This is a genomic window from Corynebacterium sp. Marseille-P8863 (assembly GCF_946902955.1).
GTDB classification, from domain to species: domain Bacteria; phylum Actinomycetota; class Actinomycetes; order Mycobacteriales; family Mycobacteriaceae; genus Corynebacterium; species Corynebacterium gottingense.
Map to the genome: position 1 here is coordinate 168,722 of NZ_CAMPQC010000001.1, position 113,053 is coordinate 281,774.

The 113,053-nt window shown below is 65.3% G+C and carries 111 protein-coding genes and 1 pseudogene (2 of these 112 cut by a window edge); 87 read left to right on the top strand and 25 right to left on the bottom strand.

What is annotated here, in order from left to right:
• From OVO38_RS00840 to OVO38_RS00865, 6 genes are all read left to right on the top strand, one after another.
• On the top strand, positions 1-462 hold the end of the coding sequence (locus OVO38_RS00840; RefSeq protein ID WP_267207522.1) for a choice-of-anchor M domain-containing protein. The gene continues 2,037 nt to the left of window position 1, outside the view; the window shows 462 of its 2,499 coding nt (coding positions 2,038-2,499); its start codon lies beyond the left edge, outside the window; it ends in the stop codon at positions 460-462.
• Between the two features lie 285 nt (positions 463-747).
• Positions 748-1,269: a 50S ribosomal protein L10 gene (gene rplJ, locus OVO38_RS00845; protein ID WP_144716846.1), complete on the top strand. Its 522-nt coding sequence runs from the start codon at positions 748-750 to the stop codon at positions 1,267-1,269.
• A gap of 64 nt (positions 1,270-1,333) precedes the next feature.
• Positions 1,334-1,723, top strand: a complete 390-nt coding sequence (rplL, locus tag OVO38_RS00850) for a 50S ribosomal protein L7/L12 (RefSeq protein ID WP_095275082.1) — start codon at positions 1,334-1,336, stop codon at positions 1,721-1,723.
• Between the two features lie 227 nt (positions 1,724-1,950).
• Entirely contained in the window at positions 1,951-2,424 is a 474-nt protein-coding gene (locus OVO38_RS00855; RefSeq protein ID WP_095553359.1) for a hypothetical protein, read from the top strand.
• Positions 2,425-2,427: 3 nt separating this feature from the next.
• Positions 2,428-3,153: a hypothetical protein gene (locus OVO38_RS00860; RefSeq protein WP_095546820.1), complete on the top strand. Its 726-nt coding sequence runs from the start codon at positions 2,428-2,430 to the stop codon at positions 3,151-3,153.
• A gap of 55 nt (positions 3,154-3,208) precedes the next feature.
• Complete coding sequence (locus OVO38_RS00865; protein ID WP_267207523.1) at positions 3,209-4,252, top strand: DUF1877 family protein; 1,044 nt, start codon at positions 3,209-3,211, stop codon at positions 4,250-4,252.
• Positions 4,253-4,351: 99 nt separating this feature from the next.
• On the opposite strand, the gene OVO38_RS00870 is transcribed toward OVO38_RS00865, so the two are convergent.
• The gene (locus OVO38_RS00870) at positions 4,352-9,562 is read right to left on the bottom strand and encodes a Rib/alpha-like domain-containing protein (RefSeq protein ID WP_267207524.1); all 5,211 of its coding nucleotides are present in this window, start codon (positions 9,560-9,562) and stop codon (positions 4,352-4,354) included.
• A gap of 531 nt (positions 9,563-10,093) precedes the next feature.
• On the opposite strand from OVO38_RS00870, the gene OVO38_RS00875 reads away from it, so the two are divergent.
• From OVO38_RS00875 to OVO38_RS00900, 6 genes are all read left to right on the top strand, one after another.
• Positions 10,094-11,032 carry a DUF3068 domain-containing protein gene (locus OVO38_RS00875; RefSeq protein WP_267207525.1) on the top strand — a complete coding sequence of 313 codons (939 nt, stop codon included), beginning with the start codon at positions 10,094-10,096 and terminating at the stop codon, positions 11,030-11,032.
• Positions 11,033-11,439: 407 nt separating this feature from the next.
• Positions 11,440-14,937: a DNA-directed RNA polymerase subunit beta gene (locus OVO38_RS00880; RefSeq protein WP_095277996.1), complete on the top strand. Its 3,498-nt coding sequence runs from the start codon at positions 11,440-11,442 to the stop codon at positions 14,935-14,937.
• A gap of 110 nt (positions 14,938-15,047) precedes the next feature.
• Positions 15,048-19,046, top strand: coding sequence for a DNA-directed RNA polymerase subunit beta' (locus OVO38_RS00885; protein WP_095277994.1), 3,999 nt, complete (start codon positions 15,048-15,050; stop codon positions 19,044-19,046).
• A 134-nt stretch (positions 19,047-19,180) separates the two neighbouring features.
• A complete protein-coding gene (locus tag OVO38_RS00890) occupies positions 19,181-19,825 on the top strand; it encodes a hypothetical protein (protein ID WP_133064812.1) in 645 nt (214 codons plus the stop codon).
• Positions 19,822-20,328 carry a hypothetical protein gene (locus OVO38_RS00895; protein WP_095547650.1) on the top strand — a complete coding sequence of 169 codons (507 nt, stop codon included), beginning with the start codon at positions 19,822-19,824 and terminating at the stop codon, positions 20,326-20,328. The genes OVO38_RS00890 and OVO38_RS00895 overlap by 4 nt, the downstream gene beginning before the upstream one ends.
• Positions 20,325-21,017, top strand: a complete 693-nt coding sequence (locus OVO38_RS00900) for a hypothetical protein (RefSeq protein ID WP_267207526.1) — start codon at positions 20,325-20,327, stop codon at positions 21,015-21,017. The genes OVO38_RS00895 and OVO38_RS00900 overlap by 4 nt, the downstream gene beginning before the upstream one ends.
• On the opposite strand, the gene OVO38_RS00905 is transcribed toward OVO38_RS00900, so the two are convergent.
• The gene (locus OVO38_RS00905) at positions 20,957-22,282 is read right to left on the bottom strand and encodes a hypothetical protein (RefSeq protein WP_267207527.1); all 1,326 of its coding nucleotides are present in this window, start codon (positions 22,280-22,282) and stop codon (positions 20,957-20,959) included. The two genes, OVO38_RS00900 and OVO38_RS00905, sit on opposite strands and share 61 nt — an antisense overlap.
• A 244-nt stretch (positions 22,283-22,526) precedes the next feature.
• Here OVO38_RS00905 and rpsL point away from each other — a divergent pair, with 244 nt between their 5' ends.
• The 5 genes from rpsL (at position 22,527) to OVO38_RS00930 (ending at position 28,112) form a co-directional block, all read left to right on the top strand.
• On the top strand, positions 22,527-22,898 hold the full coding sequence (gene rpsL / locus OVO38_RS00910; protein WP_076598032.1) for a 30S ribosomal protein S12: 372 nt from the start codon (positions 22,527-22,529) through the stop codon (positions 22,896-22,898).
• A gap of 6 nt (positions 22,899-22,904) precedes the next feature.
• On the top strand, positions 22,905-23,372 hold the full coding sequence (rpsG, locus tag OVO38_RS00915; RefSeq protein ID WP_095277982.1) for a 30S ribosomal protein S7: 468 nt from the start codon (positions 22,905-22,907) through the stop codon (positions 23,370-23,372).
• A gap of 257 nt (positions 23,373-23,629) precedes the next feature.
• A complete protein-coding gene (gene fusA, locus OVO38_RS00920) occupies positions 23,630-25,753 on the top strand; it encodes an elongation factor G (protein ID WP_267207528.1) in 2,124 nt (707 codons plus the stop codon).
• A 363-nt stretch (positions 25,754-26,116) separates the two neighbouring features.
• Positions 26,117-27,307 (top strand): elongation factor Tu, encoded by a 1,191-nt coding sequence (tuf, locus tag OVO38_RS00925; protein ID WP_095277977.1) that lies wholly within the window; start codon positions 26,117-26,119, stop codon positions 27,305-27,307.
• 112 nt (positions 27,308-27,419) lie between these two features.
• Positions 27,420-28,112 carry a hypothetical protein gene (locus OVO38_RS00930; RefSeq protein ID WP_267207529.1) on the top strand — a complete coding sequence of 231 codons (693 nt, stop codon included), beginning with the start codon at positions 27,420-27,422 and terminating at the stop codon, positions 28,110-28,112.
• A 24-nt stretch (positions 28,113-28,136) separates the two neighbouring features.
• Here OVO38_RS00930 and OVO38_RS00935 read toward each other — a convergent pair whose 3' ends face one another.
• From OVO38_RS00935 to OVO38_RS00960, 6 genes are all read right to left on the bottom strand, one after another.
• Entirely contained in the window at positions 28,137-28,697 is a 561-nt protein-coding gene (locus tag OVO38_RS00935; RefSeq protein WP_267207530.1) for a hypothetical protein, read from the bottom strand.
• Complete coding sequence (locus OVO38_RS00940; RefSeq protein ID WP_267207531.1) at positions 28,694-29,440, bottom strand: hypothetical protein; 747 nt, start codon at positions 29,438-29,440, stop codon at positions 28,694-28,696. Before OVO38_RS00940 ends, OVO38_RS00935 begins: the two co-directional genes overlap by 4 nt.
• On the bottom strand, positions 29,424-30,407 hold the full coding sequence (locus OVO38_RS00945; RefSeq protein WP_267207532.1) for an Asp23/Gls24 family envelope stress response protein: 984 nt from the start codon (positions 30,405-30,407) through the stop codon (positions 29,424-29,426). The genes OVO38_RS00940 and OVO38_RS00945 overlap by 17 nt, the downstream gene beginning before the upstream one ends.
• Positions 30,407-30,607: a hypothetical protein gene (locus tag OVO38_RS00950; protein ID WP_095277968.1), complete on the bottom strand. Its 201-nt coding sequence runs from the start codon at positions 30,605-30,607 to the stop codon at positions 30,407-30,409. The genes OVO38_RS00945 and OVO38_RS00950 overlap by 1 nt, the downstream gene beginning before the upstream one ends.
• 87 nt (positions 30,608-30,694) lie before the next feature.
• Positions 30,695-30,997: a hypothetical protein gene (locus OVO38_RS00955; RefSeq protein WP_267207533.1), complete on the bottom strand. Its 303-nt coding sequence runs from the start codon at positions 30,995-30,997 to the stop codon at positions 30,695-30,697.
• A gap of 2 nt (positions 30,998-30,999) precedes the next feature.
• Positions 31,000-31,512, bottom strand: coding sequence for an Asp23/Gls24 family envelope stress response protein (locus tag OVO38_RS00960; protein WP_095535286.1), 513 nt, complete (start codon positions 31,510-31,512; stop codon positions 31,000-31,002).
• 656 nt (positions 31,513-32,168) lie between these two features.
• Between OVO38_RS00960 and rpsJ the strand changes: the two genes are divergently transcribed.
• From rpsJ to glmS, 15 genes are all read left to right on the top strand, one after another.
• Positions 32,169-32,474, top strand: a complete 306-nt coding sequence (gene rpsJ / locus OVO38_RS00965; protein WP_038588232.1) for a 30S ribosomal protein S10 — start codon at positions 32,169-32,171, stop codon at positions 32,472-32,474.
• Between the two features lie 41 nt (positions 32,475-32,515).
• Positions 32,516-33,172 carry a 50S ribosomal protein L3 gene (gene rplC, locus OVO38_RS00970; RefSeq protein ID WP_095277962.1) on the top strand — a complete coding sequence of 219 codons (657 nt, stop codon included), beginning with the start codon at positions 32,516-32,518 and terminating at the stop codon, positions 33,170-33,172.
• Positions 33,169-33,837, top strand: coding sequence for a 50S ribosomal protein L4 (gene rplD, locus OVO38_RS00975; protein WP_095277960.1), 669 nt, complete (start codon positions 33,169-33,171; stop codon positions 33,835-33,837). Before rplC ends, rplD begins: the two co-directional genes overlap by 4 nt.
• Positions 33,838-34,143, top strand: a complete 306-nt coding sequence (gene rplW, locus OVO38_RS00980) for a 50S ribosomal protein L23 (protein ID WP_095277958.1) — start codon at positions 33,838-33,840, stop codon at positions 34,141-34,143.
• Between the two features lie 41 nt (positions 34,144-34,184).
• Positions 34,185-35,024: a 50S ribosomal protein L2 gene (rplB, locus tag OVO38_RS00985; RefSeq protein ID WP_095277956.1), complete on the top strand. Its 840-nt coding sequence runs from the start codon at positions 34,185-34,187 to the stop codon at positions 35,022-35,024.
• A gap of 16 nt (positions 35,025-35,040) precedes the next feature.
• Complete coding sequence (gene rpsS, locus OVO38_RS00990; protein ID WP_095277954.1) at positions 35,041-35,316, top strand: 30S ribosomal protein S19; 276 nt, start codon at positions 35,041-35,043, stop codon at positions 35,314-35,316.
• Between the two features lie 3 nt (positions 35,317-35,319).
• The gene (rplV, locus tag OVO38_RS00995) at positions 35,320-35,679 is read left to right on the top strand and encodes a 50S ribosomal protein L22 (RefSeq protein ID WP_095277951.1); all 360 of its coding nucleotides are present in this window, start codon (positions 35,320-35,322) and stop codon (positions 35,677-35,679) included.
• Complete coding sequence (gene rpsC, locus OVO38_RS01000) at positions 35,679-36,422, top strand: 30S ribosomal protein S3 (protein ID WP_095277949.1); 744 nt, start codon at positions 35,679-35,681, stop codon at positions 36,420-36,422. Before rplV ends, rpsC begins: the two co-directional genes overlap by 1 nt.
• 4 nt (positions 36,423-36,426) lie before the next feature.
• Positions 36,427-36,843 carry a 50S ribosomal protein L16 gene (gene rplP / locus OVO38_RS01005; RefSeq protein WP_095277947.1) on the top strand — a complete coding sequence of 139 codons (417 nt, stop codon included), beginning with the start codon at positions 36,427-36,429 and terminating at the stop codon, positions 36,841-36,843.
• Complete coding sequence (gene rpmC / locus OVO38_RS01010) at positions 36,843-37,073, top strand: 50S ribosomal protein L29 (protein WP_038588270.1); 231 nt, start codon at positions 36,843-36,845, stop codon at positions 37,071-37,073. Before rplP ends, rpmC begins: the two co-directional genes overlap by 1 nt.
• A 2-nt stretch (positions 37,074-37,075) precedes the next feature.
• Complete coding sequence (rpsQ, locus tag OVO38_RS01015) at positions 37,076-37,360, top strand: 30S ribosomal protein S17 (protein WP_095277945.1); 285 nt, start codon at positions 37,076-37,078, stop codon at positions 37,358-37,360.
• Positions 37,361-37,519: 159 nt separating this feature from the next.
• Positions 37,520-39,022: a SulP family inorganic anion transporter gene (locus tag OVO38_RS01020; RefSeq protein WP_267207534.1), complete on the top strand. Its 1,503-nt coding sequence runs from the start codon at positions 37,520-37,522 to the stop codon at positions 39,020-39,022.
• Between the two features lie 121 nt (positions 39,023-39,143).
• Entirely contained in the window at positions 39,144-41,678 is a 2,535-nt protein-coding gene (nirB, locus tag OVO38_RS01025; protein ID WP_267207535.1) for a nitrite reductase large subunit NirB, read from the top strand.
• 34 nt (positions 41,679-41,712) lie between these two features.
• On the top strand, positions 41,713-42,057 hold the full coding sequence (gene nirD / locus OVO38_RS01030; protein ID WP_095537553.1) for a nitrite reductase small subunit NirD: 345 nt from the start codon (positions 41,713-41,715) through the stop codon (positions 42,055-42,057).
• A 48-nt stretch (positions 42,058-42,105) separates the two neighbouring features.
• Positions 42,106-43,974: a glutamine--fructose-6-phosphate transaminase (isomerizing) gene (glmS, locus tag OVO38_RS01035; RefSeq protein ID WP_267207536.1), complete on the top strand. Its 1,869-nt coding sequence runs from the start codon at positions 42,106-42,108 to the stop codon at positions 43,972-43,974.
• A gap of 9 nt (positions 43,975-43,983) precedes the next feature.
• Here glmS and OVO38_RS12415 read toward each other — a convergent pair whose 3' ends face one another.
• A complete protein-coding gene (locus OVO38_RS12415) occupies positions 43,984-44,253 on the bottom strand; it encodes a hypothetical protein (RefSeq protein WP_369825014.1) in 270 nt (89 codons plus the stop codon).
• 24 nt (positions 44,254-44,277) lie between these two features.
• Between OVO38_RS12415 and OVO38_RS01045 the strand changes: the two genes are divergently transcribed.
• The gene (locus tag OVO38_RS01045; RefSeq protein ID WP_267207537.1) at positions 44,278-45,579 is read left to right on the top strand and encodes a glycoside hydrolase family 32 protein; all 1,302 of its coding nucleotides are present in this window, start codon (positions 44,278-44,280) and stop codon (positions 45,577-45,579) included.
• 19 nt (positions 45,580-45,598) lie between these two features.
• Entirely contained in the window at positions 45,599-46,396 is a 798-nt protein-coding gene (locus tag OVO38_RS01050) for a sulfite exporter TauE/SafE family protein (protein WP_267207538.1), read from the top strand.
• A 42-nt stretch (positions 46,397-46,438) separates the two neighbouring features.
• Here the strand turns inward: OVO38_RS01050 and OVO38_RS01055 are convergent, their stop codons facing one another.
• Positions 46,439-47,254 (bottom strand): formate/nitrite transporter family protein, encoded by an 816-nt coding sequence (locus OVO38_RS01055; protein WP_158221603.1) that lies wholly within the window; start codon positions 47,252-47,254, stop codon positions 46,439-46,441.
• A 361-nt stretch (positions 47,255-47,615) separates the two neighbouring features.
• On the opposite strand from OVO38_RS01055, the gene rplN reads away from it, so the two are divergent.
• Genes rplN through rplE form a run of 3 tightly spaced genes read left to right on the top strand, consistent with a single transcriptional unit; the run spans position 47,616 to position 48,882 of the window.
• Complete coding sequence (rplN, locus tag OVO38_RS01060) at positions 47,616-47,984, top strand: 50S ribosomal protein L14 (RefSeq protein ID WP_095277925.1); 369 nt, start codon at positions 47,616-47,618, stop codon at positions 47,982-47,984.
• Positions 47,985-47,987: 3 nt separating this feature from the next.
• Positions 47,988-48,302, top strand: a complete 315-nt coding sequence (rplX, locus tag OVO38_RS01065; protein WP_095277923.1) for a 50S ribosomal protein L24 — start codon at positions 47,988-47,990, stop codon at positions 48,300-48,302.
• Between the two features lies 1 nt (position 48,303).
• Positions 48,304-48,882 carry a 50S ribosomal protein L5 gene (gene rplE, locus OVO38_RS01070; protein WP_095277921.1) on the top strand — a complete coding sequence of 193 codons (579 nt, stop codon included), beginning with the start codon at positions 48,304-48,306 and terminating at the stop codon, positions 48,880-48,882.
• A 255-nt stretch (positions 48,883-49,137) separates the two neighbouring features.
• Here the strand turns inward: rplE and OVO38_RS01075 are convergent, their stop codons facing one another.
• Genes OVO38_RS01075 through OVO38_RS01095 form a run of 5 tightly spaced genes read right to left on the bottom strand, consistent with a single transcriptional unit; the run spans position 49,138 to position 54,347 of the window.
• Positions 49,138-50,763, bottom strand: a complete 1,626-nt coding sequence (locus OVO38_RS01075; RefSeq protein ID WP_267207539.1) for a GTPase — start codon at positions 50,761-50,763, stop codon at positions 49,138-49,140.
• A complete protein-coding gene (locus OVO38_RS01080; protein WP_267207540.1) occupies positions 50,750-52,639 on the bottom strand; it encodes a GTPase domain-containing protein in 1,890 nt (629 codons plus the stop codon). The genes OVO38_RS01075 and OVO38_RS01080 overlap by 14 nt, the downstream gene beginning before the upstream one ends.
• Before the next feature lie 58 nt (positions 52,640-52,697).
• The gene (locus tag OVO38_RS01085; RefSeq protein ID WP_165765485.1) at positions 52,698-53,162 is read right to left on the bottom strand and encodes a carboxymuconolactone decarboxylase family protein; all 465 of its coding nucleotides are present in this window, start codon (positions 53,160-53,162) and stop codon (positions 52,698-52,700) included.
• Between the two features lie 8 nt (positions 53,163-53,170).
• Positions 53,171-54,013 carry a formate dehydrogenase accessory sulfurtransferase FdhD gene (fdhD, locus tag OVO38_RS01090; protein ID WP_267207541.1) on the bottom strand — a complete coding sequence of 281 codons (843 nt, stop codon included), beginning with the start codon at positions 54,011-54,013 and terminating at the stop codon, positions 53,171-53,173.
• Positions 54,000-54,347 carry a DUF6457 domain-containing protein gene (locus OVO38_RS01095; protein WP_267207542.1) on the bottom strand — a complete coding sequence of 116 codons (348 nt, stop codon included), beginning with the start codon at positions 54,345-54,347 and terminating at the stop codon, positions 54,000-54,002. Before OVO38_RS01095 ends, fdhD begins: the two co-directional genes overlap by 14 nt.
• Before the next feature lie 151 nt (positions 54,348-54,498).
• Between OVO38_RS01095 and OVO38_RS01100 the strand changes: the two genes are divergently transcribed.
• The 7 genes from OVO38_RS01100 (at position 54,499) to rplO (ending at position 58,201) form a co-directional block, all read left to right on the top strand.
• A complete protein-coding gene (locus OVO38_RS01100) occupies positions 54,499-55,215 on the top strand; it encodes a DUF2786 domain-containing protein (protein ID WP_267207543.1) in 717 nt (238 codons plus the stop codon).
• A gap of 301 nt (positions 55,216-55,516) precedes the next feature.
• Positions 55,517-55,915 (top strand): 30S ribosomal protein S8, encoded by a 399-nt coding sequence (rpsH, locus tag OVO38_RS01105; RefSeq protein WP_095277910.1) that lies wholly within the window; start codon positions 55,517-55,519, stop codon positions 55,913-55,915.
• 18 nt (positions 55,916-55,933) lie between these two features.
• Complete coding sequence (rplF, locus tag OVO38_RS01110) at positions 55,934-56,470, top strand: 50S ribosomal protein L6 (RefSeq protein ID WP_095535298.1); 537 nt, start codon at positions 55,934-55,936, stop codon at positions 56,468-56,470.
• A 2-nt stretch (positions 56,471-56,472) separates the two neighbouring features.
• Positions 56,473-56,877 (top strand): 50S ribosomal protein L18, encoded by a 405-nt coding sequence (rplR, locus tag OVO38_RS01115; protein ID WP_095277905.1) that lies wholly within the window; start codon positions 56,473-56,475, stop codon positions 56,875-56,877.
• A gap of 40 nt (positions 56,878-56,917) precedes the next feature.
• Entirely contained in the window at positions 56,918-57,553 is a 636-nt protein-coding gene (gene rpsE / locus OVO38_RS01120; RefSeq protein ID WP_095547634.1) for a 30S ribosomal protein S5, read from the top strand.
• 5 nt (positions 57,554-57,558) lie between these two features.
• Positions 57,559-57,744 carry a 50S ribosomal protein L30 gene (rpmD, locus tag OVO38_RS01125; RefSeq protein WP_095277900.1) on the top strand — a complete coding sequence of 62 codons (186 nt, stop codon included), beginning with the start codon at positions 57,559-57,561 and terminating at the stop codon, positions 57,742-57,744.
• Between the two features lie 7 nt (positions 57,745-57,751).
• Positions 57,752-58,201 carry a 50S ribosomal protein L15 gene (gene rplO, locus OVO38_RS01130; RefSeq protein WP_267207544.1) on the top strand — a complete coding sequence of 150 codons (450 nt, stop codon included), beginning with the start codon at positions 57,752-57,754 and terminating at the stop codon, positions 58,199-58,201.
• Between the two features lie 76 nt (positions 58,202-58,277).
• Here the strand turns inward: rplO and OVO38_RS01135 are convergent, their stop codons facing one another.
• The 4 genes from OVO38_RS01135 to OVO38_RS01150 form a co-directional block, all read right to left on the bottom strand.
• Entirely contained in the window at positions 58,278-58,853 is a 576-nt protein-coding gene (locus OVO38_RS01135) for a DUF6891 domain-containing protein (protein ID WP_133064715.1), read from the bottom strand.
• A 366-nt stretch (positions 58,854-59,219) separates the two neighbouring features.
• Positions 59,220-59,906, bottom strand: coding sequence for a methionine ABC transporter permease (locus OVO38_RS01140; RefSeq protein WP_267207545.1), 687 nt, complete (start codon positions 59,904-59,906; stop codon positions 59,220-59,222).
• A 2-nt stretch (positions 59,907-59,908) separates the two neighbouring features.
• Complete coding sequence (locus OVO38_RS01145; RefSeq protein ID WP_267207546.1) at positions 59,909-60,955, bottom strand: methionine ABC transporter ATP-binding protein; 1,047 nt, start codon at positions 60,953-60,955, stop codon at positions 59,909-59,911.
• Entirely contained in the window at positions 60,952-61,788 is an 837-nt protein-coding gene (locus tag OVO38_RS01150; protein WP_095547631.1) for a MetQ/NlpA family ABC transporter substrate-binding protein, read from the bottom strand. Before OVO38_RS01150 ends, OVO38_RS01145 begins: the two co-directional genes overlap by 4 nt.
• Before the next feature lie 371 nt (positions 61,789-62,159).
• On the opposite strand from OVO38_RS01150, the gene secY reads away from it, so the two are divergent.
• The 13 genes from secY (at position 62,160) to eccB (ending at position 74,204) form a co-directional block, all read left to right on the top strand.
• Entirely contained in the window at positions 62,160-63,488 is a 1,329-nt protein-coding gene (gene secY, locus OVO38_RS01155; RefSeq protein ID WP_267207547.1) for a preprotein translocase subunit SecY, read from the top strand.
• Positions 63,488-64,039 carry an adenylate kinase gene (locus OVO38_RS01160; protein ID WP_095277884.1) on the top strand — a complete coding sequence of 184 codons (552 nt, stop codon included), beginning with the start codon at positions 63,488-63,490 and terminating at the stop codon, positions 64,037-64,039. Before secY ends, OVO38_RS01160 begins: the two co-directional genes overlap by 1 nt.
• Positions 64,040-64,134: 95 nt before the next feature.
• Entirely contained in the window at positions 64,135-64,926 is a 792-nt protein-coding gene (map, locus tag OVO38_RS01165; protein ID WP_095553376.1) for a type I methionyl aminopeptidase, read from the top strand.
• Between the two features lie 59 nt (positions 64,927-64,985).
• Entirely contained in the window at positions 64,986-65,846 is an 861-nt protein-coding gene (locus OVO38_RS01170; RefSeq protein ID WP_205691141.1) for a L,D-transpeptidase, read from the top strand.
• Positions 65,847-66,029: 183 nt separating this feature from the next.
• Positions 66,030-66,248: a translation initiation factor IF-1 gene (infA, locus tag OVO38_RS01175; RefSeq protein WP_095277878.1), complete on the top strand. Its 219-nt coding sequence runs from the start codon at positions 66,030-66,032 to the stop codon at positions 66,246-66,248.
• A gap of 179 nt (positions 66,249-66,427) precedes the next feature.
• The gene (gene rpsM / locus OVO38_RS01180) at positions 66,428-66,796 is read left to right on the top strand and encodes a 30S ribosomal protein S13 (protein ID WP_038588440.1); all 369 of its coding nucleotides are present in this window, start codon (positions 66,428-66,430) and stop codon (positions 66,794-66,796) included.
• A gap of 3 nt (positions 66,797-66,799) precedes the next feature.
• A complete protein-coding gene (rpsK, locus tag OVO38_RS01185) occupies positions 66,800-67,201 on the top strand; it encodes a 30S ribosomal protein S11 (RefSeq protein WP_095277876.1) in 402 nt (133 codons plus the stop codon).
• Between the two features lie 27 nt (positions 67,202-67,228).
• A complete protein-coding gene (gene rpsD / locus OVO38_RS01190; protein ID WP_095277872.1) occupies positions 67,229-67,834 on the top strand; it encodes a 30S ribosomal protein S4 in 606 nt (201 codons plus the stop codon).
• A 114-nt stretch (positions 67,835-67,948) separates the two neighbouring features.
• A complete protein-coding gene (locus OVO38_RS01195) occupies positions 67,949-68,962 on the top strand; it encodes a DNA-directed RNA polymerase subunit alpha (RefSeq protein WP_095277869.1) in 1,014 nt (337 codons plus the stop codon).
• A 66-nt stretch (positions 68,963-69,028) separates the two neighbouring features.
• On the top strand, positions 69,029-69,505 hold the full coding sequence (gene rplQ, locus OVO38_RS01200) for a 50S ribosomal protein L17 (protein ID WP_095277866.1): 477 nt from the start codon (positions 69,029-69,031) through the stop codon (positions 69,503-69,505).
• A 281-nt stretch (positions 69,506-69,786) separates the two neighbouring features.
• Positions 69,787-70,638 (top strand): tRNA pseudouridine(38-40) synthase TruA, encoded by an 852-nt coding sequence (gene truA / locus OVO38_RS01205; RefSeq protein ID WP_267207548.1) that lies wholly within the window; start codon positions 69,787-69,789, stop codon positions 70,636-70,638.
• Positions 70,639-70,688: 50 nt separating this feature from the next.
• Complete coding sequence (locus OVO38_RS01210) at positions 70,689-72,860, top strand: DUF6541 family protein (RefSeq protein WP_267207549.1); 2,172 nt, start codon at positions 70,689-70,691, stop codon at positions 72,858-72,860.
• Between the two features lie 57 nt (positions 72,861-72,917).
• A complete protein-coding gene (gene eccB / locus OVO38_RS01215; protein WP_267207550.1) occupies positions 72,918-74,204 on the top strand; it encodes a type VII secretion protein EccB in 1,287 nt (428 codons plus the stop codon).
• A 77-nt stretch (positions 74,205-74,281) separates the two neighbouring features.
• Here eccB and OVO38_RS01220 read toward each other — a convergent pair whose 3' ends face one another.
• Entirely contained in the window at positions 74,282-75,475 is a 1,194-nt protein-coding gene (locus OVO38_RS01220; protein ID WP_267207551.1) for a S8 family serine peptidase, read from the bottom strand.
• A 3-nt stretch (positions 75,476-75,478) separates the two neighbouring features.
• On the bottom strand, positions 75,479-76,765 hold the full coding sequence (gene eccD, locus OVO38_RS01225; protein WP_267207552.1) for a type VII secretion integral membrane protein EccD: 1,287 nt from the start codon (positions 76,763-76,765) through the stop codon (positions 75,479-75,481).
• 750 nt (positions 76,766-77,515) lie between these two features.
• Here eccD and OVO38_RS01230 point away from each other — a divergent pair.
• The 3 genes and pseudogenes from OVO38_RS01230 (at position 77,516) to OVO38_RS12420 (ending at position 79,862) form a co-directional block, all read left to right on the top strand.
• Positions 77,516-77,668, top strand: coding sequence for a hypothetical protein (locus OVO38_RS01230; protein WP_158221606.1), 153 nt, complete (start codon positions 77,516-77,518; stop codon positions 77,666-77,668).
• A 116-nt stretch (positions 77,669-77,784) separates the two neighbouring features.
• Entirely contained in the window at positions 77,785-78,618 is an 834-nt protein-coding gene (locus OVO38_RS01235; RefSeq protein ID WP_143340129.1) for a hypothetical protein, read from the top strand.
• Between the two features lie 140 nt (positions 78,619-78,758).
• Positions 78,759-79,862, top strand: a pseudogene (locus tag OVO38_RS12420) (IS3 family transposase).
• 99 nt (positions 79,863-79,961) lie between these two features.
• Here OVO38_RS12420 and OVO38_RS01240 read toward each other — a convergent pair.
• Positions 79,962-80,807 (bottom strand): hypothetical protein, encoded by an 846-nt coding sequence (locus OVO38_RS01240; RefSeq protein ID WP_133064811.1) that lies wholly within the window; start codon positions 80,805-80,807, stop codon positions 79,962-79,964.
• 554 nt (positions 80,808-81,361) lie between these two features.
• On the opposite strand from OVO38_RS01240, the gene eccCa reads away from it, so the two are divergent.
• From eccCa to OVO38_RS01290, 10 genes are all read left to right on the top strand, one after another.
• Entirely contained in the window at positions 81,362-85,021 is a 3,660-nt protein-coding gene (gene eccCa, locus OVO38_RS01245) for a type VII secretion protein EccCa (RefSeq protein WP_267207553.1), read from the top strand.
• Positions 85,018-86,052: a type VII secretion-associated protein gene (locus OVO38_RS01250; protein WP_144716795.1), complete on the top strand. Its 1,035-nt coding sequence runs from the start codon at positions 85,018-85,020 to the stop codon at positions 86,050-86,052. The genes eccCa and OVO38_RS01250 overlap by 4 nt, the downstream gene beginning before the upstream one ends.
• A 113-nt stretch (positions 86,053-86,165) precedes the next feature.
• Positions 86,166-86,483, top strand: coding sequence for a WXG100 family type VII secretion target (locus OVO38_RS01255; protein ID WP_095277829.1), 318 nt, complete (start codon positions 86,166-86,168; stop codon positions 86,481-86,483).
• 36 nt (positions 86,484-86,519) lie between these two features.
• Complete coding sequence (locus OVO38_RS01260; RefSeq protein ID WP_095277827.1) at positions 86,520-86,804, top strand: WXG100 family type VII secretion target; 285 nt, start codon at positions 86,520-86,522, stop codon at positions 86,802-86,804.
• 254 nt (positions 86,805-87,058) lie between these two features.
• Positions 87,059-87,502 carry a 50S ribosomal protein L13 gene (rplM, locus tag OVO38_RS01265; protein WP_038588493.1) on the top strand — a complete coding sequence of 148 codons (444 nt, stop codon included), beginning with the start codon at positions 87,059-87,061 and terminating at the stop codon, positions 87,500-87,502.
• Positions 87,502-88,050 carry a 30S ribosomal protein S9 gene (rpsI, locus tag OVO38_RS01270; RefSeq protein ID WP_267207554.1) on the top strand — a complete coding sequence of 183 codons (549 nt, stop codon included), beginning with the start codon at positions 87,502-87,504 and terminating at the stop codon, positions 88,048-88,050. The genes rplM and rpsI overlap by 1 nt, the downstream gene beginning before the upstream one ends.
• A gap of 130 nt (positions 88,051-88,180) precedes the next feature.
• On the top strand, positions 88,181-89,524 hold the full coding sequence (gene glmM, locus OVO38_RS01275; RefSeq protein WP_095535312.1) for a phosphoglucosamine mutase: 1,344 nt from the start codon (positions 88,181-88,183) through the stop codon (positions 89,522-89,524).
• 166 nt (positions 89,525-89,690) lie between these two features.
• On the top strand, positions 89,691-90,023 hold the full coding sequence (locus OVO38_RS01280; protein WP_144716791.1) for a hypothetical protein: 333 nt from the start codon (positions 89,691-89,693) through the stop codon (positions 90,021-90,023).
• Positions 90,020-91,660, top strand: coding sequence for a hypothetical protein (locus tag OVO38_RS01285; RefSeq protein ID WP_267207555.1), 1,641 nt, complete (start codon positions 90,020-90,022; stop codon positions 91,658-91,660). The genes OVO38_RS01280 and OVO38_RS01285 overlap by 4 nt, the downstream gene beginning before the upstream one ends.
• Positions 91,660-91,941, top strand: coding sequence for a hypothetical protein (locus OVO38_RS01290; RefSeq protein WP_133064017.1), 282 nt, complete (start codon positions 91,660-91,662; stop codon positions 91,939-91,941). The genes OVO38_RS01285 and OVO38_RS01290 overlap by 1 nt, the downstream gene beginning before the upstream one ends.
• 31 nt (positions 91,942-91,972) lie before the next feature.
• On the opposite strand, the gene OVO38_RS01295 is transcribed toward OVO38_RS01290, so the two are convergent.
• Entirely contained in the window at positions 91,973-92,827 is an 855-nt protein-coding gene (locus tag OVO38_RS01295; RefSeq protein ID WP_095537263.1) for a dienelactone hydrolase family protein, read from the bottom strand.
• A 105-nt stretch (positions 92,828-92,932) separates the two neighbouring features.
• Between OVO38_RS01295 and OVO38_RS01300 the strand changes: the two genes are divergently transcribed.
• The 10 genes from OVO38_RS01300 to groL all read left to right on the top strand — a co-directional run bounded on the left by OVO38_RS01300 (position 92,933) and on the right by groL (position 100,856).
• Positions 92,933-93,592 carry a hypothetical protein gene (locus OVO38_RS01300; RefSeq protein WP_095277813.1) on the top strand — a complete coding sequence of 220 codons (660 nt, stop codon included), beginning with the start codon at positions 92,933-92,935 and terminating at the stop codon, positions 93,590-93,592.
• A 30-nt stretch (positions 93,593-93,622) separates the two neighbouring features.
• Positions 93,623-94,759, top strand: coding sequence for an alanine racemase (gene alr, locus OVO38_RS01305; protein ID WP_267207556.1), 1,137 nt, complete (start codon positions 93,623-93,625; stop codon positions 94,757-94,759).
• 20 nt (positions 94,760-94,779) lie between these two features.
• The gene (gene tsaE, locus OVO38_RS01310) at positions 94,780-95,289 is read left to right on the top strand and encodes a tRNA (adenosine(37)-N6)-threonylcarbamoyltransferase complex ATPase subunit type 1 TsaE (RefSeq protein WP_267207557.1); all 510 of its coding nucleotides are present in this window, start codon (positions 94,780-94,782) and stop codon (positions 95,287-95,289) included.
• 10 nt (positions 95,290-95,299) lie between these two features.
• The gene (locus tag OVO38_RS01315; protein WP_095546778.1) at positions 95,300-95,833 is read left to right on the top strand and encodes a hypothetical protein; all 534 of its coding nucleotides are present in this window, start codon (positions 95,300-95,302) and stop codon (positions 95,831-95,833) included.
• Positions 95,833-96,549, top strand: coding sequence for a tRNA (adenosine(37)-N6)-threonylcarbamoyltransferase complex dimerization subunit type 1 TsaB (gene tsaB / locus OVO38_RS01320; protein WP_267207558.1), 717 nt, complete (start codon positions 95,833-95,835; stop codon positions 96,547-96,549). The genes OVO38_RS01315 and tsaB overlap by 1 nt, the downstream gene beginning before the upstream one ends.
• Before the next feature lie 9 nt (positions 96,550-96,558).
• Positions 96,559-97,071, top strand: a complete 513-nt coding sequence (gene rimI, locus OVO38_RS01325; protein ID WP_267207559.1) for a ribosomal protein S18-alanine N-acetyltransferase — start codon at positions 96,559-96,561, stop codon at positions 97,069-97,071.
• Complete coding sequence (tsaD, locus tag OVO38_RS01330) at positions 97,068-98,120, top strand: tRNA (adenosine(37)-N6)-threonylcarbamoyltransferase complex transferase subunit TsaD (RefSeq protein ID WP_267207560.1); 1,053 nt, start codon at positions 97,068-97,070, stop codon at positions 98,118-98,120. Before rimI ends, tsaD begins: the two co-directional genes overlap by 4 nt.
• Before the next feature lie 126 nt (positions 98,121-98,246).
• Entirely contained in the window at positions 98,247-98,741 is a 495-nt protein-coding gene (locus OVO38_RS01335; protein ID WP_233125644.1) for a hypothetical protein, read from the top strand.
• Between the two features lie 168 nt (positions 98,742-98,909).
• Positions 98,910-99,209 carry a co-chaperone GroES gene (groES, locus tag OVO38_RS01340; RefSeq protein WP_038588532.1) on the top strand — a complete coding sequence of 100 codons (300 nt, stop codon included), beginning with the start codon at positions 98,910-98,912 and terminating at the stop codon, positions 99,207-99,209.
• A gap of 21 nt (positions 99,210-99,230) precedes the next feature.
• Positions 99,231-100,856, top strand: coding sequence for a chaperonin GroEL (gene groL / locus OVO38_RS01345; protein WP_267207561.1), 1,626 nt, complete (start codon positions 99,231-99,233; stop codon positions 100,854-100,856).
• Positions 100,857-100,932: 76 nt separating this feature from the next.
• Here groL and OVO38_RS01350 read toward each other — a convergent pair whose 3' ends face one another.
• Positions 100,933-101,250 carry a WhiB family transcriptional regulator gene (locus OVO38_RS01350; RefSeq protein WP_095546773.1) on the bottom strand — a complete coding sequence of 106 codons (318 nt, stop codon included), beginning with the start codon at positions 101,248-101,250 and terminating at the stop codon, positions 100,933-100,935.
• 386 nt (positions 101,251-101,636) lie between these two features.
• Here OVO38_RS01350 and OVO38_RS01355 point away from each other — a divergent pair, with 386 nt between their 5' ends.
• Together OVO38_RS01355 and OVO38_RS01360 are read left to right on the top strand one after the other, a co-directional pair.
• Positions 101,637-102,224 (top strand): sigma-70 family RNA polymerase sigma factor, encoded by a 588-nt coding sequence (locus tag OVO38_RS01355; RefSeq protein ID WP_239214937.1) that lies wholly within the window; start codon positions 101,637-101,639, stop codon positions 102,222-102,224.
• Positions 102,208-103,203: a hypothetical protein gene (locus tag OVO38_RS01360; protein WP_267207562.1), complete on the top strand. Its 996-nt coding sequence runs from the start codon at positions 102,208-102,210 to the stop codon at positions 103,201-103,203. Before OVO38_RS01355 ends, OVO38_RS01360 begins: the two co-directional genes overlap by 17 nt.
• 18 nt (positions 103,204-103,221) lie before the next feature.
• Here the strand turns inward: OVO38_RS01360 and OVO38_RS01365 are convergent, their stop codons facing one another.
• A complete protein-coding gene (locus OVO38_RS01365) occupies positions 103,222-103,593 on the bottom strand; it encodes a DUF5319 domain-containing protein (RefSeq protein ID WP_267207563.1) in 372 nt (123 codons plus the stop codon).
• A 124-nt stretch (positions 103,594-103,717) separates the two neighbouring features.
• Here OVO38_RS01365 and guaB point away from each other — a divergent pair, with 124 nt between their 5' ends.
• From guaB to guaA, 5 genes are all read left to right on the top strand, one after another.
• Positions 103,718-105,241 (top strand): IMP dehydrogenase, encoded by a 1,524-nt coding sequence (gene guaB, locus OVO38_RS01370; RefSeq protein ID WP_267207564.1) that lies wholly within the window; start codon positions 103,718-103,720, stop codon positions 105,239-105,241.
• 20 nt (positions 105,242-105,261) lie between these two features.
• Complete coding sequence (locus OVO38_RS01375; RefSeq protein ID WP_095277787.1) at positions 105,262-106,407, top strand: GuaB3 family IMP dehydrogenase-related protein; 1,146 nt, start codon at positions 105,262-105,264, stop codon at positions 106,405-106,407.
• 41 nt (positions 106,408-106,448) lie between these two features.
• A complete protein-coding gene (locus OVO38_RS01380; RefSeq protein ID WP_267207565.1) occupies positions 106,449-107,741 on the top strand; it encodes a PAS domain-containing protein in 1,293 nt (430 codons plus the stop codon).
• A 134-nt stretch (positions 107,742-107,875) separates the two neighbouring features.
• On the top strand, positions 107,876-111,553 hold the full coding sequence (locus tag OVO38_RS01385) for a Rib/alpha-like domain-containing protein (protein WP_267207566.1): 3,678 nt from the start codon (positions 107,876-107,878) through the stop codon (positions 111,551-111,553).
• Between the two features lie 68 nt (positions 111,554-111,621).
• Positions 111,622-113,053, top strand: partial view of a glutamine-hydrolyzing GMP synthase gene (gene guaA / locus OVO38_RS01390; protein WP_267207567.1) — the 5' portion only. It continues 134 nt past the right edge of the window; only the first 1,432 of its 1,566 coding nucleotides appear in the window; it begins with the start codon at positions 111,622-111,624; its stop codon lies off the right edge, out of view.

A 113,053-nucleotide genomic window follows, 5' to 3' on the forward strand; every position in this document is an offset into this window, starting at 1 on the left:
TCGGAGAGACCGGGCAGTGCCCCGGGTAGCCGGGGAGGTGCCCGGACGCACACACCGGCGAAGACGAGCAGTGCCCAGGGCAAGTCGGCGCCGAAGAAGCAGAAACCGACGAAGCAGACAACACCGAAGAAGCAAACAACGACGCCCGCGAAGCCTGACCACGGCTCCGGCGAAAAGACCACCGGCAGCGGTTCCGGTGGGATCGTGTCCTCCTTCGACGGCACGAAGCCGAAGCGCGGAAGCGACAGCGATGGTGATAGCGGCGAGGATGCAGCGCAGGCGCAGGTCGCGACCTCGCAGGGCACGACCGCCAGCGGCTTCTGGGGAGGACTCATTCTCGGCGTGGGCCTGATGGCTCTGCTCGGCGGCATCGTGCTCTTCACGGCGGCGGCGAAGATGCTGCGGCACGCCCCGAAACCGGGGAGCTCCAGCGCGGACGCGGCGGAATCGTCGGGAGTGTAGGCGCGATTTGGTGTTTTGGCAGGGGACCGACTAACGTACGACGCGAAGTTTGAACGGGTGAAAACCCGTGCTCAAGTTTCACCGAAGACCGTCGGTCACTCTGCCACCGCAGAGTCGAAGGAATCCCACTCCAGGGATCGGCCCACGCAGGAGAAACGTGGCTTGCCTTTCAGGGTGCCTCGTGCTTCTGCACGGGGCATTTTTCTTTGGGACGTGTGAGCGTCGAGAAGCGAAATGCTCCGGGCGGATTGAAGGACATGAAGAATTGGAAGGAGGCGTGTGTACATGGCTAACCCGAAGAACGAGCAGGAGCTCAAGGTTCTGAAGGAGAAGTTCGAGGCGGCTAGCTCGATCGTGCTGACTGAGTACCGTGGCCTGACCGTTGGTCAGCTGCAGGAACTGCGCGGTGAGCTCGGCTTCGACGTCGAATACCACGTCGCCAAGAACACCCTCATCAAGATCGCTGCTAACGAGCAGGGCATCGAGGGTCTCGACGATCTTCTTGTCGGCCCGACCGCTATCGCCTTTATCAAGGGCGAGGCTGTCGACGCTGCGAAGGTCATGAAGAAGTTCAACAAGGATCACGACGCATTCGTGATCAAGGGCGGCTACATGGATGGCAATGCCATCGATGCTGCTCAGGTTGATGCCATCGCCGAGATGGACAACCGCGAGACCACTCTTGCAAAGCTCGCTGGTGCCTTCGAGGGCTCCTTGGCAAAGGCCGCCGGCCTGTTCCAGGCTCCGGCGTCCAAGACGGCCCGCCTTGTCGCTGCACTGCAGGACAAGCAGGACGACGCTGCATAACGCGAACTAACTACACACACCAAACATTCGGGCCAAAGCGCCCACAAACAGAAAGGATGCCATTATGGCTAAGCTGTCCAAGGACGAGCTCATTGAGCAGTTCAAGGAAATGACCCTCATCGAGCTTTCCGAGTTCCTGAAGGAATTCGAGGAGGTCTTCGACGTCACCGCTGCTGCACCGGTTGCTGCTGTTGCTGCCGCTCCGGGCGCTGCTGGCGACGCTGCTGCTGAGGAAGAGAAGGACGAGTTCGACGTCGTGCTCGAGGACGCGGGCGCCAAGAAGATCGGTGTCATTAAGGCTGTCCGCGAGATCGTCTCCGGCCTGGGCCTGAAGGACGCTAAGGAAATGGTCGAGGGTGCTCCGAAGGCCATCCTCGAGGGCGCAAACAAGGACGACGCTGAGGCTGCAAAGGCCAAGCTCGAGGAGGCTGGCGCAAAGGTCACCCTCAAGTAAGAGCCTTTCGCTTCTCGACGTCACCCCCCGTCCACCGGTACGAAAACACCGGTGGGCGGGGGTTTCGCGTGTGTGTGGGGGGGCAGGAGTGCAGCTCCTTTACCACTGATGAACGGGGGCTCAGGCCAGGTTGCACCCAGTAGCCCCTTCGAATTCGAAGACTATTCGGTACCCTGGCAACCTGTGAGCGCTGTACCGCGATGCGGAAGTGGAGCTCAGGACAGGGTTTGAATACATTGACGGCGAGCCATTACGAGGGGCTGATTGAAATGCTTGATGCACCTGAAAAAGAACCTGGTCGTCTCATACCTTGGATCCGGGGCTTCGACCCGGATGTCATCGAATTCAGCTTGGCGTGCGTGCCAGATTGGGTGCCGTCTGAATACCGCGAATTTTTCAACTCGTACGTTGCGTTCGAGTTCGAATACGGCGAATGGTTCGCTCCGAACCAACCGCCGAGCGATCCGAGTAGTGTGCAGGCTGGCTATTCCAGCCTGCGCGAAGCGGCTGAAGCGTTCGGCGCGGATCCGGACGCCTGGTTCCCAGTCGGGATGTTTGACGGTGATGACTACGTGGCGTACCACCGAAAGGACGACGGCGCGATCGAGTTTGGGCGCTACCACTTCTTGGACCGGGAGTTTTTGGACGGGCCATATCCGAGCATGGCTGAGTGGATGCAAACCTACGGAGTGGAGCTATAAACAATGGAACTGCACGCTGTGCGTTACGACGACCGTGTCTTCGACGAGCCGAGTGTCGACGGTATAGATTTTTCGATGGTCCGGTTTGAATCATGCACGATCACGCGCCCGCACGGGAGGCCGGGCAGTGTCTCGCATATCGCGTTCATAGATACTGAATTGTCCAGCCCAGCGTTCGATTTCCGAGCTGACTGGTTGAGCACCGTCTCCGGCTCTACCCTGCGCGATGTGGTGATTGAGGGCGGCGGTGTGCAGTCTCCGATTTCTGCGCGTGTGGTGGATTCTACGATCACCGGCGAGCTGCGCAACCTCGGGTTGAGCGAGCACTTTCGCTATGACCAGCTCGAAGGGGTTGATCTGTCCGACTGCAAACTGGAGAACGTGAGTTTTCAGGGCATCCCGATGGAGCGTGTGAAACTCTCCCCGGCGGACGAGGCGCTGTTGGTCGAGGACTGGGCAGCGGTTGCGGATGAGGTGTACGCAGTTGTACGCAGGAAGATGTCTTGTGGCGACGCGAAAGCGGAATTCGCTGCTGGGGAGGTTTTCGTCGCGCTTGAGAGTGATGCGTCGCTTTTCCGCTCGCGCTTCGACATCACCAGGCCCGACAAATCGCTCGGCTATGACGAGCGCCGCGGCGCGCGGTATGTCCACGAGCTCGCATATACCGACAAGCCAGACTGGTTCATGGAAGTGATCCGCTCGCTGTACCGCGAGGTCGGCCTCGCGTGAGACAGTCACGTTTTCGTTCTGTAGTTGAGACTCTCACAGGTGAGGATTTACGGACATGTTCGTGAAGTTGGATCGGAAGAACCAGTCGGAGGCTGCTACCAGTGAGCTTCTGCGGGTGGTGGAGGAAGTCAATCCTGAATTGGCAAACATGCTTGATCCGGATGCGAGCATGAGTCTGTTCGACCAACTCAAAGCGCGTGCAAGTCGGACTGAGCTCAATGCGATTCGTGAGGGGGTCCGTCCACTGGCGGAGCGATCGTTTGATGATCCACTAGCTCGCTATCTCTTTGGATATTTTCCTGGACTCGGGGTGAAAAACCCCGACATTAGCTATGTGGTTGATGAGATGGAGCGGCTCAAAGACGAGGAAATGGGCCCTGAGCTGGATGCGGTACTGAATTTCGATCTGACCATTTTGTGTGAGGTGATGTCGGCATCCAATATTGACCAACTCGACAGGCTGCTCCGGATTGAGTCAGACACGATCGCAGGGCAACAATCCGTGGTGATCCAAACAGGGGTGCGGAAAAAGTTCTTTCGTGAAGCGCCGCAGCTGCAATGGCTGGCGGCATCGCGCTTCCGGGACAGAAATAAGTACCTCGATGGTGCCCTCGACCGAATGCTGTCTGCTTCTGATAACAACAGCGTTGCTGGGGTTTCGACCGAGTCGGAGCCGCTGGCTGATGACGTAGTGAGTGGTCCCCTTCCGATCTATGTTTCGGTGCCAGCAGGGGAGTATTCGTCGCTTCTTTCCGCTGATGCGGAGACTCGTGTGGACGCGATGTTCGACGTGATGGAGGAAGAGACTTACCCGGTTGCAGATATCGACAAGCTGCACGCGGCGACGCACCGGGTGCTGGTCGAACTTGTCGGTGAAGATGCTGCGACGTCGATTGTGTATGGGGGTGCGGATTTGGATCCGCAGCAGGAAACGGACGGTCTGCGGGGGAACGACCCCGGTGACGTCGATAAGCTTTCGTCCTTGCTTGCTGATGTCGACCTCGGGACGTTGGAAGATTCCTTGGCGGTGGGAGAGTTGGCAGGGATTTACGCCGCAGCGGCGAAGCGCGGAGACGCTATCGCAGTGCTGATGAACTAGCGGGCGTATTGCCTGCTGCACACAACACATCCCCCGCCCGATCGTCGCAACGACCGTGCAGGGGATTGCTGTGGGCTGCCTAAGCCCCACTACAAGGGACTAGTTTTCATCCTCCTCGTTCTTCTTTGCGTTCTTCTGCGCGGACGACTCTTGTGCGGACGAACCTTGTGCCTTGCCGCCTTCGCCGCCGCCAATCTTGGAGCTCAGGCCGTCGTACTCAGGCGCGCAGGCCTGGGCAATCTGGTCAGCGATGAGCAGACCGAGTGCGGTGAGCGCCAGAGCCGCGGCTGCGGTGCCGAGCTCGCGGGCCGGGAAGTTCGGTCCAAGCACGGACTGTGCCGCCTGGGCGAACTGCTCGTCGAAGATACCCAGCTGCTGCTGGATCTGCGTGTTCACCTGCTCGATAGCCTTGCCAGCCTCGGCGCGGAACTCCTCGAGACCCGGGATAGCCACCTGGGTAGCCACACCCAGCGGGATCAGGAGCAGGAGCGGGATGCCGACGCCCGCGAGACCGGCGATGCAGCGATCGCTCAGTTCCGAGGAACCAGTGGTCGTGCCCTGCGACTCCGAGGAAACCTTGATGACCACGACGCGGTCGCCATCCTTGGTCTCGACGACGTAGGTGCCTTCGGCCCAGTCCTTCGGGACAGTGATGGTGATGTTGCCATCAGCGTCCTTGCCCGGGTTGAGCTCGGAGATGTCCTTGATGGTGCCATCCGGGTAGCGGATCTGCAGATCCTTCGGGTCGATGTCGCCACCAACGGTGACGGTATCGCCCGGCTTGACCTCAACGGTCGCACCGTTGGACACCTGCGGCGGAACCTGCACAGGGACGGTGATCGTTTCGTTCGAACCATCCGGGTAGGTCACCACGACGGGGATGTCGTAGCTTCCGCCCTTGGCGTCCTTGTCCGGGTTTACCGTCACCTTGCCGGTGCCCGGGTGGACGGTCACCTTGCCCGGGAAGGTGTGCTTACCGGGTGCGAAGGTGGTGTCCTTCGGAAGATCGGAGCCGTCCTCGTTCTTCGGGCCCTCAATAACAGTGTCCTGTTCGCGAGGCGTCGTGGTGCGGTCGCCACCGTAAGTGGGATCGTGCGCGTCGCTATCCTGCGGGTCCTTGCCATCGGTGTCGTTGCCGCCGGTGTTTCCGCCGGGGGTCGTGCCGGTATTGCCGCCGTCGCCGGGCTTATCGGAACCGCCCGAGGTGGTACCGACGGTGAAGATCGGAGACAGCGTCTCACTGGAACCATCCGGGTAGGAAACGATGACCGGGATGGTCACCTCGGTGCCGTTCGGAGTGTTCGCAGGCGCCTTAATGGTGAAGTCACCGGTGTCAGCGTCACCATCCAGGGTCCAGCCGGACGGGAACTTCGGGAAGACGAACGTCGTGCCTTCCGGCAGCTCGCGGTCGCCGTTCTGCTCGAACTTGACCGGGGTTTCGGCCAGACCGCGCTGGTTCTCGTAGCCAGGGTTGTTGTTGTCAGCCTGGGAAGTCGAGTCCTCGCTGCCCTTACCGTTGTCGCCGCCCTTACCGTCGTCCTTGTCCTCGTCTCCGCTGTCAGCCGGGATGACCTCGACGGGGACTTCAACGGTGTCGGTGGTGCCGTCCGGGTAGGTCACCTCCACGACGACAGTGTGCTTGCCGGGCTTTGCGTCCTCGTCCGGAGTGACAGTGATCTCGCCGGTACCCGGATCGACCTCGACCTTGCCAGGGAAATCGTCGTCCTTGTGCTCGAACTTGGTGTCATCCGGAAGCGCAGAACCGTCCGGGTTACGCGGTGCGTCGACGGTCTCGGTGTCACCGGGCTCGACCTTGGTGTCGCCGTCGTACACCGGCTCGTTGTCCGTTGCGTCATCGGAAGTGCCAACAACCTCGAACGGTGCGTTGACGGTCTCGCGGGAGCCATCCGGGTAGACCACGCTGACCGGAATAGACACTGCCGTACCCGGCAGAGCGGACTCGGGCGGGGTGACCGTGAAGTCGCCGTTCTCGTTCGGCTCACCGAAGGTCCAGCCAGCCGGTGCCTTCGGCAGGACGAACTTGGTGCCCTCTGGGAGCTCACGGTCGCCATCCTGCTTCAGCTCGGTCGCGGTACCCGCCGGACCGGACCCGGGGGAGTACGCCGGATCGTTGTCTACAGCGTCGGTAGAGCCGTTGTCCTTACCGTCATCCGAACCGTCGCCGGAGCCATCATCGGAACCGTCATCCGAACCGTCGCCGGAGCCATCGTCCGAACCGTCGCCGGAGCCATCATCGGAACCGTCATCCGAACCGTCGCCGGAGCCATCGTCCGAACCGTCACCGGAACCGTTGTCGCTGCCGCCGTTGTCCGGCGGGGTGATGGTGGTGTCATCCGGGATGCGGACCGGAAGGTCGATGGTTTCCTCGGTGCCGTCCGGGTAGGTGATGTCAACCGGGATGGTGTAGTCGCCCGGGGTGGCGTCCTCGTCAGGCGTGAGCGTGACCTCACCGGTGCTCGGGTCGACGGTGACCTTGCCCGGGAAGTCCGAATCGTCAGAGTCGCCCTGCTCGAAGGTCGTGTCCTCCGGCAGCGAGGAGCCGTCCGGGTTCGTGGGGGCGTCGACAAGCGTCTCCTCGCCTCGCGGAGCCTCGGTGTCCTCGTAGGAGGGGTCGTTGCCGCTTGCGTCGTTGGTCACCACGAAGACAGCCTCGGTGTCGTCGATGGTGCCGTCCGGGTAGGTGAAGCGGACCGGGATGGTCACGCGGGTGCCATCGAGCGCGTCGGGGTCCGGGGCGACGGTGAAGTCGCCAGCCTCGTTGGGCTCTCCGAAGGTCCAGCCCTCAGGAGCATCCGCGACCGTGATCTTGGTGCCCTTAGGCAGCTCGCGGTCGCCGTTCTGGGAAACCTTGGTCTCCTTGCCAGCCGCGCCCTCGGTGGTGCCGTAGCTCGGGTCGTTGTCAGCAGCCTGGTCGGAGGAGCCGGTATCGCCGCCGTCGCCGTTGTCCTTGGGGTCTTCGGGGACGGTGACGGTGACGGTGGTGGTCTCCTCGGAGTCATCCGGGTAGGTGACCTCAACTGGGATCTCGTAGTCGCCCGGGGTTGCATCGTCGTCAGGAGTGACGGTGACCTTACCGGTGCCCGGGTCGACCTCGACCTTGCCCGGGAAGTCGTTCTCGCCCGGCTTGAACGTGGTGTCCTCCGGAAGCTCGGAGCCGTCCGGGTTCTTCGGCGAATCGATCTCGGTGGGCTCGCCCTTCGGGGTCTCCGTGTCTTCGTAACGCGGGTCGTTCGTGTCCTTATCCAGCGGCAGGACGGTGAACGGCGCGGTGACGGTGTCCTGTGAGCCGTCCGGGTAGGTCACCAGGACGGGGATGTCGACCTTGCCCGGGCGAGCGTTCTTCGCCGGGGTGACGGTGAAGTCGCCGTTTTCATCCGGCTCGGACGCGGTCCAGCCGTTCGGCAGGGTCGGGGTAAAGGTGCTGCCCTTCGGCAGGTCCTGGGTTTGGTCAACCTTCGTGCCCACGCCCGGCTTGCCCTGTGCGGGCTGGTAGTACGGGTCGAAGTTCTCCGCATCGGACTTGTCCGGATCCTCGGTCGCGTTGTCGCGGGCCGGGACGGTGACCTCAACGTCGACCGTATCGGTGGTGCCGTCCGGGTAGGTGACCTTGACCGGAATGTCGTAGTCGCCCTCGCGAGCGCCGTTGTCCGGGTTGACCGTGACCTTGCCGGTACCCGGGTCGACCGTTACCTTGCCCGGGAAGCCCGGGAGCTGCTCACCGTTCGGGCCGGTGACCGGCTTAGTCGGGTGCTGCTCGAAGGTGGTGTCGCCAGGAAGGTCGGAGCCGTCCGTGTTCTTCGGGCCGTCGATGACGGTGTCGGTCCCGCGCGGCGTTTCGACGCGGCCGCCATAGGTCGGATCGTTCGCGTCGTTATCAGCCTCGCGATCGGGCTGGCCCGGGGTGACCGTGTGGCTGGAGCCGTCAGCGTTTGTAGCCAACGCGAAGTTCACGTTGGTCCAGTTGCCGCCACCGTCGCGGTGCGGGGCGGTGGCAACGTTCGCATTGTTGCCCAGGTGCTTCTGGCCAGGCACGTGGCCGTTATGCGCCCAGTCGGTGTCGGCAAGGGAGCGCTGTGCGTGGCCCGACTCGGTGTAGACGTCATTGCCCACCGGTGCGCGGAACTCAGAGGTGTTCCAGGACGACAGGTTGGTCTTGATGTTGTGGTCTGCGTCCTCGACCCACATGTAGACGTAGTCCGCGTGACGGGCCTGGTCGAAGGAAGAGCGCAGCGTGTAGGTGCCGTCCGCCTTCACCGGTGCGGAGTAGACGGTGAAGTTCTCGGGATGCGCACGGACGTAGTCTGCCGTTCGCTTGATACGGCCCTGGATGTCGGCTCTCGTGCGGTTACCGGTGGTGTTTGTGTCGCGACGGATCGCATCCAGCGCCTGGTACGCCTCGTCGTTCGGCACGGCCTGGTAGACGGTGTGTCCCTCGGCCGGGGTGTCCGTGCCGTCGAAAAGCACACCATTGTCCACGTTGATGTTGTACTGGTTCTTGGCCCACACGTTCTCCGTGTCGGTGCCCTTCATAGAGTCGTTCCATACCCGGCCGGAGTACGTACGCTTGACGGCCTTATCCGGGGTTTCGGAGAGCTGGCTCTTCAGGGTGTTCGACGCGGGGGAGACCTGGTAGACCTTGACCACCGTCTCACCCCACGTGGGGCCGCGACGGTCGTTGACTGCCACTGGGTGGATGGACCAGTTGAGGTTGCGGGAATCTTCGACGCTGCCGCTGTACCATGCGCCACCCGGGGTCGCGCGTACGACAGAGAACGGCTCGTTGATGTGCGGGTTGATCGCCGAGTTGTTCTCGCCGATCAGCAGCTGGACGTCAGCGGAGCCATCCTTCCAGGTGCCTGCAGCCAGCTTCGGGGAGCCGTCCTTGAACTCGAAGGCGTAGACCGTGTTGCCAAAGTCATCCGTGTGTGTCGTCGCCTTGTGGATGCGAGACATCTTCCCGCCACCGGTGTCGTAGCGCATGTACATGTCCGCGCCCTCCGGAACCGGGGTGTCGCTCCATGGGTTGCGCATATCGTCGACCTCCATGGTGCCACGGTCAGCGTAGGAGAGGTAGCCCCACACCACGTTGCGTTTTCCGTCGAGGACGCCCTTGTTCACGCTGTCAGTCGGCGTGATGGCATCCGCTTCGACGATGCTGGCGGGGTCCCAGTCGCTCGCGCTCGGTGCCTCGGCGGCGTGAGCCACGTTGGCAATTGCTGCGTGAGGGCCAACTACTGGAAGCGCTTGCGATCCGACGGCGATGGCCATCGAGGCTGCAAGCATTGTCATGCCGCGGCGACGGCCTCTCTTATGGGGTTGGGCAGGTGGGTAAGCCATCATATTCTCCTTAGCGTTTTCTGACGGTTTGGCACGATATTCTAAGTGAGTCTCAGGAAGCTGGAAATGGCTTTGGGGTGCCTGGGGGCGATTCGGCGACGCCAGTACGCGAAAAGGCGGTATAAATGTGTCCCTACTCACTATGTATGCGTCCAAGCTTATATCCGATCCGCGGGTAGTGCGGGGGTGATTGGGGCAGTTTTAATAGTTTTCGAACACTAACTGGTAGGTTGAAAAGGGCGGTTTACTGGCCACAAAAGGTATAGAGGTACGTGTTTGTATCCGTGCAGAAGGGGGGTGGGCGTGAAGTGTTGCAAAGCGGGTGCGAAACGCGCGAATGTCCTTACACATGCTGAGCCGAAGCTGTGTGCAAAAATCTTGCATTCTGAGATACCGGGGGCGCAACGCCTCGTTTGCTGAGAATGTTACGTGGTCATGCCCGCCCGCAGGGGAGCCCGAGCTGTGTCCACTACACTTTGGCCCATGCTGCCTAAATCCAGGATTCTCTCCGCGCTCCTCGTGGGTCTCGGCATCGCGCTCGTGGTTGCTGGCCTGCTCGCGCCGCGCTTCCTGCTTGGCGACGCCCGCCTGCCCCTCGACCTCGCGCACACCACCTGGACGCTTCGCGACGACGACGGCACACGCGAAGGCGAGCCTGCCCCCGTGACCCGCCAGCTCCACATGGAGGTGCAGGACCCCTCGAATGACGACGTGGCGAGCGTGCGCATCGGCGATACCTTGCGTGCCGGCACGGCCGGTTCGGACTTTGACAACCTCGTTACCGCGTCCACCTGGTCGATGGTGCTGGACCGTGCCACCGGCCAGGTGGCCTTGCCTGCGCAGGTGTCCAGTCAGATGGCGATGCCTGCGACGGAGGTGCCCGTGGACGGGCCCTGGCTGAAGCTGCCGTCCGACGTGCAGCAGCAGGACTACAACGTGTTCGACCCGCAGCTGCGGGGGAGTGCGCCCGCGCAGTTTGCCGGCGAGGAAGAGATCGCCGGCCGCACTGTGTATACCTTTACCCAGCACATCGAGCCGACGAACTTAGCGCTGCGCTACGCCGACGCCTTGAATGCCAGCACCGCCGAGGTCGGCGAAGGCGAGGATGCTGACAGCGTGCGCACCTTCCGCAACTACGCTGCGGACCGCGAAATTCAGGTCGACCAGGTCACCGGTCTTGTGGTTGGCATGAAAGAAAAGGTCGACATCTTCTACGCCGACGACAACGGCGAGCACCCCACCAACGTCATTACCTACGACGCCGCGATGTCGCCGGAGGATACCGAGGCGATGGTGGCCCAGCTCTCCCGCGTGGTGCCGCAATCCGTATCGCAAAAGGTGACGTGGGGTACCATCGCGCTCGGCGCGCTTGTCGCCCTGTTTGGCCTGGTCGGCGCGTTCCGTCCCGGCCGCGCCCGCTAGCCGGGTGTCGCGGGGTTGCCGAGTTAGCAACCTCTGGTGGTAGGCTTCCCCGCAGCGACGTCACCGGTGAGGTTTCCGGTGCAGGAGCAAGCTTATCGACGGCACCGCTTTCGCTCCGACGACGCGCAGGCGACACGGGGGTGTGTCTGCTCTTTACAAAGCGTGCACTGTGCTATAGGCTAAGTCGTTGCGCTGGAAGCCGTCTCCAGTGAAGTGCGCGAGCCTTGCATGAGGCGCCCGTCGGAAAGCCTGTGTGAGCAGGGGGTATGTCGAAGGGTGCTGATTTGACAAGGTGATTTTGTCATCTCTGGGGGCGGGTCTTCCGAAGCAGACCGAAATGCTAACTTACCCAGCGGAAATGCCGGTTGTTTACAGAGCCAGAGTAAATAGCGTGGCGTCCGCCCTAGGTGCTGGAAGGACCCAACTTGGCAGTCTCAAACCAGACCATGTCAATGGCTGATATTCCCGGGGCCCCCGAACGTTACTCGTTCGCCAAGATCGCTGAGCCGATCACCGTCCCGGGTCTTCTTGATGTACAGCTTGAATCTTTTGCGTGGCTCGTCGGTACGCCTGAGTGGCGCACCCGCGAGCAGGAGCTGCGCGGCGAGGACGCCCGCGTGGCCAGCGGCCTGGAGGACATCCTGGAGGAGATCTCTCCGATCCAGGACTACTCCGGCAACATGAGCCTGACGCTGTCCGAGCCGCGCTTCGAAGATGCGAAGTACACCATCGAGGAAGCAAAAGAGAAGGACATTAACTACTCCGCGCCGCTCTACGTGACGGCGGAGTTTATTAATAACGATACGCAGGAGATTAAGTCCCAGACCGTCTTTATTGGCGACTTCCCGCTGATGACGGACAAGGGCACCTTTATTGTCAACGGCACCGAGCGTGTCGTTGTCTCCCAGCTCGTGCGCTCCCCGGGCGTCTACTTTGACGAGACGATTGATAAGTCCACCGAGCGTCCGCTGCACGCCGTGAAGGTGATCCCTTCCCGTGGTGCGTGGCTGGAGTTCGACGTGGACAAGCGCGACACCGTAGGTGTGCGCATTGACCGTAAGCGTCGTCAGCCGGTGACCGTCCTGCTGAAGGCGCTCGGCTGGACCGAGGAGCAGATCAAGGAGCGCTTCGGCTTCTCCGAGCTCATGATGTCCACGCTGGAGAACGACGGCGTGGCCAACATGGACGAGGCCTTGCTGGAGATCTACCGCAAGCAGCGCCCGGGCGAGCAGCCGACCCGCGACCTCGCGCAGTCCCTGCTGGAGAACTCCTTCTTCCGCCCCAAGCGCTACGACCTGGCCCGCGTTGGCCGCTACAAGGTCAACCGCAAGCTGGGTCTCGGCGGCGATCACGACGGCCTGATGACGCTGACCGAGGAAGACATCGCCACCACGCTCGAGTACCTCGTGCGCCTGCACGCTGGCGAGACCGAGATGACCTCCCCGTCCGGCGAGCTCATCCCGATCAACACCGACGACATCGACCACTTTGGTAACCGTCGCCTGCGCACCGTTGGCGAGCTGATCCAGAACCAGGTCCGCGTCGGCCTCTCCCGCATGGAGCGCGTCGTGCGCGAGCGCATGACCACCCAGGATGCGGAGTCCATCACGCCGACCTCTCTGATTAACGTGCGTCCGGTCTCCGCTGCGATCCGCGAGTTCTTCGGTACCTCGCAGCTCTCGCAGTTCATGGACCAGAACAACTCCCTGTCCGGCCTGACGCACAAGCGTCGTCTGTCCGCGCTGGGTCCGGGCGGCCTGTCGCGTGAGCGCGCCGGCATCGAGGTCCGAGACGTACACCCGTCCCACTACGGCCGCATGTGCCCGATTGAGACCCCTGAGGGTCCGAACATTGGCCTGATCGGCGCGCTCGCGTCCTACGCTCGCGTCAACCCGTTCGGCTTCATCGAGACCCCGTACCGCAAGGTCAACGACGGCAAGCTCGCGGACCAGATCGACTACCTCACGGCCGACGAGGAGGACCGCTACGCGATTGCGCAGGCGGCCACCCCGATGACCAAGGACGGCGAGCTGACCGGCGAGCGCATCGAGGTCCGCCTCAAGGACGGCGACATCGGCGTCGTCGGCCCGCAAGGCGTTGACTACCTCGACATCTCGCCGCGCCAGATGGTCTCCGTGGCAACGGCGATGATTCCGTTCCTCGAGCACGACGACGCGAACCGCGCCCTCATGGGTGCGAACATGCAGAAGCAGGCTGTGCCGCTGCTGCGCTCCGAGGCTGCGTACGTGGCCACCGGCATGGAGCAGCGCGCTGCTTACGACGCTGGCGATACCGTCATCTCCCCGCTCTCCGGTGTGATCGAGACCGTGACCGGCGACTACATCACTGTGCTGGGCGACGATGGCACTCGCGACACCCAGCAGCTGCGTACCTTCCACCGCACCAACCAGGGCACCTGCTACAACCAGACTCCGATCGTGTCTGCTGGTCAGCGCGTCGAGGCTGGCCAGGTGATCGCGGACGGCCCGGGCACGAAGAACGGCGAGATGGCGCTCGGCCGCAACCTGCTCGTCGCCTTCATGCCGTGGGAAGGCCACAACTACGAGGACGCAATCATCCTCAACCAGCGCGTGGTGGAGGAGGACATCCTCACCTCCGTGCACATCGAGGAGCACGAGATTGACGCCCGCGACACCAAGCTCGGTGCCGAGGAAATCACCCGCGAGATCCCGAACGTGTCCGAGGACGTGCTCAAGGACCTCGACGAGCGCGGCGTGATCCGCATCGGTGCTGACGTGCGCGACGGCGACATCCTCGTGGGTAAGGTCACCCCGAAGGGCGAGACCGAGCTGACCCCGGAGGAGCGCCTGCTGCGCGCCATCTTCGGTGAGAAGGCCCGCGAGGTCCGCGACACCTCCCTGAAGGTGCCGCACGGTGAGACCGGCAAGGTCATCGCGGTCCGCCGCTTCTCGCGCGAGGACGACGACGATCTGTCCGCAGGCGTGAACGAGATGATCCGCGTCTACGTCGCGCAGAAGCGCAAGATCCAGGACGGCGACAAGATGGCAGGCCGCCACGGCAACAAGGGTGTTGTGGGCAAGATCCTGCCGACGGAGGACATGCCGTTCATGGAGGACGGCACCCCGGTGGACATCATTCTGAACACGCACGGCGTGCCGCGTCGTATGAACATCGGTCAGGTCCTCGAGGTGCACCTGGGCTGGCTGGCCAAGGCCGGCTGGACCGTGAACCCGGATGACCCGAAGAACGCCGCGCTGCTGGAGACCCTGCCGGAGCACCTTTACGACGTCCCGCCGGAGTCGCTGACCGCAACGCCGGTATTCGACGGCGCCTCCAACGAGGAGATCGCAGGACTGCTGGCAAACACCAAGCCGAACCGCGACGGTGACGTGATGGTCGACGGCCAGGGCAAGACCCGTCTCTACGACGGCCGCTCCGGCGAGCCGTACAAGTACCCGATCTCCGTCGGCTACATGTACATGCTCAAGCTGCACCACCTTGTGGACGAGAAGATCCACGCCCGTTCCACCGGCCCGTACTCCATGATTACGCAGCAGCCGCTGGGCGGTAAGGCCCAGTTCGGCGGCCAGCGCTTCGGCGAGATGGAGGTGTGGGCAATGCAGGCGTACGGCGCTGCTTACACCCTGCAGGAGCTGTTGACCATCAAGTCGGACGACGTGGTCGGCCGCGTGAAGGTCTACGAGGCGATTGTGAAGGGCGACAACATCCCGGATCCGGGTATCCCGGAGTCCTTCAAGGTGTTGCTCAAGGAGCTGCAGTCCCTGTGCCTCAACGTTGAGGTGCTCTCCACGGACGGCAGCGCCATGGAGCTCGACGGCGACGACGATGAGTTTGACCAGGCCGGTTCCTCGCTGGGCATCAACCTCTCGCGCGACGAGGGGTCAGCGGCGGATACCGTCTAGGCGCCAGGTGGGCGTCGATAAGCACTTGTGCTTGCGGCGCCCTGAATGAAACGAGAAGAAACTATCCACACGCAATCCTCCCCAGCTGGGGGAGGTGAAAGGGAATTTACGTGTTTGACGTAAACCTCTTCAACGAGCTTCGCATCGGCCTGGCCACTGCAGAAGACATTCGTAAGTGGTCCCACGGCGAAGTGAAGAAGCCGGAGACCATCAACTACCGCACCCTCAAGCCCGAGAAGGACGGCCTGTTCTGCGAGCGCATCTTCGGCCCCACCCGCGACTGGGAGTGCGCCTGCGGTAAGTACAAGCGCGTCCGTTACAAGGGCATCATCTGCGAGCGCTGCGGCGTCGAGGTGACCAAGTCCAAGGTGCGCCGCGAGCGCATGGGCCACATCGAGCTCGCCGCTCCCGTGACCCACATTTGGTACTTCAAGGGCGTCCCGTCTCGCCTGGGTTACCTGCTTGACCTCGCTCCGAAGGACCTGGAGCGCATCATCTACTTCGCCGCCAACATCATCACCAGCGTCGACGAGGAAGCACGTCACAACGACATGTCCACCCTTGAGGCGGAGATGCTGCTGGAGAAGAAGGAAGTCGAGGAGGACGCCAACTCCGAGATCGCTGAGCGCGCACACAAGCTGGAGGAAGACCTCGCCGAGCTCGAGGCTTCCGGCGCGACCGCCGCTGCCCGCAAGAAGGTGCAGCAGGCAGCCGACAAGGAAATGACGCACATCCGCGAGGCCGGCGAGCGCGAGGTCGAGCGCCTCGACGACATCTGGCAGACCTTCCAGAAGCTCGCCCCGAAGCAGATGATTATCGACGAGGTGCTCTACGAGGAGCTCGTCGACCGCTACGAGGACTACTTCACCGGCGGCATGGGCGCTGAGGCAATCCAGACGCTGATCCGCAACTTCGACCTCGAGTCCGAGGCCGAGGAGCTGCGCACCATCATCGCTGAGGGCAAGGGCCAGAAGAAGGTCCGCGCGCTCAAGCGCCTCAAGGTCGTCGCTGCGTTCCAGCGCTCCGGCAACGACCCAGCCGGCATGATCCTGGACGCGATCCCGGTGATCCCGCCGGAGCTGCGCCCGATGGTGCAGCTGGACGGCGGACGCTTCGCCACCTCCGACCTGAACGACCTGTACCGTCGCGTGATCAACCGCAACAACCGCCTCAAGCGCATGATTGACCTCGGCGCGCCCGAGATCATCGTGAACAACGAGAAGCGCATGCTGCAGGAGTCCGTGGACGCGCTGTTTGACAACGGCCGCCGCGGCCGTCCGGTCACCGGACCGGGCTCCCGCCCGCTGAAGTCCCTGTCCGACCTGCTCAAGGGCAAGCAGGGCCGCTTCCGCCAGAACCTGCTGGGTAAGCGCGTCGACTACTCCGGTCGTTCCGTGATTATCGTCGGCCCGCAGCTCAAGCTGCACGAGTGCGGTCTGCCAAAGCTGATGGCGCTCGAGCTGTTCAAGCCGTTCGTGATGAAGCGCCTGGTGGACAACCAGTACGCGCAGAACATCAAGAGCGCGAAGCGCATGGTGGAGCGCCAGCGCCCCGAGGTGTGGGACGTGCTCGAAGAGGCCATTTCCGAGCACCCGGTGCTGCTCAACCGCGCACCGACCCTGCACCGCCTGGGCATCCAGGCCTTCGAGCCGAAGCTGGTCGAGGGCAAGGCCATCCAGCTGCACCCGCTGGCGTGCGAGGCGTTCAACGCTGACTTCGACGGCGACCAGATGGCAGTCCACCTGCCGCTGTCCGCAGAGGCACAGGCGGAGGCCCGCGTACTGATGCTGTCCTCCAACAACATCCTGTCCCCGGCGTCCGGCAAGCCGCTGGCAATGCCGCGCCTGGACATGGTGACCGGCCTGTACTTCCTCACCATGCTGAAGTCCACCGATGAGATCGGCGGCGAGGGCGCCTACGCGCCTGCCGACGAGAACGGCCCGGCACAAGGCGTCTACTCCTCCTACCGCGAGGCGATCATGGCGTACGACCGCGGCGTGCTCGGCCTGCAGGCCCCGATCAAGGTCCGCATCGACCACCTGCGCCCGACCGTTGAGGTCGAGGAGGAGCAGTTCCCGGACGGCTGGACCAAGGGCCAGGCATGGATGACCGAGACGACGCTCGGCCGCATCATGTTCAACGAGCTTCTGCCGTTCAACTTCCCCTTCCAGGAAGGCGCCATGGTGCGCAAGGGCGGCGGCGCCGGCAAGGTGCTGCTGGGTGACATCATCCAGGACATGGTGGAGAAGTACCCCATGATCACCGTCGCGCAGACGCTGGACAAGATGAAGGACGCCGGCTTCTACTGGGCAACCCGTTCCGGCGTGACCATCACCATGTCTGACGTGCTGGTGCTCCCGAACAAGACGCAGTTCCTCGAGCGTTACGAGAAGGAAGCCGAGGAGATCGAGCGCAAGTTCTGGGAGAAGGGTGCGCTTACCGAGGAGAACCGCTACGACCGACTGGTTGAGCTGTGGCAGGACGCCACCAACAAGGTCGGCCAGGCCGTGGAGGACCTCTACCCGGACGACAACCCGATTCCGATGATCGTGAAGTCCGGTGCTGCCGGTAACATGCGCCAGATCTGGACCCTGGCCGGCATGAAGGGCATGGTCGTGAACTCGCGCGGTGAGTACATCACCCGCCCGATCAAGACCTCCTTCCGCGAGGGCCTGTCCGTGATGGAGTACTTCAACAACTCCCACGGTTCCCGTAAGGGCCTGGCCGATACCGCTCTGCGTACCGCGGACTCCGGCTACCTCACCCGTCGTCTGGTGGACGTGGCGCAGGACGTCATTGTCCGCGAGCTGGACTGTGGCACCCACCAGGGCGTCAAGGTCCCGGTGGCAGAGGCCGCTGGTGACGCCTTCGTCCGCCATGACCTGGTGGAGACCTCCGTGTCCGGCCGAGTCCTGGCCTCCGACGCGAAGGACTCCGAGGGCAACGTCGTCTTCGAGGCCGGCACCGAGCTGTCCGAGGAGCGTATCGACGTGCTCGTGCAGAAGGGCGTCGCCGAGGTCAAGGTCCGCTCCGTGCTGACCTGCCAGACCCCGACTGGCGTCTGCGCCAAGTGCTACGGCAAGTCCATGGCGTCCGGCCAGCTGGTGGACATCGGCGAGGCCGTCGGCATCGTCGCTGCACAGTCCATTGGTGAGCCGGGTACCCAGCTGACCATGCGTACCTTCCACCAGGGTGGTGTCGGCGGCGACATTACCGGTGGTCTGCCGCGTGTCCAGGAGCTGTTCGAGGCCCGCGTGCCCAAGAACTGCGCGCCGATCGCGTCGGTCGCCGGTACGGTCTCCCTGGAGGACGAGGGCAACTTCTGGACCCTCACCATCCACCCGGACGATGACTCCGACGACGTGGTGTACGAGAAGCTGTCCAAGCGCCAGGGCCTGGCCCAGGTGCGCCGCCCGATGGAGTCCAACCCGGACGCCATGATCGAGCGCTCCCTGCGCGAGGGCGACCACGTCGAGGTGGGCGAGCGCCTGCTCCGCGGTGCCGCAGACCCGCACGACGTGCTCGAGGTCCTCGGCCGTCGCGGCGTGGAGAAGCACCTCATCGACGAGGTGCAGGCCGTGTACCGCACCCAGGGTGTGTCCATCCACGACAAGCACATCGAGATCATCATCCGCCAGATGCTGCGCCGCGGCACGGTCATCGACTCCGGCTCGACCGAGTTCCTGCCGGGCACGCTGATCGACCTCTCCGAGGCACGCCAGGTCAACGCCGCCACCGTGGCGGACGAGGGCCAGCCGGCGGAGATGCGCTCCGAGATCATGGGTATCACCAAGGCCTCACTAGCTACCGAGTCCTGGCTGTCGGCCGCCTCCTTCCAGGAGACGACCCGCGTGCTCACGGACGCCGCGATCAACAAGCGCTCCGACCAGCTCATCGGTCTGAAAGAGAACGTGATCATCGGTAAGCTGATCCCGGCCGGTACGGGCATTTCCCGCTACCGCAACATCCAGGTCAAGCCGACCGAGGCCGCGCGCTCCGCGGCGTACTCCATCCCGAGCTTCGGCGAGGGCATCTACGGCGACGAGGGCTACGGCGAGTACACCGGCGCCTCCGTCCCGCTCGACGAGTACGGCATCGACCAGATCTAGCCTTCTGGCTGTTAGCTAGGTCTGCTCACCAACCGGCCCGGCTCCTCCGCAACTGTGCGGTAGGGGCCGGGCCGTTGGCGTCGATAAGCACGCGTGCCGAGCGCGCCTGCGGAAACTCTGCTTAGATTCCAGGTGTGAGCGAAGTATCGTCGACACCAGCGGCGAAAGGCCCCCGGCCATTTGCTGGATTGGCCAAATCGGTCGCGGCCGACCTTGGCACCCGGACCAACGCGACCCTCGCGGCGTTGCTCGCGGTTGTGGGCATCACCGGTGTCAGCGGCGGACTGGAAGCGGCCCCGCCCGAGGGCCTCACCGTGGCCGCGGCGCCGAGGGGCACCGGTGCGCTCGCGCAGCCTGTCGAGTTCACGGCCGCACCGTTCGAGATCTCGGTGCGGCGCACCTATACGCTTGGCGACGCACGCGTGGTGGAAATGCGACTCACCAACACCGCCTCGCGGCCTGTCCCTGCGCCGCAGTTCCTCATGGCGTTCGCCCTAGAGGACTCGCATCTTGGCCCAGAGGAGCAACCGGACATGAGAGCCGCGGTCGTACGCAAGCACAGCGCGGAGGCGCTCACCGAGGTTGCGCCATCCGAGGCGATCTCGCCCAACCCTGGCGTGCCGCTGGATGTCGCGCTCATCTTCCAAGGCCCGAGCGGCGCGAATGCCGCGGAGGCGGACACGCTGGTGATCACGTCGCTGGAGTACCGTACCTCCTTCCTGGACGGGGCGAAGGCCTGGCTGACCAAGGACCGTGCTGCGGAGGTGAGCCTGCGGTGACGACGGTACCGCGCCGAATAGTGGCGACCGCGGCGGCGCTGGCCCTGCTCAGCCTGGGCGGCCTCATCCGCGAGCAGCTTCCCGACGCGCAGGACCGGGCCTTCGCGCCGTTTGACTACGGCGCCGAGGCACCGAAGATCGGGCGGGTTGATGGAGTCCACACCATTACCGCCGATGCGATCAACGGCGTGCCAACGCACGCCCGCTGGCTGGTCGTGGATTTTACCCATACACCCGATACTGGCCAGGTACTCGAAGGGCAGATCAAGGCTACCGACGGCACGCTCTACGGACCCGCGAACCACCTCGCGTCGTCGTGTGGCACCCTGTACCCGCAACTTCCTACGCAGTGCACCCTCGTCTTCGAAATGCCGGCAGAGCAGATTGCGGAGGCGAGGCTGTTCTTGCACCCGTCCGCCACGCAGATGGCGCCGCGGGTAGTGCTGGAGCTCGGCGAACCAGTCGAAGCCGGAAACATCAGCAGGGAGGGGCTCACGCTATGAAACTTACCTGGTGGGCTGCCGCCCCGGTGGCGATCGGGTGCATGCTGGCGGCATCGTCGCAGCCGTACTTCGGGATCTATCGGCCGTGGTCCTGGACCCAGGAGCAACGCATCGCGGCCGGCACCCCGGGCTCGTTTGACCTGCCCATCGATGGCCTCGTGGAGGGGGAGGGGAGCGGGCCGCCGCGCCGCACCGCTGAGGTGGAGGTGATCGGGTTCCAACGGGTCGAACACGAGGAAGAGATCGGGCTCGATGCGCCCGACGGGTTTGCCATCTGGGCGTTACTCACCCAGTGGCGCGCACCGGAAGACTCTGTGTTGTCCCACTGCCGCATGTGGGCGACAGGTTCGGACGGGCGTGACTACCAGCGCACGGATCAAATCTTCGGCGAAGTGGTGAGTGACATGAGCGCCCTGCACAGCTGCACCCCGCCGGGCGAGGGCGGGCCGGCGACGGAGTCGGTGGACCTCCGCACCGCTACGGTCCGCGTTGTTCAGGGTGACCCGCGCCCGGAGGAGTGGCGCAAACTCATCCCCATCGCGATGCCGGAGGGCGTGCAGCCGGAGCAGCTCCACCTCGGGTGGAACGAGCCCGACTACGTCACCCTCGACCTGCCGGAGCCGAAAAACTACGTGGACGACCCGGAGTCCAAGGCGAGAGACGCATCGGGATCTGCGGCGGGCGAGTAGGAGCGGCGCAGGAAGAAGTCGAGCCCCGAGGCGATCAGGCACACCACGAGCAGCAGGTACGCGGCGCGCGCGAAGATGAGGATGTACGCAGCGATGACTTCGCTGACAAGCGCGTCCTGTGGTCCCACGATGGCGCGACCCACCTCGACCACGCCCAACTCGACTCCGGCGGCGAGCATGAACACGATGCAAAACATCACCATTGGCACGATGCCTGCCTTGGCCAGCGTGCGAAGGCCGCTCCACGTGGTCTTCAGCGGCCCGGCGATAGGCTGCATCGCCTGGTTGGCAACGTACTTGGCCTCCTTTTCAACCACGTGGCGCGCCCGCCTCTTGAAGCACTGCGAGCTGTCCGCAGCTTCGGCGTCCGGCGCCGCTTCCTTCTCCCGGCTGGCAACCAGCGACGTGCCGAAGACCACTGCGCCGAGGGCGAGCCACGCGACCGGAATGGTCACCAGCTGGTTGATCACCGGTAGCGCCTCCGTCAGCCAATCCCAGGCGCTGGCGAGGATGCCTGTGTGCTCGGCAATGCCGTCCCTCAGGTCCACGTAGCGGTCGTACGCGGGCGCAATTCCCCGCCTGCTCAGCGCCCAATCCTGTACGTCTGCGAGCTTGTTGGTCACAAATATCGATACGGTGGACATCCACAGCACGTCGAGGTAGGCGGCAAGATAGGTGAGGCCGAGACCACGTTCTGCCAGCGCGAAGTAACCAATAATCTTGCGCAGCACGATCGTCACCGCAATGAGGGCGAGCAGGGATGCGGTGCCGTCGACGAACACCCGGCTAAAGTCCGCGGCAAAGCCCTGGTTCATGAATTCGTCGTTCGTGGCGGCGCGGCGGAACGCGGCGAGGTCCTCCTTAAGCATGCCGTGCGTGGCGTACACAGTGAGAAACGAAATCAGCATCCCGCCCGCCGAAAACAGGCGCGTGCGTGACGACGTCTCCTCCCGCCCCGGAATCGCCCGGGAGAGGAAGGGGAGCGACGGGCGGAGGTACCAAAGGGCGTAGATCAGTGCGACCATGACGGAGAGCGGAGCAAGCGGCATCACCAGGCTGGCCCCGACCTTGCTGAAGTTGGAAATCCACACCGCGAGCCAGATCACGGCTTGGCGTCCCGTCAGGCCCAGGCAGACACACGTGATGAGCTGCGGGAGGTGCCGGAGGAGGAGACCGGCGGCGCGTACGGGAATGATGACGGACTCGGCTGCGATCTCGCGCGCAGACTGGGAGAACTCACCCGGCGGTGAGGTCGTGGTCGACATGCTTGCAGTGTAAATGAGGAGGCGTCGGGTGGCTCGTCGATAAGCGATTTGCTCTTGTGACGCGGGGTGATGTAGCTTGAATGAGGTTTCGCTCGCGATAATTCGCGTGGCGGAAAGATACGAACTCCGTGCGGCTGCGCACTCGCGGTCAGGTAGTTCATGCACACGGCAGGGCCCCGAAAAGAGCCCCCATTTTTGCATGTACGGCCACCTTAGCGCGCACCGCTTAACAGAAAGAGCGTGAATGCCTACTATTCAGCAGCTGGTCCGCAAGGGCCGCCACGATAAGAGCAAGAAGGTGGCTACCGCTGCGCTGAAGGGCTCGCCCCAGCGTCGCGGCGTGTGCACCCGCGTGTACACCACCACTCCGAAGAAGCCGAACTCGGCACTGCGTAAGGTCGCCCGTGTGCGCCTGACCTCCGGCATCGAGGTTTCCGCATACATCCCGGGTGAGGGCCACAACCTGCAGGAGCACTCCATGGTGCTCGTGCGTGGTGGTCGTGTGAAGGACCTCCCGGGTGTCCGCTACAAGATCATCCGCGGCGCACTGGATACCCAGGGCGTCAAGGACCGTAAGCAGGCTCGTTCCCGTTACGGCGCAAAGAAGGGACAGTAATCAGAAATGCGTAAACAGCAAGCTCCGAAGCGTCCCGTAGTCAAGGACCCGGTTTACCAGTCCGAACTTGTTACCCAGCTGGTGAACAAGGTGCTGCAGGACGGCAAGAAGTCCACCGCCGAGCGCATCGTCTACGGCGCACTCGAGGCGTGCCGCGAGAAGACCGGCACCGACCCGGTTGGCACCCTGGAGAAGGCCCTGGGCAACATCCGCCCGGACCTCGAGGTTCGTTCCCGCCGTGTTGGTGGCGCGACCTACCAGGTCCCGGTTGAGGTCAAGCCCGGCCGTTCCAACACCCTCGCACTTCGCTGGATGGTGACCTTCACCCGCCAGCGTCGTGAGAACACGATGGTCGAGCGCCTTGCTAACGAGATCCTGGATGCATCCAACGGTCTCGGTGCTTCCGTGAAGCGTCGCGAGGACATGCACAAGATGGCCGAGGCCAACCGCGCCTTCGCCCACTATCGCTGGTAATCACCGGCGCGCACGGTTTTCTATGACACCCGGATGTCAGCTGCCGCAACTGCGTAGAAGCAAATTGAATATCTGCTTCGTGCATCGTTGTTGTGCAGTTGCGTCCGGGTGTTTTTTGGAATGACCGACGCGACTCACCCTGCCATTTGATGAAAAAGGTGGCAGAATTGACAAAGGAAATTATTCGCCATAGGCGCCCGCTGGAGATTCCCCCGAGTCTGCAGAGCGTCGACGACTTTTAAGTTGGGGTATTAACTGTGGCACAAGAAGTGCTTAAGGATCTGCACAAGGTCCGCAACATCGGCATCATGGCTCACATCGATGCTGGTAAGACCACCACGACCGAGCGTATTCTCTTCTACACCGGTATCAACCGTAAGGTCGGCGAGACCCACGATGGTGCCTCCACCACTGACTGGATGGAGCAGGAGAAGGAGCGCGGCATCACCATTACGTCCGCTGCCGTGACCTGTTTCTGGGACAACAACCAGATCAACATCATCGACACCCCGGGCCACGTCGACTTCACCATCGAGGTTGAGCGCTCCCTGCGTGTTCTCGATGGCGCCGTCGCCGTCTTCGACGGCAAGGAGGGCGTGGAGCCGCAGTCCGAGCAGGTGTGGCGCCAGGCCGCTAAGTACGACGTTCCGCGTATCTGCTTCGTCAACAAGATGGACAAGATGGGTGCGGACTTCTACTTCACCGTGGACACCATCATCGAGCGCCTCGGCGCTAAGCCGTTGGTTCTGCAGCTGCCGATCGGCGCTGAGGACGACTTCGACGGTGTTGTCGACCTGATCGACATGAAGGCCATCACCTGGCGCGGCAAGGTCGAGACCGGCGCTGAGCCGACCATTGAGGAGATCCCGGAGGACCTCAAGGAGAAGGCAGAGGAGTACCGCGAGAAGCTGCTCGAGGACGTCGCTGAGTCCGACGAAGAGCTCATGGAGAAGTACTTCGGTGGCGAGGAGCTCACCAAGGAAGAGATCCAGGCTGCCATCCGCAAGATGACCATCAGCACCGAGGTCTTCCCGGTTCTGTGTGGTACCGCATACCGCAACAAGGGTGTTCAGCCGTTGCTCGACGCTGTCGTGGCTTACCTGCCGAACCCGCTCGACATCGGCGAGATCCAGGGCCACGCTGTCGGTAACGAGGACGAGGTCCTCACCCGTAAGCCGTCCGTGGAGTCCCCGTTCTCCGCTCTGGCTTTCAAGATTGCTGCCCACCCGTTCTTCGGTCAGCTCACCTTCACCCGCGTGTACTCCGGACAGGTTGTTCCGGGTACCGAGGTTATGAACTCCACCAAGGGCAAGAAGGAGCGCATCGGTAAGCTCTTCCAGATGCACGCCAACAAGGAGAACCCGGTTGAGCAGGCAGATGCCGGTAACATCTACGCCGTCATTGGTCTGAAGGAAACCACCACCGGTGACACCCTCTGTGACAAGGATGACCAGATCATCCTCGAGTCCATGGACTTCCCGGACCCGGTTATCAAGGTCTCCATCGAGCCGAAGACCAAGGCTGACCAGGAGAAGCTGGGTACCGCTATTCAGAAGCTGGCTGCCGAGGACCCGACGTTCACCGTCGAGCTCGACGAGGAGACCGGCCAGACCGTTATCGGCGGTATGGGCGAGCTGCACCTCGACGTCATGGTGGACCGCATGAAGCGCGAGTTCAAGGTCGAGGCAAACATCGGTAACCCGCAGGTTGCTTACCGCGAGACCATCCGCAAGAAGGTTGAGTCCCTGGACTACACCCACAAGAAGCAGACCGGTGGTTCCGGTCAGTTCGCGAAGGTTATCTGCACCATCGAGCCGTACAACCCGGACCCGGAGACCCTGGAGGAGGGCGAGTCCGCAACCTACAAGTTCGAGAACGCCGTTACCGGTGGTCGCGTGCCGAAGGAGTACATCCCGTCCGTCGACGCTGGTATCCAGGACGCTATGCAGTACGGCTTCCTCGCTGGCTTCCCGCTGGTGAACATCAAGGCCACCCTGGAAGACGGCGCTTACCACGACGTCGACTCCTCTGAGATGGCCTTCAAGCTCGCCGGCTCCCAGGTCCTCAAGGAGGCCGTGGCCAAGGCGAAGCCGGTTCTGCTCGAGCCGGTTATGGCCGTCGAGGTCGTGACCCCGGAGGAGTACATGGGTACCGTGAACGGTGACATCTCCTCCCGTCGTGGCCAGGTCTTCTCCATGGAGGACCGCTCCGGCGCGAAGGTCGTCAAGGCTAAGGTGCCGCTGTCCGAGATGTTCGGCTACATCGGTGACCTGCGTTCTTCCACCGCCGGCCGCGCGAACTTCACCATGGTGTTCGACTCCTACGCTGAGGTTCCGCAATCCGTCGCACAGGAGATCATCGACGAGCGCAACGGCAACTAGTCGATCGCCCCGGCACCTTCCTCGGACGGTAGCTCCGCGTGCCAGCGGAGGTACCGGCTGATGGGGGAGGCGCTCCCGCCAAAGGGGTAACGGCTGGGCTGAGTCACCGCACACCTCGGAAGGATCCGTCGAGGGTCGTCCGCAGACTGTGGGTGTCTGAGCCGGCCGTTACTCACTTGGTAGATCCGGGTTTTTCGGGTCGACCGGTTTGAAAAACGGTCACCAAATATCTAGGATCATGTAACTGGCACATTGTGAAATGGTCATTGCCCTCGGCATCGTGTGAACGGGGCCGGGGCAGGGCAAATGTAAACTACGTGGCTGCGAAGGTCGTAGCCACCATGAAGTCCAGGAGGACATACAGTGGCAAAGGAAAAGTTCGAGCGCAGCAAGCCGCACGTGAACATCGGCACCATCGGTCACGTCGACCACGGCAAGACCACCACCACCGCCGCAATCACCAAGGTGCTCGCTGACGCTTACCCGGAGGAGAACAAGGCCTTCGCGTTCGACGCGATTGACAAGGCTCCGGAGGAGCGCGAGCGCGGCATCACCATCAACATCTCCCACGTGGAGTACAACACCCCGAAGCGTCACTACGCACACGTTGACGCCCCGGGCCACGCCGACTACATCAAGAACATGATTACCGGCGCTGCTCAGATGGATGGCGCTATCCTCGTCGTCGCTGCTACCGACGGCCCGATGCCGCAGACCCGTGAGCACGTGCTGCTCGCTCGCCAGGTTGGCGTCCCGTACATCCTCGTTGCACTGAACAAGTGCGACATGGTTGACGACGAAGAGATCATCGAGCTCGTCGAGATGGAGGTCCGCGAGCTGCTGGCCGAGCAGGAGTTCGACGAGGAAGCTCCGATCGTCCAGATCTCCGCTCTGAAGGCTCTCGAGGGCGACGAGAAGTGGGTCCAGTCCGTCATCGACCTGATGGAAGCCTGCGACAACTCCATCCCGGATCCGGAGCGCGAGACCGACAAGCCGTTCCTGATGCCGGTTGAGGACATCTTCACCATCTCCGGCCGCGGTACCGTTGTGACCGGCCGTGTTGAGCGTGGCGTCCTGAACATCAACGACGAGGTCGAGATCATCGGCATCCGTGACAAGGCCACCAAGACCACCGTCACCTCCATCGAGATGTTCAACAAGCTCCTCGACACCGCTGAGGCTGGCGACAACGCAGCACTGCTGCTCCGTGGTCTGAAGCGCGAGGACGTTGAGCGTGGCCAGGTTGTCATCGCACCGGGCGCTTACACCCCGCACTCCAAGTTCGAGGGTTCCGTCTACGTCCTGTCCAAGGACGAGGGCGGCCGCCACACCCCGTTCTTCGACAACTACCGTCCGCAGTTCTACTTCCGCACCACCGACGTCACCGGTGTTGTGAAGCTGCCGGAGGGCACCGAGATGGTCATGCCGGGCGACAACGTCGACATGTCCGTCGAGCTCATCCAGCCGGTCGCTATGGACGAGGGCCTGCGCTTCGCTATCCGCGAGGGCTCCCGCACCGTCGGCGCTGGCCGCGTTACCAAGATCCTCGACTAATTCAGTCGCTGATCTGGTAAACACCAGAGCATAAGCAAAGGGCCACCACCCCGCGAGGGGAGGTGGCCCTTTTCGCGCGCCCGAATTCAGCGCCTGATTAGACTCTGCAACTGTGCACAACGACCCAACCCGCATCCCCACCCTCCTCGACGCGCTCCGAGACACGTGGGAGGGCCAACCCGACTTGTCGCTCTCCGCGCTGATCGGCGTGCTGCAAAACCGGGGAGCCTCCTACGGCACCACGGACGAGGAACTCCTGGGGCTGCTCCGCGAACTCGAAGCCGAACACCCCGCGCTGCTGCGCGAGCTCCCGGAACAACCCGTGCTGATCACCACCGAGGAACCCGCACATGAAGTGAGCATGGACGGCAGCACCGTGGTGGTGCGCTCAAGCGCGAACCCGGATCAGATGCCCAGCGTGTGGAAGTACGCGGCGTTTCGGCCCGTGGGGCCGGGCAGGCCGCTCGTCGTCGAGGACACGGAAGGGTTCCAGCACCGTCTTGGGGTGGTGAGGCTCGTGACGGTGCTGGACGCGCAGGACGCGCCGGAACTTGCGGGGCTGGAGCGCGGGGACATTGGGGGTGCCCGGTGGTTCGTTGCGCTCGAGGACGGCGCACGTGCCGTGCTGGGTCAGCGTCTGCGTGTGTGGCGGCCCAAGGGGCGCCGCGCGACGGCTCGCGAGGAATTGCGGTGGTCGCGGATCCTGCGGTGTGCAGTGGGGGAGGACATGCAAATCGCCCCAGGAGGCGGCGCGGGGCCGGCCTCGCTGGGGCGAGTGACGCAGATCGTGCTGCTGGAGGTGTAGGAGCCGGTCCAGCGGCACGGGGCGCTACGCGACGATCCTATCCAGGTGCAGCTGCCACACCGTGTCAATCTCCATGGTGTGGTTGGCCAGACGGAAGTCCTCGTCGGCGGCTTCGAGGAACCGCGTGACGTCGTCAAGCGAATAGCTCGGGGACGCAGTGACGGTGAAGCGCGCCGTGGGGCGGTTGCCCACAACGGAGACCTTGCTGCGGGCCTCGGTAACCATCTCGGATTTTTCCAGGAACGCGCAGGCGGCGTCGGCGACACGGGCAACGTTGATTTTGCTGTCGCCGTGCTGCGAGTCCGCGGACATGATCTCGCGGGTGCTGAACGCGCGGCTGCGGATGTTGGCCAGGACGAACCATGCGCCAAGAATCAGCAGAGCGACGAACGCGATGATCAGCGCCGTGCGGTACCAGGACTCGTCGGGCGTTGTGCCCAGCGATTCGCGGTCGAAGCGGTTGAGGTACTCGCTCACGTAGGGGATTTCCCAGTAGTAGGCCACGGGGATGAGCCCCGCGACCAGCAGGAGCAGGCCGACGAGGAACACAACGAGTCGGTCGAAGAAGGACAGTGTCTTGCTCATCGCTGAACCCCCTGGGTCTGCTGGGAAATCTCTGCGGCTGATTCCGGCGTGGCGTACGCGTCGGCAGCGCTGCCGGTCTGGTTGCCCGCACTCGCCGTGCTGGTCGAGGCGCTCTGCTGCTTCGGCGTGACCTTGACGCTGATGGCGGGCGGGGTGGTGAGCCGCTGGAATTCGCCGGACAGCACCGAGGTCAGGCGCTCCTGGAGCGCGGCACCGGAGCCGTCGTCCTCGACCTGCACGCGCAGCTTCTTGCGGTCCGCGCGGGACTGGATGCGCGCGTTGCCGACCTCGGCGCGCGTGGTGTGGGTCGCCTTGCGCGCGATGTCCACCGGGCGGGTCCAGATGGACGCCGGCGAATCAACACGCACGTGCGTGCGTCCCCTGGGCACGAAGGCGTAGACGATGAGCACGAGACCGATGATGGCGATGATGATGCCCACCGTCACGGCGGTGACGTCCATGGTGGCGCGGCCGACAAACTCGAAGACCGGGCGCAGCCACGAATCGTCGGAATTGCTGTTTTGGAAGAAGTACCACAGGTCGCGGCCGACCACCGCGGCGAGCGCAAGCAGGATCAAACCGATCAGCAGGGTGAGCCAGCGGACAGCGGGGTTTGCCCGCGGCTCGTCGCCCGGGTGCGGGCCCGCCGGGTGTGCGGTGGGCTGCACGGTCTGGGTGTGCGGCTGGTCGTCCGGTGCTGTGGCGTCGTAAGCCGGCGCGGAGGTGCTATCGGGTGCGGTCATACTTATTCACCACCGGTGTAATAGAGATCTGTTTCAGCGGTTGCGGGCGCGGCGCTCGCGGGCGGACGACGCGCTGCGGCGTCGGGACCTGAGGCTCGCGCAGCGGCGTGGCGTTGACCGTGACCTTGCGCAGCGGGCGCGCCGGCCGCGTCTCCACCTTCCGCAGGCGCAGCGGGGCGGCGGTGACTTCGGTGAGCCTGCGGCGAGGCGGCACCTCGGTGCGGCGCACCGGCGCGGGCTCCGGCACCCGCACGCGCTTGAGCTGCGTGGAGTTCACGGTGAACGGCGCTGGCACGCGTGGCTCCGGGGTGCGCGGGGACCACGGCTGCGCAGGAGCAGGCTTATCGACGCCCCTGAGCCCCGGCCCTGCGGTCACAAAGCCCTTCGTTTGCACGCTCATCGGTTTCGGCGCGCGGATGGACCTCGCGGTGGGTGCGGCTGGCGCGTGCACCGACGCGACCTTCGTCGGGCGCGGCGCGTTGAACTCCCACATGTCGTCCACGAGGGAACGCGCGTGGATGGCCTTCAGCGGTTGGCGCTCCCGCGTCACTGGAGAGGTCACCTTGAGCTGGTTGACCTTGATCGGCGTCGGGATGGCAAACGCGGAGTGGCTTGCCACGTCGTCCCAGGTCACGCGCGAGTTCAGGTCCTGCGCCTCCACGCTGGAAACGGACACGTTGACGCGCGAGACGTCCAGACCGGTGAGGGTGCGCACGTGGGAGATCACGGTGGCGCGCACGGCGTCCGTGATGGCGGCGATCGGCGCGGGGTAGGCGGTAGCGATCTCGGCTTCGATTGCCGCGACACCCGATTGTCGGTCGAGGTGGACATCTATTCTGGGGAAGCTGCGGCCGGCCAGTCCGGCGAGCTTCGCATCCACCGCGAGGGTGCCGGGCACCGACGAAGCCGCCACCTCGGCGACGCGCTCAACTGAGCGCTCGCTGATGTGGTAGAACGTCGTACCCATTAGCTGCGGCCTTTACCGGAGCTCGTGCTCAGGATCTCGGCGATGTCGAGGCGGCCGTCGAGCTGCGCGCCGATGACGCCACCGACGATGGTGAATAGCAACAGCCAAAGCAGGCCCAGCCATCCGCCGAACATGACGAAGAATGCGATGACCACGCCGATGATCACGCCGGCCAGCGTTTTATTGGAAGAAAGATTCATATCAATACCACTTTTCGGGGATTGGTGGCCGTGCGCCCCCGCGGGTGGCGGGGCGGCGCTCAGCCGCATGAGACGAGATCCGGGTGCCTACCGTGCGTCAGCCACGACGACGTCAACGAACGGGAAGTTCGTCGCGCCGAGCACGGCGGAGCGGACATCCTCGGCTACTGACTGAATGTCGCGCCCCGACGCCGTGTCGAAGACGATGTGCACTTCGATGCCGCGGTCGTCGTTGCGGGCGACCTGGCGCAAGCCGTCGATGCGGGCCTTTGGCAGCAGGAGCGCTACCTCGCCGACGCGGCCATTGTCCAGGGCAGCGACACCGGGAACACCGAGCGCACTGTCGCGGACGGCTTCCCCGACCTCAAGGGTGATGGGGGTCCGCGCCATAACTACTGACCCAGCGCCTGGTTATTGGACTGGAATGCAGCGTCCTCGTTGTCGGACTCGTCCTCCTGCTCCGGCAGGTGCACGTCGTGCACGGTGACGTCGACGCGGTCAACGATCAGGCCGGTCATGCGGGTCAGCGCGACGGTAACGTTCTCGCGGATCGCGTTCGCCAGCTCGTGGATAGCCACGCCGTACTCAGCGATGATCGCCACGGCGACGGAGGTGTGGCCGTCCTCGACAGCGACGTTGACGCCCTGCTGGACGTTGGTGGAGGAGGTCAGAGATTCGCGGACCGCGCCCCACATACGGGCAGCGCCGCCGCCCAGGTTGTACACGCCGGAGACCTCGCGTGCAGCGATGCCGGCGATCTTGCCCACGACGTTGTCATCGATGACGGTGGAGCCGGAGTCGGACTCCAGGTTCTCGTTGCGCGGACGGGTCTGCTCGGCGTCCACGGCGGTCGAGGTGGAGTCGGTGGGGGCAGGGGTGTTCTCGTTCAGAGTGTGATCGGCCATGACTGGTCCTTCCTTCACTGCGTTTTGTAGCTGTAGCAAAATCGGCCCGTTCCACCTGCGTACAAGCGATGAACTGATGGATGAGCGGGCTCAGCAAACAAGGGTACACATTTTCCGCGCCGAGGCTCCGGGCGTTGAGGAGACCCGGCACGAATTGGTATCAAGTTGCAATCTTTGGGGTGGCGGGATGAGGGGAAGGTGGTGGCGTCGAGAAGCGAAAAAGCTCGGGCTTGCGTAAATGGGGAGGACGTGTTTTAATACTCGGGTTGCCGAAACATGGCGCGCAAGCGCGATGGTCCGGTGAACATGACACCTTCGGTTGAAGGACCTGCCTCGAAATGCGGGCAGGACCGGAGAAGGCGCCATGGCAAATAAACAGCGGCAGTACGCAAGGGTCACGCACCCTTCCGAGTCTTGCACCCCGGCACGCGCCGAGGCGGAAGCACTGACTTGCAGCGCGCAGTTATTTGCTAGCGCCTTGTCACCTTCCGGAAGTGTCAAGAAGTCAATGAAACGACACTGGCGTTGAGCCATGGGCCCAGCCCGGACAACGTTATAGAGAAACTAGAAGCTACAAACCCCACCGCTTCGTCTTTGCCTCGTTCAACTACGAGCGAGGCGGGAATTGAAAGTGGGGATGCGAGGAAGAGGTAAGCGTGGCGGGACAGAAGATCCGCATCAGGCTCAAGGCCTACGACCACGAGGCGATCGACGCATCTGCGAAGAAGATCGTTGCTACGGTCACCCGCACGGGTGCCCGCGTCGTTGGACCGGTGCCGTTGCCCACCGAAAAGAACGTGTACGCCGTTATTCGTTCTCCCCACAAGTACAAGGACTCTCGCGAGCACTTCGAGATGCGCACTCACAAGCGCCTCATCGACATTCTCGATCCGACGCCGAAGACCGTTGACGCGCTCATGCGCATCGACCTTCCGGCAAGCGTCGACGTGAACATCCAGTAAGCAAGAGATCCCCAAAACGTTCAGTAGTGGAGAACTAATACATGTCTGAGAACCAGATCAAGGGCATTCTGGGTAAGAAGCTCGGCATGACCCAGGTCTTCGACGATGAGAACCGCGTAATCCCGGTGACCGTCGTCGAGGCTGGGCCGTGTGTGGTCACCCAGATCCGTACCAAAGAGACCGATGGCTACGACGCCATCCAGATTGCTTACGGCGACATTGACCCCCGTAAGTCCAAGAAGCCGCAGGCTGGCCACTTCAAGAAGGCTGGCGTGACGCCGCGTCGCGTTGTTGCGGAGATCCGCATGGACGATACCTCCGAGTACGAGGTCGGCCAGGAATACAACGCCACCATCTTCGACGGCGACGTGTTCGTCGACGTCGTCGGCACCACCAAGGGCAAGGGCTTTGCCGGCGCGATGAAGCGCCACGGCTTTGCCGGCCAGGGTGCCGCACACGGTAACCAGGCCTCCCACCGCCGCGTCGGCGGCATCGGTGGCTGTGCTACCCCGGGCCGTGTCTTCAAGGGCAAGCGCATGGCTGGCCGCATGGGCGGTAACCGCGTTACCACCCAGAACCTGAAGATCCAACGCATCGACGGCGACAACAATCTGATCCTGGTCAAGGGTGCAATCCCGGGCGCCAAGGGCAGCGTTGTTACCGTCAAGACCGCAGTGAAGGGCGGTGCTCACGCATGACGAACCTGACGCTTGACGTCCACACCGCTGACGGAAAGACCAACGGTTCCGTAGAGCTTCCGGCAGAACTTTTTGACCGCGAAGCTTCCATCCCGCTGCTGCACCAGGTTGTCACCGCACAGCTCGCAGCAGCTCGTCAGGGAACCCACGCCACCAAGACCCGCGCCGACGTGCGCGGCGGTGGTAAGAAGCCGTTCCGCCAGAAGGGCACCGGCCGTGCCCGCCAGGGTTCCATCCGCGCTCCGCAGTTCACCGGTGGCGGCACCGTTCACGGTCCGCAGCCGCGTTCCTACGCGCAGCGCACCCCCAAGAAAATGATTAAGGCAGCTCTCGTAGGTGCCCTCACCGACCGCGCGCGTAACGCACGCATCCACGTCGTTGAGGACCTGGTCCCGGGCCAGAAGCCCTCGACCAAGTCTGCACGCACCTTCCTGGAGCGCCTGACCGACCGTAAGTCCGTTCTGCTGGTGATCGGCCGCGATGACAACAACTCCCGTCTTTCCGCAAGGAACCTGCCGGGCGTCCACATCATCGAGCCGGGTCAGCTGAACACCTACGACGTGCTCAACGCAGACGACGTGGTCTTCTCGGTCGAGGCACTGCACACCTTCATCAACCGCGACGCGGCACAGGCTACCGCCACCGCTGCGGAGGAGGAGAAGTAAATGGCTAAGACTGTTAACCCGCGCGACATCATCATCGCCCCGGTCCTCTCCGAGAAGACCTACGCGCTGATGGAGCAGAACACCTACACGTTCTATGTCAGCCCGTCTGCTAACAAGACCCAGATCAAGATCGCCGTGGAAGAGATCTTCGGCGTCGACGTCGCTTCGGTGAACACCGCCAACCGTGAGGGCAAGCGCAAGCGCACCCGCACCGGCTACGGCAAGCGCAAGGACACCAAGCGCGCCTACGTCACTCTCCGCGAGGGCAGCGACTCCATCGACATCTTCGGCGGTGCAACCGCCTAACAGCGGCTGCTGCAGAAGACACCGATAGAAAAGGACACACTATGGCTATTCGTAAATACAAGCCGACAACTCCGGGTCGCCGTGCCAGCTCCGTTTCCGAGTTCGACGAGATCACTCGCTCGACCCCGGAAAAGTCGCTGCTGCGCCCGCTCCCGAAGAAGGGTGGCCGTAACACCCACGGCCACATCACCACTCGTCACCGCGGCGGCGGCCACAAGCGTCGCTACCGCGTCATCGACTTCCGCCGTTCCGATAAGGACGGCGTGCTGGCAAAGGTCGCTCACATCGAGTACGACCCGAACCGCACCGCAAACATTGCACTGCTCCACTACTACGACGGTGAGAAGCGCTACATCATTGCGCCGAAGGGCCTGAAGCAGGGCACCGTGATCGAGTCGGGCGCTAACGCGGACATCAAGGTTGGCAACAACCTTCCGCTGCGCAACATCCCGACCGGTACCACCATCCACGCTGTGGAGCTCAAGCCCGGTGCTGGCGCCAAGCTTGCCCGTTCCGCTGGTTCTTCGATCCAGTTGCTGGGTAAGGAAGGCTCCTACGCCGTGCTGCGCATGCCGTCCTCCGAGATCCGTCGCGTGGACATCCGCTGCCGCGCAACGGTGGGCGAGGTTGGCAACGCTGACCAGATCAACATCCGTTGGGGCAAGGCCGGCCGTATGCGCTGGAAGGGCTGGAGGCCCACTGTCCGCGGTGTTGTCATGAACCCGGTCGACCACCCGCACGGTGGTGGTGAGGGTAAGACTTCCGGTGGCCGTCACCCGGTTTCCCCGTGGGGCCAGAAGGAAGGCCGTACCCGCAACCCGAACCGTTACTCCAACAACATGATCGTGCGCCGTCGTCGCTCGAAGAACAAGAAGCGCTAAGAGGAGGTAAACAGACATGCCACGCAGCCTGAAGAAGGGCCCGTTCGTCGATGAGCACCTCCTCAACAAGGTGGATGCTCAGAACGAGGCCGGCACCAAGCAGGTCATCAAGACCTGGTCCCGCCGCTCGACCATTCTCCCCGATTTCATCGGACACACTTTCGCCGTCCACGACGGCCGTAAGCACGTCCCGGTGTTCGTCGACGAGTCCATGGTCGGTCACAAGCTCGGCGAGTTTGCACCAACCAAGACCTTCAAGGGTCACGTCAAGGTAGAGAAGGGACGTCGATAAGCAATGGCTGACACAATCACCACTGCATCCGCGACGGCCAAGTTCGTCCGCACTTCCCCGATGAAGGCCCGCCGCGTGCTGGCCCTCGTCCGCGGTAAGTCCGTATCTGAGGCACTCGCCATCCTGAAGTACGCGCCGCAGGCAGCGTCCAAGGATGTTGCGAAGGTTGTTGCTTCCGCAGCTGCCAACGCCGAGAACAACTTCGGTCTGGACCCGCGCACGCTCGTCGTGTCCGAGTGCTGGGCCAACGAAGGCCCCACTATGCGTCGCTACCAGCCGCGCGCCCAGGGCCGCGCCTTCCAGATCCGGAAGCGCACGTCCCACATCACCGTCGTTGTCGAGTCCAAGGAAGGGGCTAAGTAATGGGCCAGAAAATTCACCCACACGGCCTGCGCCTGGGTATCACCGCTGACTACAAGTCCCACTGGTACGCCGACAAGAACTACGCAGATTACGTCCACGAGGACATCAAGATCCGCGAATTCCTGTCCAAGGGCCTCGAGCGCGCCGGCATCGCCGACGTCAACATCGAGCGCACTCGCGACCGCGTCCGCGTCGACATTCACACCGCCCGCCCGGGCATCGTGATTGGCCGCCGCGGTGCTGAGGCTGACCGCATCCGCCGCGAGCTGGAGAAGCTCACCGGCAAGATGGTCGCCCTCAACATCCTCGAGGTCAAGAACGTTGACGCCAACGCGACCCTCGTTGCACAGTCCATCGCTGAGCAGCTGGTCAACCGCGTTGCGTTCCGTCGCGCAATGCGCAAGGCTATCCAGTCCGCAATGCGCAACCCGCAGGTCAAGGGCATCAAGGTGATGACCTCTGGCCGTCTGGGTGGCGCTGAAATGTCCCGCGTCGAGCGCTACCACGAAGGCCGTGTGCCGCTGCACACCCTGCGTGCGGAGATCGACTACGGCACCGCAGAAGCCCACACCACCTTCGGCGTCATCGGCGTCAAGGTCTGGATCTACAAGGGCGACGTTGTTGGCGGTGTCCGCGAGTCCGAGCTCAACGCTCCGTCCAACGAGCGCCGTGGCCGCGGCGACCGTCGCCCGCGTCGCGGCGGCCAGCGCCGCCAGCGCGCCGAGAAGAAGCAGGAGGGCTAAACACATGCTTATCCCTAAGCGCGTGAAGTACCGCCGCCAGCACCGCCCGAACCGTCGTGGCGTGTCCAAGGGCGGGAACACCATCAACTTCGGTGACTGGGGCCTGCAGGCACTCGAGCCGGCCTACATCACCAACCGTCAGATTGAGGCATCCCGTATTGCCATCAACCGCCACGTCAAGCGTGGCGGCAAGGTCTGGATCAACATCTTCCCGGACCGCCCGCTGACCCAGAAGCCGCTCGGCGTGCGTATGGGTTCCGGTAAGGGCCCGGTGGAGAAGTGGGTTGCCAACGTGAAGCCGGGTCGCATCCTTTTCGAGATGTCCTACCCGAATGACGAGGTTGCCATCGAGGCTCTGCGTCGTGCAGCTGCGAAGCTTCCGTGCAAGACTCGCATCATCAAGAAGGAGGACCAGTACTAATGGCGAACGGTACCCCCGCATCTGAGTTCCGCGAACTCACCGATGAAGAGCTGAAGAGCCGCCTGTCCGACGCGAAGGAAGAGCTGTTCAACTTGCGCTTCCAGCTCGCGACCGGCCAGCTGACCAACAACCGCCGCATCTCCACCGTGAAGCGCGACATCGCACGCATCTACACCGTGCTGCGCGAGCGAGAGCTCGGCCTGTCCGTCGTCCCGGGAGCTGAGGCTTAATCATGAGTGAGGCAAACGTGACTGAACAGAACACCCAGAAGGCAGTGCAGAAGCGCCGCCGCGGCTACGTCGTGTCCGACAAGATGGACAAGACCATCGTTGTAGAGGTCGAGGACCGCAAGTCCCACGGCCTGTACAGCAAGATTGTCCGCACGACCAACCGCGTCAAGGCTCACGACGAGGACAACACCGCCGGCGTCGGCGACCTGGTCCTCATCGAGGAGACCCGCCCGCTGTCCAAGGACAAGCACTTCCGTCTCGTCGAGATCGTCGAGAAGGCTCGCTAGTCCCTAGCGGACCCCGCACCAACCGCACCCTCTCCAAGGGGGTGCGGTTTTTGCATGCTTATCGACGCCACCGTGGCGGGCAAGTAGGCGTCGATAGGCATCTGCCCGGGCGCGGTACTACAGTGTGAACGTCGCTGACCTCGAGACCAGGAGGACCTGATGCCTGTGGAAACGCTGACCGCCCAGACCGGCGAGCGCTACGCGCCCCGGCCAACAGTGTGGGAGGCGCTGCGAACGCCGCGGATCCTGAGCAAGGAGGTGCTGGCCGGGCTCGTCGTGGGCCTGGCGCTGATTCCGGAGGCGATCAGCTTCTCCGTGATCGCGGGCGTGGACCCCAAGGTGGGGCTGTACTCGTCGTTCATCATGGCGACGGTCACGGCGATAGTTGGCGGGAGGCCGGCCATGATCTCGGCGTCGACCGGCGCGGTCGCACTCGTGGTCGCGCCACTCGTGCGCGCGCACGGCTACGACTACCTGCTGGCCACGATCATGCTCGCCGGCGTGTTCCAGATTGTGCTGGCGCTGCTCGGGGTGGCCAAACTGATGCGGTTCATCCCGCGCAGCGTCATGGTGGGCTTTGTGAACTCGCTGGCCATCATGGTCTTTTCGGCGCAGCTGCCCGAGCTGTTCGGCGTCCCCGCCGCCGTCTACCCGCTCGTCGCACTCGGCCTGGTCATCGTGATTGCCATGCCGCGCATCACGGAAGCGGTGCCGCCGCCGCTCGTGGCCATCGTGGTGGTCAGCGCGGTAGTGATCGGGTTTGGCATCGACGTGCCAACCGTGGGGGACCGCGGCGAGCTACCGCGCTCCCTGCCGCACATGGTGGTGCCGCAGATCCCGTGGGAACTGGACACGCTCAAGGTGGTGGCCCCGTACGCGCTGGCGGTGGCGCTGGTGGGGCTCATGGAGTCGCTACTGACGGCGAAACTCATCGATGAGATCACGGATACCCACTCCAGCAAGACCCGCGAGGGGATCGGGCAGGGGGCCGCGAACATGGTCTCCAGCCTCTTCGGCGGTATGGGCGGCTGCGCTGTGATTGGGCAGTCCATGATCAACGTCAAGGCGTCGGGCGCGCGCACCCGCGTGTCCACCTTCCTCGCCGGCACGTTCCTGCTTGGGCTGATGCTGCTGCTCAATGAGCTGGTCGGCCAGATCCCCATGGCGGCGCTCGTGGCCGTGATGATCATGGTGGCCATCGGCAGTTTTGACTGGCACTCGGTGCGCCCGTCCACGCTGCGCAAGCTCCCGCTGTCTGAGACGGTCATCATGGCGCTTACCGTGGTCGTGGTGATCCTGACGGGCAACCTGGCCATCGGCGTGGTGGTCGGCGTGCTCGCGGCGTCCGTGGTGTTCGTGCGTAACGTGGCGCACCTGGTGGAGGTCACCCGCGAGGAGGTCGACGGTGAGGCGCGCTACGCGGTGCGCGGCCAGCTCCTGTTCGCGTCTTCGAACGACTTGACCACGCTGTTTCGGTACTCCGCCGACCCGGAACGGGTGGTGGTGGACCTCAGCGAGGCCACCCTATGGGATGCGTCCACGATCGCTGCGCTGGATTCCATCGAGCAGCGCTACGCCCAGTACGGGAAGACGGTGACCTTCGTGGGGATGGGCGAGCGTTCGAGCGCGTTCCACGGGAAATTGACTGGCGTGATGGGGTAGGGGACGCGGAGGTACCGGCGAACTGGCTGTTGGGGGTGAAGCCACCGCGCACCGCTTTTCTACCGGTACGATCGGGGGTAATTGGCGCAGCCGCGCCGCCCCTACTGCAAAGGACGGTTTTATGAGTACGCAGACCACCCATGCCGAGATTCTGGTCGCGGGCTTCGGCATGGTTGGGCACCGTTTTGCCCAAGAGCTTTCGGCGCGGCGCCCGGACGCGCAAATTACCATCATCAACCGCGAAACTGAGGACTACGCGTACGACCGTGTGCAGCTCTCTAGCTACGTGGGCAACTGGGACCGCGAGGCGCTCTACCTCGACCGTCTCCCGGAAAATGTCACCGTGGTGCCGGGACGCGCGGTGTCGATCAAGCCTGAGGCGAAGGAGCTTGTGCTTGACGACGGCCGCGTGTTCGCATACCAAGAGCTCGTCCTTGCCACCGGCTCGCGCGCGTTCGTGCCGCGCCTCCCGGGCAATGAGCTGCCACAGGTGCACGTGTACCGCACGCTCGACGACATGGACGGCATCCGCGCCGCGATCGAGGGCGTGGTGGGCACGCACGGCGAAGCGACCGCCGTGGTGATTGGCGGTGGCCTCCTTGGGCTTGAGGCGGCAGGCGCTGCTCAGCACATGGGCGCGAAAACACACGTTGTAGAAATGGCCCCGCGGCTCATGCCGTTGCAGGTGGATGACGCAGGCGGCGAGATGCTCTCGCAGGCGATCCGCCAGATGGGCGTGGACGTCCACGTCGGGGTGACCAGTCGCGCCATCGAGCCGTCGACGCAGCGCGAGGGGGCCGTCGTGTTGGACCTGGGTGACGACGGGCAGATCGAGACCGACCTGGTGATCTTCTCCGCCGGCATCCGCCCGCGCGACACGATGGGCCCGGACGCTGGCCTGGAACTGGGGCCGCGCGGCGGCTTCCTCACCGACCGCCAGTGCCGAACCTCCATCGAGCACATCTCCGCCATCGGCGAGTGCGCAGCGGTGGATGGCAAGACGTACGGACTGGTCGCGCCCGGCAACACCATGGCGGAGATTGTGGCCGCACGCCTGGCGGGGGAAGAAGGTCCTGATTTCGAGGACCCGGATATGTCCACCAAGCTCAAGCTCATGGGCGTGGACGTCGCCTCCTTCGGCGACGCGTTCAATGCCGACGAGGGCCACAAGGAGCTGCATATCCAGGACCCGGTCTCGGGCGTGTACAAGAAGCTCATCCTGGATGCGGAAGGCAAGCGCCTCATCGGCGGAATTTTGGTCGGCGAGGCCTCGAACTACTCGATGCTGCGCCCGATGGTTGGCTCCGAGCTGCCGGGCGACCCGGTGAGCCTCATCGCGCCGGAATCCGGGGCGGGCACCACCGCGATTGGCGCGGGTGATCTGCCGGATGACACTCAGATCTGTTCCTGCAACAACGTGTCCAAGGGTGAAATCCGTGCGGCCATCGGCCAGGGGTGCCACTCGGTGGAAACGCTCATGGGCGCGACCCGCGCCGGCACCTCGTGTGGTTCGTGTATCCCACTGCTCAAGGGCATTTTGGAAGCCGAAGGCATTGAGCAATCGAAGGCTGTGTGCCCCCACTTCCAGCAATCGCGTGCCGAGCTCTTCGAAATCGCCCGCTCCACCGGTATTACGGACTTCCCGACCTTCATTGAGCGCTTCGGCACCGGCGGTGGCTGCGAGGTGTGCAAGCCAACGTTCGCGAACATTGTGGCGTCCATGCACACCGAAAATCACGTGCTCGACGGGGCGACCGCCGGTCTGCAGGACACGAACGACCGCATGCTGGGCAACATGCAGAAGAACGGGACCTATTCCGTGATCCCGCGCCAGCCGGCAGGCAACGTGACCCCGGCACAGCTGCAGGAGATGGGGCGCATCGCCGAGGACTTCGGCCTCTACCTCAAAATCACCGGTGCCCAGCGTATCGCCATGTTCGGCGCGCGCACCGAAGATCTGCCTGAGATCTGGCGCCGCCTGATCGACGTGGGGATGGAGTCCGGTCAGGCGTACGGCAAGTCCCTGCGCGCGGTGAAATCGTGCGTGGGTACGGACTGGTGCCGCTACGGCCAGCAGGATTCGGTGGCCATGGCGATTAACCTGGAGCTGCGCTACCGCGGTCTGCGTTCGCCACACAAGCTGAAGATGGGCGTTTCGGGCTGCGCCCGCGAGTGCGCGGAGGCACGTGGCAAGGATATTGGCGTGATTGCTACCGAGCAGGGTTGGAACCTGTACGTGGGTGGTAATGGTGGCGCGACGCCGCGCCAGGCCGAGCTGCTGGCCAAGGACCTCACCGAAGAAACCCTGATCCGCTACATCGACCGCTACCTGGCCTTCTACATCCGCAACGCCGATCGTCTGCAGCGCACCGCCGCCTGGCAGGCCGAGGTTGAGGGCGGATTGGACCACATCCGCGATGTGGTGGTGGATGACTCGTTGGGTATCGCCGATGACCTGGAGGCGTTCATGGACCACCACGTGGCCAACTACTCCGACGAGTGGCAGGACGTGCTCAACGACCCGGAGAAACTCAAGCGCTTCGTGTCCTTTATCAACGCGCCGGATATGCCGGACCCGACGGTGCAGTTCGAGGAGCACCCGCAAGGTGGCCGCAAGGTCCCGCTGATGACCCCGACCATCGGCGCGGCGAACTAGCCCGCGCGTATCACCTGAGAGAGGGAGAAAACCAATGGCAGACACAGTGATTTGTGCACTGAAGGACCTTTCGGTGGGCGTGGGCGCTGCGGCGCTGCTGCCCGGTGAGGTGCAGGTGGCGGTCTTCCGCCTCCACGCCGCCGATGGCGAGCAGCTGTACGCGGTGGACAATATCGATCCGTACACCGGCGCCGGCGTGCTCTCGCGCGGTATCGTGGGGGAGGTCGATGGGCGCCCCACGATTGCTTCGCCGTTGCTCAAGCAGAGGTTCTATCTTGACGACGGTGCATCGTTGCAGGGAGACAACCACACCATCACCACGTACGCGGTCCGGGTGGACGGCGAGGGCGACAACGCAAAGGTTGTCGTATCCAATTAAGCGCGCGCGAACTCGGAGCAATGGTGTACCCCGTGTATTCTGGTCGCTATGTGTGGAATCGTTGGATATATTGGTGACCCCGCGTCGGGCGAGCACGACGCCCTGGGCGTGATTATTGAAGGTTTGCGCAGGCTGGAGTACCGAGGGTACGACTCTGCTGGCGTCGCCGTGATGAGCGGCAACGCGATCGAGCACCGCAAGAAGGCGGGCAAGGTCGCAGACCTGGAGGCGGAGATTGAAAAGGCCCCGCTCCCGGGCTCCAACTTGGGCATTGGCCACACCCGCTGGGCCACGCACGGCGGCCCGACCGACGCGAACGCGCACCCGCACGTAGTGGGCAACGGCCGCCTCGCGGTGGTGCACAACGGCATCATTGAGAACTTCGCCTCCCTGCGCCACGAGCTGGAGGAGAAGGGCCACACCTTTATTTCCGAGACCGATACTGAGGTCGCCGCGACCGTCCTGCTCGATGTCTACGACAACGAGGCTGACGGCGACCTGACCAAGGCGATGCAGATCACCGCGAACCGCCTCGAGGGTGCCTTCACCCTGCTGGCCATCCACGCGGATCACCCGGACCGCATCGTCGCTGCGCGCCTGAACTCCCCGCTGGTCATCGGCCTGGGCGAGGACCGCAACTTCCTCGGTTCCGATGTTTCCGGCTTCATCGAGTTCACCCGCGACGCGGTGGAGATGGACAACGGCCAGATTGTCACCCTGACGGCGCACGATTACGAGATCACCTCCTTCGACGGCGAGCAGGCCGAGGGCAAGCCGTTCCGCGTTGAGTGGGACGTCACCGCAGCGGAAAAGGGCGGCTACAACTCCTTCATGGAGAAGGAGATCCACGACCAGCCGTCGGCAGTCCGCGACACGCTCTACGGTCGCTTCAACGAGGAGGGTGCCCTGACGCTGGACGAGCTGCGTATCGACGAATCGCTGCTCCGCTCCATCAACAAGATCATCATCGTCGCCTGCGGCACCGCCTCCTACGCGGGCCAGGTCGCGCGCTACGCTATCGAGCACTGGTGCCGCATCCCCACGGAGGTGGAGCTCGCGCACGAGTTCCGCTACCGCGACCCGATCGTCAACGAGCAGACCCTTGTGGTCGCCGTGTCCCAGTCCGGCGAGACCATGGACACCCTGATGGCCGTGCGCCACGCCCGTGAGCAGGGCGCGAAGGTCATCGCGATCTGCAACACCGTCGGTTCCTCCATTCCGCGCGAGTCCGACGCGGTCCTGTACACCTACGCCGGCCCGGAGATCGCCGTGGCGTCCACCAAGGCGTTTATCTCCCAGATTGTGGCGTCCTACCTGCTCGCCCTGTACCTGTCCCAGGTGCGCGGCGACAAGTACGCGGACGAGATCCGCGGCGTGGTGGATGAGCTGCAGGCCATGCCGGACAAGCTGCAGAAGGTCCTGGACAACGAGGACCAGGTCAAGCAGCTGGGCAAGGACCTGGCAAACGCCAAGTCGGTGCTGTTCCTGGGTCGCCACGTGGGCTTCCCGGTCGCGCTCGAGGGCGCGCTGAAGCTCAAGGAGGTCGCGTACCTGCACTCGGAGGGCTTCGCCGCCGGCGAGCTCAAGCACGGCCCGATCGCGCTCGTGGAGGAGGGGCAGCCGGTGTTCATCATCGTGCCCTCCAAGCACTCGCGCAATAACCTCCACGCCAAGGTCGTCTCCAACATCCAGGAGGTCCGCGCCCGCGGCGCCGTGACCATCGTGATCGCGGAGGAGGGCGACGAGGACGTCAACCAGTACGCCAACGAGGTCATCCGCATTCCGGCGTCCGCCGGCCTCATGCAGCCGATCCTGTCCACGGTGCCGCTGCAGATCTTCGCCTGCGCCGTTGCGGAGGCCCGCGGCCTGAACGTGGATCAGCCGCGCAACCTGGCCAAGTCTGTGACTGTGGAGTAGCAGCCGAAGCTAGCGCAGCGCACGCCCGCCCTGGAAGGCAAGAACGTCTTCCAGGGCGGGCGTTTCTGCTCCCGTGCGCGAGACGGTGAGCGCACCCGCGTGGGCGGCGAAGGACAAGATGTCCGCCCACTCGTCCTCCCGAAGCGCGAGGAGGCCCTCGCGGCCGAGCGCGCGGGCGACGTTGAACGGGCCGCCACCAAGCGCAGGCTGGAGCGGCCCGAGCGCGTCGGTGGTGGTGGGCACGAGGTCAACGCGGGCTTCGCCACACACGGTAATCATGCCCCTCACCCTAAACTATGCACCATGACGTACCGCCCCAAGTTTCACCTCAGCCCGCCCCAGGGCCGCCTCAACGACCCGAACGGGCTCACGCTGATCGGCGACGAGCTCCACGTGTTTTACCAGCACGACCCGGCCTTCCCGCACGGTCGGCGCCGCACTGGTTGGGGCCACGCGGTGACCAGGCTTGGCAGCGGCGAGTACTACCACCTGCCCGACGCGCTCTACCCGGATTTTCCGTACGACGCGGACGGCTGCTTTTCGGGGTCTTCGGTGGTGCACGACGGGCGCATGCGCCTGTTCTATACCGGAAACCTGGACGCCGACGCCGAGCACGAGCACCGCACGAGCCAGAACGTCGTGGAGGTGGAGGACATCCAGGGGCCGCTCGGCGGGACCTACCTGCGGCGCGCCGACAACCCGATCATCAACGGCTTCCCGGAGGGCTTCACCTCGGACTTCCGCGACCCCTACGTGACCCAGGCCCCGGACGGCTCGTGGCGGATGCTTATCGGCGCGCGCAGCGAGTCCAACAGGGGCGCGGTCGTGGTGTACACCTCCGACGATTTGGAGTCGTGGGAGTACGCCGGCCCGATCGAGTTCGTCGGCCTGGACTATAACACCGCGTCCGCCCACATGTGGGAGTGTCCGAACCTGGTGCGCATGACGGATCAGTCCACCGGCGAGGAGCTCGATGTGCTCGTCTTCTGCCCGCAGTTCGCGGACTCTGACGAGTGCGGCTACGTCGTGGGCCGTCTCGAAGGTCTGCGCTTCGAGGTCATCACGGGCTTTACCCCGCTGGACTACGGCCACCAGTTTTACGCCCCGCAGCTCATCAACTTCGGCCCCGGCGCACTCATGCTCGGCTGGATGGGCCTGCCCGCCCGCGACGACACGCCCACGCTCGCCGCGGAGGGGTGGGTGCACCAGCTCACGCTTCCCCGGGAGCTTTCGCTTATCGACGCCACCGTCCACACCACCCTCCGCCTCCCCAACAACGAAGACGAGATGGTCGTGTGGCGCAGCGAGCTCGGTGCCGAGCCGTGCTCGGCGCAGCTCGTCGACGTGGACGACAACGTCGGCGCGACCATCGCCTGGGCGCCGCACCCGGCCGCGACCACTGGTGCGGTCCGCGGCACGCTGTCCGTCACCGTCGACGGTTTCATGCGCTGGGCGGACTGCGCCCCAGGTGAGCTGGTGTGCACCGCGGACGGGGCGGCGCTTGAGGTCACCGGCGGTGGCGGGGAGGTAGCGTTCTCCTCGGCTGTGTTCGCACCTGACGCGAATGAGTGGGCCGGCTTCCGGGCCGGAGAATCAGCGATGTAGATCAACAGAGGAGGACGAAATGGAGCCGCTGAGCGCGCTGCTGTTGTTTGTGATGGCGATGATGGCGGGGGCGATCAATTCCGCGGTGGGCTCCGGCTCGCTGCTCACGCTTCCGGTGCTCATGGCGCTGGGGTTGCCGCCCGGGGTGGCGGTGCGCACGAATACGACGGGCATGGTGTTCGCGTCGTTCGGCTCGGTGATGGGGTACCGGAAGGAGATCAAACGGGAACTCCCGTACCTGGGGCCGATGATCGTAGTGACCATTTTGGCGTCCGGTACGGGCTCGTTGCTGTTGTTGTCGTCGCCGTCGAGCACGCTGGACTTTGTCGTGCCGGTGCTCATCGTGGTGGCGCTGCTCATGGTGATTTTCCAGCCGAAGCTCACCGCGTGGCTCGGGCAGCGAGCTGCGGCGGGGGCGCCGGGAGAGCCGGGCGGTGCTGTTGGCCAGGCGTGGAAGCGCCCCCAGCTGATCGCGCCGATGGGGGCCGCCGCCGTCTACGGGGGCTACTTCACCGCCGCGCAGGGGATCTTGTACATGGCCATTATGTCCGTGGCGACGGGGCGTTCGCTCAAGGACGTCAACCCGGTGAAGAACTTCTTGTCCCTGTTTGTCAACATCACCGCGGCGCTGGTCTACCTCGTTGCGTGGGCGTTCTTCGGGGCGGAGATTGTGTGGCTCGGGGTGCTCATCGTTGCCGCGGGCGGCCTGATCGGCGGCGTGGGCGGATCGCAAATAGCAAAGCGCCTTCCAAACTCCGTACTGCGCGGCATCATCGTCGTGGTGGCGTTGGTGGCGCTTGTGCGGCAGTTTGTGTAGGCGCTTGGGAAAAGGGCGCATCCGCGCCCCGGGGGAGAGTAATTAGACCGTCTTGTGGCCGATTGGGAAGCTGCGCAGCGGGGAGACGCCGCGGTTCAGCCAGGCGTAGACGCCGCCCATGATGAGGCCGCCGCCGACGTAGTTGCCCAGCCAGACGAACAGCCAGTTGGACAGGCCGTTGGCCAGGGTGAAGCCCTCGAAGTGCTCCGGGCCGATGCCGTAGCCGGAGAGGGAGAAGATGACGAAGGACGCGATGGAGTGCTCGTAGCCCATCGCTGCGAAGGACGGGATGACCAGCACGATGGCGATGAGCTTCGCGCTAAAGTCCTTTCCGGCCTGGACTGCCATGAGGATGCCGATGTTCACCACGGCGTTCGCGAAGATGCCCTCCAGGAAGAGGTGCGCCGGGTCCTTGGCCAGCTTGCCCGCGGTGGCGCCGTAGAGGAAGTTCTCTGCGGTGACGGTGTCGAACGCGGTCGTCTTGGTGATGAAGTACGCGGTGATCAGAACGCCGAGCAGGTTGAACAGCGTGCACACGACGACGGCGAAGAACGCTTTGAACCCGGGGACGCGACCGGTGATGGTGCCGTAGGTGGCGTACATCATGTTGCCGGTGGCCAGCTCGGCACCGAGGACGATGATGATGTAGAGGGCGGTTGCGAAGATTGGGGCGAAGACATACTTACCGAAGCCGGGGAGCTGGGCCTCGACCGAGGTCGCTGCGACAGCGGCGAACGCGGTGATGATAGTGAGGAACATGCCGGCGAGCATGGAACGTACGGCGAACTTGGGGAGTTCGTGGGTGAAAAGGTACGCCTTAAAGCCGATTGATTCGGCCAATGTGCTGTCGAAGTTCATAGGTAACACCATACGTGGTTTAAGCTGCGCAATGCTAATTCTGCGCAGGTGATCCTCGCCACCGTGCCCCCGCTATTGCCCCCGTTGCGGGCATGGCCGAGAACCGGGAGGATCGGCACCGCGACAATGGTACCGGATTTGGATTTCGGGCGCATATCGTGCTTTAATACTGCAGTTGTCTCTCGCTGGTCGGGTTATAAGCGCGTTTCCGAGCTGAAAATCCGAGACCCTTCGACACCAGCTTGCGGCTTAAGGGCCGGGGCGGTGTTCGTCGATAAGCGAAGGCATGCAAGTAAGCACATGACCACGTGCGTACAGGACGGAAATCTGACGCACATCGATCCAGGTCAGGAGACCAACTGTGATTCAGCAAGAATCGCGTCTGAAGGTCGCCGACAACACTGGTGCACGCGAGCTGCTGTGCATCCGCGTTCTTGGCGGTTCTGTTCGACGCTTCGCCGGTATCGGCGACACGATCGTCGCCTCTGTGAAGGAAGCTACCCCGGGTGGCAACGTCAAGGAGGGTGAGGTTGTCAAGGCCGTCATCGTCCGCGCCACCAAGGAGACCCGTCGTCCGGACGGCTCCTACATCTCCTTCGACGAGAACGCTGCCGTTCTGATCAAGAACGACACCGAGCCGCGCGGTACCCGTATCTTCGGCCCCGTTGCTCGCGAGCTGCGCGACAAGAAGTTCATGAAGATTGTTTCTCTCGCACCGGAGGTGATCTAACTTATGAAGATCAAGAAGGGCGATATGGTCCAGGTCATCTCTGGCAAGGACAAGGGCGCGCAGGGCAAGGTCATCGAGGCCTACCCGAAGCGTGACAAGGTCCTCGTCGAGGGCGTGAACCGTGTGAAGAAGCACGTTGCAAACTCGTACAACGAGCGCGGCGCCGAGTCCGGCGGCATCGTCACCCAGGAAGCACCGATCCACGTGTCCAACGTGATGGTTCTGGATTCCGACGGCAACCCGACTCGCGTCGGCTACCGTTTTGACGAGGACGGCAACAAGGTCCGCGTAGCCAAGTCGAACGGGAAGGACATCTAGCATGAGCGAGAACTACACCCCGCGTCTGAAGACCCGCTACCAGGACGAGATCCGCACCCAGCTGAACGAGAAGTTCAGCTACGACAATGTCATGCAGATCCCGGGCCTGACCAAGATTGTTGTCAACATGGGTGTTGGCGACGCCGCGCGTGACTCCAAGGTCATCAACGGCGCACTCGAGGACCTCACCGCGATCACCGGCCAGAAGCCGCAGATTCGTCGCGCGAAGAAGTCCATCGCTAACTTCAAGCTCCGTGAAGGCATGCCGATCGGCGCGAAGGTCACCCTCCGCGGCGACCGTATGTGGGAGTTCCTGGACCGTCTCCTGACGGTCGCGCTTCCGCGTATCCGCGACTTCCGTGGCCTGAACGACAAGCAGTTCGACGGTGCAGGTAACTACACCTTCGGCCTGACCGAGCAGACCATGTTCTACGAGATCGACATTGACAAGATCGATCGCGTCCGCGGCATGGACATCACCGTCGTCACCACCGCGACGAACGACGACGAGGGTCGCGCGCTGCTGACGCACCTCGGCTTCCCGTTCGCCGACAAGGACGGCAAGATGAAGCGCGCATAAGCGCTTGCTTGATCGCTTGACGACGATGCCCCCGGCTTGGAGCCGGGGGCATTTTCGCGTTGGTGGGGTGGCAGCGCATTGGGAGGGCGCCTACTGGGTGTGAGAGATTTCTGACGTTTCCCGGAGGGGCGCCGCGTTTCACCAGGTGGCGCGGTCTAGGCCGTTGGCTGCGCGGGAAATTTTACGCATTCTCGTCATTCGGGGGCGCCCCAAGAGACGCGACAAAGCGCCCGCCGTAGGGAGAGAGCGCGCCGCCTACCCGCGGGCGAGCGCCACCCGGTCGGCGAAGCGGGCGTAGTCCTCGCGGATCTGGCCGAGCGGTGCCACCACGGTGTCCTCGCTGGCCACGGCGATCTCTCGCCGCAGCGCCGCCTTCGTGCGCCTGCGCACCCCGGAACCGAGCACCCCGCCGAACACGGCACTGACCAGGCCGATCACCAGCCCGGTGAGCAGCCCCGCCATGATGAGGAGGGTGGGGATGGGCCAGCCCTCGACGTCCGGGACCAGGTCGCCGCCGAGCAGCGGCGTAAGGACGCCGGGGACGAGGGCGACAAGCAAGTACCAGAGGACGCCGACGAGCGCGGCGACGAGCGCGAGCCACTGGATCAAGGTGAGGAGCGACCACGCCTTCGACGGTTGCGCCGGGACGCGCGTGCGGGCGACGGCGCGGTCGAGCTCCGCGGGGAGTTGCTCGGCGACCCCACCGGCCCGATCCGACACGGCGACGGCCCACTGGGGCGGCAACCCCTGCGACACCGCCTCCGCGTACTCGCGCACGCCCCGGTTGGACACCGCCTTCGAGGCGGCGTCCAGTTCCGGGAGGGAGGAGCGGTGAACGCCGAGCTCGTCGGCGTCGTCACGCACGCCCATCCGTCTGAGCGGGTCCGGCCGGAAGCGGGTGATCCAGGAGGTTAGCAGCCAGCCGGTGCGCTCGTGCAGGCGCTTGCGGTACGCCGCGGCGGCCTTGTCGGCGATGCGGTCGGCGCTCGTCGCCTCGGCGAGCGTGGCGTCCATGTCGCGCTTCGCGTGCTTGTCCGGCCGCGATTGCTTCTCCTGCTTGGCCAGCTGTTTGCCGGAGGCGGCCGGGATGAGGTCCGCGGTGGCGGAGTGGATGTCGGCCTCGATGCGGGCGGACTGTGCCGTGTGGGCGCGGGCGACGCGGGTGATGGCGTCGCGTAAATCGTCGAGGCCAGCGCCGGTCCGGGTGGAGGTGGGGATGACGTGGGCGTTGGAGAGGCCGTCGTCAAGCAAGAGGCCCTTGAAGGAGGCGCTGACGGTGGGGATGTCGCCCTCGGCCAGCAGGTCCGACTTGTTCAGCACCGCGAGGGTCACCGCGGCGTGGTCCGCGTGGGGGCGGATGAACTGCTCGTGGATGACGCTGTCGGCGTACTTTTCGGGGTCAGACACCCACACAAGCACGTCCACCTGTCCGGCGAGACGCTCCGCAATCGCGCGGTTGGAAGCCTCCACTGAGTCGAAATCTGGCAGATCGAGCAGGATAAGCGGGCCCGCGCCAGGGGCGAACTCGCCGCCGCGGGCGCGGCGGTCTTCCACGCCGAGCCAGTCGAGCAGCTCCTCGGAGCCCACGGGCTCCCACACCGCGGCGAGCGGCGAGGAGGTGGTGGGGCGGCGCGCGGCGGCCTTGCCCAGGTCCTCGCCGACGATGGCGTTGAACAGCGAGGTCTTGCCCGAGCCGGTCGCGCCGAAGAAGCCGACGACGGTGTGTTCGGCAGACAGGGCGCGTCGTTCGGCGCCGGCGCGGGCGACCTTCTCGAGGCGCTCGCGCTGCGCGGGGGAGAGGTAGGGGCGGCCGATCTCCGCGGCCTGCCCGAGCGCGTCGAGCCGCTCGCCGAGCGGTGCCTTCGAGCTAAACAGCGCCATCGGTGCCCCCGTCCTGCCCGTCCGGGCGCGTGAACGTGCCGCGCAGCTGGTCCAGGAGGCCGCGCAGCTTTGAGTCGGCCTCGCCGGAGCTTTGTTGCTTGTCGACGCCACCCTCACCGCCCGCAACCGCCGGGAGGTTCGCCGGGGCGGGCAGGGCCTCCGGGAAGCGGGCGCTGGCCTGCGCGCGGGCCTGGCCTGCCGCCTCGCGCAGCTGGTCCGCGGTGGCGCCACGGTGCAGCGGGGCGGTGACGTCGCGGTAGCGGTTGCGCTCGGCCTCCATGAGCGCCTCGAGACGCTCGTTGAGGTCGGCCTTCGCCTCGGCTGCCATGCGGCGCACCGTGTCCTCGCCGAAGATGGCTTCCAGCATCTTCTGTCCCACCACTGCGGAACCGCCGGCGATAGCGACCTCGCCGCCGGTCAGCCCCGCGGTAGAGGCGAACACGACGAGCATCAGCGCGACGGTGAGCACGTTGAGGCCCAGCGACATCGCGCGTGCCCGCTGGCGCTTCTGGCCGGCGGTGTCCTGGATGCGTTCCAGCATGGCCTGCTGCCAGTCGCGGACGAGGCGGGCCGCGTCATCGGAGACGGTGGCGCTGGCGCGGGCCAGCGACGAGTCCGCCTGGGCGCGCAGCTCCGGGGCGACCGTGCCGACGTGGGACCAGGAGCGTGCGGCGGCGGTCTCGGCGGCGTCGATAAGCACTGCGTGCAGCCCGGTTTCAATCTCCGTTTCCACCTCGCGCAGCGGGGCGGGCTGGCCCGTGAAGAAGCTGCCCACCTTGTCTACTGCCTGGGAGAACCAGCGCTCGACGCCGCGGAAGACGTCCGAGGTGCCCACGACGTCCTGCCAGCGGTCCATGACCTCGGTGCGCAGGAGCTTGCCGTCGCTGGTCGCCTCGATGACGTGCTGGCTGGCGGCGCGGTACTGCTCTGAAATCGCCTGGTCCAGCTGGTTCGCAAACGCCTCCTGCTGCTCGCGGGCAGCAGTGAGCTTGTCGACGCGCCCGAGCGCCCCCGCCAGCGCACCCGCGACCGTCTTCCCGGCCACGTCGCGGCGCGCGGCGGTGTCGTTGGCCAGGGTGGACAGGTAGTCGCGCAGCGGGGCGACCACCTCGTTGGGCAGGAACTCGTCCGTGCCGGTGACGAAAGGGACGGTGAACACCGTCGCGCCCGTCAGCCCGGCCTGGTCCATCATGCGGCGCAGGTCCGCGGGGACGGTCTCGGCGGAGGACTCGTCGAGGCGGTTGAGCACCACGACCACCTCGATGCCGCGGCCGGCGGCGTCGTTGAGGAAGTTCCACACCAGCTGGTCCGCGTAGCGCGCGGGCGTGGTGACGAAGATCCACAGGTCCGCGGCCGCCAAGAGCTGGGAGGCCAGGGCCCTGTTGTGGTCGTCGATGGAGTCGAAATCGGGGGCGTCGACAAGCGCGAGGCCCTCGGGGATCTGTTCGGTGCGCACGATGCGCAGCGTGGTGGACTGCTCGTCGCCGGCGCCGTGGGAGCGGGCGAGGCCGGGCAGGACCTCCGGGGAGTTGAACCAGTCCGCGTTGGCGGGGTTGGCTACCAGGATCGGCTGGCGGGTGGTCGGGCGGATCACGCCCGGGTTGGATACGTGCTCCTGCAGGACCCCGTTGACCAGCGTGGACTTGCCGGATCCGGTGGAGCCGCCGATGACGGCCAGCAGTGGCGCGTCGAGGTTGCTCAGGCGGGGCAGGATGTAATCGTCGAACTGGTTGACCACGGCGCGGGCGTCGGCGGCTGCGGCGCTGTCGGTGGGGACGTCGGTGTCGGCGACCGCATCGCGGAGGTCACGGACGGCGCCGAGCAGGGCGGCGGCATCCGTCCCGTCGGCGGGAGCGGGGGAGGTGGGCGTATTCACGCCCACCATCTTGGCACAACCTTGGCATAGCGCCGGGTGCGCTGCCGGTGCGGTTGGGCTACTGAAGGTCGAAGTCGGTGACGCGCGCGACGTCGCGGGGGTCCTGCTTGAAGGCGATGCCGAGGCGGTTGTAGCTGTTCACGCCCACAATTCCCACGATGAGCGCGCGGGTGACTTCCTCTCCGAGGGTGTCCAGCGCGCGGTTCCACAGGTCGTCCGGGAGGGAATCAGGGGCGTCATCGAGCTCGGTGATCGTATCGGCGAGCTCGAGGATGAGCGCCTCGGTCTCGCTGAACTCGCTGGCGTGGCGGGTCCACTGCTCGACCTTGAGGATGTAGTCCTCGCTCCAACCGTGCTCGCGGGCATTGCGACGGTGGATGGCCGTGCAGACCGTGCAGCCGTTGATGGCGGTGGCGCGGACGGCGGCGAGGTGCCCGAAATCGGGGTCGAGTTTCTCCCGCATGTACTGCATGGGCGGGTAGAACATGTCGATGATCTCTTGGGGGACTTCGCGCGCGGTCATGCTGGGGATCATACCGAAGCGAGGGTGCCGGCGTACAGGTTAAAGTGACGGTCCCTGACAAAGCCTGCGAGCGCCATGTTGGTCTCGCGCGCCAGCTCCACTGCCAGCGACGACGCGGCGGAAACCGCCACCAGCGCGGGGAATCCCGCCATGGCCGCCTTTTGGACGAGCTCGAACGAGGCGCGCGAGCTCATCACCAGCACCATGTCGTCCGCGGGGAGGCGGCCCTCCAGCAGCAGGTGGCCGATGACCTTGTCCGCGGCGTTGTGGCGGCCGATGTCCTCGCGCACGACGATCGGGTTGCCCGCAAGGTCGAACGCGCCCGCGGCGTGGATCCCGCCTGTCTTTCTGAACTGCTTCTGCTCCGCGCGCAGCGCGTCGGGCAGCGTCACCACGAGCTCTGGGTCTAGCTCGATCGGGGTGATGGGCATGTGGACTTTGTGCAGCAGCTCGCTAATAGACTGCGTGCCGCAGACACCGCACGCGCTGGTAGTTGGGGTGAGACGGATGAACTCCGGCGTGACCGGCTTTGCCGTCTCGGCGAGCTCCAAGTCAAGCAGGTTATAGGTGTTCTCGCCGCCAGATCCGACGGCGCCTGCACAGTAGCGGGCCGTGCGCACATCCTGCGGCGCGGTAATCAGGCCTTCCGCGTAGCACCAGCCGTGCGCGAGCTCCACGTCGTGGCCCGGGGTGCGCATCGTGGTGGTGAGCGTCTCCCCGCCGGCGCGGATTTCCAACGGCTCCTCGGTGGTGACGGTATCCGTGCGGGTGTCCGTGAACACCCGCCCCGCCTGCTCGCCGTCGCCGAGGGTGACCTTGGTGACGGCGAAGCGCTGGTTAATCCTGCTCATCGCCCGCGTCGCTCCCGTCGTTTTCGTTCTTGTCGCTGTTGTCGCTGTTGTCGTAACGCTCGAGCAGCTGCGTGGTCGCCTCAATGAGTTGGCGGGTCGCCGACTCTGTCGCGTCCGGCGTGGCGTCTGGGCCCAGCTGTTGCCCCGCCGCGAGCCCGACAAGAAATGCCGTGGTGGGCGCCGCCGGGCGCGACGGCCCGTTGTGGGCCACAGCGGCGGTGAGGTCCAGTACGTCGCCCACTAGCGAGCGCACCGCCTCGGGCGCGACGCCGAGTTCTTTCGCCACGGCGGCGAGCCATTCGTGGGTGGTGTGCAGTGCATCGTCCTTCGCCATGAGTTCTCCTTTCGGTGTTGGGCCAGGATAGCGCGTTGCGTCAAATGCGGAGCGCGGTCTGGCCATTCGCGGATTCCCATCGGGGTAGCGGGATCAAACGAAGTGTAGTAAAAATAACCGTACCGGACAAAATAACCGAAAGGCAATGGCAATGCAAGACAACACCAAGGTGAAAGAGCGTGTGCAAAAGCTGCTCAACCAGGCTAAAGATCGCGAGGGGACACCCGAAGGGGACTCGTTTTACGCGAAGGCCTTTGACCTGATGGCCGCGTACGGATTTTCCGAGCGCGACTTGTCGCAGCCGGAAGCGGAGAAGGCAGCGACTTACCGAATCTTTAAGATCGCCGGAACATACACCGATATGCAGGCAAAACTCCTGCTCTGTATCGCGCAGGCGCTGCACTGCGTCGGCTTCTATCAGCGCGTCTACAACTCCACGCGCGTCAACCAGGTCACGGTGTTCGGGCTGGAGAGCCACCTCGAGCGCGTGAGTCTGCTGTACTCCATGCTCCGCGTGGTCATGCTGGACGGCGCCGGCCAGCTCAGGGCCACGAGTCTTGCGGAATCCATCGTGGTCACCCGCCGCTCGTACATGACGGGCTACGCCATCCGTATCAGCCAACGCCTCGCCGAGGCAGAGCATCGCGTCACCGAGTCATCGAGCGAGTATGCGCTGGCGCTTATCGACGATGCCGAGCAGGCCCGCAACGCCCAGGCGGAATTCGCCGCCGCGCACGGCCTGTACATCCACGCCGACTCATCGAACCGTTCCTTTGACCCCGCTGCGTACATTCAGGGGCAGCAAGCGGGCGATGCCTCCGACATCGGGCAGACGCGCGTCGCTGCGCGGCCCGCGTTGCCGTTCTAAGGTGAAGGCTGGGTGGGGGCGAGTGGGCGTCGAAAAGCGATTTGCCCTGGAAGTGGCGCAAGGTATAGGCTTATCGGTCGGACTTGTGTGAGGAGCACAAGCCGAAAGACCAACTGTACATCCAACTTTGTTGCAGGCCCCCCGCCAGAATGCGGACCGCGTGCAAGGGAGGCGGCGAGCGCCCCACGTTACTGAGCGTGGGGAGCGTGAAGTAGCCCCCGACAGACCACACGGCAAACGCGACCTTTCAGGGTCAGGTGGGCTTAGGGAACCGCAACGAGAAAGGAACCGGTCACTCACTATGACCATGACTGATCCGATTGCGGACATGCTGTCCCGCGTGCGCAACGCAAACAATGCGCAGCACGACAGCGTGTCCATGCCGTCCTCGAAGCTCAAGGCGAACATCGCCGAGATTCTGAAGCAGGAAGGCTACATCGCTGACTACAAGGTTGAGGACACCAAGGTGGGCAAGGAACTCACCCTGGACCTCAAGTACGGCCCGACCCGCGAGGCTTCCATCGCTGGTCTGCGCCGCGTTTCCAAGCCGGGTCTGCGCGTGTACGCAAAGTCCACCGACCTGCCGCAGGTCCTCGGAGGCCTGGGCGTGGCCATCATCTCCACGTCCCACGGTCTCCTGACCGACCGTCAGGCCCAAGAGAAGGGTGTAGGCGGGGAAGTCCTCGCTTACGTCTGGTAAAGGGAGGTTGAAAAGACTATGTCGCGTGTAGGTAACGCACCCATCGCAATCCCGAACAACGTTGAAACCAAGATCGACGGCCAGACCGTCGAGGTCAAGGGCCCGAAGGGCACCATGACCGTCGAGGTTCCGGCCCCGATCACCGTTGCGGTTGAGGAGAACCAGATTGTGGTGTCCCGCCCGGACGACCACCGCAAGAACCGCTCGCTGCACGGCCTGTCGCGTTCGCTGATCAACAACCTTGTGATCGGCGTGACCGAGGGCTACAAGATCAACATGGAGATCTTCGGCGTCGGCTACCGCGTGCAGCAGAAGGGTAAGGACCTCGAGTTCTCCCTCGGCTACTCGCACCCGATCCTGATTGAGGCGCCCGAAGGCATCACCTTTGCTGTCGACGGCAACACCAAGCTCTCGATCGAAGGTACCGACAAGCAGCAGGTTGGCCAGATTGCGGCGAACATCCGCCGTCTGCGTAAGGATGACCCGTACAAGGGTAAGGGCATCCGCTACGCGGGCGAGCAGGTACGTCGCAAGGTCGGAAAGACGGGTAAGTAATCATGAGCAATACTGCAGAGAACACCAAGCGCACCCCGATTGGCAAGGACATCTCGTCCCGCCGTCGCGAGGCTCGCGCACGTCGCCACAACCGCATCCGCAAGACCCTGCGTGGCACCCCGGAGACCCCGCGTCTCGTCGTGCACCGCTCGTCCCGCCACATCCACGTGCAGGTCATCGACGATCTGGCTGGCCACACTCTCGTGGCCGCTTCCTCCATGGAGCCGGACGTCCGCAACCTGGACGGGGACAAGAAGGACAAGGCAGCCAAGGTCGGCGCACTCGTCGCGGAGCGCGCCAAGGCAGCTGGCATCGAAGAGATCGTCTTCGACCGCGGCGGCTACAAGTACCACGGCCGCGTTGCGGCTCTTGCTGAAGCAGCTCGTGAAGGTGGTCTGAAGTTCTAATGATCACCGCAACCATCACCATCAACGGAAGGATCGCGTAATGGCCGAACGTGAACGGCGTGACGGCGGACGCTCCGCCGACAACCAGAACAACAAAGGCAACAAGAACGAGCGCGGTGGCCGCGGCCGCCGCGACGACCGCCGCAACCAGAACGACGAGCGCGACAAGTACATCGAGCGCGTCATCACCATTAACCGCGTCGCAAAGACCGTTAAGGGTGGCCGCAACATGTCCTTCACCGCACTCGTTGTGGTCGGCGACGGCCAGGGCATGGTCGGCGTCGGCTACGGCAAGGCGAAGGAAGTTCCCGCCGCAATCCAGAAGGGTGCCGAGGAAGCTCGCAAGAACTTCTTCCGCGTCCCGATGATCGGCGGCACCATCCCGCACCCGGTCCAGGGTGAGGAAGCTGCGGGCGTCGTTATGCTTCGCCCGGCTGCTCCCGGTACCGGTGTCATCGCCGGCGGCGCTGTCCGCCCGGTGCTCGAGTGCGCAGGCGTCCAGGACATCCTGGCCAAGTCCCTCGGTTCCGACAACGCCCTGAACGTCGTTCAGGCAACCGTTGCCGGCCTGAAGGAACTGGTGCGCCCCGAAGAGGTCGCCGCGAAGCGTGGCAAGGACGTCGAGGACGTTGCCCCGGCCCGTATGCTGCGCGCACGCGCAGGACAGGAGGCGTAAGCACAATGGCACTGAAGATCACACTGCACCACGGTAAGGTCGGCGAGAAGCCGCAGACCATCCAGAACCTCGAGGCTCTGGGCCTGCGCAAGATCGGCCAGTCCGTGATCAAGAAGGACAACGCCGCGACCCGCGGCCAGGTGCTCAAGGTTCGTCACCTTGTCACCGTTGAAGAAGTTGCAGGGGAGTAGATAGCACATGGCTGACATCATCAAGCTTCATGATCTGCGCCCGGCAAAGGGTGCAAACAAGCCGAAGCACCGCGTAGGCCGCGGTGAAGCCGGCAAGGGCGGCAAGACCGCCGGCCGCGGTACCAAGGGTACGAAGGCTCGCTACCAGGTTTCCGCAGCGTTTGAGGGTGGCCAGATGCCGCTTCACATGCGCCTGCCGAAGCTGAAGGGCTTCAAGAACCCGAACCGCGTCGAATTCCAGGTTGTCAACGTCAACGACCTGGCCAAGGCCTTCCCGAACGGCGGCACCGTGTCCATCGAGGACATCGTTGCAGCTGGCCTGGTTCGCAAGAACCAGCCCGTCAAGGTCCTGGGCAACGGCGAGATCGACGTCAAGCTCGACGTCACCGCGAACAAGTTCTCCAAGTCCGCAGCCGAGAAGATCCAGGCTGCCGGCGGCTCCGTCACTGAGGCGTAAGCGCCTTTTCCGAGCCGAGAACGCTCGAGCCCGCCACCCCTTGTTTTAAGGGGTGGCGGGCTTTTTGCGTTGAGGGTTAGAGGTTTAGCGGCAGCTCAAACACAAGGTCCTCGCACATGATGCGTGCGTTTGCGTTGCCGTCCCACACTGGGCTGAGGCCAACCTCTTTGAGCGCTTCGACTACTAGGGCGGCAACTTCGGCATCCGTTTCCAGGCTTGGGTTTTCATAATCCCCGAAGCCGAAGTAGAGGAGCCCGATGTGGATGACGCTGTCCACATCCTGCTGGGTGCAGTAGGCATAGCCCCGGTGGCCGGCCTTTTCGGCGTGCGTGCCGCCGTCCTCGACCGCTTCGTCCTTGGTGTAGCCTTCGTCGAAGGAGAACGAGATGTTGCGCTTTGCTAGCGCCTCGTGCAGAGCTTGGATGCGCTTGGCGTCCTCGGAGGCCTCCGGCACGAGGCGGGCGTATTCTGCGCTGACTTCCTCTACCAGGGGTGTTGGGTCGGAGTCCATGTTGTCCTCCAACCACGCGGTGATTTCATCGCGGTGCCATCCGTGGCAGAGCAGGAGAGAAATCTGGCTGGTGGTTTCGTCTGCCTCGTAGACGCCGTCGGCGGGTGGGAATTTGCTCTTGGTCATGGCGTGGGGGCTCATGCCCCTGCAGTGTAGCGAAAAGAGGGTACGGTGGCCACGGGTTGGGCGCGTTCAAGTCAGAGCAGGTCGCTGGGCACGGCTAAACAGCGCAAGCAGGAGCTCGATTATCGGTCCCCGATCGGGGTTTCACGAAGTGCTGGTTGCGCTGTTTAGGCCCCGGGTGGGTGAGAACGAGCTCCAGGTTGCGCTGTTTAGGCTCCGGGACAGGCAGGGACGAGTTCCTGTTGGCGCTGTCTGCGCTCGAGGCGGCGTTGCCAGCTAGTCGACGAGAACACGATGACAAACACGCAGACATTCCCAGTCTTCTCGTCATGCGGTTCTCGTCATGTAGCGCGGAAGGCACAGGCCGCATCACCGGAGAGCCAGCTACGCCCTCGCGCGGTGCGCGAGACGGTTACCAATGGACTGGATCGCCTGGACCACGACGATCAGGATGATCACGGTGGTGAGCATGGCGACGGAGTCGAACTGCTGGTAGCCGTACGAGATGGCGAGGTCGCCAACGCCACCGCCGCCGATGGTGCCGGCCATGGCGGTCGCGGAGATGAGACCGACGGTCGCCGTCGTTACCGCGAGGATGATCGAGGACTTTGCCTCCGGCAGCAGGAAGTGCCGGATGGTTTGGCCCATCGTGGCGCCCATGGAGTCGGCCGCCTCGGTGATGCCGGGGTTGACCTCCAGGAGCGACTGCTCGATGAGTCGCGCGATGAATGGCGCGATGTACAGGGTCAACGGCACGAGCGCCGCCGTGGTGCCGATTGCGGTGCCGGCAATCACGCGGGTGAAGGGCGAGATCGCCACCAGCAGGATGATGAACGGCAGCGAGCGAACCACGTTGACCAGGACGTTGAGGACGCCGTAGGCAATCGGGTTCGGTTTCAGCCCGCCCGGGCGCGTGATCACCAGGGCGAGCGCCAGTGGGATGCCGATGAGGGCGCCGACGAAGAGCGCGATGCCGACCATGTAGACGGTCTCGCCAAACGAGTCGATGTACATGGATGGGGTCACGCGCGACCCTGTCGTGCCGCGCCACCAGGAGTTCAGCTGATCCATGGTTATGCGTCCTTTCCGCTACGAATGCGATTGACGGAAACTCCCTCGAGCCCTTCCAGCCACGCCACGGCGTCGGCTACGTCCTGCGTGGCGCCGCCGCGAAGGCCGAGCACGGTCGCGCCGACGGTCGTGCCGGCGAGGTCGGCGTCCGAGGAGGACAGCAGCTGCGCGTCCAGGCCGAAGCGGTTGATCAGCTCGGTGAACACGCCGGAGGCGGCGCGCCCGGAGTGAATGAGCTGGACCACTTGGTCGAAGGCGCTGGCGTCGATAGTGGCCCGAACGCTCTCGGGGATCTCCCGGGGGATCACGGTCTCGACGAAGCGCTGCGTCAATGCCGCCTGCGGGGCGGCGAAGACCTCCGCGACGGGGCCGGACTCGACCAGCTTGCCGGAATCCAAGACCGCAACGGAGTCCGCGAGCCGGGCGACAGCATCCATTTGGTGCGTGATGAGCAGGATGGTCACGCCGAGTTCGGCGTTGATGGCGCGCAGGAGGTCGAGGATCTGGGTGGTGGTCAGCGGGTCGAGGGCGGACGTGGGTTCGTCGCAAAGCAAAATGCTCGGATTGGTCACCAGCGCACGGGCGATGCCGACGCGCTGGCGCTGCCCGCCCGAAAGCTGGCGCGGCTTGTGGTCGGCGCGGTCGGTCAGGCTGACGAGCTCGAGGACCTCGTTAACGCGGCGAGTGATCTCCGCCTTCGGCGTCTTGGACAGCAGCAGGGGAGTGGCGACGTTTTGCGCGACGGTCTTGGTTTCCAGCAGGTTGTAGTTCTGGAAGACCATCGAGACCTCGCGGCGCAGCTCGCGCAGCTCCTTCGGGCTCAGCTCGGACGGCTGGCGGCCGAGCACCGTGACGGTGCCGGAGGTGGGCGACTCAAGGCCGTTGACCGTGCGGATCAGCGTGGACTTGCCCGCACCAGACGTGCCGACGACACCGAAGATCCCGCCCGTGGGGACGGCGAACGTGATGTCGTCGAGCGCGGTGAACGTGCCTCCGGAGGTATCAAAGACCTTGGAGACGTGGTCGAAGGCGACGGCGGGGCCGGTCACTGCAGCGACTCCGGGAGGAACCAGTAATTGTTCTCGTTGTGCTCGTTCAAGTAGTCCTTGAACTCGTCGGAACGGTAGGCGTCAGCCACGGCCTTCGCCCACGGCTTGTCGGCCTTGTCCTCGGTGGTCACGGCCACGAGGATCAGCTCCGGACGCAGGTTCTCCTGGAAGAGCTGCAGGTTCGGGTCCAGGCCCGCGGAGTAGGACATGGAGCCCGGGATCACGGCCCAGTCCAGGTCGGGCAGGGAGCGCGACAGGTTTGCCGAGTCCATCGGCTGGATGTCCAGGTTGTGCGGGTTCTCAGCGATGTCGGCCTCGGAGACGAGCGTCTCGTCGGCGTCGTCGCGGAGGGTGATCCAGCCGGCGTCGACAAGCACGTGCAGGGCGCGCGACTTGTTCGAGCCGTCCATCGGGACGCCCACGGACTGGCCATCGGCGACCTCGTCGATGCTCTGGTGCTGCTCCGAGTACACGCCAGCGGGCACGGTCGGGACCTCGGTGATGGAGGTGAGATCCGCGCCCTTCTCGTTGTTAAACACGTTCATCCAGCCGGTGTGCTGGTCCACGTTGAGATCCGCGGAGCCCTCGGCCAGCGCCGTGTCGGCCTGGGTGAGGTCGGTGAACGACTGGTAGTCGACGTTGTAGCCCTCCTTCTCCAGGATCGGGCCAACGGCGTCCTCGAACAGCTCCGAGTACGGGCCGGGCGAGGTGGCCACGCGGATGGTCTCCAGGTCACCCTCGGCGGTGGTGTTGTCGCTCGACTCGCCCGAGCAAGCGGTCAGCCCCAGCGTGAGTGCGGCGGCTGTGGTCAGTGCTGCAAACTTCTTCAGCATGACAGTCCTTTCGATCAGGATTAATCTCGACAAATCAGTACCTTAAACCTATCGGTCCAGAAATTCAAGACAGAGTTGTCTATCGGCGGGGCTCGATGCCTATCGACGCCACGCCTCGGCCCCGCAGCCGAATGGGGCGAGCTGTGCCTGGGCTGGAAAGGTGCCAGAAAGGTGCGAATCTCCTTGTGGTGACATTGGAGCAACCCGCTAAGCCTCATGCGAGTCGAGTGTTCGCAAGATGGGCTGCTAGGGTAGTGGGGTCAAATATGTACGGGTGAGCTTTAGCATGCCTTTTGGCAGGTAGGGCGGCTCGTAGTTCATACTGTTCGCAATCTCCTGCTTATTTTTTGCAGTGGGAGCCAGGAGGCTTTGTGTCCGCTATTCTTCAGGCGTTTAAAGATCAGGATCTACGCCGCAAGATCCTGATCACGCTCGCCCTTATGATCCTGTACCGCGTCGGTGCCCAGATCCCCACGCCAGGCGTGGATTACGGCCTGATCCACTCTCGCCTGGAGGAGATCTCCCAGGGCGATCAGGCGACGATGTTCTCCATCATCGGGCTCTTCTCCGGCGGCGCGCTCCTGCAGCTGTCCATCTTTGCCATCGGCATCATGCCGTACATTACGGCGTCTATCATCGTGCAGCTGCTCACCGTGGTGATCCCCAAGTTTGAGGAGCTGAAGAAGGAGGGGCAGTCCGGTCAGGCAAAGATGACGCAGTACACGCGTTACCTCACCGTGGCGCTGGCGCTCCTCCAGTCCGCCGGCATCGTCGCGCTGGCTGACCGCGAGCAGCTGCTCGGCCAGGGTATGCCCGTGCTGGTTGAGGACCGCAATGTGTGGACCCTCATCGTGATGATCATTGTGATGACGTCGGGCGCCATCATCATCATGTGGCTCGGCGAGATCATCACGGAAAAGGGTGTGGGCAACGGTATGTCCCTGCTCATCTTCGCCGGCATTGCCACCAAGCTCCCGTCCGAGGGTGCGATCATCTTCCAGAACTCCGGCGGAGTCGCGCTCGCGGTGGTTATCGCGGCCATCATCGTGCTCGTCGTGGGCATCATCTTCATCGAGCAGGGCCAGCGCCGCATCCCGGTGCAGTACGCCAAGCGCGTCGTTGGCCGCCGTCAGTACGGCCGCACCGCGACCTACCTGCCACTGAAGGTGAACCAGGCCGGCGTGATCCCGGTCATCTTCGCATCCTCGCTGATGTACGTGCCGGTGCTGATCACCCAGATCGTGAACATGAACAAGCCGACCCCGCCGGACAACTGGTGGATGAACCACGTCATGGCGTGGCTGCAGAACCCGGGCTCCTGGCAGTACATCGTGGCTTACTTCATCATGATCATCTTCTTCGCGTACTTCTACGTCTCCGTGCAGTACGACCCGGTTGACCAGGCTGAGAACATGAAGAAGTACGGTGGATTCATTCCGGATATTCGTCCGGGCCGCCCGACCGCGGAGTACCTCGGTTATGTGATGAACCGTCTGCTGGTGGTCGGCTCGCTGTACCTCGCTGTGATTGCGATCCTGCCGAACCTGGCGCTCGACGCCGGTCTGGCTGGCTCCGGCCGCATGGGTATGAGCGCGTTCGGCGGCACGGCTATCCTGATTATGGTGTCCGTGGCCCTGACCACGGTCAAGCAAATTGAATCCCAACTCCTGCAATCCAACTACGAAGGACTTCTGCGATAATGCGTCTCGTACTTCTTGGCCCTCCCGGTGCCGGCAAGGGCACCCAGGCGGCGATCCTCTCCGAAAAGCTGGGGATCCCGCACATTTCCACCGGTGACCTGTTCCGCGCCAACATCGGCGAGGGCACCCCGCTCGGCGTTGAGGCGAAGAGCTACATCGACGCCGGCAAGCTCGTGCCTACCGACGTCACCGCGCGCATGGTCGAGTCCCGCCTCCAGGAGGACGACGCCAAGAATGGCTTCCTCTTGGACGGCTTCCCGCGCACCGTCGAGCAGGCGGAGATCCTCACCGAGCTGCTGGAGAAGGCCGACACGAAGTTGGACGGCGTGCTCAACTTCGTCGTCGACGAGGATGTTGTCGTCGAGCGCATGCTCGCCCGCGGCCGCGCCGACGATAACGAGGAGACGATCCGCACCCGTCTCTCCGTCTACCGTGACGAGACTGCGCCGCTGATCGACCACTACGGCGACCAGATCATTTCTATCGACGCCGTCGGCGACGTTGATGAGATCAATGCCCGCGCGATGGAGCAGCTGCAAAACCTGAAGTAGGGGGGACAACGAAGAGGGCCGGTGTGCGTGGCGCACCGGCCCTCTTTCTGTGCACAGCACCTACTGCCCCAAGAACTCGAAGAAAGGCCCGACCGATGGGTTTCAGAAGACGCAAGATTCCCGCCAAGACACCAGCGGAACTCGACGCCATGGAGGCCGCCGGCCGGATCGTCGGCGAAGCGCTGACGGAGGTCCGCGCCGCCGCCCGGCCAGGAATGAGCACCCTCGACCTGGACCGGATCGCGGAGTCCGTGATCCGCGACCACGGCGCGACACCCACGTTCCTGGGCTACCAGGGTTTCCCGGGCTCCATCTGCGCCTCGGTGAACGCCGTGGTGGTGCACGGCATCCCGAGCGAGAACGTCGTGCTTGCAGAGGGCGACCTCGTCTCCATCGACTGCGGTGCCACGCTCAACGGATGGGTCGGCGACTCTGCGCTGAGCTTTGGCATTGGTGAGTTGGCACCGGAGGTAGACGCGCTGAACAAGGCCACCGAGTGGGTCCTGGAGCAGGGCATGAAGGCGATGCGTCCGGGCAATCGCCTCACCGACGTATCGTCCGCGCTCGAGCAGGCGACCTGCACCGCCGAGGACCGCTTCGGAGTAGTGGTGGGCATCCTTGACGGCTACGGAGGCCACGGCATCGGCCGCACCATGCACGAGGAACCCTTCCTGGCCAATGAGGGGCGCCCCCACCACGGGCCGGTCATCCAGGAGGGATCCGTCCTGGCGATCGAACCGATGCTCATTCTCGGCGGAGAGTATGACTCCTATGTGCTTGGCGACGGCTGGACGGTCGTCAGCGCCGACGGGTCACCTGCGGCGCACTGGGAGCACACCGTCGCCGCGACCTCCGACGGGCCGCGGGTGCTTACCCCGCGCAAATAACACACCGTTTATGCGTGCCTGACTATCAAAACTTGGCGGAAGTAGTTAAACTGCTGTCTATGTCTTACCAACCCCGCCACGCAAAGCCGTCGGCAACCAAGCGCCGTGCGGCTGCCGTTGCCGCCGCTGCAGGCGTCATTGCTTCCCTGGCCGCCAACCCGATCGCAGCCAACGCGGCCCCGGCCGCACCGGCTCCGCAGCCCGCGCCGAATGCGGGTTCTTCCTTCGCCTCGCTGTCTTCCGAAGCCGGCCTGGACGGCTTCCTGAAGAGCGCGAACATCCAGCTGCAGAACCTGGGCACAAGTGCCGATCAGGCAGTGCGGGACGCAGCATGGAACCTGCGCACCACCCTGCGCACCCAGGCAGACAGCCTGGCCGCACTGAACCCGGACCTGCCCGCGCAGGCAAAGGAGTCCATCGACCAGATGGTTGAGGCGCTGTTCCCGGGCCTGATCGAGGAGCGGACCCCGAAGCCGAAGCCGGCTCCGGCACCTGCCCCCGCTCCGGCCCCGGCTCCGGCACCCGCCCCGGCTGAGCAGCCCGCACCGGCACCGGCCCCGGCCTTTGACTACGGCTCCTGCCCGAAGGACGCGAAGGCGTGCGTGGACGTTGATGGCCGCCGCTCCTGGCTGCAGAACAACGGGGAGATGTACTACACGGCCGACCTGGTCGGACCCGGCCGCCCGGGTCAGGAGACCCCGCGCGGTACGTTCTACGTCAACCGTAAGGTGAAGGACGAGATCTCGTACGAGTTCAACAACGCGCCGATGCCGTACGCCACCTACTTCACCAACAACGGCATCGCCTTCCATCAGGGCGATCCGTCGATCCTGTCCGCTGGCTGCGTCCGCATGTACCGCGCTGACGCGCAGCGTTACTTCAACGATCTGCAGATCGGCGACAAGGTTTACGTCTACTAGAACAACGTAGCGTCGATAAGCGTCAAGCCCCGCTCTCCACTTGATGGAGGCGGGGTTTGTGTTTGTGCAGGTAGTTGGCTAACATAGTCGTTTGGTGTGCAGGCATTCCGTCTGCGCGCTCTGTAGCACACGTGAAATACGACTAGTACCTGCGGAAACGCGGGGCTGTAGGAAGTGGATTGAATGGCAAAAGAAGGCGCAATTGAGGTTGAGGGCCGCGTAATCGAGCCCTTGAAGAACGCAACGTTCCGTGTCGAGCTCGACAACGGGCACCAAGTCCTTGCCCACATCAGTGGCAAGATGCGCCAGCACTACATCCGCATCCTTCCTGAGGACCGCGTCGTCGTGGAGCTTTCCCCGTACGACCTGGACAAGGGTCGTATCACCTACCGCTACAAGTAACTACGTAAGCCTCCTTGCCCAGACGCGCGGGTTTGCCCGCGGCGTCGACTACCTCCGGCCACGGTGGCTGGAGCCGCGCGAGTCTCAACCCATCCTCCGGCTCGGTCCGGACAAAGCGTTGTTTGGCGTGGGCGGGTAGGGAGAAAACCACCGTAACAACCCGAAAGGAACGTAGCCACATGGCACGTCTCGCTGGTGTTGATCTCCCGCGCAACAAGCGCATGGAGATCGCGCTCACCTACATTTACGGCATCGGGGCTACCCGTGCCAAGGAACTGCTCGAGAAGACCGGCATTTCTCCTGACCTGCGCACGGACAACCTGAGCGACGATCAGCTCGCAGCCCTGCGCGACGCAATCGAGTCCTCCTACACCGTCGAGGGCGACCTGCGTCGTGAGGTGCAGGCTGACATCCGCCGCAAGATTGAAATCGGCTCCTACCAGGGTCTGCGCCACCGTCGTGGCCTGCCCGTCCGCGGCCAGCGCACCAAGACCAACGCGCGTACCCGCAAGGGCCCGAAGAAGACTATCGCAGGAAAGAAGAAGTAACATATGCCTCCGAAGACTCGTTCCGGCGCGCGCCGCGGTCGTCGCGTCGTAAAGAAGAATGTGGCCGCTGGCCACGCGTACATCAAGTCCACCTTCAACAACACCATCGTGTCCATCACGGACCCGAACGGTGCTGTCATCTCCTGGGCCTCCTCCGGCCACGTCGGGTTCAAGGGCTCCCGTAAGTCCACCCCGTTCGCCGCGCAGATGGCTGCTGAGAACGCCGCCCGCAAGGCGATGGATCACGGCATGAAGAAGGTTGACGTCTTTGTCAAGGGTCCCGGCTCCGGCCGCGAGACCGCTATCCGTTCGCTCCAGGCCGCCGGCCTGGAGGTGTCCTCGATCTCGGACGTGACGCCGCAGCCGTTCAACGGCTGCCGTCCGCCGAAGCGTCGTCGCGTTTAAGGCAGAAAGGAAAAGAGGTAAAACACCATGGCTCGTTATACCGGCCCTGCTACCCGTAAGTCCCGTCGCCTCCGCGTCGACCTCGTCGGCGGTGACATGTCCTTCGAGCGTCGCCCGTACCCCCCGGGGCAGGCTGGCCGCGCTCGCATCAAGGAATCTGAGTACCTGCTCCAGCTGCAGGAGAAGCAGAAGGCTCGCTTCACCTACGGCGTGATGGAGAAGCAGTTCCGTCGCTACTACGAGGAGGCCAACCGCCTCCCGGGTAAGACCGGCGATAACCTGCTGATCCTCCTGGAGTCCCGTCTGGACAACGTCGTCTACCGCGCAGGTCTGGCTCGCACCCGCCGCCAGGCCCGTCAGCTGGTTTCCCACGGTCACTTCACCGTGAACGGCAAGCGCGTCGACGTCCCGTCCTACAAGGTCACCCAGTACGACATCATCGATGTCCGCGACAAGTCCCGCAACATGCTCTGGTTCGAGGACGCGCAGGATAACCTGCTCGACTCCGTCGTTCCGGCTTGGCTGCAGGTCGTTCCGGACACCCTGCGCATCCTCGTGCACCAGCTGCCCGAGCGCGCTCAGATTGAGGTGCCCCTGCAGGAGCAGCTCATCGTCGAGCTTTACTCGAAGTAACCCAGGTTGCTTCGCCCCGCGCTCATTGCTTATCGACGCTTCCGTGCGCGGAATCTTCCAAACACATCCGTTCCTACCGGCTTCAAATAGCGGGAGCCGATAAAGGAGAAGTTCATGCTCATCTCTCACCGTCCGCAGTTGACCGAGGAGTACATCGACACCAACCGCTCGAAGTTCGTCATCGAGCCGCTCGAGCCTGGTTTCGGCTACACCCTCGGTAACTCCCTGCGCCGCACGCTGCTGTCGTCCATTCCGGGCGCGGCCGTGACCTCCATCAAGATCGATGGTGTGCTCCACGAGTTCACCACCATCGCTGGTGTGAAGGAGAACGTTTCCGAGATCATCCTCAACATCAAGGACCTGGTGCTGTCCTCCGACTCCGACGAGCCGGTTGTTATGTACCTGTCCGTCGAGGGCCCGGGCAACGTCACCGCGGGCGACATCGAGCCGCCGGCTGGCGTGGAGATCCACAACCCGGATCTGCACATCGCATCGCTGAGCGAGCAGGCTCGTCTGGAGATGGAGCTTGTTGTCGAGCGCGGCCGCGGCTACGTCCCGGCCATGCCCAACGCGGGCGGGGAGCCCGGCCGTATCCCGGTCGACCAGATCTACTCCCCGGTCACCCGCGTCGCCTACAAGGTTGAGGCGACCCGTGTTGAGCAGCGCACCGACTTTGACAAGCTGATCATCGACGTGGAGACCAAGAACTCCATGGCAGCGCGCGACGCCCTGGCTTCCGCAGGCTCCACCCTGGTGGAACTGTTCGGCCTGGCCCGCGAGCTGAACACGGCGTCCGAGGGCATTGAGATCGGCCCCTCCCCGCAGGAGACCGAGTTCATTGCCGCGTACAACACGCCGATCGAGGACCTGAACTTCACCGTGCGTTCCTACAACTGCCTGAAGCGCCAGGAGATCCACACCGTCGGTCAGCTCGCAGAGTGCACCGAGTCCGAGCTGCTGGACATCCGGAACTTCGGCCAGAAGTCCATCAACGAGGTCAAGATCAAGCTCGCTTCGCAGGGCCTGACCTTGAAGGATGCTCCGGAAGATTTCGACCCGACGCAGATCGAGGGCTACGATGCCGAGACCGGCGACTTCGTCGATCCCAGCGGGGATGAGACCGAGTAACACTCGCGTAAAGCCGAGTAACACGTAAGAGCACGCGCTCAACTAACGCACACGAGGAGTACGAAAATGCCTACCCCTAAGAAGGGTGCCCGTCTCGGAGGGTCCGCCAGCCACCAGAAGCACATTCTGTCCAACCTGGCTATCTCCCTCTTCCAGCACGGCGCAATCAAGACCACCGACGCGAAGGCACGCATGCTGCGTCCCTACGCCGAGAAGCTGATCACCAAGGCAAAGAAGGGCACCGTGGCAGACCGCCGCGCAGTCGCCGCTGAACTGCCGAACAAGGAGATCGTTGCTTACCTGTTCAACCAGCTCGCGCCCCTGTTTGAGGGCCGCGAGGGCGGCTACACCCGCTCCATCAAGCTGGAGAACCGCGCGGGCGACAACGCCCCGATGACACAGATCTCGCTCGTCCTCGAGCAGACCGCGTCCACGGAGGCTGAGCGCACCGCACGCGCTGCCGCTTCCAAGCAGGCAGACGCCGAGGCAGCCGAGTCCGCTGAGGCTCCGGCAGCCGAAGAGGCTGAGTCCGAGGAGAAGTAGGACTAGCCACGGCTAGCTCCCGCGCCTCCGGGCCCGCGGCGGCCCCTCCCGATTCGTTCGGGAGGGGCCGTTTTGCGCGTTCCGGGCCCGTTTCGCGCGGTGTGTTCGCGGTGTGTTTCGGTAGATACCGATAGTAAGAACCCGATAAGGCCGTTTTGGGGCGTCTCTTCGGGGTCTTAGTATCGGTATCTGCGGTGGCGGGGCTGGTGATGGGCCGGCGGCGGGGCCGGCGGCGGGCACGCCGCGCGGCCACGCCAGCGCCGTTTGCTAGCCTTATGCGAATGAAAGACGCAGCGCAGCACGACCCGGACCTGATGCGGGTGCGGCTGGACATCGCGTACGACGGCACAGAGTTTCACGGTTGGGCTCGGCAAACGTCGGGCGTGCGCACCGTGCAGGCCACCATTGAGGACGCGTTGTCGCTGGTCCTGCGCACGCCGATCACGCTCACCGTCGCTGGCCGCACCGACGCCGGCGTCCACGCCACCGGCCAGGTCGCGCACGCCGACATCCCGCGTGCCTCGCTCGAGCAGCGCTCGCTCGGCGGCGACCCGACGCGCCTGGTGCGCCGCCTGGCCAAGCTCTTTCCGGAGGACGTGCGCGTCTTCGGGGTCCGCGAGGTCAACTCGCTTTTCGACGCCCGCTTCGCCGCCCTTTCTCGCTCCTACACCTACAAGGTGACCACCAACCCGGCGGGTGCGGTGCCGACCCGGCGCACCGACATCGCCGTGTGGCCGAAGCCAGTGGACCTCGCGCGCGTGCAGGAGGCGGCGTCGCAGCTGGTGGGGCTGCACGACTACGCGGCATTTTGCAAGCCGAAGGAGCACGCGACGACGATTCGGCAGGTGCAGGAGTTTGGGTGGGCGGAGACGTCGGCAAGCGTGCTCGAGGCGCGCATCACCGCGGACGCCTTTTGCTGGAACATGGTGCGCGCGCTGGTGGCAGCGTGCCTGACGGTGGGGGAGGGGCGTCGTGAAGCGGAGTGGGTCACGGGGCTGCTCGGGGAGCGCGCGCGGAACCCGGAGGTTCCGCTGGCGCCGGCGCGCGGGCTGACGCTGACGCGGGTGGACTATCCGCACGAGAGCGCGTTTGCGGAAAGAATCGCGACGACGCGCGACCGGCGCACACTGTAGCGAACCCAAAGGCCTAGAATGCTAGCGAAGTATCAGAGCAAGGAGGAACGATGACACCAGTTGCGGCCGCGTGGTTTGCCGTCCCGTTCTTCCTGCTGCCCGGGTTCCTGTTCAACCTCATCGCGGGCGCGAAGGGGCCGCGCGCGCTGGCTGCGGCGCTGCCGGTGAGTTTTGGCATCTTCGGCATGAGCGCCTGGGTGTGGGGGCTGACCTCGGCGCCGCTGGACCTGTGGACGCTCGGCGTGAGCCTGGTTGTCGCGTTCGCGACGGCGGCGGTGTGGCGGTACGCGTTTGCTCGCAAGGCGCGGCGCGGCGGTGCCGTGACGTGGCGGCGCGCGCTTTTCCCGGGGGACTGGCGCAAGGGCACCTTGCTGGACCTGTACTGGCTGCTGCCCACCGCGGGCGTGGTGGTTGGCGCGTGGCTGCTCATCAGCGAGCGCCTCGGCTGGCTCGTGCGCTCGCCGCACGGCGTGTACAACATCGTCCAGGGGTGGGACGTGCAGTGGCACGCCAACCTCGTGCGCTTCATCATGGATGAGGGGATTGCCTCGCCAACCAGGCTGGGCGAGCTGCAGAACGTGGAGACGCACGCGCAGCTGCTCTACCCGTCGGCGTTCCACACCGGCATCGCGATGTTTGGCAAGGTGGCCGGGCTGGACCCGATCCCTACGCTGAACATCGGCATGATTGTGCTGACGGGGCTGGCGCTACCGGCGACGGCGGCGTGCATGGCCTTTGCGTTCCTGCGTTCGCGCGGGCTGACCGCGCAGATTGCGGGCGGGCTCGCGGCGATCCTTGTGACCGTCGCCCCGCAGCTCATCTGGGTCGGCGACTACGTGGGCATGTGGCCGTACCTGTTCGCCATGTCGCTGACCGGCATGGTCATCTGGCAGTTCGTGCGGGTCCCCGCCGAGCGCATCACGGCGCTGCCCGCGCTGGTGGGGCTGCTCGGCGTGCTCACCGCCCACCCGGCGGCGGTGACCGTGGTGGTCATCGGCGTGGGCCTGTACTGGCTGACCTCCACGCTGGTCGCGCCCGAGCGCGGCCGAATCAGCGATACGTTGTGGCTGGCGGCCCCGGGCATCATCGGCGCGGTGCTGTACCTGCCGCAGGTGTTCGCCGGCTCGGCGCAGGCCGAGGAGGTGTCGGGCTGGAAGCCCGTGGAGAGCGAGGACCTGGACAGCGGGTGGGCGGCCGCGTTCACGATGGGCACTCGGCACGTGCACCAGCTGTTCCCGGGCTTCGACCCGACCGTGCTGCTGTGGCTGGCGGGGCTGGGCGCGGTGGCGCTGGTGGTGTGGCGCCGCCAGGTGTGGGCCCCGCTGTTCTACGCCATCTGGCTTGCCATCGCGGCGAACGCGCTCGCGCCGGTGGGCGGCCCGCTTTCCGGGCTGCTCACGCTGGTGGGCAACCTGCACTACAACACGGCGCACCGCCTGATCTTCCCGGTGGCGCTGTCGGTGGCGGTCGGCGCGGCGATCGGGGTCGCGGTGATGATCCGCCTGTTCACGCTCGCGCCGGTGGCCGCACGGCTGGGCTCCCGGGGGTGGGAGAAGGGGAGCGGGGTGGCGTCGATAAGCATTGCCCTGGTGCTCGCCCTGATTGGCACGCCGATGGTGCAGGCCGGCGCTGTGGACGGCGAGCGGCGCGCGTTTGACGGCGGGCGCAACGATGACCGCATGGTTAATGACGATGACCTCGCCGCCTGGGATTGGCTGGCCACCCAGCCCGCGGCGTGGAACGGCACGATCATGGGCGATCCGGCCGACGGCCACTCGTGGGCCTACGCGTACAACGGGCTGCCCACGCTGTCGCGCCACTACCTGTGGCCGACCGGCGGGCTGGGCTCCAACATGGACATCACCTACTGGGCCGCCCGCGAGATCGGCGAGGGCCTGCGCGGCGACCCGACCGCGAAGAACATTGTGGACGAGGGCGCGGAGGCGCTGAACATCAAGTTCTACATGCTCAGCCCGGGCGCGTTCTGGCCGATCCAGCTGGAGCGCCTGCAGATGCAGCGCGGCTTCTGGACCTCGCGCGGCCTCACGCCCGTCTACCGCAAGGGCGATGTGGTGATCTTTGCCGTCAACGAGCAGTTCACCCGCGCTGAGCTCGAGGGCATGATTGACGACGCCCACGAGCACGGCTCCGACACGCTCTACCAGCTCGAGCCCGCGAATGGCGGGGCGGGTTATGCTGCGGGGACAGCGCCTTTGCAGTAGCCTGAAGCGGTCCGGTTCGGGGGAGCCGGGTTCAGACCGCTGGAGGGGGATGCACACATGGCGCGTTTGCTGCCAACGACAAAGACGCAGGTGTCCGGGCACCGGTTCCTGCGGCGCAGGGTGGAGCACGGCCTGATTCTCGGCGACATCCGCATGATCCACGACCCGCTGTCCTCGCGCCGCCGCGCGATGATCTTCGGGCTAGTGGCGGTGCTGATGATCTCGGGCGTGATGGGGCTGTTTGCGTGGATGCGCCCGAACCCGGACCCGGGCGAGGCGGCGGTGATCCGCGCTGCGGACGGCAGCCTGTTCGCGCGCGTGGACGACACCGTGCACCCGGTGACCAATCTGACCTCTGCCCGTCTGATCGTGGGCGGGCCCGAGGAACCGGTGCGCGCGGGCGACGAGCACCTGGCCGCGCTCGCCCGGGGCGTGCCGGTGGGGATCGGGGTCGCACCGTCCGTGTTCGCCCCCGAGGACGCCGAGGACACGCACTGGGCGGCGTGCACCGCGCCCGGCGACGCCGTCGTGGTGCGCGCCGTGCCCGCGCAGGCGCCCCTGCTTGCCGAGGACACCGCGCTCCTCGCCGAAGTCGACGGCCGCGAATGGCTGGTCACCCGCGACGGCCGCACGCAGTTGCCGCCGCCGGCCACCCCGGAAGGCCGCGTGCTCCGCCGCGGGCTCGGTATCGACGCCACCACCCCGCGCTGGCGCCCGCCCGCCCCGGTCCTCGGCGCGCTCCGCGAGCACCCGCCGTTCGCCCTACCCAACCCACTGCCGCGCGTGGTCCGCACCGGCACCAGCGACTGGGCGGAAACCTCGCGCGGGGTGCAGGAAATCACCAGCGCCCAGGCACAAATGCTTATCGACGTCGGCGCCATCCCCTCCGAACTCACACCCCAAGCAGTCGCCGACCGGCCCGACGCCGAGCCCGCGGTGGACATCCGCCTGCCCGGGCGCCTGGTGCGATTCCTCGACCCGGCGGGCGCGGTTGCCGGGGTAGATAGCTCTGATGCCGCTGATGGGGCGCTTGCGACCTGCGCGACCGAAAGCGGCGGGGCCGCTCACGTTCCTGCGAGCGAAGCGCTCGAGGGGAGTGTGTTGCTGTCCGGTGAGGGTCCCGCCACCCGCTTCGCGGGCCTCCCGAGTGGTGCGGTGGCCGTGGACACCGGGCACGGCTACCACGTCGTGGACCAAACCGGGCTGCGCTACGAGGCGCCCGACGCGGGAACGCTGGAGACCGTGGGCGCTGCGCGGACCGAGCAGGTGCCGTGGTCGATCGTGCAGCTGCTGCCGGCGGGCGAGCGGCTTACTCGCGAGGCCGCGCTGACAGCGACCTACTAGCAAGCAGCTTCTTACTCTGCGGTGGCAGAGTGGATTCGGCCTAAAACCAGCACCCCGGCCCGCCTCAGCCCGACCAGCTAGTTACGCTGCCGCCGCATCCCACGAAGCCCACGCAGCCGCGCCACCCCAACCAGCGCGATGAGCAGTAGGGAAGCGGCGAGAAGGACTTGGCCCAGCCGGCCGACGGACGGTGAGGCGTGTTCGGCGGCGGGGGTGAGGGTGAGCGGTGGGGCGTCGATAAGCGATTGAGGCTCGAGCTGGGTCACGGCGACGTACGGGTCGAGTGCGCCGCCGCTGGGCTGGGATGCGGCGTAGAGGTGCGCGCGCAGCTCGGCGGGACCCAGGTGCGGGTGGCGCTGCTTGAGTAGGGCCGCGGCACCGGTGACGGCGGGTGCGGCGAAGCTGGTGCCCGCGTAGGGGGCGGGGCCATTGCTGCCTACGGTGCCGGTGGCAAAGCCGGTGCCATCGGAGGCCAGCGCCAGCGGGACCGTGCCCGCCGCGGAGAGCGAGGGGCCCGGGACGCGGATGGAGTAGCCCGCCAGGTCGTGGGCGGTGTCGCGCGCGCTGACGGCGAGCACGGTGGGCGAGTGCGCGGGGTAGACGGCGAAGCCCTGCTTGCACTCGCCGGATTCGTTGCCGGCGGCGGCGACAACGAGCACACCTTCGGCTTCGGCGCGGGCGAGTGCGGCGTCGAGCGGGCCGGTGTCGATGCGCGCCGCGAGCTCCGGCGGTTGGCAAGATACGACAGAGGCGTTGATGATGTGGGCGCCTTCGTCGATGGCGTTGTGGATGGCGCTGGCTAGCGTAGCGAGCGATCCCGCGGTGGGGTCCTCGCCCTCCTGCGCGTGGTCGCGGTAGTGCGCGGAGGTCTGCCGGATGGAGATGAGCTCGGCGTCGGGCGCCACACCCAGCTCCGTTCCGGCGATGATGCCGGCGACGACGGTGCCGTGCGAGTCGCAGTCGCGAAGCGGGTCGGGGGCGTCGTGGTCTACAAAGTCGCGGCCCGGCCGCAGCTGGTCCAGCTGCGGGTGCGGGTGCACGCCGGTGTCGATGACGGCCACGCGCACCCCGCGCCCGGTGGCAAATGCGTGTGCTTTGGCCAGCGGATCGGTCGCATCGAGCCGCGCGCGTTCGTCCGCGGTGCGCGCGGGAGGCGGGGGTGCGTGGACGGGAACCGTGCAGTCATAGTCCTGGGCGTGTGCAGGCGGGACAAACGTCACCGGGGCGGTGGCACAGAGCGCGACCCCCGCGGCCCAACTGATGCGGCGCATCGGTCACAGCCCCCGAATCATGGAAAACGCGCCGGTCAGGTGCACGGCCAGCGGGATCGCCGCGATGATGGCCGCGGTTTCGGCACGCTCGAACCACACGACGGTGGTCGGCTCGAGCTCGGGCACGCGCGGGATCCACAGGCTCGCCGTCGCCGCCACCAGTGCCAACAACACGGCGAGCGCGATGCACACCGGGTGCGGGTGGGCACTGCGTGCGACGGCGACGGCGCAGGCTAGCACCGCCCCGAGCGCCGCGGCGGTGAGCGCGGCGCGCGGCACCGGGTAGTGGTTGCGTCCCGCGTAGATGGCCAGCGCGCCCGCGGTGCACACCGCGAACGCGAACGGCCAGGCCCCGCCGTCCCGCACGGTCGCGAGTATCGACGGCACCAGGCAGGCCGCCACCGCGCAGGAGATCGCGGCAACGATGGTCACGGCACGGGCACTTCGCTTATCGACGTCCACCTGGTACCCGTCCGCGGTGGTGAACGCTTCGCCGGCGGTGGGCACGCGCGGCACCTTCAGCCCGGCGGCGCGGGTGGCGATGGCGGGCGTGGAAAGCACTGCGATGAGGCAGGCGAGGACGGCGAGCGCCGCGGACGCGTGGCGCGCGGGCAACCACGCGCCGCACGCCCCCGCGCTGAGCAGCACGGCCAGCGCGGCGGTGAGCGTCGCCGGGAAGGTGGCGGCCAGCCCTGCGACGGCGCCGCCGGCGAGCAGCACGCACGCGGTGGCGGCGCCGGCAAGCACCCCCAGCGCCGGGTCGGCGCCACCGTCCCACTGTGCGGGCTCGCCCGCCACCCAGAGGGCGACGGCGGCACCGGCGAGCGCGGGCAGCGGTGCGAACAGAGCCCGCGAACCGGCGCCCATGGCGAGGGCGAACAGGGCGAGCACGCCTAGTCCGAGCGCGACTGGGGTGGACACGAACATGCCAGCCACCACGGCGAGCCCGGCGCAGCCGGCGAAGGAGGCGAACACACTCAGCCCGCGCGTATCCCGGGCACCGGCGGCGGCCGCGTCGAGGGACTCCGCGGCGTCGCGCACCATGGGCGGTTCGGTGACCTCTTGGGGTCGGAGGACGGCGACGCTGCCGTCGCGAAGCTTCAGCTTGTGCAGCGGCGTCACCATGTCCAGGGGCTCGCCGCCGACGGTGGTGGCCTCCCACGGGCGATGGATGCGCGGCAGCTCCACATACGTGGCGAGTTCCGGGAGGATCTCCGCGAGGGTGGACGAGGTGGGAAGCGTCAGGTCGATGTCGCGGTGGAACGAGACGGCGCTGACGCGGACGGTCATGCGCACGATGTGGTGTGCGGACGTGGCTACCAAGGTATAAACCCCCGTGAATCTGGCGCGGACCCCCATTTGCCGCGCGGTGGTGCCAAGTATGGCGTAAAAAGCCGGTCACGTCCAGAGTTCGGGGCGGTGCCCGAAAAGTGGACACTACGGGCTGGTGAAATAACCGGACTTACGCAGCTCATAATCGTGCGAACACATCTTGCCGGCAAACGAGCTGGTTGGCAACAGTTAAGAAGCTCTCGTTTCCGGAAGCGTTAAACGACTCCGCCAGCGAATTGTCGGCACTGGTGCCGACCGCCGCCATCGACCAGGGGACGATGAAACTGCGCTGCAGCACACGCGCTTTCATGTTCCGAGTGGCCGGCAATGGTAAAGCGAACCAACATCCGAGAGCAACAGTCAACCACCGCAGCCGGATACAAATTCGACTCAACCGAGATTGGCAGTCAGGTGGATTGGCCCACGTTGGTTTGTGGTGACCTTTGTATTTTTGGTGCATGCGCGTCGTCGACGCTTCTTCTTGATCCGGGCGATTCGCTAATGGGGGACTGGGCCTCTGTAGCTTTAGGTGTGGTTATGCATCAGTACGTCTCGAAAAAGATGCTGGACGACGATAGCGCTTGGGCGACCAGCACATATACCTAATGAAGTACGGAAGACGTCCAGGCCGAGGCGCCGAGCGTAATGGATTTTGGAAGAACGAAGCTGCTTCCACTCAGAGAACTACGTTCGAATCCATGGAAGCGCATGAAAGTCGGCAAAGCGACGCGCGGATTTACCCCAGAACTGCTCGATTATCGGATCAAACGTGGCCGGAAAATACAGGACGGCTTTGAAAGCATGGAGCTCAGCATTGAACCTTTGTCTCGCGCCGAAGGCGGTCTTCAGTTCGTTCCGTGATGGCCAGTCGAACACGCAAGAACTGACGCCTAATGGCATGTACCTTGGGCTGCGTAGGAATCCCGCGTCCCGGCTTTCTGTTCATAGCTCATTCAAATTGAAAGGGAATCTATCATATGCAGAGTCTGACAGGAATGCGTACAGAGCTTCGACAAGGCACGCTTGAAATCGACGGTATCACCATCGAAAGCCGTATCGGTGTGGACCTCGAGCCTCACAGCGAATATAGTTTGAGCCTCGAATTTGCGGTTCGCCAAGGAACAGTGCCCACTGCAATGAGGCTTAAGACTTTTCACGCTGAGTTCGTTCTTTCTGATGATGAGACAGAAAACAGCATTCGCCTTACCGACGGTGTGAGCAATAGCACAAGCTTTCGTCTGCGAACGGGACAAAAGTCAGGATTGCTGAGTGTTTTTAACGAGTACCTGCATAGCTATTGGGAAGGTGTCGAACCCGCCTACGAGTACATGACCGGCGATTCCGGGATTGTTATCACCAAGAGGGAAGGCGACACCATTCACTTTGCCTGCAACAACCGCAGTCCGCGCGAGCAGCTAGCGTTTGAGGACGTCACGGGGACTCTTACGGTTACGAAAGTTGGTTCAGCGAAAGATCATTCCATCGCCCCTGCAGAGGATGGATCGCCGATTCAGCAATATTGCTTCATCGACAGCGGCGATGAGCAACCCGAGGAAAACAAGCTCATTGATATTGCTACTGCGCTTTCGGGCAAGACCTCCCCGGCGAGTGAAGCGGTCACTACGTTAATTGACAGGCTTGAAGGACTTGACTACACCATCATTGCTTCGACTGACAATGCCGTCACCATCGAAGTCGACATCTCGAATGAGGACACCACCGAATTCGCAATGGTCGACGAGGCCCGACTGTGGAATCTCAACCTAGTGAAGGTACGCACCCACGCCCTGCTCAACCAAAGCAAGATTTAGCCGGGAAGTGTCCTGTCTATCGGGGGTTGTAGACACGGATCCACTCACCCCGCCCAACCCCCAAACGCCCGGGCGTTACTCGATCCTCACCATGGCGTTACTAAATCGGTGGTCTGAACACTTAGGAAGGATTGGACGCTTTGCCACGTCCAGAAAGCTATCCTTCAAAATTTTTCCGATTGATCCGCCTGGAGTCCTGCTCACTGCGACGCGCTTATGAGGACGTCGGAGAGCTCCTTATGAGTCGCACCGCACGCTGCACGTTGAGCACCGCGCCAGCGCTTAGCGTCTGAGATCTCTTACGGTTCAGACATCGAAACCGTACACGCAGTACTCAAGCACATTGTGACGTGAATACCGCGAGTCAAAACATGCAAACGGGATTCTCAAGGTCACTTCGGCTTTGCACCGTTCCGCGACGGAACTCGACCGTCCCACGACAAGATTATTTGCGTCATCGACGCATTCAAGAATCAATTTGGGTTCGAGACCATCCGCCGACTTTTCAGATAGTCAGAGTGCGGATTCATCGCCTCCCGCAGCTACCGAAAGCCACCACCCATGCCGCAATCAATGGGGCCCTGAAGCGGTAGTTTTGATTATCCCGAGGTTTCAACGCGTCCCTGCAGAAATCCTCTCGGCCTAGGTCATCCGCAAGATGTGGCAGGGCATGCACCGTGAAAGCCTTCAAGTCTGCCGCAGCAAGACCGCACGCCTGCTGAAATTCGCAGTTGTGCCCGGTCGCTGATGCGGACAAACTCGGCCACCACGATCAGCCTGACGCTTGCGGACCAACGTTCAAATACTGTGCACTTGAAACGTCCGGGCCGCATCACCTGGGTGACTTTGTGCGACCGACATTACTTATGTTCACGCTCTTTCAGTTCTTGTCAATACCGTATTTTTCGTCGACGTCTCCATCAGAAAAATGTCGGTGTTACCGCACCGCAGACGATGCGTACCCTTGCGCTGACGATGGAGGCCTTGAAAAGTGCATTAGCCACTACTGGGCGAATCTACGGCAAAAAGCTGTTACTAGGCGGTGATTGGGGAGGCCCGTAGGTGGCTTGAAGTGCGTATTCGGGCTGGCCGAGACAGTCAACGGTCTCTACAAGACTGAGCTCATCTATGATTAAGCTTCTTGGACGTCGGTGAGAGATGTCGAGTTCGTCTACCCTGCGGTGGGTGCGCCGGTGGGACGCAAATGCCTACACGAAGTACCGGACTTCACGACCTCACAGTAAGCGGACACCGAATAGTGATTGTCTCAGCTCATCGGCACGGGTCCACTAGAGAAGCGGATCCACTTGGGGCGCTTGAGTGTCTTCTTGAGCAGTTGTGGCCTAATTTTCTGGCTGGTTCGTGCTTTGGTTGAGCAGGGTATGGGTGCGTACCTTCACTAGGTTGAGATTCCACAGTCGGGCCTCGTCGACCATTGCGAATTCGGTGGTGTCCTCATTCGAAATGTCGACTTCGATGGTGACGGCATTGTCAGTCGAAGCAATGATGGTGTAGTCAAGTCCTTCAAGCCTGTCAATTAAGGTAGTGACCGCTTCGCTAGTCGGGGAGGCCGTGCCCGAAAGCGAGGTAGCAATTTCAACGAGCTTCTTTTCCTCGGGTACTTCATCACCACTGTCAATGAAGCAATATTGTTGAATCGGCGATCCATCCTCTGCAGGGGCGATGGAATGCTCTTGCGCTGAACCAACTTTAGTAACCGTAAGCGTCCCAGTGACGTCCTCAAACGCTAGCTGCTCGCGTGGACTGCGGTTGTTGCAGGCAAAGTAAATGGTGTCGCCTTCCCTCTTGGTGATAACAATCCCAGCATCATCAGTCATGTACTCGTAGGCGGGTTCGACACCTTCCCAATAACTATGAAGGTACTCGTTGAAAACACTTAGCTTGCCATCTTTCTGTCCGGTGCGAAGGCGAAAGCTTGAGCAATTGCTAACACCGTCAGTAAGGCGAATGCTGTTTTCTGTCTCATTATCAGAGAGTACGAACTCAGCGCTATAGGTCCTAAGTCTCATTGCAGTGGGTGCAGTTCCTTGGCGTACTGCAAATTCGAGGTTCACAATATATTCGCTGTGAGGCTCGAGGCACACATCGATAGCGCATTCAATAGTGATGCCATCTATTTCAAGTGTGTCTTGGCGACGCTCTAAACGCATTGCCGTCAGATCTTCCATTTAAATGGTTCCCCTTTCGATTTGAATGAGTTATGAACAGAAAGCCGGAACGCAGGATTCCTACGCAGCCCAAGGTACATGCCATTAGGCGTCAGTTCTTGCATGTTCGACTGGCCATCGCGGCACCGAAAGTATGCCCCCAGTTCAATGCGCGGGGTAGAGGATCAAGCTCGACTCCGCGCTTCATCCCTGACATATTGTCGGGGCCTCTCAGGCATGGTTGAGCTACCTTTCAACGAGGTGGATGCTGGTGTAGTGCCGTAATTCGTCCGATTTGATGCGCTTGGCTTAACTCGAGTTGTACTTCTCCGTGTTGCAGGCAACTTTGTTGCGACGGTCTGCACCGCCTGGAGGCGCTGACGCGGACGGTCATGCGCACGATGTGGTGCGCGGACGTGGCTACCAAGGTATAAACCCCGTGAATCTGGCGCGGACCCCCATTTGCCGCGCGGTGGTGCCAAGTATGGCGTAAACTGCCGGGCACGTCCACAGCTCGGGGGCTGGTTCGGGGGAACCAGCGGCTGTGGCCAGCAACGATAGGGGGGATTCGTCCCGTGCTCGGAGTCGACCACAACCCGGTGCTCGCGCCAGCGCCGACGCAGCTGGGAGAGGCGCCTGCGCTGCCGGCTGGCGCGCTGCACGCCGAAGCGGTGCCGCAGGCGCAGAAGCAGCAGCCGATGCCCATGCTGCGCATTCTTATGCCCGTGATCATGATGGTGGCGGTCGGCGCGGTGATGGCGCTGATGATGCTTTCGGGGCGCGCCGTGGGTCCGATGATGCTCATCTTCCCGCTCATGATGGCGTTCGGGTTGCTCGCCATGTTCCAACCGCAGGAGCAGCAGGGCGATATGGACGAAACGCGGCGCGTTTATCTGCGCCACCTTGACGCGCTGACGCGTCGGGCGCGCACCAATGCGGTCCAGCAGCGTGAGCACTTCACCTACGTGCACCCGGAGCCCGCGCTACTGCTCACGGGCGTGCCCACCTACCGGGTGTGGGAGCGCACCGCCGCGAGCCCGGAGGCGCTGCAGGTGCGGCTGGGCACCGGCAACATGGCGCTGTGCACGCCGGTTGAGGTGGAAGATCCGGGCTCGCCCGAGGACTTGGATCCGGTGTGCGCGGTGAGCCTGCGACGTGCCGTCGCGGCGGTGAACACTGTGGCGGGCATGCCGATCGTGGTGCAGCTCGCCGCGTTTCCTGCGGTGACGCTGGCGGGCCCGCGCGCCCGCGAGGTGGCTCGCGCGATCGTGTCCCAGCTGGCGTTCTTCCACGGCCCGGAGCTGGTAGGGCTGGACCTGGAACATTCCGGGATGCGGTGGGCGAAGTGGCTGCCGCACACCAGGGAGCCGGAGCAGGCGGAGTTTCGCGTCGCGGTCCTCGATGCGCAGGCGGAGCCGGAGGGAGCGGGGCAGCGGGGGCACGCGGCGTCGATAGCCCAGACTGCCCAGGCCGCGGACTGCGTGATCACGGTGCACCCAGACGCGGACGCGTTTGTGGACGAGCACGCCTTTCACGTTGTGTGCGAGGACACGCTGACGGCGATGACGGAATCTGGCTCCGAGCATCTCGGCACGCCCGACCGGTTCGCGGACGAGGAGGCGCAGATCATCGCCCGCCACCTGGCGTTTTACCGCCGGCCCGACGACGGCACCGGGGCGCGCAAGACGGGCGGGGACCTGCTGGCCATGCTGGGCTATGACGACGTGCAGACGCTGGATATGCACACCATGTGGCCGGGCCGGGAGGGGACCCGGCAGCGGCTGACTGTGCCGATTGGGGCCACGCCGGACGGGCAGGCGGTGTACCTGGACCTCAAGGAGGCGGCGCACGGCGGCATGGGCCCGCACGGGCTGTGCATCGGCGCGACGGGCAGCGGTAAGTCGGAGATGCTGCGGAGCTTGGTCGCCGCCCTCGCCGCCACCCATTCGCCTGATGAGCTGAACCTGGTGCTCGTGGACTTCAAGGGTGGCGCGACCTTCCTGGGCTGCGACGCCTTGCCGCACACGTCCGCGGTGATCACCAACCTGGAAGATGAAGCCGTGCTGGTGGAGCGCATGTACGACGCCATCTCAGGGGAGATGAATCGACGCCAGGAGCTGCTGCGTACCGCCGGGAACTTTGCCAACATCACCGACTACACTGCGGCCCGCCTGCGCGGAGAGGCGCTGGACCCGCTGTCGGCGCTGGTGATCATCGTGGACGAGTTCTCCGAGCTGCTCACACAGCACCCGCACTTTGCTGACCTGTTCGTGGCGGTGGGCAGGCTGGGCCGTTCGCTCGGCGTGCACCTGCTGCTGGCTTCCCAGCGACTGGACGAGGGCAAGCTGCGCGGGTTGGATTCGCACCTGTCGTACCGCATTGGCCTGAAGACGTTTAGCTCGGGCGAGTCCCGCCAGGTCCTGGGCGTGCCGGATGCCTACGAGCTGCCGGGCGAGCCCGGGTCCGGATTCCTCAAGGCGGGCTCGCCCGATCTGGTCCGGTTCCGCGCCTCCTACGTGTCTGGCCCGCTGACCAGGCGAGTCGTGGAGGGGGCGTCGGCGGAGGCACCGGCGGTGCGCCTGTTCGAGGGCTGGGAGCCGCCCGCGCTAGAGGCGCAGACGAAGGTGGACACGGACGCCACGACGACCACGCTGGACGCGGTGGTGCAGCGGGCCCGCGAACTCGCGGAGGCCGCCGGGATGCGCGCGCACCAGGTGTGGCTGCCGCCGCTGCCGGACGCGCTGGAGCTCCACACCGTCAGCGGGACCGGCGCGGAGCGGCTTCGGGCACCCGCCGGGCTTATCGACGACCCCTACCGCCAACGCCAAGACCCGCTCATGGTGGACCTCTCGGTCTCCGGCGGGCACATCGCGATCGCCGGCGGGCCGCAGACCGGGAAGTCGTCGGCGCTGCGCACCATCGTGGCCGCACTCTGCCTGCACCACACCACCGAGGAGCTGGCGGTCTACGGAATCGACGCGGGCAGCGGCGGCCTCGACGACCTGGAGCGCCTGCCGCACGTCGCGGGGGTGGCGCTGCGCAGCGACGAGGAGCGCGTGCGCCGCGTGGTGGATGAGGTGACGGGGGTGATCGAGGTGGCGTCGGCAAGCATGCGCCCCGCGCGCGAGACCATCCTGCTCATCGACGGCTGGCACACGCTGACCGCGCCGGACTCCAAGTTTGAGGACCTCAAGGAGCCGCTCGCGCGCATCGCCTCGGAGGGGCCGGCCGCGGGCGTGCACCTTATGGTCACGACGCAGCGCTGGAACGCGATCCGCCCCAACGTGCGCGACCTCATTGGCACCCGCTACGAGCTGCACCTGACCGAGCCGATGGACTCGCTCATTGACCGCAAACTCCAGCAAAAGCTTCCCGCCAAGCCCGGACACGGACTCACGCCCGGCGGCAAGCACATGCTGCTCGCCCGCGCGAACACGCAGGACCTCGCGTACATTGCCGCCCAGGCCGCCGACCAAACGCCGGTCCCCAAACTCAAGGTCCTGCCCGCCCACGTCACCACAGGGGCATTGCTTACCGACGCCACGCCCACCCCACCCACGATCCCCCTCGGCATCGGCGGCCCGCACCTGGCGCCGGTGCGCTGCGAGTCGGGCCACGTCCTGGCCATCGGCACGGGCGGGTCGGGCAAGTCCACCGTGATTGCCAGCGCGATCACCGCGATCGAGGCGATGGACCGCGAGCAGGCGCGCATGGTCATCTGCGACCCGCGCCGGGCCCACCTGGGCCGCGCGTCTGACGAGATGACTGCGGCGTACGCGGCTTCGTCGACGGCGATCGCGGACGCGACCAAGGCGCTGGTGACCACGATGCGGTCCCGCCTGCCCGGCGCGGACGTCACACAGGTGCAGCTGGCGCAGCGCTCCTGGTGGTCCGGGCCGGACATCTACCTGGTCATCGACGACCTGGAGCTCGTCGGCGACGAGCACTTGCGCGACGTCGTAGCGCTGCTTCCGCACGCCCGGGACATCGGCCTGCACGTGGTGGCCGCCCGCAAGTTCGGCGGCGTTTCGCGAGCCCTGTTCGGCGGCTTCCTCGGCGCGATGAAGGACGTGCACCCGGATGTGCTGGTGATGGACGGCACCCGCGACGAGGGCGCCTTGTTCGGCGTGAAGCCGACGCCGCAGGCCCCGGGGCGGGCGACGCTGGTGCAGGCCGGGACCACGGTGGGCACGGTGCAGCTGTGTGCCCCGTATGAGGAAGGAGAACACCTATGACCAGTACCTTTACTTCTCAAGACACGCCGACGCTGCGCGTGGTCATCACGAAACAGGCCACCACCTTTTCCGGCGCGGCAAACCTGCACCGCCTGGATGCGCCGAGCCCCGCCGAGGTGGCGCGCAACGTGCGCAGCATCTTCGGGCCCGACCCGGGCGGGGCGCACGTGCACCTCGTGGCCCAGGAGTCTGTGATCCACGCGGTGGACCAAGCGCTCGCGGATTACGACGTCCACCTCACCGGCGAACTCGCCACGGACGAATGGGAGCGCAGCGACGCTCACGAGCCTGAGCAGGCTAGCGCAGCGCCAGAGCCGCGGCACCGGCTCCGGGAGGAGCCCGACGGCATCGGGCCCGCCGAGGCGTACCCGGCGCGGCCTTCGCCGGTGCGGCGACCACAGCCGGAGCAGGGGCTTGCGGGCGAGCTGGCACCGGACACGGATCGCCGCGGCACGTGGGTCCTCGCCGGCGTCGTCGGGGTGGTTGTGCTCGCGTGCGCCGTGGCGGTATGGCTCACCGTCCGGGGCTTGTTTGGGGAGACCGGGGTGGATGGTACAGGGGGAGGGGGCGTCGATAAGCATGAAGCCCCTGCGCCCGAAGTGATTGAGCAGGACGGTCTGAGCGTCGAGCTGCCCGCCGGGTTTACGTTGGAGCAGGACGGCGACATGTGGCGCGCGGTCGGGCCCGACCCGAACTTCCGGTTGCAGCTGAGCGTGGACGATCGGTTCAACCTGCCCCCGGAGACGCTTGCGGAGCAGCTGCGCAAAGATATTGCGCTTGACGACGACGTCGAGCTGGTCACCACCGACGGGTACGCAGTGACTTACCTGGAGCGGGCGGCGGACGGCTCGCAGGCGCTGTGGAAGACCTGGCCCGAGGGCAACGTGCAGCTCTCGGTGGGGTGCCACACGCGCGAAGTACCGACGCAGATCCAGGAAGCGACGTGCGCGATGGCAATGAATTCTGCGCGCTTTGACGGGGGAAACGTGCAGGTAGATGCGGATAAAGGGGTGGTTGCCTTGGAAGGGTAGAAAACTTTTTTCTCAACCGAGGGAACCGACGGGCATCTTTTTACGTCCAATATATGAACAGCACAACACAGTGACTGTTTGCCAACCAGACACTCTTGATACGAGGGGGAACCATGAGCAACTTTCAGACTGAAGCCGATGTGATGCGCTCCACGGCAGACCACGCTGACTCCGTCAACGCGGACGTCAACCGCGAGATCGACCGGATCCAGGGGGTCGCCGAGTCCGTCCGCACGTTCTGGCAGGGCAGCGCGCAGCGCAGCTTCGACGGCTTGATGATGCGTTATGACGACGCCCAGCGCCGACTCACCGAGGCGCTGACGGACATCTCGCACAACATCCGCGACAACGCCAAGCACTACGAGAACACCGACGTGACCACCACCGAGAGCCTGGACCAGCTGTCCGGCTCCGCGGGACTGGCGCTGTAACCACAACTCACACACCACTGAAAGGACACCACTGACATGCACATCAAGTACGACTTTGGCCAGATCGGCAGCACTGCCCAGGACATCCGCACCTCCGCCGCCACCATCAACGGCCAGCTCAACGAGCTCAAGGAGGTCATCCGCCCGATGACGGCGACCTGGGAAGGCGAGGCCGCGACCAGCTACATGGCGCACCAGGCCAAGTGGGATCAGGCGGCGGCGGATCTCAACGAGATCCTCAACCAGATCGCCAACACCGTCGAGGATGGCAACAACACCATGAGCGCCGTCAACAACGCCGCAGCGAATAGCTGGGGCTAACGGGGGAGCCTCAGGGGGAAGATTCGGGGGAATCGATACAGGGGGAAACGTGAGCGCCGCTGCGGGATTGGGGGATCCTGCGGCGGCGCTTCGCTGTTTTGGAGCTGAGGTGGACATCGCGTATGGTTATACCCCTGTGTGTCCTGCCGGTTTGAACCGGCGACGCGCCCATCGGGTCTCCACCGGCCGCCGTTGGGGGCGCGGGCACCGAAGTATGGCCGGCAGCCATCTAGACAGACTTTAAGGAGTCATGCATGTCTACTTACCACCCGAAGAGCGGTGACATTACCCGTAAGTGGTACGTCATCGACGCAACCGACGTGGTGCTGGGCAAGCTCGCTTCCACCGCAGCGGACATCCTGCGTGGCAAGCACAAGCCGCAGTTCGCACCGAACGTTGACACCGGCGATCACGTCATCGTGATCAACGCCGACAAGATCCACATCTCCTCGAACAAGCGCGATCGTGAGATGCGCTACCGCCACTCCGGTTACCCGGGTGGTCTGAAGTCCATGACCCTGGGCCGCGCCCTGGACGAGCGTCCGGACCGCGTGATCGAGGAAGCTGTGAAGGGCATGATGCCGCACAACAAGCTTTCCCGTCAGTCCATCAAGAAGCTTCACGTCTTCGTCGGCGACGAGCACCCGTACGCTGCGCAGAAGCCGGAAACCTACGAGTTTAAGCAGGTGGCACAGTAATGACCGAACCGAACACCAACGCAGAGAACAACGTTGCAGACGCTGGCGACATCGACGCCGCCACCGCCGCAACCGAGGAATTCAACTACACCATCGGCGACGCAGTTGCGCCCGAGGTTGACGAGTCCGAGGAGACCGTCGCCGAGCCGGTGAACCTGCACGAGGGTCCGATCCAGACCGTTGGTCGCCGTAAGCGCGCAATCGCTCGCATCACCGTGACCGAGGGTGAGGGCAAGATCATCGTCAACGGCCGCGAGTTCGAGGAGTACTTCCCGAACAAGCTGCACCAGCAGGACATCCTCCTGCCGCTGACGCTGCTCGAGCGCGAAGGCCAGTTCAACATCAAGGCCAACCTCAACGGTGGCGGCCCGACCGGCCAGGCAGGCGCACTGCGTCTGGCCATCGCCCGCGCACTCAACGTGTACAACCCGGCTGAGCGCCCGACCCTGAAGAAGGCCGGCCTGCTCACCCGTGACGCACGTGCCGTCGAGCGCAAGAAGGCAGGTCTGCACAAGGCCCGTCGCGCACCGCAGTACTCCAAGCGTTAATCGCTTCCATTACTGCAAGGCTTTACGCCGTCGCCCCGTTCACCTGGGGTGGCGGCGTTTTGTTGTTGGTGGAGGGCTCGGGCAGACCCCGCACCTGTACGCCGCCGGGGTGTGCTGCATAATTGTCCGTATGACTCGAATGTTTGGAACTGACGGCGTCCGTGGACTTGCAAACGAGAAGCTCACGGCATCCCTGGCAATGAAACTTGGCGCGGCGGCCGCGACCGTGCTGACGCGCGACCGGCGCTCCACCAAGCGCCGCCCGACCGCCCTGATTGGGCGTGACCCGCGCGTCTCCGGTGAGATGCTGGCGGCGGCCATGGCGGCGGGGATGGCGTCGAAAGGCGTGGACGTGCTCCGCGTCGGCGTGATTCCTACGCCGGGCCTGGCGTTCCTGACTGATGATTACGGCGCGGACATCGGCGTGATGATTTCCGCCTCCCACAACCCGATGCCGGACAACGGCATCAAGTTCTTCTCCGCGGGCGGTAAGAAGCTCCCGGACGACGTGGAGGACGAGATCGAGCGGACCATGGCCACGCTGGAGGAGACCGGCCCCACCGGCACCGGCATCGGCCGCGTGATCGAGGAGGCGCCGGACGCGCAGGAGCGCTACCTCGCGCACCTCGCCGAGGCGATGACCACCGACCTCAGCGGTATTAAGGTCGTGGTGGACTGTGCCAATGGCGCGGCGTCGGAAGTCGCCCCGAAGGCGTACGAGGCCGCGGGCGCTGAGGTGACGGCGATCCACAACGCTCCGAACGCCTTCAACATCAACGACGGCTCCGGCTCGACCCACATGGACCAGATCCAGAAGGCCGTGGTTGAGCACGGCGCAGACATCGGGCTGGCGCACGACGGCGACGCGGACCGCTGCCTGGCCGTGGATGCGGAGGGCAACATTGTCGACGGCGACCAGATCATGGCCATCCTGGCCACCGGCATGAAGGAGCGCAGCTCCCTGGCGGACAACACCCTCGTTGCCACCGTGATGAGCAACCTTGGCCTGAAGCTTGCGATGCAGCGCGAGGGCATCGCCGTCGAGGAGACCGCGGTGGGCGACCGCTACGTGCTCGAGGCGCTCAACCGCAGCGGCTTCTCGCTCGGCGGCGAGCAGTCGGGCCACATCGTCGTCCCGGCCCACGCCACCACCGGCGACGGCACCCTGTCCGGCCTGCTGCTCATGGCGCGCATGGCGGAGACCGGCAAGACACTCGCCGAGCTGGCGCAGGTGATGCAGGTGCTGCCGCAGCAGCTGATCAACGTGCCGGTGTCGGATAAGTCCGCCATTCTCAAGGACCCGGAGGTCATCGCCGCGAAGGAAGCCGCAGAGGCGGAGCTGGGAGACCAGGGCCGCGTCCTGCTGCGCGCCTCCGGCACCGAGGAGATCTTCCGCGTGATGGTGGAGGCTTCGGACGAGAAGCACGCACGCGAGGTGGCCGGTCGCCTCGCCGCCGTGGTCGCGGCCGTGTAGTCTGCGAGCAGGCGTCCCGCGCAGTCGGTTCCCGCCCCCGGAAACAGGGGGTTTGAAAAAGTTTCCGGGGAGAGGGAACCGGAGGGGGTGTAGCTGCGTCTAATAAGGGGACAACAAAAACAGCGGCCCGCGCACGCGGGTCGGGGGACATCATGGGGGTGGAACAATGAGCGCATCGCAGCACGGCGTCGACGTCGATGTTGAGGCGGTTCGCGAGCATTACACGCAAGCCATCGGCGCGTACGAGGCGGCGGGGGAGGCCATCGCGGCGCATCCCGCGCGGGTTGAGCCCGCGAGCTTTGGCCAGGGGTTTGCGAGTCAGGGGGCGCGGATAGCGGCGGCGCTCGAGCTTATCGACGCCACCACGTCCGCCTACTTACGCACCCGCACACACAACTGGGAACGCATCATGCAGCTCGCCTCCGACGTGGCGCGCACGGACGAGGGCAACGCGTCCGGCTTTGGGCCGGGGATTAGCGCCGGGGAGGTGCTCTCGTGACGGCGGTGGAGGCAGAAGTGCAGCGGATGATGTCGCTGATTTTGGCGGCGCCGGTGGCGTCGTCAAGCAAACGTGCGACCGCGCAGGGGATGGCGAACGAGCTCCTCTGCAGCATCGACAGGTTGCGAGGCCAGAACCTTAGCCAGTTCGCGCAGACGGGTGCGCAGCTGCGCGGCCGGTGCGGTGGCACGGGCAGTGTGAGCGCGGGCGGGAGCCTGGGGACTGACATCTTCGGACCTCCCGGCGGCGGCCGCGGTCCCACAGGCGAGCCGATCTGCGGGCCCTGGTTCGACGAAGTGGGCATCACCGCGCGTGAGTCCTCGGACGCCGAGCGGGAAGCCGAGCACTTCACGCAGGTCGATGAGGTCGGCGGGCAGATCGAGGAGTGCTGCAAGGCCATCGAGGACGTGTGCGCGACGGGCGACATTGCGATGCAGGAGATGCTCTCCCCGGTGTGCACCATGCTGGAGATGATTGTGAAGTTCGGGTTCCCGCAGCTCACCGACCAGGTCATTGACGTGGCGATTGGTGCGCTCACGCAGGCGAATGCGACCGCGTCGGACCGCAACTGCGTGATCGAGGACTGCCTGGACACGATTGCGAAGTGCGTGGAGCAGGTCGCTGAGCGGCAGCCGGCACCCGAGGTGGAGTACGGCGGCGGTGCCTGTGACGCGGGCGCGGCGGGAGGCGTGGGCGCGGGCGCGGCCGGGACGGTTGCTGCGCAGTGCGCGGAACCGGTTCAGGCTCCCTCCCCGAAGCCGACGCCGCAGCCTGTGGCGCCGCCGGCTGTCGCACCGGAGCCCGCGCCGGTACCGGAGCCCCCGGCCCAGCGCGAGTGCCCCCGCTTCGAGTCGCGGTGCGTTGAGCGCCCCGCTCCAGTGGGCGTGGGCGCAGCGAGCCTCTCTGCGTCACAGGCCGCGACGTCGGCGGCGTCCGCCGCGTTGGGCGCTGGCGCCGGGGTGTTCCCGCAGGTGGTCCAGCCGCCAGCGCCGCAGATGCTGCCGATGAACATTGAGGTGAACTTCAACTACGCGCTCGACGGCGCCGTCAACGCGGGGCTTGAGGCGGTGGACTGCGAGACGGTGTCGCAGTTCCAGCCCCCGGTGCAGCAGGTTTCCTCGGATTCCTCTGCGTGGGTCGGCACGTTGGTGCAGGTCGGCGCCGCGGCAGTGCTCGAGGGGCTCGACTGTTTTGCGGCCTCGCTCGACGCGGTGGCGGAGTGCCCCGGGGCGGAGTGCTGCACGCACGAAGTCACGGAACCCGAGCCTGTGCCGGAGCCTGAGCCAGAGCCGGTGCCGGAGCCTGTACCAGAACCAGAGCCAGCACCCGAGCCCGAGCCGGTGCCCGAGGACGGCGTGATCCCGCCGCCACCGGAGCTTGCGCAGGTGGAGGAGCCGGCCCCGCCGCCGGAGAAGGTCGCGCACCTGGAGGGCGCGCCGACCGAAGCGGCCCAGGCTCCCGAGCCACCGGCTCCAGAGCCACCGGCTGCCGCTGACCCGGGCGGGGATTCGGGCGCCGAACCGCAACCGGAGCAGCACGAAGGACAAACCGAACACACAGCAGAGCCTGAACACACCGAGCAACCAGCGCAGGACGCGCATGAACCGTGGGCAATCAAGAAGACAGGGGAATGGTGATGGATTTCGCAGAGTTTGCCGAGCAGTACCGGCGACGTACCCAGAAGCGCATGCTGGATTTCGAGGCCATGCTCAGAGACAACCAGCGCAAAATGGCGCAGACCGCGAAGTACCACGCGATGGCGCAGGCGAACCCGAACAAGCCACCGCTGGTCGTGCCGCGCGGGGAGTACAGCTACCCGCTCAAGACATCCAAGCTGCTGCAACCGCCGGAGGACGGGCAGAAGCCGATCCGGGCGGTGCTGCGCCGCGAGCCGCCGAACGGGAGGCGCCCACGGTAGGGATGATCGCGAGGCTGTGCCTCAAACGCGCCTAGAACAGCGAGAACCCGCTGTCGTCGCGGCTCAGCCCGGCGGCCTCTGCCAGGTCGTCGCCCACCAGCGACTTCACGCTGCCGCCCGCGGCCTCCGGGTCGGAGTAGGCGGAGTACTTGTTCTCCCCGCCGAGCTGGTGCAAGAGGAATCCGGTGACCAGACCGCGCGCGGTCTCTTGGATGCTGCGGTTGGACTTGCCCAGCCCGAGGACGCGCTTGAGCAGGCCGTCCTCGGAAAACTCCTGCTGGTCGCCCTTCTTGATGGTGCGGTAGCACGCGTCACCGGCCCAGTTGTAGGCCAGCTTCGCGGGGTTGCCCGGATCAAACAGTGCGTCGCCCTCGGGGCCTGGGCCGATGATCATCGCGGGCACGAACGTGGAGCGCGCCGCCTCCGTGGAGGAGGGAGCCACGTTTGCGGGGTAGATCGACGCAACGGCGCGGACCTGCGGGTTGTCCACGGAGGCGAGCACCGCGGCGCCGCCGCCCATGCCGTGGCCGACCATGCCGAGCTTGCCGGAGGAGACCGTAATGTTGCCGTTGCCCAGGCGCACGCCCGCGCAGATCTGCAGCGCCGTTTCGAGGTCGGCGGCGAAGCCGCGGTGGTCGGGCGCCAGCCCCGTTTCCGTGTTCGGCGCGGCGACGACGATGCCCCAGCTGGCCAGGTGGCGCAGGAAGCGGTGGTAGTCGCCGACCTTCTTGGTCCAGTCGTGCCCGAAGGCGACGGCGGGCAGGTCCTTGCCTTCCACCGGCGCGTACACCTTGCCGGGCAGGCCGGTGTAGCCCAGGTCGCCCTCGAGGACGCGGTGCGGGCCGCGCTTGGACAGTTCGGAAAGATTCTTCAACTTCGCAGACACGCCGACAATGGTACTCGAGCAGTGCGTCGTACGTGCGCAGTCCACGGCTTCGGCCCCGCGCGTCGTTTCCGCTAGGGTGAGCCGGGAACGATAGGAGGTGGCAGGATGCTCGGCGCACTCTCGCTCGCATTCGTCGATTCGGTGAACCTACTGCTTATCGGCGTCATCGTGGCGGTAGGCATCATGGTGCCCCGCCACAGCCGCACCTACGCAGCCATCACGGCGCTGCTCATCGCGGGCGATTGGCTGGGCGTGGCCAGCCTCGCCCTGCTCATGCTCGCTATTTTCGACGGCCTCGGGCCCCTCGTTCACGACTTCGTCGACGGCCCCATCTTCGGCGTGCTCCTCCTGGTCACAGGCTTGGCCACCGCGGTGCTCGCGCTGAAGGGCGGAGACAACAGCAAGCTTATCGACGCCATCTTGAAAACGCTCCGCAAACCAAACGCCCTGACGGTGGTCACCGGCTTCATCCTCGGTGTGGTGCAATCAGCCACCTCGATGCCATTTTATGGCGGGCTGGCCCTGCTCTCCACGGCGGGCATTCCGCCGGAGATCCGCTACACGTCGCTGGTCCTCTACGCCACCGTGGCCCTGTCGCTGCCAACCCTGTCCGCGCTGCTGGTCGGCTGGGTCCGCGCGCGCCCGGAGAGTCTGGCGGGCCGCGGGTTTGCGTGGGCGCGCTCGAACCCCCACACGGTGACCCTGGCCGCGACGTGGGCGGTGTCCGCCTTGCTCATCCTGCTCGGCGTCCTGCACTTGCTTTAAACCGGTCGCGAGTGGTGCACAATAGCGTGCATGAGCCCAACACGTCGGCAACCCCTGGTCACCCGCATCGACCTTGATGCCATCGCGCACAACACTCGCGTCCTCGCAGCACAGGCGGGTCCCGCGCGCCTGATGTGCGTGGTGAAGGCGGACGCCTACAACCACGGCGTGCAGCGCTGCGTGCCGGTGATGGACCGCAACGGCGCGGAGGCGTTCGGTGTCGCCACCTTCGCGGAGGCCCGCCAGGTCGCCCAGCTCACCGACAAGCCGGTCCTGGCCTGGCTGTGGACCCCGGGCGAGGAGATCCCCGCCGGCATCGAGGTCGGCGTCCCCTCGCTTGCGCACCTGGGCATGCTTCTCGACGCCACCGCGACCCCCACCCCCACCCGCGTTCACCTCATCGTGGACACGGGCATGAACCGTTCCGGGCTGGACGAGGACGCGTGGCCCGAGGCCTTCGCGCGGGCGGCGCGCGCCGAGACGGAAGGAGCGATCCGCGTCGTCGGCCTGATGAGCCACCTGGCCTGCGCGGACGACCCGGGCAACCCGTTTACCGCGGAGCAGCTCGCCGCGTTCGCCCGCGCCCAGGCGCAGGCGCGGGCGGCGGGGCTCGACCCGCGGGTCAACCACATCGCAAACTCGCCGGCCCTGTGGACCTGCCCGGAGGCGCACTGCGAGCAAGTACGACCGGGGCTGAGCTTGTACGGCGATGAACCGGTGCCGGGCCAGACCCACGGGCTGCGGCCCGCGATGACGTGGGCGGCCCGCGTGGTGGCGGTCAAGCCGATCGCGCGCGGCGAGTCCGTGAGCTACGGCCTGACCTGGCAGGCGCCGGAGGACGGGTACACGGCGCTTGTTCCGGTGGGCTACGCCGACGGGGTGGGGCGTTCGTGGCAGGACCACTTCGGCGCCACCATCGGCGGGCAGTGGTACCCGCAGGTGGGCAGGGTGTGCATGGACCAGATTGTGCTGTGGCTTGGCGCGGATGGTGCCACCGGCGCTAGCCCCGTGCGCCCGGGGGACGAGGCGGTGCTCTTCGGCGACGGCGGCGTGAGCGCGGACGAGCTGGCGGGCGCGGTGGGCACGATCAATTACGAGGTGCTGTGCGCGCCCAAGGGCAGGACGGTGCGGGAGTATGTTGGGGAGGGAAGAGAGGGGCGTCGATAAGCGAAAGGCGAGGGAGACACGTGCAACGAGTGTGCGAAACTGCGGCTGAGACGAAGGCGCTCGGCCGCGAGCTCGGCGCGACCCTGCGCGCGGGCGATGTGGTGATTCTGGACGGGCCGCTCGGCGCCGGGAAGACCACGCTGACGCAGGGCATTGCGGACGGGCTCGGCGTGAAGGGGCGGGTGACCAGCCCGACGTTTGTGATTGTGCGGGAGCATCGGTCGCTGTCCGGCGGCCCCTCGCTGATTCACGTCGACGCGTACCGGCTGCTCGGTGAGGGCTCGAGCGGCGACCCGCTCGGCGAGCTCGACGCGCTGGACCTGGATACGGAGCTGGACCGGGCCGTGGTGGTCGCGGAGTGGGGCGGCGGACTGATCGAGCAGCTCGGGTCGCGCTACCTGCTGGTCACGCTGGACCGCGAGACGATGGTGCGCGAGGACCCCGACTCGGAGGGGCGCATTATTGGCTGGGAGTGGCGCGGCGGCGAGCCGGGTGAGGGGCAAACTGGCGATCTTGGTCAGTCAATGTAGGCTTTAGCCCATGCTGAAGCTCTCCAACACCAACCGCGGATGGGTTGCGCTGGCCTGCGCTTTGTGGGTCGTGCTGCTCGTCGCGATGATTTTCATCCCCATGTCCCGCCCGAATGCGCAGGCAGCCTCCGCAACGCCGACGAACTCGCTGCAGGACTCCATCGAGGAGCTCAACCCGAGCGGCGACGCGCTCATGGGGCAGATGCTGGACCCGAGCCAGATTTACGACGCAGAGCAGTACATGGGCTTTACCACCCTGTGCCCGACCGAGCCGCCGGAGCTGCTGAACAGCAAGCTGGAGGCACTGCACCTCTCCCAGGATGACCTGGAGATGAGCGCCGACGAGAACGCCAGCGATGACGAGAAGAACACCGCGTACGTCGCGCTGCTGAAGCAGGATGAAAACGCCGAGCCGGGTCTGGACAAGGTGGATCTGCGCTACGTGGACATCTGCCAGGCCCCGGCCACCACTGCGTACCCGCTGCAGACCCCGATCATCGTGGGCAAGCAGGGCGGCAAGTGGTTCATGATGCCGGCGCAGTAATGCTTGTACTCGCACTCGACACGGCAACGACAGACCTGGTCGCGGGCCTGGCGGAGGTCTCCGACCCCGCTGACCCCGCCAGCCCTAATTCCTGCGAGGTAATCGCGGAGTCCGTGACCGCCACCCGCGCCCACAACGAGTTGCTCGTCCCCACGGTGACGCAGCTTCTTCAGGGCGCGGGTCGCGCGTTTGCGGACATCGACGCCATCGTGGTGGGCTGCGGCCCTGGCCCGTTCACCGGTCTGCGCGTGGGGATGGCAACGGCGTCCGCGTTCGGCCAGGCTCTGGGCGTCCCCGTCCACGGCGTGGTCACGCACGACGCGGTCGCCGCTTTGCTGGACGCCCCCTCGGCCCTCGTGGTCACCGACGCCCGCAGGCGCGAGGTGTACTGGGCGCGTTACGACGCCGGCGCGCGCGTAGACGGCCCCGACGTGGTGGCCCCGGCGGCGTTGGAGTGCCCGCCGGTGGCGGTCTGCTCGGTCCCCGAGCAGCTCGCCGAGCAGCTCCCCGAACAACTCACGGCGCAGGCGGAGCGGGTGACCTACCAGGCGCCAACCACCGCCGGTCTTCTCGCCGCGGCCGACCTCACCGCGACACCCGGCCCGCTGGTGCCGCACTACCTGCGCCGCCCGGACGCCGTCCCGCCGAAGGCGACCCCGAGGTCGCCCGCCCTGCCGGAGGTGGACCTCTCCCAGTTCCGCGCGTCGGGGAAGTAAGGGGAGCACGTGCAGTTTCGGGAACTGGTCCCGGCGGACGCCGCCCGCGTCGCCGAGCTGGAGCAAGCCCTGTTTGCGGGCGACCAGCCGTGGACCGAGAAGATGCTGCTGGCGGAGTTTGCCCAGCGCCACACCTTCTACGTCGGCGCCTTCGATGGCGGCGACACTGACGGTGGCGTGCTCATCGGCTACGCCGGCCTGGCCATGCTGGGCCCGCGCGAGGACCCCGAGTTTGAGATCCACACCATCGGCGTCGACCCGGCGCACCAGCGCCGCGGCGTCGGCCGAGCACTGATGGACCAGCTCCTGCACACCGCCGACCTGCTCGACGGGCCCGTGTTCCTCGAGGTGCGCACAGACAACGCCCCCGCGATTGCCATGTACGAGCGCTACGGCTTTGCCACCACCGGCGTGCGCAAGAACTATTACCAGGCGTCGGGCGCGGACGCGTACGCTATGATGCGCCCCCGCAGGACCGCGCGGGGAAGTCATACATCACCAGAAGGGGAGCAGGAAGCATGATCGTGCTGGGGATTGAATCGTCGTGCGATGAGACCGGCGTGGGCATCGTGGACCTGCACCCGGACGGGACGATGGAGGTCCTCGCGGACGCCGTCGCGTCCTCGATGGAGCAACACTCGCGCTTCGGCGGCGTGGTGCCGGAGATCGCCTCGCGCGCCCACCTCGAGGCCATGCCGCAGGTCATGGAGGCCGCGCTGCGCGAGGCCGGCATTGCCAAACCCGATGCCGTCGCCGCGACCGTCGGCCCGGGCCTCGCCGGCGCGCTGCTGGTCGGCGCGTCCGCGGCGAAGGCGTACGCCGCCGCCTGGGGCGTGCCCTTTTACGGCGTGAACCACCTCGGCGGCCACGTCGCGGTGGCCAATCTGGAGAGCGAGTCCGAGCTGCCGCACTCCATCGCCCTGCTGGTTTCCGGCGGCCACACCCAGCTGCTCGAGGTCCAGGCCGTGGGCCGCCCGATGCGGGAGATGGGCTCGACGCTTGACGACGCCGCCGGCGAGGCCTACGACAAAGTCGCCCGCCTCCTCGGCCTCGGGTACCCGGGCGGACCCGTGGTGGACAAGCTGGCGGCGCAGGGTGACCCGAACGCCATCGCGTTCCCGCGCGGCCTGTTCAAAGCGCAGGACCTGCGTGGGGAGCACCGCTTCGACTTTTCCTTCTCCGGGCTGAAGACCGCGGTCGCCCGCTACGTGGAGGCCGCTGAGCGAGAGGGGCGCGTCATCAGCATGGAAGACGTGTGTGCCTCCTTCCAGGAGGCGGTGTGTGACGTGCTCACCGCCAAGGCTGTCATGGCCTGCGAGGACACCGGTGCGCGGACGCTGCTGCTCGGCGGCGGCGTGGCGGCCAATTCGCGGCTGCGCGGGCTCGCGCGCGAGCGCTGCGAGGCCCACGGCATCGAGCTACGGGTTCCGCGCTTCAAGCTGTGCACGGACAACGGCGTGATGATCGCTGCGCTGGCCGGCCAGCTCATCCACGAGGGCGCGCGGCCGTCCCCGCTGTCCACTGCCACCGACACGTCGCTCGAGGTGGAAACGCCGCTCGTCGGCGCGTGACCCCTGGCCCGGAGGAGCTTTCGCTCCTGCACAAACGCTGGGGAGTGACTATGTTGGTGGGCGAGAGTAGAGCCAAGAGTAGATCACTGCACCAGAGCAGCACTGCGCCAGGGAGGATTGCTGACCATGACTGATGCATCACACGCCACGGGCCACACGCCGGAGACCACGACGAATCCGGAGCAGGCGGACCGGGAGCGGTTCGGCTTCCTGGTGTCGCCGGACCTGAGCTACCGCCGCATCGTGTTTGATGAGGACACGGCGCGTGACTTCCTTGGCGGGATGCACGACGACTTTGTTGACGTCGCATTTGAGCAGGAAGGCAACCGCTTCCACGCGCTGTTCAACCCGGAGGCTCGCGCTCAAGGCGCGGAGCCGAACCCGGTGGCCTCTTTGGCGCGCAACACCGCGGCGACGAACAACCCGGCGTTTCTCACGGACCCGACCCGCGCGATCTGCGGACCGGTCATCTTTACCAACCGCGAGGGCAAGAGCGTGGAGGAGCGCACCATCGAGTCTGTGGATCAGGCGATCCGCGCGGTGCAGAACTACCGCGAGGACAATCCGGAGGAATACGAGCTCTGGCGCAACGCGGTACTGAACGCGGATCACGCGCAGTAGCGATTTCGGGGGGCCGTGTTGTTGTGACTTAGCACTCGTGTGGGTAGAGTGCTAACCAGGTTGTGTAGAGCACAGTTGTTTACCCGCGACGACGGCTGCGCATCGAGACAACTGCAAAACCTGCAAGATTGCAACGCAACATCACGAAAGGTCACCAAGGTACCGATTATGGCAAACGTCAATATCAAGCCGCTGGAAGACAAGGTTCTCGTCCAGATCGCAGAGGCTGAAACCACCACCGCCTCCGGCCTGGTTATCCCGGACTCTGCCGCTGAGAAGCCGCAGGAAGCCGTCGTCATCGCTGTTGGCCCGGGTCGTCTGGACGACAACGGCAACCGCGTCGCCCCGGATGTCAAGGAGGGCGACACCGTCGTGTTCTCCAAGTACGGCGGCACCGAGCTGAAGTACAACGGCGAGGAGTACCTGCTGCTGTCTGCTCGCGACCTGCTCGCTGTCGTCGAAAAGTAAGCGAAGGGGGCTTAGCCACCAATGGCAAAACTTATCGCTTTTGAACAGGAGGCCCGCGAGGGCATCCAGCGCGGCGTGGACATCCTCGCCGACGCAGTCAAGGTCACCCTCGGCCCGCGCGGCCGCAACGTGGTCCTCTCCAAGTCCTGGGGCGGCCCGACCGTGACCAATGACGGCGTGACCATCGCGCGCGACATCGACCTTGAGGATCCGTTTGAGAACCTCGGCGCGCAGCTGGTCAAGTCCGTCGCCGTCAAGACCAACGACATCGCTGGTGACGGCACCACCACCGCGACCCTGCTCGCGCAGGCGCTCGTGTCCGAGGGGCTGCGCAATGTTGCCGCCGGCGCGAACCCGATCGAGCTGAACAAGGGCATCGCCGCCGCTGCGGAGAAGATCGTGGAGGAGCTGCGCGAGCGTGCGACGCCGGTCTCGGCATCGTCGGAAATCGCGAACGTGGCCACGGTCTCCTCCCGCGACCCGGAGGTCGGCGAGATGGTCGCCGGCGCGATGGACAAGGTGGGCAAGGACGGTGTGCTCACCGTCGAGGAGTCCCAGTCCATCGACTCCTACGTGGACCTTACGGAGGGCATCTCCTTTGACAAGGGCTTCCTGTCGCCGTACTTCATGACGGATCCGGACGCCGGCCAGGCCGTGCTCGAAGACGCGCGCGTCCTGCTGGTCCGCAACAAGATCTCGTCGCTGCCGGACTTCCTGCCGCTGCTGGAGCAGATCGCGGAGGCGTCCGTGCCGCTGCTGATCATCGCGGAGGACGTCGAGGGCGAGCCGCTGCAGGCCCTCGTGGTCAACACGATGCGCAAGACCCTGAAGGTCGCCGCCGTCAAGGCGCCGTACTTCGGCGAGCGCCGCAAGGCGTTCATGGACGACCTGGCCGTGGTCACCCAGGCCACCGTCATTGACCCGGAGGTCGGCGTCAACCTCAAGGACGCCACCCTCGACCAGCTCGGCCGCGCACGCCGCGTCACCGTGACCAAGGACGATACCGTGCTTGTCGACGGCGCGGGGACGGCCGAGGCCATCGAGGAGCGCCGCAACCAGATCCGTCGCGAGATCGAGTCCACCGATTCCACCTGGGATCGTGAGAAGGCGGAGGAGCGCCTGGCCAAGCTGTCCGGCGGCGTCGCTGTCATCCGCGTCGGCGCCGCCACCGAGACCGAGGTCAACGAGCGCAAGCTGCGCGTCGAGGACGCCATCAACGCCGCGCGCGCCGCGGTGCAGGAGGGCGTGATCGCCGGCGGCGGTTCCGCGCTCGTGCAGATTGCGAAGGAGCTCGAGTCCTACGCCGAGCAGTTCGCGGGCGAGCAGAAGGTCGGCGTGCTGGCCGTCGCCCGCGCGCTGCGCAAGCCGGCGTACTGGATCGCTGACAACGCGGGCCTGGACGGTTCCGTGGTCGTCTCCAAGATCGCCGAGATGAACAACGACGAGGGCTTCAACGCCGCCACGCTCGAGTACGGCAACCTCGTCGAGCAGGGCATCATCGACCCGGTGAAGGTGACCCACTCCGCAGTGGTCAACGCCACCTCCATCGCCCGTATGGTGCTCACCACGGAGGCATCCGTGGTGACCAAGCCTGCCGAGGAGGACGAAGCCGCAGGTGCCGCTGGCCACGCAGGCCACGCGCACTAGCGGTAGATGCACCGCGCGCCGGTTGGACCGGCAAAATGCCCCGGGACTTAAAGTCCCGGGGCATTTTGCGTGGGCGCTACTTTGCGGAGGCCGCAGCAGGCACCTTCACGCTGCTGCCGTGCCCGCCGCGCAGGATCACCTGGCGCTCGGACTCGCTCATGCCGCCCCAGATGCCGTACGGCTCAGCGACGCGGAGCGCGTGCTCGCGGCACTGCTCGAGGACGGGGCAGGTGTAGCAGATCGCCTTCGCGCGGTTCTCGCGCTGTGCGCGGGCGCGTCCGCGCTCTCCATCCGGGTGGTAAAACACCTCGGAAGCTTCGCCACGGCATGCGCTGTGGAGCTGCCAATCCCAGAAGTCTGCGTTCGGTCCGGGAAGCTGATGCGGCAGGGACATTATCGTAGAGGCTCCTTGTAGAGAATGTGCTGAAGAGAAAGCGTGTGAAGTTGTGCCGGCGGGCCGCGCGGGGCGTCACCGATTTCGAAGTGTCCACCGCCTTGGTAAACGATAGGTTTCCCATGGGTGTCCCACAGCTGTATTCGCGCAAGCAACGCCGAAAAAATGCACTGTGAGCAGGGTCGATGATAAAGGTAAAGCGCTGGTGAACTTTAAGGGAACCTTGGAAGAGGTGCGGAAAATGTCGGGGAGGTGGCGTCGATAAGCGCTCTGTGGGCGTGTGTGCCTACTGGACCGCGGTGCAACATTATGGTCTGCGACCTATTACACTTCCTACGGTTACTTAAAACGGTGGACCTTAAGCCGGCGAGCGAGCAAGGAGCGAGATGACGACTCCCCACGATGAGGACGAGCTGCAGCGGCTCGTCCCTCTCGCCGTCGACGGGGACAAGCGGGCACTGCAGCGGGTGCTGGCCATCGTGCACCCGATGGTGCTGCGCTACACCCGCGCACGCATTGGCGGGCACCGCATGCCCACGGCGGAGGATGTCGCGCAGGAGATCTGCCTCGCGGTGGCCACCTCGATTCACCGCTACGTGGACCAGGGCAAGCCGTTCATGGCGTTCGTGTACGGCATCGCGTTTAACAAGGTCGCTGACGCGCACCGCGCGCTCTCGCGCGACAAGCTCACCCCCACCGAAGAGGTGCCGGATGCGGAGTTTCACGGCCTGACTCCGGAGGAGTTTGCACTGGTGGGGGACGGGAGTAACAGAGCGCGCGCGTTGCTCGATGTACTCAATGACAAGGCGCGCGACATCGTCATTCTGAGGGTGTTCGTTGGTCTTTCCGCAGAAGAGACGGCGCAGGCTGTGGGCTCGACCGCGGGTGCGGTGCGAGTTGCCCAGTACCGTGCGCTGGCGACGCTGCGTAAAAAACTGGAGGAAGGGGAGTTGCACAATGACTCGGCGCGATGATGAGGCCACCGAGGAGTTCGCCGCGGTAGCCGACGTAGACGCTTGGCTTGATGCGATCGCCGCCGGCGAGGACCCCTCCGGCGGCGAGGATGAGCTCGCAGCACTCTTCCTGGACTTGAAGGGCGAGGTGGATCGTCCCGCGTCCGAGCCGCTGCTTATCGACGCCACGTCGACCCCCTCCGACAACCCCGACGCCTCCGACGCCCCCGACGAGACCGGTACAGCAGGTTCCGTCATCCCGTTCCGCAGCGCGTCCCGGAAGCCGCGCCGGTCGCGCCGTGGTGTGAGCCCGTGGGTCTCCGGCCTGGTCGGCGCTGCCGCGGCGACCGCCGTTGTCACCGGCAGCGGGGCGGCGCTCTACAACGCAACCCCTGGTTCGCCCCTCTGGGGCCCGGCGACCGCAGTCTTTGGTGACCGCACCGCGGCCGTCGAGCTGGCCGCCACGCTCGACGAGCTCGAGGCGGCCAACGACTCCGGCGACAAGGACGCGGCTTCCGCGCTGTTCGAGCAGGCCAGGGCGCTGCTTGCATCCATGGAGCCGCGGGCAAATCAGGGCCGGGACGGCGAAGAGGGCCGGGCCCCGATCACCACGATGCGTACCAAGGTCTCCACGGTGACGGTCACCCCGCCGCCTGCTGAGCCGCCGGCTTCCGCTCCGGAGCCGCAGACCGTGACGGAAACGGTGGTGCCCTCAGCCAGCCCGCAGCCGACCCTGGAGCAGCCGGCGTCCAGCGCTGCCGCCCGGCCGAGCGCTCAGCCGTCCAGCCAGGCCGGCCAGTCCAGTGCCGTTCGCCCGAACCCTCTACCTCAACCGAGCGCGGCTGCGCCAAGCCAGGGCGCAGAGTCCGGGAACAAGGAAAGCGCTGCGGACGGGGCGGTCGCGCCGTCGCAGGTGGATCAGGGTGCAGCCGGGGAAAGCGAGGGTGCCGGGGCGGTGGAGGACCACAGCGACGCGCTTGGTCAGGCGCAGAACTACTAGGAAGCGCCGGGCCCGAAGTTAGCGGGTCTCCAGGCCGTCGAGGAACCCCATGGCGTAGTCCCAGGTGACGTAGGCGTCGTAATCAATCTCCGCGCTCGGCTCGTGCACCGGCGGGAGCTGGTTGCGCAGGGTAGCCAGCATGTTGTGTTCCATGATGGCCCAGTCGTAGTAGTGCCATTGCTCGCAGTCGTCGCACATGAAGTAGATGCCGCGGATGCCGCGGGGCTGCAGGCGGCGGATGCAGTCGCGAACGCACTGCAGGTCGCGCAGCACGTCGGCACGCTCCTGCGGGGAGAGGGGTTCCGGGAGCGCGTCATCCTCAATAAACGACGCCGGATCGTTCGGGTCATCCGCGAACGGGTCCTTGGGCATCATGTCATCAAAGTTCACACCACCAACCCTATGTGCTTTGCGGGCCCGTGCCAATTCCCCCGCCTTACGTGAAACGGCGCTGACGATATATCATGACGGAAAGTAAACGGTGTGACCCGCGCGGGAGAGGAGACGCAGCAATATGGCAAATGAACGAGTTCTCACAGGTGGCGACGACCCGAACAAGGTGGCGCTGCGGGGCCTGACTTTCGACGATGTGCTGCTCCTGCCGGCCGAGTCCCACATCGTGCCCGCCGAGGTGTCCACGACGTCCAAGTTCAGCCGCAACATCACCCTCGGCATGCCGATTGCGTCGGCGGCGATGGACACCGTCACCGAGTCGCGCATGGCCATCGCCATGGCCCGCCAGGGTGGCATTGGCGTGCTGCACCGCAACTTGAGCGCGCAGGACCAGGCGGAGAACGTCGACGTGGTCAAGCGCTCTGAGTCTGGCATGGTGACCAACCCGGTTACCGCGCGCCCGGACATGACCGTGAACGACGTGGACGCGCTGTGCGCCCGGTTCCGGATCTCCGGGCTGCCGGTCGTGGACGAGGGCGAGCGCCTCGTGGGCATCGTTACCAACCGTGACATGCGCTTCGAGCGCGACTTCCAGCGCAAGGTCGCCGAAATTATGACGCCGATGCCGTTGGTCGTGGCAGAAGAGGGCGTGACCAAGGAGAAGGCGCTCGAGCTGCTTTCCGCAAACAAGGTGGAGAAGCTGCCGATCGTGTCCAAGGACGGCAAGCTGGTCGGACTGATCACCGTGAAGGACTTTGTGAAGACGGAGCAGTACCCGAACGCGTCCAAGGACGCGAACGGCCGCCTGCTCGTCGCCGCCGGCATCGGCACCGGTGAGGACTCCTACGACCGCGCCGGTCTGCTGGCCGAGGCCGGCGTCGACGCCCTCGTGGTCGACTCCGCACACGCGCACAACAACCGCGTGCTGGAGATGGTGGCGCGCGTACAGAAGGACTTCGGCGACCGCCTCGACGTCATCGGCGGTAACCTGGCCACCCGCTCCGCGGCGCAGGCGATGATCGACGCCGGCGCGGACGCCATCAAGGTGGGCATCGGCCCGGGCTCGATCTGCACCACCCGCGTTGTCGCCGGCGTCGGCGCGCCGCAGATCACCGCGATTATGGAGGCCTCCGTGCCGGCGCACAAGGCGGGCGTGCCGATCATTGCAGACGGCGGCATGCAGTTCTCCGGCGATGTGGCCAAGGCCCTGGCCGCCGGCGCATCGACCGTCATGCTTGGCTCCATGCTCGCCGGTACCGCCGAGGCCCCGGGCGAGATCGTCGTGGTGGGCGGCAAGCAGTACAAGCGCTACCGCGGCATGGGCTCCATGGGCGCCATGCAGGGCCGCGGCCTGACGGGGGAGAAGCGCTCCTTCTCCAAGGACCGCTACTTCCAGGCCGATGTGACCAGCGAGGACAAGCTGGTGCCGGAGGGCGTCGAGGGGCGCGTGCCGTTCCGCGGCGAGCTCGACTCCATCACCCACCAGATCGTCGGCGGCCTGCGCGCAGCGATGGGCTACACCGGCTCCGCCTCGATCGAGGAGCTGCAGACCAAGCAGTTCGTCCAGATCACCACGGCTGGCCTGCGTGAATCCCACCCGCACGACATCACCCAAACCGTCGAGGCACCGAACTACCGCCACTAGGATCGAGTTGTAACAACACCATGCACGAATACGTGGAAATTGGCAGCGGCCGCGAGGCGCGCAAGGCCTACGACCTCCGCGATCTGTCCCTGGTCCCGGCGCGCCGCACGCGCTCGTCCAAGGACGTCGACACCACCTGGCATATCGACGCTTACACGTTCGACCTGCCACTGTGCTCGCACCCGACGGACGCGCTGGCCAGCCCCGAGTTTGTCATTGAGATGGGCAAGCAGGGCGGCCTGGGCATCCTCAACGCGGAGGGCCTGCTGGGCCGTCACGCGTCGTTCGCGGACTCCGTGGCAAAAGTCGTCGGCGCGGCGAGCACCGACTGGCACGAGATGGAGACCATGCTGCAGTCCCAGTCGCGCGGCACCGCCGTGCTGCAGGAGCTGCACCAGGCGAAGTTGGACATGGACCTGTTTGCGGAGCACATGGCGCGCGTGCGCGACTCGGGCGCGACCGTCGCGGTGCGCGTGAGCCCGCAGAACGCGCGCGAGCTGGCGCCGCACCTGATCAAGGCGGGCGCAGAGATCCTGTTTATCCAGGGCACCATCATCTCCGCCGAGCACGTGCAGCAGGGCGGCGAGCCGCTCAACCTGAAGGAGTTCATCGGCTCCCTCGACGTCCCGGTGATCGCCGGCGGCGTCTTTGATTACAGCACCGCGATGCACCTCATGCGCTCGGGCGCGGCCGGCGTGATCGTCGGCTCCGGCCAGTCGAACCAGAACATGGCGCTGGACGTCCCGCTGGCCACCGCGATCGCCGACGTGGCCGCGGCGCGCCGCGACTACCTGGATGAGACTGGTGGCCGCTACGTCCACGTCCTCGCTGACGCGGACGTGCGCACCTCTGGCCAGATTGCCGTTGCGCTCGCGCTGGGCGCGGACGCGGTCATGGTGGGCGAGCCGCTCGCTCGCGCCGCGGAGGCCTCCGGCGAGGGCATGTACTGGGAGTCTGTGCTGGGGCACCCGCGCTTCCCGCGTGGTGAGATGCGTCGGGTGGTTGCTGCCGAGGAGCGCCAGCCGCTGGAGATTGTGCTGCACGGACCGTCGCACGACCCGTACGGCACCATGAACCTGGTGGGTGGCCTGCGCAGGATCATGGCGAAGTGCGGTTACACGGACACCAAGTCGTTCCAGAAGGTGAATCTGACCGTCCGAAATTAATCGGATATTGCGCAGAAATACCTGATAGATTGAGACCCACTATGGCCTACGACGTGATTCTGGACCGGGATGTGACGGACGGCCCGCAGCACCTGGTCGAGGTGGATGACATCTTCTTCTCGGTCACGGATGCCAAGGGCATCATGACCGACGTGAACGAGGTGTTCATCTACTACGCCCAGTACCCGCTGGAAGAGATGATCGGCAAGCCGCACAACCTCATCCGCCAGGACGAGATGCCGGGCGGCGCGTTCAAGGCCATGTGGGACTGGATCCAGGCCGGCAAGCCGTTCGCCGCCTACGTGCGTAACTTGGCCAAGAGCGGTTCGGCGTACGACGTCTTGGCCACGGTCACCCCGCTGCCGGGGGACCGTTACCTGTCGGTGCGCACCCGGCCGATGACGCACTACTTCCAGGACGCCGCGAAGGTGTACCAGGAGGCGAACGTCGTTGAGCACAAGGCGAAGGCCGAGGGGGTCGGACGACGGAAGCGGGCCGAGCTCGGGTGGGAGCGGATCTGCGAGCTCATCCCGGACTACGACGCGTTCATGGCGGAGATCCTGCCCGCCGAGGTCACCGCGCGCGAGGAGGCCGGCTTTGTCCTCCCCGAGGGCGAAGGTGAGGTGTACGAGGCCACCGCGGCGCTGTACGCGGAGCTGGAGAGTTTCATGGGCATCCAGACCTCCATCAAGCAGTCGGCCGAGGAGCTCTCGCGCGCCTGCCAGACCCTGTTGGAGGAAAACGCCGTGACCAACCGGGTCAAAGACGAGATGGAAAACGTGGTGGCGGAGGGCGCCACCCGCACGCTGTTGCTCGCACCGCTGCAGGTGTGGGCCACCATGCGTGGGATTATTGATGAAAACGCGCAATCGCTCGCCGAGGTCGCCGAGGAACTCCAGGACCGCGCGGCGAAGGCCCGCACTGCGATCGCCCTGGCCCGCCTGCACGCCGCGCAGACGGCGACGTTCTCCGCGGAGGAGGACCGGATTGAGTCGATGCAGATGCTCTATGACGCCATGGAGGTCGCCCTCCGCGACATGGACAACGCGGTGTTCCTGCACTCCTCGCTGGCCAACCGCGTGGAGCTGAAGGTGAACTCCATCTCCGAGCTGACCAAGATGCCGCTGGAGATGATCCGCCGCTGGTCCCAGTCCACCGCGCAGCAGCCAGTGGGCCAGAACATCGACCCGCTGGTCGCGCAGGTGGAGCAGGCCATTCAGGCTGCCGACGCCTCCATCGCCCAGCTGCAGCTCTCCTCCAAGGACCTCGGCGAGGACCCCTCGGTCGACGGGGTGCACGACGCGCTTGAGCGCCTTCGCCGGGCCGTCTACTAGACGTGCGCACGCACGGGCGCGCCGCTTCCTATGGAATTTTGCGCCAACGCCTACTAGTTTTTATGGAAGGCTCATGCGCCCTTACTTTGGCGCGTGTCGTGCTCTAGTCCGGCGGAAAGTTTGGGAGAACTGAAATGCGTGGACGGATTGTTCGTTCTGCAGTAGCACTTGTCACCACCACCGTGACTGCCGTCGCGTTGTGCGCGCCGCCAGCGTCATCAGCCCCTGCGGCCTCCGACGTGTCCAACTCGGCTGAGACACCGCTTGGCGACGCCGGCGCGAGCGATTACCCCCTGTTCACCTTCTACCGGCCCGAGTTTGGCAACTGGCTGTACGTCCTGCGCGACCAGGTCGAGCGCGGCGACGCGTTCAACCCGCCGGTGTACGCGCACTTCATCCCCGAATACGAGCAGGTGACTCCACCGCAGCCGCTGACCTACACCAAGGTGGACGGCCCGGAGTGGCTGGAGGTGGACTCCAACACCGGGCAAATCCGCATCACCAACGACATCTCCGCGTATCTGCGCATGACCAACAGGCTGAGCACGCCGGAGCAGGTGGTGTCGTTGAGCGTGAAGGTGACCTACCCGGACGGTCACGACTGGACGCAGCACCTGACCGTGGTGCTGTTTAACAACGAGGAGAGTTACGAGGCGTACAACAACCCGGCCACGGTGGAGGAGCCGCGGTTTGCGCGCCGCCCGATCCCGCTGACCCCGGGAGAGACACTCACGCTGACGCGGAAGGACATTTCGTGGAAGGACCCGCAAGCACAGTGCGGGGAGAAGCCGGGCGAGGAACTGGTGCGGTGCAAGGAGCGCGAGACGCCGGGGTTCTGGCCGGACGGGATCTGGAACGCCGACCTGGTCGTGGAGCCGCAGCCGCAGGAAGAAAACCCTGGCAATCCGCTCCTTGATCCCCAGTACGTCAACGTCGAGGTGGTCAACGACGCGAACGGCCAGTTCCAGGAGTTGCGCATCCACGCGGAGAAGAAGCTGGAGGAGCTGACCAACCAGGGCTACGCGGGCGGCGCGCTGCCGATCCGCTTCCGCTGGAAGGCCCACGACGGCGAGTCCTTCACCACGTTCGACGACAGCACGATGGAAGAGGCGTGGGACACCGTCCCGCTCTACGTCTTCTTTGGCAACCTGTCCGACAAGGACAACTACGTCCCCCGCGCGGTCGCACCGATCACCACCGTGACGGGGCAGGAGGGAAGCGCCGCGCTCCCGGAGTTTGATTCCGCCGGCATCGCGGGCGACCCGGAGCAGCCGGTGAACCCCACGTTCACCGTGATTGGCGCGGACGCCGAGTGGGTATCCGTGGAGGAAGGCCGCATCGTGGCGCGCCCGACCGCGCCCGAGCATGTGGGCAAGCACAAGGTCCAGATGCGGGTGGACTTCCAGGACGGGTCGCACTCCCTCTTCGGCGTCGACGTGATCGTGACCCCGCTGGCCGCCCAGTACGAGCCGCGCTGGGACGACGCGACGCTGGAGCGCGGAACGACCACGGTGCGCGTCCCGCTTGCCGGTACGCTGCCGGGCGAGGACGCCACGACTTCGGTCGCAGCCGACACCGACGGGTTCGCCGCCACCGCCAACGCGGACGGCTCCATCGCCGTCACCGCGCCCGCCGACGCCAAGGTCGGCACGACCGCGACGCTCACGGCGACAACGAAGTACTCCGACACTACGGAGGGCAAGCCCGACACGGTTGACACCGACACCTTCACCGTCACCGTTGTCGCACCCCCGGGGGATAACGTCGCTGACCTGGGCGATGCCCCTTACCCGCCGCAGCGGATCGCCCGCGACGAGGAGCGTAAGGTCGCCGCCCCCGCGGGCGAAAACATCGCGTTCGCGCCGGTCACGGAGGCTGACTCGGGCGCGCCGGGCTACACCGGGCCGACGCCGACGTGGGCGCAGGTAGACGCCGACGGCACGATCACGCTGCGCCCGGACGCGAAGGTCCCGTCGGGCCAGGTGCAGGTGCCGGTGCGCGCAGAGGATGGCAGCGGCAACGTCCGCATCATCGAGGTCCCCGTCACGGTCGGCGCGAACCGCTCCGAGGTTGCCTACCCCACGCGGACCGAGGCGCAGGTGGGCGAGCCGGTGACCATCGCGCCGCTCGAGGGCGTGCGCGAGGGGTTGGAGTTTGCGGTTGTTGGGGGTGAGGGGAGCGTCGATAAGCAAGGCACCATTTCGTACACCCCGAAGCTTTCGCAGGCCGGCGAGCGGACGCTGCGCGTGCGCGTGACCGACCACAGCGGCGCGACTCGCGACATCGAGGTCCCGGTGACGGTGCGCACGGTCAGCGACCGCACCGCGCCGACCTGGGCCGATGCCAGCGCGCCGCAGGGCGAGCCGATCGAGGTCGCCAATTCGGGCGACTCGGTGGAAGGTGCGGTGGTCGAGGCATCGCTTATCGACGCCACATCTTGGTCCGCCTCCGCCAACGGCGACTCCGTCACCGTGCACCCCGACGCGGGCGCGAAGGCGGGGGACCGCGCGACGCTGCGCATCACCGCCACCTACGGCGACGGCAGCAGCGACACGCAGGACGTGACCGTGCGGGTGACCGACGCGCGCGCCTACCCCGAGGGGACGGTCGTGGCGCCCGCGGGGGAGACAACCCGGTCTGAGGCCCCGGGCGGGTTCGGCGACTCGGCCACGTTCGCCCTGGCAGAAGGCTCGCCGTATGGCAACTGGGTGGCGATCGACCCCGCCACCGGCGCCGCGACGCTCACGCCCGCCGCGCGGAAGCGCGACGCCGAGTTCGTCGTGGCCGGGTCCTACGACATCCCGGTGGTGGCCACGCTGCCCGGCGGCGAGCGCGTCCAGCTGACCCTGCCGGTAGCGGTGACCTCGCTGGCCGCGAACCTACACCCGAAGTGGCGCGACGTCGCCGGCGACGCCGGGGCGCAGTTGTCGTCCGCGAACGTCGGCGACGCGCTGCCGGAGGGCACCGTCGTCGCCGCGACCGGCCCCGGCGGCTGGGACGTCGCGCTCACGGACGGCGAGGGCACCGTGACGCTGCGCCCGCCCGCCGGTGCGAAGGTCGGGGACGCCACCCCGGTGCGCGTTGCGCTGACCTACCCGGACGGCAGCACGCAGGACGCGGCGTTTACCGCGAAGGTGGCGCGCGGCGGCCAGTCGACTACGGCGACCCCTCAGACGACGCGGGCGACTGCGACGACGCAGGCGGCTGCGACAACGCAGGCGAGCGCGACGACGCAGGCGAGCGCGACGACCGTGACCGCAGAGCCAACAGCGACTGCGCAGCCTTCCGGGCCGGCGCAGACTGCAAAGCCGGTTCGGCCGACGGTCACGACGCCCGCTGCGCCGACAACCGCGACAACTGAGGCGTCGTCAACGACAACGACCACTGTCACGTCTCACACGACAACCTCTGTGCCCACCACGGCGCCAACCACCACCCCGCCGCGGGACGGGGTGCAGGGCAAGCCGGGCTCGTCGAGTAGCGGGTCTACGGGGAGTGGGGTCGGCGGGTCGTCGACAAGCATGCTCCTCGCGCTGGCGGCCAGCCCGCTGCTGCTGCTCGTCCCGATTGCGCTGGCACAGCAGGTACAGGTGCCGGGGCTGACACCGGCGCTTGATGAGCTCGACGCGCAGCTGCGCGCGCTGCCACCCGAGGTCACCGGTGCGCTGGATGCTGCGCTGGAGGGGTCAGGCTTTCACCTCGGCGGAGCCGCTGCCGCTGGCGGAGTGGTGCTGACCAGCATTGTTGCGCTTGGCGTTGCGGTTGCGGCGGGTCAGACGCAGGGGCAGGGAGGATCGTCGGCCCCGCAGTAGGCCGCGGTAGACAGGGCCAATTGGGCGCGCGTGGTGCCGCGGCGGGGCCGTGGGCTAGACTCTGTGCCGTGACTACTCCGCAAAATCGCCCCGTCCTTGTCGTCGACTTCGGCGCCCAGTACGCGCAGCTCATCGCCCGCCGCGTGCGCGAGGCTCGCATTTACTCCGAGGTCGTCCCGTCCACCATCTCCGCCGCTGAGGTGCGCGAGAAAAACCCGGCCGCGCTGGTGCTCTCCGGTGGCCCGTCGTCGGTGTACGCCGAGGGTGCCCCGCAGCTGGACCCGGAGATCTTCGAGCTGGATCTGCCCATCTTTGGCATCTGCTACGGCTTCCAGATCATGACCCAGACGCTCGGCGGCAAGGTCGCTGAGACCGGGGCCAGGGAGTACGGCCGCACCAATATGCTTGTCGACGGCGGCGTGCTCCACGCCGACACCCCGCAGGAACACCCGGTGTGGATGTCGCACGGCGACTCCGTCACCGAGGCGCCGGAGGGCTTCACTGTCACCGCGTCCACCCCGGGTGCACCGGTGGCCGCCTTCGAGTGCGTGGACAAGAAGCTCGCCGGCGTGCAGTACCACCCCGAGGTCATGCACTCCCCGCACGGCCAAGAAGTGCTCACCCGCTTCCTCACCGAGGTTGCAGGCCTGGAGCAGAACTGGACCGCCTCCAACATCGCCGAGCAGCTCATTGAGCAGGTGCGCGAGCAGGTCGGCGACGGCCACGCGATTTGCGCCCTGTCCGGTGGTGTGGATTCCGCCGTGGCCGCGGCGCTGGTGCAGCGCGCCATCGGCGACCGTCTCACCTGTGTGTTCGTGGACCACGGTCTGCTTCGTCAGGGCGAGCGCGAGCAGGTGGAAAACGACTTCGTCGCTGCCACCGGCGCGAAGCTGGTCACCGTGGACGAGCGCGAGGCCTTCCTGGGCAAGCTCGCCGGCGTGACTGAGCCGGAGGCCAAGCGCAAGGCGATCGGTGCGGAGTTCATCCGTTCCTTCGAGCGCGCCGTCGCCGGAATCCTGGCGGATTCCGGCGAGGATGAAAGCGTTGACTTCCTCGTCCAGGGCACCCTGTACCCGGACGTGGTCGAGTCCGGCGGCGGCACCGGCACCGCCAACATCAAGAGCCACCACAACGTCGGCGGCCTGCCGGACGACGTGGAGTTCACCCTCGTCGAGCCGCTGCGACTCCTGTTCAAAGATGAGGTCCGCGCCGTCGGCCGCGAGCTTGGTCTGCCCGAGGAGATTGTGAACCGTCAGCCGTTCCCGGGCCCAGGCCTGGGCATCCGCATCATCGGCGAGGTCACCCAGGACCGCTTGGAAACCCTGCGCGCCGCCGACGCGATCGCGCGCGAGGAGCTGACCAAGGCTGGCCTGGACGAGCAGATCTGGCAGTGCCCCGTCGTGCTGCTTGCCGACGTCCGCTCGGTCGGTGTCCAGGGCGATGGCCGCACCTACGGCCACCCGATCGTGCTGCGCCCTGTCGCCTCCGAGGATGCGATGA

What these genes read in the sequence shown, in the direction of transcription:
- nirB (WP_267207535.1), top strand. Translation starts at nt 39,144, where the DNA reads ATGAGTACGCAGACCACCCATGCCGAGATTCTGGTCGCGGGCTTCGGC.
- OVO38_RS00900 (WP_267207526.1), top strand. Translation starts at nt 20,325, where the DNA reads ATGAAACTTACCTGGTGGGCTGCCGCCCCGGTGGCGATCGGGTGCATG.
- OVO38_RS01085 (WP_165765485.1), bottom strand. Translation starts at nt 53,162, where the DNA reads ATGACCGCGCGCGAAGTCCCCCAAGAGATCATCGACATGTTCTACCCG.
- infA (WP_095277878.1), top strand. Translation starts at nt 66,030, where the DNA reads ATGGCAAAAGAAGGCGCAATTGAGGTTGAGGGCCGCGTAATCGAGCCC.
- OVO38_RS01045 (WP_267207537.1), top strand. Translation starts at nt 44,278, where the DNA reads ATGACGTACCGCCCCAAGTTTCACCTCAGCCCGCCCCAGGGCCGCCTC.
- rplR (WP_095277905.1), top strand. Translation starts at nt 56,473, where the DNA reads ATGAGCAATACTGCAGAGAACACCAAGCGCACCCCGATTGGCAAGGAC.
- nirD (WP_095537553.1), top strand. Translation starts at nt 41,713, where the DNA reads ATGGCAGACACAGTGATTTGTGCACTGAAGGACCTTTCGGTGGGCGTG.
- OVO38_RS01075 (WP_267207539.1), bottom strand. Translation starts at nt 50,763, where the DNA reads ATGGCGCTGTTTAGCTCGAAGGCACCGCTCGGCGAGCGGCTCGACGCG.
- rplV (WP_095277951.1), top strand. Translation starts at nt 35,320, where the DNA reads ATGGCTGACACAATCACCACTGCATCCGCGACGGCCAAGTTCGTCCGC.
- eccD (WP_267207552.1), bottom strand. Translation starts at nt 76,765, where the DNA reads ATGACCGTCCGCGTCAGCGCCGTCTCGTTCCACCGCGACATCGACCTG.
- tsaD (WP_267207560.1), top strand. Translation starts at nt 97,068, where the DNA reads ATGATCGTGCTGGGGATTGAATCGTCGTGCGATGAGACCGGCGTGGGC.
- OVO38_RS01230 (WP_158221606.1), top strand. Translation starts at nt 77,516, where the DNA reads ATGAAAGTCGGCAAAGCGACGCGCGGATTTACCCCAGAACTGCTCGAT.
- rplD (WP_095277960.1), top strand. Translation starts at nt 33,169, where the DNA reads ATGACGAACCTGACGCTTGACGTCCACACCGCTGACGGAAAGACCAAC.
- tsaB (WP_267207558.1), top strand. Translation starts at nt 95,833, where the DNA reads ATGCTTGTACTCGCACTCGACACGGCAACGACAGACCTGGTCGCGGGC.
- OVO38_RS01055 (WP_158221603.1), bottom strand. Translation starts at nt 47,254, where the DNA reads ATGAACTTCGACAGCACATTGGCCGAATCAATCGGCTTTAAGGCGTAC.
- fdhD (WP_267207541.1), bottom strand. Translation starts at nt 54,013, where the DNA reads ATGAGCAGGATTAACCAGCGCTTCGCCGTCACCAAGGTCACCCTCGGC.
- OVO38_RS01095 (WP_267207542.1), bottom strand. Translation starts at nt 54,347, where the DNA reads ATGGCGAAGGACGATGCACTGCACACCACCCACGAATGGCTCGCCGCC.
- OVO38_RS01140 (WP_267207545.1), bottom strand. Translation starts at nt 59,906, where the DNA reads ATGGATCAGCTGAACTCCTGGTGGCGCGGCACGACAGGGTCGCGCGTG.
- OVO38_RS01290 (WP_133064017.1), top strand. Translation starts at nt 91,660, where the DNA reads ATGGATTTCGCAGAGTTTGCCGAGCAGTACCGGCGACGTACCCAGAAG.
- map (WP_095553376.1), top strand. Translation starts at nt 64,135, where the DNA reads ATGGGTTTCAGAAGACGCAAGATTCCCGCCAAGACACCAGCGGAACTC.
- OVO38_RS00875 (WP_267207525.1), top strand. Translation starts at nt 10,094, where the DNA reads ATGCTGCCTAAATCCAGGATTCTCTCCGCGCTCCTCGTGGGTCTCGGC.
- rplW (WP_095277958.1), top strand. Translation starts at nt 33,838, where the DNA reads ATGGCTAAGACTGTTAACCCGCGCGACATCATCATCGCCCCGGTCCTC.
- OVO38_RS01315 (WP_095546778.1), top strand. Translation starts at nt 95,300, where the DNA reads ATGCTGAAGCTCTCCAACACCAACCGCGGATGGGTTGCGCTGGCCTGC.
- OVO38_RS01220 (WP_267207551.1), bottom strand. Translation starts at nt 75,475, where the DNA reads ATGCGCCGCATCAGTTGGGCCGCGGGGGTCGCGCTCTGTGCCACCGCC.
- OVO38_RS00940 (WP_267207531.1), bottom strand. Translation starts at nt 29,440, where the DNA reads ATGACCGCACCCGATAGCACCTCCGCGCCGGCTTACGACGCCACAGCA.
- rpsM (WP_038588440.1), top strand. Translation starts at nt 66,428, where the DNA reads ATGGCACGTCTCGCTGGTGTTGATCTCCCGCGCAACAAGCGCATGGAG.
- rplB (WP_095277956.1), top strand. Translation starts at nt 34,185, where the DNA reads ATGGCTATTCGTAAATACAAGCCGACAACTCCGGGTCGCCGTGCCAGC.
- OVO38_RS01380 (WP_267207565.1), top strand. Translation starts at nt 106,449, where the DNA reads ATGGCCTACGACGTGATTCTGGACCGGGATGTGACGGACGGCCCGCAG.
- rplQ (WP_095277866.1), top strand. Translation starts at nt 69,029, where the DNA reads ATGCCTACCCCTAAGAAGGGTGCCCGTCTCGGAGGGTCCGCCAGCCAC.
- OVO38_RS01150 (WP_095547631.1), bottom strand. Translation starts at nt 61,788, where the DNA reads ATGCTGAAGAAGTTTGCAGCACTGACCACAGCCGCCGCACTCACGCTG.
- rplO (WP_267207544.1), top strand. Translation starts at nt 57,752, where the DNA reads ATGGCTGACATCATCAAGCTTCATGATCTGCGCCCGGCAAAGGGTGCA.
- OVO38_RS01385 (WP_267207566.1), top strand. Translation starts at nt 107,876, where the DNA reads ATGCGTGGACGGATTGTTCGTTCTGCAGTAGCACTTGTCACCACCACC.
- OVO38_RS01255 (WP_095277829.1), top strand. Translation starts at nt 86,166, where the DNA reads ATGAGCAACTTTCAGACTGAAGCCGATGTGATGCGCTCCACGGCAGAC.
- eccB (WP_267207550.1), top strand. Translation starts at nt 72,918, where the DNA reads ATGGCGCGTTTGCTGCCAACGACAAAGACGCAGGTGTCCGGGCACCGG.
- rplM (WP_038588493.1), top strand. Translation starts at nt 87,059, where the DNA reads ATGTCTACTTACCACCCGAAGAGCGGTGACATTACCCGTAAGTGGTAC.
- OVO38_RS01240 (WP_133064811.1), bottom strand. Translation starts at nt 80,807, where the DNA reads ATGGAAGATCTGACGGCAATGCGTTTAGAGCGTCGCCAAGACACACTT.
- rpsI (WP_267207554.1), top strand. Translation starts at nt 87,502, where the DNA reads ATGACCGAACCGAACACCAACGCAGAGAACAACGTTGCAGACGCTGGC.
- guaB (WP_267207564.1), top strand. Translation starts at nt 103,718, where the DNA reads ATGGCAAATGAACGAGTTCTCACAGGTGGCGACGACCCGAACAAGGTG.
- rplP (WP_095277947.1), top strand. Translation starts at nt 36,427, where the DNA reads ATGCTTATCCCTAAGCGCGTGAAGTACCGCCGCCAGCACCGCCCGAAC.
- OVO38_RS01280 (WP_144716791.1), top strand. Translation starts at nt 89,691, where the DNA reads ATGAGCGCATCGCAGCACGGCGTCGACGTCGATGTTGAGGCGGTTCGC.
- OVO38_RS00960 (WP_095535286.1), bottom strand. Translation starts at nt 31,512, where the DNA reads ATGGCCGATCACACTCTGAACGAGAACACCCCTGCCCCCACCGACTCC.
- OVO38_RS01020 (WP_267207534.1), top strand. Translation starts at nt 37,520, where the DNA reads ATGCCTGTGGAAACGCTGACCGCCCAGACCGGCGAGCGCTACGCGCCC.
- rpsG (WP_095277982.1), top strand. Translation starts at nt 22,905, where the DNA reads ATGCGTAAACAGCAAGCTCCGAAGCGTCCCGTAGTCAAGGACCCGGTT.
- alr (WP_267207556.1), top strand. Translation starts at nt 93,623, where the DNA reads ATGAGCCCAACACGTCGGCAACCCCTGGTCACCCGCATCGACCTTGAT.
- rpsL (WP_076598032.1), top strand. Translation starts at nt 22,527, where the DNA reads ATGCCTACTATTCAGCAGCTGGTCCGCAAGGGCCGCCACGATAAGAGC.
- rpsS (WP_095277954.1), top strand. Translation starts at nt 35,041, where the DNA reads ATGCCACGCAGCCTGAAGAAGGGCCCGTTCGTCGATGAGCACCTCCTC.
- OVO38_RS00950 (WP_095277968.1), bottom strand. Translation starts at nt 30,607, where the DNA reads ATGAATCTTTCTTCCAATAAAACGCTGGCCGGCGTGATCATCGGCGTG.
- OVO38_RS00955 (WP_267207533.1), bottom strand. Translation starts at nt 30,997, where the DNA reads ATGGCGCGGACCCCCATCACCCTTGAGGTCGGGGAAGCCGTCCGCGAC.
- truA (WP_267207548.1), top strand. Translation starts at nt 69,787, where the DNA reads ATGAAAGACGCAGCGCAGCACGACCCGGACCTGATGCGGGTGCGGCTG.
- glmM (WP_095535312.1), top strand. Translation starts at nt 88,181, where the DNA reads ATGACTCGAATGTTTGGAACTGACGGCGTCCGTGGACTTGCAAACGAG.
- OVO38_RS01300 (WP_095277813.1), top strand. Translation starts at nt 92,933, where the DNA reads ATGCTCGGCGCACTCTCGCTCGCATTCGTCGATTCGGTGAACCTACTG.
- rpsE (WP_095547634.1), top strand. Translation starts at nt 56,918, where the DNA reads ATGGCCGAACGTGAACGGCGTGACGGCGGACGCTCCGCCGACAACCAG.
- rpsK (WP_095277876.1), top strand. Translation starts at nt 66,800, where the DNA reads ATGCCTCCGAAGACTCGTTCCGGCGCGCGCCGCGGTCGTCGCGTCGTA.
- rpsC (WP_095277949.1), top strand. Translation starts at nt 35,679, where the DNA reads ATGGGCCAGAAAATTCACCCACACGGCCTGCGCCTGGGTATCACCGCT.
- glmS (WP_267207536.1), top strand. Translation starts at nt 42,106, where the DNA reads ATGTGTGGAATCGTTGGATATATTGGTGACCCCGCGTCGGGCGAGCAC.
- OVO38_RS01350 (WP_095546773.1), bottom strand. Translation starts at nt 101,250, where the DNA reads ATGTCCCTGCCGCATCAGCTTCCCGGACCGAACGCAGACTTCTGGGAT.
- OVO38_RS01355 (WP_239214937.1), top strand. Translation starts at nt 101,637, where the DNA reads ATGACGACTCCCCACGATGAGGACGAGCTGCAGCGGCTCGTCCCTCTC.
- OVO38_RS12415 (WP_369825014.1), bottom strand. Translation starts at nt 44,253, where the DNA reads ATGATTACCGTGTGTGGCGAAGCCCGCGTTGACCTCGTGCCCACCACC.
- OVO38_RS01135 (WP_133064715.1), bottom strand. Translation starts at nt 58,853, where the DNA reads ATGAGCCCCCACGCCATGACCAAGAGCAAATTCCCACCCGCCGACGGC.
- rpsQ (WP_095277945.1), top strand. Translation starts at nt 37,076, where the DNA reads ATGAGTGAGGCAAACGTGACTGAACAGAACACCCAGAAGGCAGTGCAG.
- OVO38_RS00935 (WP_267207530.1), bottom strand. Translation starts at nt 28,697, where the DNA reads ATGAGCAAGACACTGTCCTTCTTCGACCGACTCGTTGTGTTCCTCGTC.
- OVO38_RS00860 (WP_095546820.1), top strand. Translation starts at nt 2,428, where the DNA reads ATGGAACTGCACGCTGTGCGTTACGACGACCGTGTCTTCGACGAGCCG.
- rplC (WP_095277962.1), top strand. Translation starts at nt 32,516, where the DNA reads ATGTCTGAGAACCAGATCAAGGGCATTCTGGGTAAGAAGCTCGGCATG.
- groL (WP_267207561.1), top strand. Translation starts at nt 99,231, where the DNA reads ATGGCAAAACTTATCGCTTTTGAACAGGAGGCCCGCGAGGGCATCCAG.
- OVO38_RS01335 (WP_233125644.1), top strand. Translation starts at nt 98,247, where the DNA reads ATGACTGATGCATCACACGCCACGGGCCACACGCCGGAGACCACGACG.
- OVO38_RS00865 (WP_267207523.1), top strand. Translation starts at nt 3,209, where the DNA reads ATGTTCGTGAAGTTGGATCGGAAGAACCAGTCGGAGGCTGCTACCAGT.
- OVO38_RS01170 (WP_205691141.1), top strand. Translation starts at nt 64,986, where the DNA reads ATGTCTTACCAACCCCGCCACGCAAAGCCGTCGGCAACCAAGCGCCGT.
- OVO38_RS01250 (WP_144716795.1), top strand. Translation starts at nt 85,018, where the DNA reads ATGACCAGTACCTTTACTTCTCAAGACACGCCGACGCTGCGCGTGGTC.
- OVO38_RS01160 (WP_095277884.1), top strand. Translation starts at nt 63,488, where the DNA reads ATGCGTCTCGTACTTCTTGGCCCTCCCGGTGCCGGCAAGGGCACCCAG.
- rplX (WP_095277923.1), top strand. Translation starts at nt 47,988, where the DNA reads ATGAAGATCAAGAAGGGCGATATGGTCCAGGTCATCTCTGGCAAGGAC.
- rpmD (WP_095277900.1), top strand. Translation starts at nt 57,559, where the DNA reads ATGGCACTGAAGATCACACTGCACCACGGTAAGGTCGGCGAGAAGCCG.
- OVO38_RS01195 (WP_095277869.1), top strand. Translation starts at nt 67,949, where the DNA reads ATGCTCATCTCTCACCGTCCGCAGTTGACCGAGGAGTACATCGACACC.
- OVO38_RS01100 (WP_267207543.1), top strand. Translation starts at nt 54,499, where the DNA reads ATGCAAGACAACACCAAGGTGAAAGAGCGTGTGCAAAAGCTGCTCAAC.
- OVO38_RS01210 (WP_267207549.1), top strand. Translation starts at nt 70,689, where the DNA reads ATGACACCAGTTGCGGCCGCGTGGTTTGCCGTCCCGTTCTTCCTGCTG.
- rpsH (WP_095277910.1), top strand. Translation starts at nt 55,517, where the DNA reads ATGACCATGACTGATCCGATTGCGGACATGCTGTCCCGCGTGCGCAAC.
- OVO38_RS00905 (WP_267207527.1), bottom strand. Translation starts at nt 22,282, where the DNA reads ATGTCGACCACGACCTCACCGCCGGGTGAGTTCTCCCAGTCTGCGCGC.
- rpsD (WP_095277872.1), top strand. Translation starts at nt 67,229, where the DNA reads ATGGCTCGTTATACCGGCCCTGCTACCCGTAAGTCCCGTCGCCTCCGC.
- rplF (WP_095535298.1), top strand. Translation starts at nt 55,934, where the DNA reads ATGTCGCGTGTAGGTAACGCACCCATCGCAATCCCGAACAACGTTGAA.
- OVO38_RS00870 (WP_267207524.1), bottom strand. Translation starts at nt 9,562, where the DNA reads ATGACAATGCTTGCAGCCTCGATGGCCATCGCCGTCGGATCGCAAGCG.
- OVO38_RS00945 (WP_267207532.1), bottom strand. Translation starts at nt 30,407, where the DNA reads ATGGGTACGACGTTCTACCACATCAGCGAGCGCTCAGTTGAGCGCGTC.
- rplE (WP_095277921.1), top strand. Translation starts at nt 48,304, where the DNA reads ATGAGCGAGAACTACACCCCGCGTCTGAAGACCCGCTACCAGGACGAG.
- OVO38_RS01260 (WP_095277827.1), top strand. Translation starts at nt 86,520, where the DNA reads ATGCACATCAAGTACGACTTTGGCCAGATCGGCAGCACTGCCCAGGAC.
- groES (WP_038588532.1), top strand. Translation starts at nt 98,910, where the DNA reads ATGGCAAACGTCAATATCAAGCCGCTGGAAGACAAGGTTCTCGTCCAG.
- OVO38_RS01360 (WP_267207562.1), top strand. Translation starts at nt 102,208, where the DNA reads ATGACTCGGCGCGATGATGAGGCCACCGAGGAGTTCGCCGCGGTAGCC.
- rpmC (WP_038588270.1), top strand. Translation starts at nt 36,843, where the DNA reads ATGGCGAACGGTACCCCCGCATCTGAGTTCCGCGAACTCACCGATGAA.
- OVO38_RS01050 (WP_267207538.1), top strand. Translation starts at nt 45,599, where the DNA reads ATGGAGCCGCTGAGCGCGCTGCTGTTGTTTGTGATGGCGATGATGGCG.
- rplJ (WP_144716846.1), top strand. Translation starts at nt 748, where the DNA reads ATGGCTAACCCGAAGAACGAGCAGGAGCTCAAGGTTCTGAAGGAGAAG.
- OVO38_RS01235 (WP_143340129.1), top strand. Translation starts at nt 77,785, where the DNA reads ATGCAGAGTCTGACAGGAATGCGTACAGAGCTTCGACAAGGCACGCTT.
- OVO38_RS01375 (WP_095277787.1), top strand. Translation starts at nt 105,262, where the DNA reads ATGCACGAATACGTGGAAATTGGCAGCGGCCGCGAGGCGCGCAAGGCC.
- rplL (WP_095275082.1), top strand. Translation starts at nt 1,334, where the DNA reads ATGGCTAAGCTGTCCAAGGACGAGCTCATTGAGCAGTTCAAGGAAATG.